The sequence below is a fragment of the Cohnella xylanilytica genome (assembly GCF_014212175.1).
Taxonomy (GTDB): Bacteria; Bacillota; Bacilli; order Paenibacillales; family Paenibacillaceae; genus Cohnella; species Cohnella xylanilytica.
Map to the genome: position 1 here is coordinate 1 of NZ_JACJVR010000079.1, position 114,041 is coordinate 114,041.

Sequence of the window (114,041 nt, forward strand, 5' to 3'; positions counted from 1 at the left end):
TGGGCACGCCGTAGAAAAAAAGCACCGGAAGCCTAAGCGGCTCTTCCGATGCTCCTTCCGATATCCATTATTGTCCGAACTGCGTCTCCAAGTCTTCGAGGATCCATTCCATGGCGGCCGTGCTGTAGTCGTTCCAACGGGCGCTGTCGACCAGCACGACGCGGTCGTTCTTGACGGCCTTCAGATTCTTCCACGCCGTCTTCTTGAGCTCCTCGTAACGGTCCTTATCCGGTTGGCCGTCGACGAGAATGAACAGATAGTCGGCGTCGCCCGCATAGTCGATGACGCCCTCTTCGCTGATCTCGGCGCTCTTCTCCACGGCCTCCTCCTTCTCGGTCGGCACGAAGCCGACTCCCTCGAACAGCGGCTGGAATACATTCGTCGCATGCTGATAAATCGCCTTGTTCCAGAACTGGAGGACGACCGCGGTGCTGCCTTCCGCCACCTTCGGCCGAATCTTCTCCTTCACCTCGGCCGCCTTCGCGTTGTACTTCTCGATCCACGCCTTCTCTTCGGTCTCCTTGCCGAGCAGGCCGGCTAGAACGTTCAGCTGCGTCAGAGGCGGCTGGCCCCACGGGGTGGCGACCGTCGGCGCGATCTTCTGCAGGCTCTCGATCAGCTCCGGCTTGAAGTAGCTGCTGACGATGATAAGGTCGGGATCCGCGGCCGTCACCTTCTCGACGTCCGCTTCCTGGTCGCCCACGCTCGCCACGCCCGACAGCGCGTCGCCGTTCTTGTACTTGTCCAGGTAGTAATTCAGCGTGCCCGCCGGCTTGACGCCGAGCGACAGCAGCTCGCCAACGTTGGATAGAGCGACGACGCGCTCCGGATGCGTCGGCACTTCGACTTCGCGATCCAGGCCGTCCTTGTAGGTCTTGGTGGCCGCCTCGGATGCCGAAGCGGAAGCGGACGGCGACGCGCCGGCGGACGAACTCGCGGACGGCGATGCCGATTCGCCGGCGGAAGCTCCGGAGTTATTGGTATCGGCTTTGCCCCCGCAAGCGGTAACGGCCAGGGCCAGCACGAGCATAAGCGTCAGGACGAGCGGCGACTTCTTGGTCTTCAAAGTATTCTCTCCCCTATAAGTCTTATTAATGAGAATGGTTATCAATATCAGTGATTATTGTATAAGATAATCGCGAAGATAGCAACCGACGGGGAAAATAAAATACAAGCGCAAAAAAGCCGCCCCCTCGGCCGCTTGCGGCGGCTTCCGGGACGGCTTCCAGAACGCGGGCCGGCTCGACGCTCCGACAGGCCCGCTCCATCAAGCTTAGAGATCGGCCCGCTCGACGTTGCGGATCGCCAGCAGGGCGACGAGCACGCCGACGACGCCGAACGCGATCGAGACGGAGACGTTCGAGCCGAGAGTCTCCCCGTTGTTCGAGGAATTGAGCAGGGCGACGATCAGGATGGAGGAGACGATCGTCGTCGGCACCGACTTCTTGATCATGCCGAAGAACAGCGGGATGAGCGACATGCCCGAGCACGCCGCCGCGTTGACGACGAGCAGGATCGCCTGCTTGCGCCAGACGTCGGCGGCCGGCAGCTCGGGGAAGTACTGAATTTTCTCGTTGAACAGATAGAACCCCGCGACCACGAGCAGATCGCACACGACGACCAGGCCGAAGGTCAGCGCCCCGACGAGCAGCAGCTTGGCGAGCAGCAGCTTCTTGCGGTTGATCGGATAGGTGAACAGGACCGTAATCGTCTTGTTCCGGTATTCGTCCACGATCAGCCGGCTGAGCAGGACGGACGCGTGGACGACGAACGTGACGCGCACGAGCATGCCCATGACGGTAATCGCTTCTTCGTAGCTGCCCAAGCCTTCCGGATCCGCGGCCAGCAGAAGGGTGAAGCCCAGTATCGCCAGCACCGCGATGCCGGCCGTCCAGAGAACGCCGCGGAAGCTGTTCTTCCGAAGCTCCAGCTTAACGAGATGCCGCATCGGATTCGCCCCCCTTGATCAGTCCCATGAAGTATTCCTCGAGCGAGTGGCTCTTCCGGCTGAACGAATCGACGGACACGCCGTTCAGGATCAGAGCCTGCGCGATGTCTCTCTGCGGGATGCGCAGGTCGTAAATGCGAACCAGGCCGCTCTCTTCCATCACCCGGAAGTTCGTCAGCTTCAGCTCGTTCGCCAGGACGAAGGCGGCCTTCGCCCCGTCGGAGGCGCGCAGCTCGATGTAATCCGTCTGCCGTCCCCGGATCGTCTCCATCGGCACCTCCTCGAGCAGCCGGCCGTCCCGGATGACGCCGACCGTGTCCGCGATCTGCTCCATCTCGCCCAGAATGTGGCTCGAGATGAGCAGCGCGATGCCGTACTGCCGGCTGAGCAGCAGGAACAAATCCCGCAGCTCCCGGATGCCGACCGGGTCCAGCCCGTTGATCGGCTCGTCGAGGATGAGCAGCTCCGGCTTCGTCGCGATGGCGCGGGCGATGCCCAGCCTCTGCTTCATGCCGAGCGAGAACTCCTTGACCGGCTTGCGGTCCGCGTTCTTCAGGTTCACCAGCCGAAGCGCTTCGTCGATCGCGTTCTTGTTGTAGAAGCCCATGTACTCGCAGTGCAGCTCCAGGTTCTCCCGGGCCGTCAGCTTCTCGTAGAAAATCGGATTCTCGATAATGCTCCCCATCCGCTTCAGCACTTCGTACGAAGACGGGGTCAGCTTCTCCCCGAGAACCTCGACCTCCCCGGCCGTCGGCTTCACCAGGTTCGTGATCATCTTCATCACGGTCGTCTTCCCCGCCCCGTTCGGGCCGAGGAAGCCGTAGATCTCGCCTTTCTTCAGGTTCATGCTGACGTCGTAGACGACTTCCTTGCCCTTATAGGTCTTCGTCAGCCGGTGCGTCCGCAGAGCGTACGTCATGTCAATGCCCCTCCTTCTTGCTACTGAATCCATCATACCGAGGGACTTGGTCGTTTTTCTTACCCGATTCTTACGAGATTCTTACTTCTTCTCCGCCGGCCGCGAGGTCGATCGGCGACTTCGCGAAGCGAACGGCGAACGCCGTCTTCTCGTAGGGCCGGCTGTCCACCTCGATGCCGCCGCCCATCCGCTCCGCCAGCCGCTTCGCGATCGTGAGGCCGAGGCCGCTCCCCTCGGCCGAGGAGCTGCGGGTATCGTCGAGCGTATACAGTCTCTCGAAGATCCGCTCCCGCTCCGTCTCGCGAATCCCCCGCCCGCGGTCCCACACTTCGGCGACGGCATGATCGCCCCCGTCCCGCACGGCGAGCCCGACGATGCCGCCTTCGTAGCCGTAGCGGACCGCGTTGGACAGCAGGTTGTCGAGAATGCGGCGGACGGCTTCTTCGTCGGCGAACGCATAGACCGGGGATTCGGGAATGTCGATCGCCACTTCGAATCCTTTGTCCGTCAGGATGTCGTAATAATTCAGCACGGTCGCGCGGCTGAGCTCGCACAGATCCAGGCGCCGGGGCTCCAGGAGCCAGTCGCCGGATTCCAGCTTGGCCAGATCGAAGAACCGGCCGATCAGAGCCAGCACCTCCGCGGCCTTCGCCTCGACCTTGGCCAGAAGCGCGTCCGTCTCCTCCGGGGACGCCTGCCGGCGGTGCCGGATCGTCTCCAGATAGCCGAGAACGACCGTCAGCGGCGTCTTCAGGTCGTGGGATACGTTCGAGAGCATCCGGCGGATCGACGTCCGCATCCGGTTGCCCTCGGACAGCGCCTCGTGGTTGCTGGCCAGCAGCCGGTTGACGCCGACGAGCAGCTCGCGGACCTCCTTCTCCGCGGTCACGTGCAGCAGCCGCTCGTGGGTCCGCTCGTCCAGAATCCCGTTCAGTTTGTCGCGGATATACTTCAGGCTGGCGTTCCGCCTGCGCTTCGCCCGGAATTGAGCGTAATTGACGACGGCCAGCAGTACGACGATACCGCTCAGAATCCCTATCGTCATCTCAGCGGTCCCCCAGCTTGTAGCCGATTCCCCACAACGTCTTGATATAGCGGGGATCGGAAGGATCGTCCTCGATTTTCTCCCTTAGCCGCCTCATATGCACGTTGATCACGTTCTCGTCGCCGTAATAAACCTCGTTCCAGACGCTCTCGTACAGCTGCGCCTTCGTGAACACCCGGTTCGGGTGGGTGGCGATCAGCGACAAAATCGCGAACTCCTTCGCCGTCAGCCGGATCTCCGTCCCTCCCTTAACGACCGAGAAGTTGTCGGGGTCGATGACGAGATCGAACACCCGAATCGTCCGGTCCGAGTCCGGAACGGCAGTCCGGGAATACTGCTTCGACCGCCGGATCGCCGCCTTGACGCGCGCCGTCAACTCGATGAGGGAGAACGGCTTGGCCAGATAATCGTCGGCGCCGAACCCGAGTCCCAGCGCCTTGTCCACGTCCCCGCCCTTCGCGGAGAGGATGAGCACGGGGACGAGGCTCTCCCTCCGGAACTCCTGCAGCAGGTCCATTCCGCCCACGACCGGCAGCATCAGGTCGAGCAGGAGCAGATCGTAGCGATTCCGCGAGAAGAGACGCCGCGCCTCCTCCCCGTCGAACGCCTTGTCGACCCGGAACCCCTCGGATTCCAGATGCCCCGAGACCATCTCGCTGATGTCCCGGTCGTCTTCCACGAGCAATATCGTCTCCGCCATTTTTTCGAACACCGCCGTATAATCAATTCATGAATTATCATTATATTACCATATCGTTCCTGACGAGAGTCGCGCCGGGAATGGCGAGGCCGGGATGGACAAACCCCGTACGATTCGTTACCGTTCTAATTATAGGCAAGAAGGTTATGAAGGAGGTCTTGACGATGGAATGGGCGACGTTCGCCGGAGGCTGCTTCTGGTGCATGGTGACTCCCTTCGAGGAGCTCCCCGGCATACTCGGCATCGAGTCCGGCTATATGGGCGGACATACGGAGAACCCGGTCTACGAAGAGGTGAAAAAGGGGACGACAGGGCATCTCGAGATTGTCCGAATCGCGTTCGACCCCGCCGTCTTCCCCTACGAGAGACTGCTCGAGCTGTATTGGGCGCAGATCGACCCGACCGACGACGGCGGGCAGTTCCACGACCGCGGGTCCCAATACCGGACGGCGATCTTCTATCATAACGAGCGCCAGCGGGAGCTGGCCGAGCGGTCCCGGAGCGACCTGGCCGCCAGCGGCCGATTCGATCGGCCGATCGTCACCGCGATCCGTCCGGCGGAGCGATTCTATCCGGCCGAGGAGTACCATCAGAACTATCATCGGAAGAACCCGAGGCACTACAAAGAGGACCGCGAGAAGTCCGGACGGGACGCGTTCATCCGCCGGCATTGGGGCTACGAACCTTACAAGGATTGAAGTCGTTTTCCCTATATTTAGAAGTATTAAGATAGACTCAGTTTCGGAGTTTCCTAGTTTTCCGTATGCTATACTGGCCCCTGTAATCGCATCCAGACATTACAGGAGGTCACTATGACGACTAAACAAGGCTTGAAAAAAACGATCATCGCGTTCGCCTGTCTCACCGTGTTCGCCGGAGCCGATCTCGCGGTCTTCCCTTCCGCCGGACATGCCTCCGCGGCCGCCGCTATCGTGCAAGCCGAATCGACGGCCAGCCAGAAAGCCGACAAAATCATCGCGCTCGCTCAATCCCTGAAGGGCAAGGTTAAATATAAATTCGGCGTGAACAATCCGAGCAAGCTGATCTTCGACTGCTCCTCGTTCACCAAGTACGTGTTCGGCAAATACGGCGTCAGCCTGAAGTGGGGCACGAGGTACCAGAGCAAGCAAGGCACCTACGTCTCCAAGAGCAACCTGAAGAAGGGCGACCTGATCTTCCTCAGCTCCCCGAGCGGAAAGTCCAAGAAGATCACCCACGTGGGCATCTACATGGGCAACGGCAAGTTCATTCACGACACGATCGGCAAAAACATTAACGGCATCATGATCGGCGACTTGAACTCCAGCAACTACAAGAAGCGCTACGTGACGGCCCGCCGCGTTCTGTAGAACGAAGCGTACCGGCCATAATGAAAAATAACGAAGACAGGCCGGCATCCGATGCCGGCCTTCTTCGTTATTTCTTGACGATGGGCACCCACACTTCGCAGCGATAGTCCTCCGCGTTCGTGTCGCCTTCCGGGTAGACTTCGATCTCCACTCCTCCCGCGTGCTCGTAGCCCGTGGAGGGGAACCATTCCTGGAAGATTCGCTGCCACGTCTTCTGGATCGCTCCGGGCATCGGCCCGACTGTGGGGAAGACGGCCCAGGTCGCCGCCGGAATCTCCAGCGCAGCCCAGCCTTCCGCTTCCGCTTCGCTCTCGGCCGCGATCCAATAATCGAGCGTCTCGCTGCCGTCATCCATATTCGTGCAGATCCCGAGCAGATCCTTGCCGGGAGCGGCCTCCGCCAACCGCCGGGCCGTTCCGTCCGCATTGGCGCGTCGCCAGAAAGCGGAAATATCCGTTAAGTTCTGTCCCTCGCAAGTCGTTGTCTGGATGAACGTGCCGATCGCCCGATAGGCGCCTTTCTCCACGATTCTGTACTCCATCTCCGCGTCTCCCTTCAAGGATAACTGGAAGGAGATCCGAGGGAACGCTTTGAGCGCCGCGCCTGGACTCCGAGCTTCGGACGGAGAGATCCCGTGCGCTCTGCGGAACGCCTTCGAGAACGCCTCCGGGGACTCGTACCCGTACTTCAAGGCGACGTCCAGCACTCGGGCTTGCGAGCTCGCCAGCTCTTGGGCGGCCAAGGTCAGCTTGCGCCTCCGAACGTACTCGGCCACCGTGATCCCCGTCAACATGTAGAACATGCGTTGAAAATGAAACGGAGACGAATACGCCGCCCGCGCGATCTCCTCGATATCCGTCTTCTCCGCGATCCGCCTCTCAATGAGGTCGATCGCGTCCATCATCCGGTTCAGCCACTCCATGTCTCGCTCTCCTTCCGAAGTCAATCGTATCATCGGAAGCCTCCCCGATCCTGCTCTTCCGTGCGCTTCGCAGACAGCCCGGACGGTCCGCAGCCCCGGAGCTTCGGTCCGGCGCGTCGCTCACAGCTTCGCCTTGCGGATCGCGTGGTTGATGACCTCCGAGAAGACGAGACCGAACGCGATCGCCCCCGACAGCATGAACGCTTCGAACGCCCGCTGCACCGCCATGTCGTAATGGTTCTGCACGACGTTGAGCATGGCGTCGTACGCGGTGCCGCCGGGCACGAGAGGCACGATTCCCGATACGCTGAACACGATGATCGGAGCCCTGCACGCCTTGGCCAGCAGTTGGCTGACGACCGTCACGGCGAACGAAGCGGTGAGCGTCGCCAGGATCGGCTCGACCGGGACGCCCCGCAGCGTCTCGTAGATCATCCAGCCGACCATGCCGACGAGGCCGCAGAAGCCGACGTTGCGCCAAGGAACGTTGAACAGCACCGCGAACCCGGCGGAAGCGACGAAGCTCGCGACGAACGGCTCGATCGTCATGCGATCCCCTCCCCGCCGAAGAAGGAGAGCACGATCGCGATGCCCGAGCCGATCGCGAACGCGGTCAGGAACGCTTCCGCCCCCTTGGAGAGTCCGGACACGAAGTGGCCCGCCATCAGATCCCGGACGGCGTTGGTGATGAGAAGTCCGGGAACGAGGGGCATGATGGAACCGATCACGATCTTGTCCAGGCTATGCCCGAGGCCGCTTCTTACGAGCAAGCACGCGAGGACGCCCACCGCGAGAGCCGCCGAGAACTCGGAGAACAGCTTGATGGGAATGTACCGGGGAATCCGGTTCAGCGCCGCATACCCCGCTCCGCCGCAGACCATCGCGGGAACGAAGTCCGGCCGGCTCCCCTCGAACATGAGAAGGAAGCACCCGCTCGCTACCGCGGCGACGAGCAGCCGTATCCAGAACGGATAGCCCGCGGACGAGCCGTCCACTTCGCTTAGCCGTTCGTAGGCCTCCCCGGCCGACATCTCGCCTCTGCCGATGCGGCGGGAGATGTCGTTGGCGAGAACGACCTTGCGCAGATCGGTGGAGCGCTCGGAGATCCGCATCAGGCTCGCCTGCGTATCCATCCCCCCGAGCGAGAAAATGATTCCCGTCGGAGTCACGAAGCTATGGGCGTTCGGCATCCCGTACGAAGCCGCGATCCGAATCATCGTATCCTCCACCCGATACGTCTCCGCGCCGTTCTCCAGCATGATTTTCCCGGCGAGCATGCAGACCTTGGAGATCTGTCCGGCCGTAGGCGTTGCCTGCTCCACGTTCCAAGTCTCCTCCGATAATGGACAATCGTTATTTCCTCGATTGTAGCACGGAACGGACGCGGACTAAATGGCAGGGCGCTTCGACTGCGGGAGTTAGCACGGGCATCGGAGCCGGCGCCGCATACGATGGAAGGAACGCATTCGGACAAGAAGGAGGGAGAAGCCGGAACCGTGACCGCCTCCAAAGTCGTCTACACGGCTATCTTCGGGGACCGCGACCTGCTGCGCGACCCCGATCCCCCGAACGATGGGGTCGACTACGTCTGCTTCACCGACAACCCGGGCCGGCTCCAAGTTCGCGCCTGGAAGCTCGTTCCCGTTATTCGCCGCCGCGCGGACCCCGTCCGCGAAGCCCGGTGGTTCAAGACGCAGCCCCACGTCCTGTTCCCCGGGCACGAGATCAGCTTGTGGGTGGACGCCAACTTCGCCATCTCCGGGGACGTTGCTTCTCTAATGGAGAGGGAGCTGGCCGGCCATGCCCTCGCCGCGTTCCGCCATCCCGACCGGATCTGCCTCTACCGGGAGGCCGAGCTGTGCGCCCTGTTCCGGCTCGACGACCCGGAGCTCATCCGGAGACAGACGGAGCGCTACCGTCTTCTCGGCTACCCGGAGAACAACGGGCTGATCATGGCGTCCATCCTGCTGCGCCGGCACAACGATCCGTTCGTCGCGTCCTGCATGAACCAGTGGTGGGCCGAGATCGACCGGTTCAGCCGAAGGGACCAGCTCAGCTTCAACTATGTCGCCTGGAGGAACGGTCTCTCCTACAGGCTGTTCGACGAACCGATCCTCGCGCACCCGAACTTCCAATTCCGGGGACACGGGGAGCCTTAGCCGCGGCGGGCGCGGCAAAGCCGGGGTCTCCCCCGGCTTTTTTTCTCCCGGCTATGTTCAGAACGTCTCCGGATCGGCGAACAGGCGCGTGCACCGGTTGCACATCATCAGATTGTCGTTCAGCAGGTAGTCGCGGAACCGGACCGCCCTCTCCCCCTGCCAGATCTCCGCGAGCGAATTCTCGTAGATGTTGCCGAGCTTGTAATCGGGAAGATCGACGCACGGATAGACGTCCCCCGTCCGGCGGATAATGAGTTCGTGCCAGGGAGCGACGCATTTGGAGCGCCCGAAGACGTTGTCGATGTCCGTGTAGTAATCGTGAATGTCGACGTACTCCGAATAATCGACGCCTTCCTCTGCCCAGATCGCCTGAAGGTCGCGCTTCAGCGCCTCGGTGTCGATCGGGATGGACTCCTCCACGAAGCCTTGCCATGCCGGGGACACGTGACAGTCCAGATGCTCCTTCATCTGGTCCGCGTAAGCCTGCCCTCTCTCCGGAGTCGTGTACAGAAGCGGCGAGAAGTTGACCGACAGGTCCCTCCGCCTCTGCCAGGGATTCTTCGTGTCGTGAAGGACGACCGTATAGTCCTTGAACCGCTCGCGCAGCGCCGGAATGAAGCTTCGGGCGCTATGATAATTCGACGTGGACAGCACCATGTTGACGCTCACGAACGGGAACATTTTTTTGCGGCGCTTCTTCTCGGCCATGAGCGCTTCGATGTTGTCGCAGATCGTCCGGAAGCTGCCCTTGCCCCGGATCGCGTCGTGGTACTCCTCCGGGCCGTCGATGGAGACGTTGACGACGACCGTGTTCTCGATGAGGAAGGGGAGCCGATTCTTCATCAAGGAGCCGTTCGTGTTGACGTAGACGTTCATCTTGCGGCTTCGCAGGTGGGAGACCAGCTCCTCGAAGTGCCGGTACAGCATGATCTCCCCGCCGGTCAGAATCGCCCCGACCTTGTTGCCCGTCTGCGCCACCTGGTCGATGAACCGCTTCAGCACTTCGATGTCGAGCTGCTCCCGGATGACCCGCTGCGGCTCCTTCAGCGCCCACCCGGTGTCTCCCCAGATATGGCAGAACGAACAGCGGTAATTGCAGATCTCGGATGGGAAAATCGTCAGTTGCCTCAGCTGCGGATTCAGATTCCGCACGTAATCGACCAGCTTGTCGTCCTTCAGCGCGCCCGCGTTCGTCCACATCGTCTTCCCCTCGCTTCCCTTGGTATTGGCGAGAACGGAAGGAGAGTCAGGCCGAGTCGGCCATCGACTCCTCCACGTACCGGATGATGCTGTTCACCGTCAGGAAATTCTGGTATTGCAGGTCGTCGTCGTCCCAGGACACGCCGAATTCCATCTCGAGCGCGAGCACGAGGCGGATGAACGTCATCGAGTTGACGCCGAACCCGGACAAGTCGTCGTCCGGACCGAGGGCGTCAAGCCGGTCCCTCTCCTCCGCGAGCACGTCCCTGAGCATCTCCATCACTTTGTCCCGAACCGTTGCCGACATGGCTACTCCTCCTTGGATGCGTCATGCGATTTTTTATAATGGCCTTATTGGCATACCGCCTTTGCTTCCCCGTTCGCTTCCCTATCCCGCCCCTCGCAGGGGTTCGGAGTCGAACGCCCGGGTTCGCGGAAAAGGCGCCCTGCCCGGCAATGCTAGTCGGCTGACAAAAACACAACCAGGTGAATGTGTGCCTTCTTGCGGGGCCGATGATTTTTCATACAAATCCCGGATTGGCGCCTTCTTGCGGCCGTGTTTATATGATTTTTCATACACATCCCGGCTGGTGCCTTCTTGCAGGCCGAGTTTGTATGTTTTTTCATACAAATCCCGGCTTGGCGCCTTCTTGCGGGCCGAGATTGTATGATTTTTCATACACATCCCGGCTTGGTGCCTTCTTGCAGGCCGAGTTTGTATGTTTTTTCATACACATCCCAGCTTGGCGCCTTCTTGCGGGGCCGAGTTGTATGTTTTTTCATACAAATCCCGGCTTGGCGCCTTCTTGCGGCCGGAGGTTGTATGTTTTTTCATACACATCCCAGCTTGGCGCCTTCTTGCGGGGCCGAGTTGTATGTTTTTTCATACAAATCCCGGCTTGGCGCCTTCTTGCGGGCCGAGTTTGTATGTTTTTTCATACACATTGGTTCAAATTCAAATGCTTTGCGACAGGTTTCGTTAGCGGAATGGTCACTCGCCGTTTTTTGGGGGCGATCAGGTGGCGCGTTCCGCGTATGCCTCCAGCCGCGCCATAAGCAACTGTTGCAGTTGCATCTCGGCCTCGGCGAGACGGCTTAATCTCTCGCGCCCCTCCGCGATCGTCTCCGGACGGAGCTCGGCTCCGTACAGCAAGCGGGCCGTCCCCTTGCGGACGAACTCCCACAGGCGAATCGCCTCTTCGAGCAGCGCGTCCTCTTCCGCGGCTTCCGGCAGCAGCAGGTTCAGCCGGTAGCGCTCCACCTGTTTGGCGGCGATCGCCTCGTTCATCGTCGCGACGAGCTCGGCCGAGCGCTCCCTGAGGCGCCCGTCCGGCGACGCGAGCAGGGCGTATTCGCCGATGAACGCCTCGAGCTCCCGGATGCCGGCCGCCCATCGCCCGTCCCCGTCCTCCAGATGGCGGGCCAGCAGGCGGACCGGATCGGGAGGCCCGTCGTCCGGATAAGGCGCCGGCGAGAAATAATAATGGGTCGCCCCGTGCGCTCCCTCGTCCGCGAAATTTTCGAGGAAGCCCGCGAAGGAGAGGGCCATCTCCTCGAACGGAAGCGTGCGCCTCTTGTAGGACAAGTTCTCCCTGCGGTCGTGCTCGACGATATGGAACAGCCGCTCCCTCCGGTCGTAGCCGAACACGAGCAGAGTATGGTCGATGTGCTGCTTCCGGTAAGCGTCGGTCCGAATCGATTCGTAGTAGCTGTCCACCCAGACGATGGCGGGGCGGCCTTCGGACAGGCCTTCGACCAGTTCGCCGACGATGTCGTCGCTGCCGAATCGGGCTTCGGCCCGGATGCCGGAGGCGGCGAACAGCTCCGCGAGCGGACGGACGGCTTCGTAGCCGGCGAAGAACCGGCCTTCGGGCGAGCGGCCGTAGACGATCCGGTCGTTGGCCAGGTACGGCGCGAGGCTTCGGCCGAAGGCGCGCACGACCGGGAACAGCGAGTTGAAGAAGCAGTTGCGGTAGAAAATGTCGTTAAAAGGCTCGATGCCCGGCAGCACGAGCGCCTCGGGTCCGCCGGCAACGGGGGCGGCCATTGCCGGAATGGCGGGCGCCGCCGGCGCGGCGAAGGCCGGAACGGGCGTGCCGGTCGCATCGGATTCTTCGGATGCGTCGATTGGGCAGGAGGAGTCCGTCAGGGCGGCTGCGGCTGGCGCGGCGACATCTAACGGAGCGGCGGCAGGCGCAACGACAGCAGGCGCAGCGGCGGGCGGCCGGATCGCGTCCTCCCCGGCGAGCGGCGAGGAGTCGCCGGGGCCGGTTGAGAAGAACGGCCGCTGCGCGGCGGCATCCGGCTCCGCCTCCCCGATCCGCGCGGCCGCTCCGGATTCCTCGAGGTGCCGCGCCAGCCGGACGATCGTCCGGTGCCGGTACAGGTCGTCGGCGTCGATCGCGATCCCGATCCGGGCCAGCTCCGTCTCCATCTCGATCGCCAATAGCGAATGGCCGCCGATGTCGAAGAAGTCGTCGTAGACGTCGATCTCGCCCAGCCCGAGCAATCGGCCCCACAGCCGGCCGAGCCGGAGCTCGAGCGGCCCGTAGACGCCGCTCTCCCGTCCCTTGAGCGCGACCTCCGGGAACGGCTCGGTTTCGCTCGGGCCGGGGAGCGCCGCTTCCGCCGGAGCCGGGGCATAGGCCGTCGCCGGGGCCTGAGCTCGGGCCGGGGTCGCCTCGGTCCGGATCGCGGCGGTCTCCGCCGGCCCGGGCTCGACCCAGCAGCGGCTGCGCTGGAACGGATAGGTCGGCACCCGGACCTGGCGGAGCTTCTTCCCTTCGTACAGGCGCTCCCAATCGATCTCGGCGCCCGCGGCGTAGAGCCTCGCCAGCTCGCGCCAGCCTTCATCCGCTCCCGCCGCCTCTCCCGCTTCCGCCTCGCGAAGAGCCTCCGTCAGCCGAGCGGCCTCCTCGCTCAGCCTTCGCCGGCCGGCGGCCGTCAGCTGGCCCGGCCCCAGGCTCTCCCGCTCGCCGGCGACAACGCGGTGCTCCCCGGCGTAGACTCCGTCCGGAAGCGCCTCTCCGCGGGAAGCCCCGACGGCTGCCTCCAGTTGGCCGCGCAGCTGAGCCCGGCTTCGGAAGACGTAAGCCTGCCGGTGCGCGTAGTGCCCTCTTCCCGCGTTGGCGGTGCCGCAGACGTCGTCCAGCGAATCCCCGGATTCGTCCAGGAAGCGGAGGAACCTGCGCGCCGATTCCCGGAGAGCCTCCGCGCTTCTCCCCGACAGCGCCAGCAGCCGGGGGCGGTCCGGCTCGTCTTCCGCGCCGCGGGCCGGCGCCGCCGGGGGCGCCTCCTCCAGCACGACGTGGGCGTTCGTGCCGCTGAAGCCGAACGAGCTGACCCCGCACCGCCGGGGAGTCGCCCCGTCCGTCTCCCAGTCGGAGAGCCGGTCGTTCACGTAGACGGGCGAGCTCTCGAAGGCGATGTTGCGGTTGGGCCGCTCGAAGTGCAGGGCGGGCGGAAGCCGCTTATGGACGAGAGCGGCGATCGCCTTGGCGAGGCCGGCCGCGCCGGCGGCGCTGTCCAGGTGGCCGATGTTGGCCTTGACCGAGCCGACCGCGCAGAACTGCTTGCGATCCGTATACCGCCCGAACGCCCTCTGGATGCCGTCGATCTCGATCGGATCGCCGAGCTTCGTTCCGGTTCCATGCGTCTCGATGTACGTAATCGTCGCCGGGTCGATCCCCGCGTCCTCCCAGGCTCTGGCGAGCACGTCCTCCTGGGCCGTCGCGTTGGGGGCGGTGATGCCGACGGAAGCCCCGTCCTGGTTGATCGCGCTCCCCTTGATGACCGCATAGATCCGGTCCCGGTCCGCGAGCGCCTTCGAGAGCGGCTTCAGGAGGAAGGCGACCGTGCCTTCGCCCCATACCGTCCCGTCCGAATCGTCGTCGAAGGCCCGGGTCTGGCGGCGGGATGATTCGATGCCCATCTCGAACACGCCCTCCACCGGCATGAGGCATACCTTCACCCCGCCCGCGATCGCCGCGTCGCACTCGCCGCCGAGGATCGCCCGGCAGGCGAGATGGATCGCGACGAGCGAAGAGGAGCACGCCGTGTCCACCAGGAAGGCGGGGCCGTGCAGGTCGAGCAAGTACGCGATCCGGCTCGCGATCAGCGACGGGGTGTTGCCGGCGCCCGCGGCCTGCACGAGCGATGGATGCTTCTTCGTGATGTATTGGCCGTAGACGGGCCAGTCGGCGTATCCGAGGTAGACGCCCGTGCGGGTCCCCTTGAGCCGGCCGCCGCCGTAGCCGGCGTCCTCGATCGCCTCCCAGCAAGCCTCAAGGAACAGCCGCTGGTTCGGATCCATCAGCGACGCTTCCCGCGGCGACAGCTGGAAGAAGCCGTAGTCGAAGCCGTCGACGGCTTCGAGATAGCCGCCGGGGCTGAAGCGGATTTTATCGTCCGGGACGTCGGTGAACGTCGCGACGAACCGGCGGCTGTCGGCGCGGCGGGCTTCCGGGTAAGCGCCGATCGATTCGCGTCCGGCGGCGAGGTTCGCCCAGAAGCCGTCCAGATCGGCGGCGTCCGGCAGACGCAGCGTCATGCCGACGATCGCGATGCCTTCGGCTTCGCCGGGGGCCGCGGCGGCGGCGGAGCTCGCTTGCGAAGCGGAGAGCTTCGAAGGCTCCGCCGTTGCTCGCTCCGCCGCCTCGAGATAAGCCGACAGCTTCGCGATAGTCGGATGCGAGAACAGGTCGGCGATCCGCGTCCGGCCCGGGAACAGCTCCTGGATATGCTTGTGCAGCCGGGTGATCAGAATCGAATCGCCGCCCAGCTCGAAGAAGTTGTCTCCGACGTCCAGCTCTTCGTAGCCGAGCACCTTGACCCAAGCTCCCGCTACCTTCGCTTCGATCTCCGTGTAGGCTTCGCCCGCCCCCTTGCCCTTCAGCTTCACGGACGGCAAGGGGGATGGCGCCGCGCTTGGCTCGGGCCGAGGCGGCCGGGACCGCTCTTGCCCGGCGTTCGCCCCGGCCGGCGGCTCCAGCCGGAAGGGAAGCCGGTCCGCCAGCTCGAAGAGCCGGCCGTCCCGGTTCGGTTCGCCGACCCAGACGTGGCCGAACGGCAGGGTCAGCAGCTCTTCGAACGCGGCCGCCCCCGCAGCCGCGGACAGGACGCGGAACAGCTCTTTGCTCTCGTCCGGCGGAGAGCCCGCGGACAGGCCGATCCCGTCCCAGGCGGGCCAACCGACGGACGTCGCCGGAAGGCCTGCGGCCCGGCGGTTCGCGGCGAAGGCGTCGAGCCAGGCGTTGGCCGCCGCGTACGGGCCGGAGCCGACTCCTCCGACGAGCGTGATCGCCGAGGAACAGAGGACGAAGAAGTCCGGCCGGTCCTCGCGGGTCAGCCGGTCGAGCAGGAGGGCGCCCTTCGTTTTCGCTTCGGCGATCGCCTCGAAGCGCTCCTCCGTCAGCCGGACGAGATAGTCGCCGTCCCCGCTCCCCGCCGCGTGGACGATCCCGTTGATGCGCCCGTGCCGCCTCCGCAGCTCCTCCAGCGCGTCGCGCAGAGAGCTCTCGTCCGCGACGTCGGCGCGGATCGTCTCCACGGAAGCGCCGGCCCGCTCCATGGCGCGAATCGAGGCGATCCGCCCCGCGTCGCGGGAATCCGGCGCTTCGGCTTGGACCGCGTCCCAAGCCTCCCGCGGCGGGAAGGCCGACCGGCCCAGCAGGGCGATGCGCGCCCGCCCCTTGGCGGCGATGCGCTCGGCCAGAACCAGGCCGACGCCGCCGAGCCCGCCCGTGACGACGTAGACGCCGTCCGTCCGCCAAGCGATCGGAGCCGGGGCATCGCCCCCGCGCTCCGCCGGGAGGATCCGCTCGACATAACGGGCGCCGCCGCGGAAGGCGATCTTGTACTCCGCGCCGTCGCGGAGAGGGGCGGCCAGCTCCGCCGTCAAGCCGTCGAGATCGCGGACGGCGTCGCCGTAGTCGAGCACGCGGACGGAGACGCGCGGCAGCTCCCATTGGACCGCCTTGCCAAGGGCGGCGATCGCGGCCAGGTTCGGGTCGGCGAAGGAATCCTCGCCGAGCGCCCGATGCGCCTTCGGGACGATCAGGCAGAGCTCGGTCTCCCGCTCCTCCTCCGCCTTCAACGCCCGCAGCAGGCCGAGTACGCGGGCGGGGACCCTCAGCCACACGGCCTCTTCCTCCGACCGGCCGGCTTCCCGCTCGAATAGCGCGATCCGTCTCGCCCCCGCCTTGGAGGCGGAATCCCGGAGCAGCCGGGCGAACGCAGTCTCGTACCGTTCGATAGCCGATAGCTCCGGCAGAGACGAAGCGGACGCGCCCGCCCCTACCAAGCCGGCGGTTCGGACGTTCGCCGCTCCCCAGGCCCGAAGCTTCGCGGCCGCCCGTTCGCCCAACTCCTCGCCGCCGACCAGGAGAAGGTCTCCTTGGAAGCGAGATTCGGAGCCGGAGAGCGGCTGCGGCCGCCACTCGGCCCGCCAGTAGAACGACGGCTTCTCTTCCGCGACGGGAATTCGCGCCGCGGAAGGCGAGCCCGCTTCGGCTTCCTCTCCGGGCAAGCGAAGCCAGCATCTCTTCCGTTCGAACGGGTAGGTCGGCAAGGGAACGCGGCCCAGCTCCCGGCCTCGATAGAGCAGCTCCCAAGCCGGATCCGCCCCCTCCTCGTAGAGCCGGCCGAGCTCCCGCAGCCGGTCCGCGCCGCGGAAGCCTTCCGCGGCGAAGCGCCGGATGGCCTCGTTCGCGGCCCGGCTCGCGGCCTCGTCCGCCTCTTCCGCCGGACGGAGCTGCGCCGGGTCGGACGCGGCGGCCCGGCGCAAGGCGCGGATCAGCTCGCCGCAGTCTCCCGCCGGGAAGGCCAGCCGATACGGATAATGCCCGCGCCCGACGGCGGCCGTATAGCATACCTCGGCGAGCCGCAGCCCGGGCCGGTTCTCCAGCTCGTCCGCGTAACGCCGGACGAGCTCGAGCAGCGCCCCCGCGGAGCGGGCCGAGAGCGGCAGCAGCTCGGGGCGCCCCGAAGCCTCGCCGGACGCGGGGCTCGCGCCAAGCTCCGACAAGGCGCCCGAGCCCGTCTGCGGCGCCGGAATCGCCGTCGAAGCCGCGGGAGCCGGCGCCTCCTCCAGCACCGCGTGGCAGTTCGTGCCGCTGATGCCGAAGGAGCTGACGCCGCACCGGCGCGGCCCCTCCCCCGCCTCCCAATCGCGCAGGGACGTATTCACGTAGACCGGCGAATCGACGAACGGAATCCGCCGGTTCGGACGGTCGACGTGCAGCGTGGGAAAAATCTGCTTATGCTTCAGCGACAATATCGCCTTCAGCAGCCCGGCGATGCCCGCCGCGTTGTCGAGATGGCCGAGGTTGCTCTTCACGGAGCCGACGGCGCAGAACTGCTTGCGGTCCGTGAACCGGCCGAACGCGCGGCGGATGCCTTCCAGCTCGATCGGATCGCCGAGCTTGGTGCCCGTACCGTGCGCTTCGATATAGCCGATCGTCTCCGGCCGGATGCCGGCCAGCCGCCATGCTTCCGCCAGAACGTCCGCCTGGGCGTCCGCGTTCGGGGCCGTGATGCCGACCGAGCCGCCGCCGTCCTGATTGAGCGCGCTCGCCTTGACGACCGCGTAGATCGGGTCGCGGTCCGCGAGCGCCCGCCGCAGCGGCTTCAGCACGACGGCGGCGGCCCCTTCCCCGGTGCCGGTTCCGTCGGCGGCGTCGTCGAACGTCCGGGTCCGGGCCGTGGACGACTCGATCCCGACCTCGAACTCGCGCACCGGCAGCAGGTGCAGCTGCACGCCGCCCGCGATGGCGACGTCGCATTCTCCGTTGCGCAGCGCCTGGCAAGCCATATGGACGGCGACGAGCGAAGAGGAGCAGGTCGTGTCGACGAGCAGGCTCGGCCCGCGGAGGTCCAGCAGGTAGGACAGGCGGCTGGCGATGATCGGGCGGACGTTGCCCGGCATCGCCATCGACGCCGAGTCCGGCTCGACGCGGTCGATCATCCGCTTGTAGTCCGAATCCGACCCGTAGCCGACGTAGACGCCGGTCCGGCTGCCCGCCAGCCTCCGCCCGCCCAGCCCGGCGTCCTCGACGGCGGACCAGGCCGTCTCGAGGAACAGCCGCTGGTTCGGGTCGAGCAGGCCGGCTTCCTTCGGAGACAGCCTGAAGAAGGCGTAATCGAAGCGGTCGATCTCTTCGAGATAAGCGGCCTCGCCGTAGCGGACGCCGGCCGGGTCGACGCCCGTCGCCCGGAAGTAGCGGTCGGCGTCGGCCTTGCGGTTCGCCGGCAGCGGCCGCACGGCGTCCAGGCCGGACCGAAGGGCTTCGAGCAGCTCCGCTTCCGTCTGCGCGAAGGGCAGCCTCAGGCCGATTCCGATGACGGCGATATCCGAAGCGGAAGCCGGCTCCCGGCGGGACGGCTCCCGCTCCTCGCCGTCGAGAGCCCCGAGCTTAACCGATTCGAAGCGCATGCCCTTCACCTCCCGCCTCCGCGCCGTCCCCGGTCCATTCGGGGAACAGCGCGGCCGTTCCCGTCCTCTCCACGATCTCGCGAAGCCTCTGGGACCGTTCGCCCTCGGGAACCCCCTTCGTCTCCAGAATCCGGATCAACAGGCCGAACGCCTCCTTCATCTCTCCCGGATCCGGCCCGCGTTCCTCCGCGTCCAGCTTCTCCTGGATCGCCTCGATGCCCCGGTACGGCTCGATCGCGCCGCTCCGGTACGCGGCTTCGTCCCAGTTGCGGTTGCGGGTGGCGACGGCGGCGGTCAGGCATCGGACGACGAAGCCGCGGGCATTATCGCCATAAGCGGTCTCTCCATAAGCGCTGCCGCCGTCGGCGCTGCGGCCGGACGGGCGTCTCTCCAGCAGCGGAGCGAGCCCCTCCCGTATCGCGGAAAATTGCTCCGGCCGCTCGAACGAATAGGCCGCCAGCTCCTTCGCGTTCGCCTTCGCCAGCCGGGTCAGCACCGTCTGCGGGCCGAGCTCGACGACGGCCGACACGCCCGCCCGGACGAGATGCCGCATCGCCTCGTCCCACCGGACGGGCGAGGCGATCTGCTCGACCAGCCGGCGCGCGATCGTCTCCGGGCCGCCGGAATGAGGCTCCCCCGTCGCGTTGGACAGCACCGGCCAACTCGGCTCCTGGAATTCGAAGCCGCGCAGCGCCTCCGCCAGCTTGGCCGCCGCCGGCTTCATGAGCGGGCTGTGGAACGGCGCCCCCACGTTCAAGTAAGCCGTCCGCGCGCCGAGCCGCTCCAACTCCTCGGCCGCCCGCCGCACCGCCTCGGCGCGGCCGGAGACGACCGTCTGCTCGGGAGAATTCCGATTCGACACGACGACCTCCGCCCCCGGCGCGGAGAGCCGGCGGCAGATATGCTCGACTTCCTCCCGGCCGATGCCGAGCACGGCGCACATCGCCCCGGCGCCTTCGTCGGCGGCCTCCTGCATGAACTTCCCGCGCAGCGACACCAGCCTCAAGGCGTCGGCGAACCCGATCGCTCCGGCGCAGGCGAGCGCCGTCCATTCGCCGAGGCTGTGCCCCGCCGCGCAATCCGGCTCGGCCCCGAGCCGCTCGGCGAACGCGCGGTGGGCCGCCACGCCGACCGTCAGCAGCGCGGGCTGCGTGAATTCGGTCCGCGTCAGCGTCCGCGCGTCGCCCTCGAGGAAGATCTCGCTCAGCTTGTAGCCCAGCGCGTCGTCCGCCTCTTCGAACGTCCGCCGCGCCGCGGCCGACCCGTCCCGCAGCTCCTTGCCCATTCCGACGTATTGGGAGCCTTGGCCGGGATATAACGCCGCCCATTTAGCCATGCTCATCGCTCCTCTCCTTCGCGGCCGAAGCCGCTAGCTTCCGTCTCAAACGGTCGATTCGCTCCAGGCTGGCCTCCGTCTCCTTGTCCGGAACCCCGAAGTCGATCAGGCAGGCGATCTCGTCGACCCCGGCGGCGAACAGCCGCTCCGCCTTGGCCGAGCACGTCTCCACCGTCCCGAACAGCGCGCTGTCGTTCCAATACCGCTCGAACGCGATCTGCGCGAGCGCGCGGCGGTGCCGTTCGCCCACCTGGGCCGGATCGATGCGGAGCTCCCTCGCGATCATGGCCGGGTCGTACAGCTCCGTATGATGAATCAGGTAGCGGATCATCGGCTCCCGCACCGTCGCGCGGACCTCCGCGGGATCGTCCCCGAGGAAGGTATGAAGCATAAGCGTCACTTGGCCCCCCGAATGCCCGCCTTCCCGAAGCGCCGAGCGATAGACCGCCATGTTCTCCTCCAGCTCGGCCGGGGTAATCGCGTAGAGCGCGGTCAGCACGTTCGCCCCGATCTCGCCGGCTCTGCGCCACGTGTCGCGCGTGCGGGCCGTCGTGATCCAGACGGGCAGCTCCCGCTGCACCGGAGGCGGATAAATCCGCGCGATCTCGTGCTCGGAGCCGCCTGCCGGGAACGTGACGGGCTCCCCCCGCCACAGCTTCCGAAGAACGCCGAGCCGCTCGAACATCGCTTCCCGGCGAATCTCGTACAGCTCCGGGGCCAGCACGTATTCCTTCGGATGCCAGCCGTAGGTGACCGACAGTCCCGCCCGGCCGCCCGACAGGTTGTCGACGACCGACCAATCCTCCGCCACGCGGATCGGATGATGGAACGGCAGCGAGAGGCTCCCCGCCCGGATGCCGATCCGGTTCGTCCGGGCCGCGACGGCCGCGCCGAGCACGGACGGGTTGGGGAACAGCCCGCCGAACCGGTGGAAGTGCCGCTCGGGCGTCCACACCGCTTCGAATCCGCGCTCGTCGGCGAAGGCCGCGATCTCCAGAAGCGATTCGTACTTGCCCCTCTCCTTCTCCTCGCCGTCCGACGAGAAGAAGAACAGGCTGAACGCCGGTCCCGCGCGTTCCGAATTCCCCGGGGCGCCGCTTCGGGCGCCTCCGAACGCCGGCCGGTCCGGGCCGAGCTCGACGGACATGAACGACCCCTCCTTTTTCTCCCGATGACGACGACTTAAGACGATGCGACCCCGGTGCCGGACAGCTGCCGAAGCAGGTGCGCGTACGAGCGGACGAGCCGCTCCATCTTCTCCCGAAGCAGCCGGCTCCCGTCGAACCATAGCGACAGCCCGACGTCCCGAGGCCCGGCCTCCTCGATTCCGAGCAGAAGCCCGTGCCGGCGGACCAGACCCTCGTCGGGGACCGCCTCGCCCTCCCGGAACGCCAGCGGCAGCGTCTCGCGCTCCCCTCTCTCCGGCACGAACCGTCCCGTCGTCCCGAGCGGATAGCCGCCTTCGGCGTCCTCGGCCGATCTCCGGTCGCGCACGGCGGCGAACAGGTCGGGGAAGCCGCCCAGCCGGTCGAGCTCGATGCGGAGCGGAAGCGCCGTCCTTCCTCCCCGCCCCGCGACGTGAAGAACCGCCGTCCGAAGGCCCGTCACTTCCGTGAACAGGTACCCCCACATGGCCAGCAGAACGTCGAACCGCTCGACCCCGTGCTCGGACGCGACGGACGCGAGCCCCGCGGCCAGCTGCGGATCGAGCCGCGAACGAAGCAGACTCTCTCCCTCCGGCCCCCAGCCGAAATAATCGGCGGGAAGCGGCTGGTAAGCCGCCGCCGCGACGTCTCCGCCTTCTCTGTTCGCGTCGAGGCCGGCCCCGTCCGCCCCCCCTTCCGACGGCCGCCGCCGGTCGATCCATTCGGCCTGCTTGCGGACGGTCGGCAGCGAGAACAGCTCCGTGACGGAGAGCCCGGCCGCGAACTCTCTCTCAAGCCGCGCCTGCAGCTGCATCAGAAGAAGGGAGTTGCCCCCGACGTCGAAAAAGGAATCGTGCGCCCCGACCCGCTCCAGCCGGAGCACCTCCCGCCAGACGGCGGCGACGGCCCGTTCCGTCCCGCTTCTCTCCCCGCTCTCCTCCGCTCCCGAGGGCAGCCGGTCCGGAGAGCGCAGCAGGGCCTTTTTGTCCGCCTTGTCGTTGCCCGTCCTGGGAATGGCCCCGATCCGGTAATAAGAGGTCGGAATCATGTAATAGGGAACCTTCCCGGCCAGATGCTCCCTCAGCTCGCGGGCCGTCGTCCCTTCCCCGGTCACCAGGTAGGCGGAGAGCGCCTTCGCTCCCCCGGCGTCGTCGGCCGCGAGCACGACGGCCTCGGCGACGGCCGGATGCTCGAGCAGCGCCAGCTCCACCTCCCGCGGGTCGACCCGGTAGCCCCGGATCTTCACCTGCTCGTCGACCCGCCCCGCGAACCGGACGCTGCCGTCCGCCCGCCAGACGCCGAGGTCTCCGGTCCGGTACATCCGCTCCCCCGGCCGGAACGGGTCCGGCACGAACCTGTCGCGGGTCAGCTCCTCCCGGTTCAGATAGCCTCTCGCCACGCCGCGGCCGGAGATGCAGATCTCCCCGGGCACGCCTACGGGCATCAGGCGGCCGGCGGCGTCGAGAATGTAGACGTTGTAGCCGGCGATCGGCGTCCCGATCGGAACGTTCTTGAGGGGCTCCTCGCCGCACCGCCAGTACGTGGCGCAGACGGTCGCTTCCGTCGGCCCGTACGAGTTGTACACGCTAGCCCTGCGAACGAGGCGGGAGTAATGCTCGTATTTGAAAACGTCGCCCCCGCTAATATAAGCGCGAACCCCCGGCACCCCGCCCCGCTTGTTCAGCTCGCTGAGCAGCAGGGGCTGGACGGTGACGATCGTCACCCCGTTCGCTTCGATCAGCCGGACGAGCCGGTCCGGGTCGAGAACGTCCTCCCGGTCCGCGACGACGACCGTTCCCCCGCTTAACAGCGCGGGGTACGCCTCCTCGACGAAGTGGTCGAACGAGCAGGACGCCTGCTGGAGGACGACGTCGTCGGGACCGAGCCGGAACTCCGCCCGGAACGCCGAGACGTAGGCCATCAGGTGGCGGTGCTCGGTCAGAACCCCCTTAGGCCGTCCCGTCGACCCCGACGTGTAGATCACGTAGGCGAGCCGGCTCGCGCCGTCCTCGTCTTCCTCCTCGTCGTCATAATCTTCTTCCTCCGGCCAGGCCTCCCGGTCCGGCTCCGAATTCGGCCCTCCGAACGGAACGACGGTTCCGCCGAACGGCAGCCCGTTCTCCTCGCCTTCGGGAACGATCAGGACGTCCGCGCCGCTGTCTTCCAAAATGTAAGAGATTCTCGCCGCCGCGAACAAGCGGTCGATCGGAATGTAGCCGCCCCCCGCCTTCAGGACGGCCAGCATGGCGGCGAACAGATCCGCGTCCCGGTCAAGCAGCAGCGCGACGAGCCGGTCGCGGGCGACTCCCGCCCGGCGAAGCCGGCGAGCGAGCCGGTCGGCGCGGGCGTTCAGCTCGCCGTACGTGCAGACGGCTCCGGCGCGGACGACGGCGGGACGGTCCGGCCCCCGCCGGACCTGCTCCTCGAACGCGCGGTGGACGAGCAGCGCGCTCCGCTCCCCGAGCGGGCGGTTGAAGACGTTCAGGATGCGCTCCTTCTCGGCGTCGGTCGCCAGCTCGAGCGAGCCGACGGTTCTCCCGGGATCGCCGAGCACCTGCCTAAGAAGATGCCGGTAATACTCCGCCATCCGCGCGACGTCCTCCTCCGCGAACCGGTCGCGCGCGTATTCGAAGTCGAGCCCCCACTCCCCGAACGTCCGGATGCCGAGGGTGAGCCGATAATGGGTCGCTTCCTTCATCCGGTACCCGGCCACGGCCAGGCTCTCGCTCCGCAGCGAAGCTTCGTCCAGCGGGTAATTGTCCAGCACGACGAGAGTCTCGAACAGGTCGTCGGCGCTCTCCGCCCCGCTCCAGCGGGCGATGTCCGTCAGCGGCGCGCTCTCGTACGGCTCCCGCTTCCGCAGCGCCTCGGCCGTCCGGCGGACGAGGCTCTCCGCGCTGTCGCCGTCCTCGATGGAGAGCCGCAGCGGAACCGTGTTGATGAACAAGCCGATCATCTCTTCCACGCCTTCCAGCTCGGGCGTCCGTCCGGAGACGGTCGTGCCGAAGACGACGTCGCGGGAGCCGGGGGAGCAGCCCCGAAGCAGGAGCGCCCAGACGGCGTACAGAACGGCGGCGGCGGTCGCGCCCCGGCTCCTGGCGAACGCGGTCAACGCCGCGACTTCGCCGGGAGCGAGCGAGACCGAGTAATACCCCGGTTCCCCGTCCCCCGCGCCGGAAGCGGCGGCGTCCGTCTCCGCCTCGAACGGCAGCAGCGCCCGGTCGCCGGGATCGGCCATATAGTCCGTCCAGTAAGCGCGCCGTTCTTCCTTGTCCGCCCTCTGATGCCAGGCGACGAATTCCTTGAATCTCGGCTTCGGCTTGGCCGGCGGCTCCCGGTCCCGTTCTCCCCGGACGCAAGCGTCGTAGGCCGCCAGCCATTCCCGGAGCAGAATGCCGTTGCTCCAGCCGTCGAACAGAATATGGTGCCACGTCACGATCATCTCGAGGCTCCTCTCGTCCAGCCGGCAGGCCAGCACGCGGAGCGGCTCGGCGGCGATATCCGGCGCGGCGCGCCTCTCCTCCTCCCTGGCTTCCCCGAGAAGCCGCTCCCGCTCCGCGGGCGGATAAGCCGAATAGTCCCGCTCCGCGATCGGAATCTCGTGCTCGCGCAGCGTGATCTGCACGGGGTGCTCCAGCTTCTCCCAGCGGAACACCGTCCGCAGCATCTCGTTGGCGCGGGCGACCCGCCGCCACGCGAAGCGCAGCGCGTCCATGCTCGGCTCTCCGGCCAGGCGAAGGCTGAGCTGCTGGCAATAGCGCCCCGCGTCCTTGCCGCTGCGGTAATGATAGAGGAGTCCCTCCTGCGCGGGCGTCAATGCCGCGATGTCCTCGATGTTCGCCCGATCCAGCTTGATGGCGCCGTTCATCGGCCTTGACCTCCCTTGTCGGCGGTTAACCCGCTTCGTCCATTCCATGCCTCGGAAGACCTCCCGCGTCTCCCGCGAAGGCGACCCGGCCCGTCTCCAGCTTGACGATCCGGTCGGCCAGGCCGAAGTAGCGGTCGTCGTGCGTGATGGCGATGACGCACTTGCCCCGCTCCTTCAGCTCCGGGAGCAGCGAATCGTAGAAGAAGCGCCGGAATTCGGGGTCCTGGTCCGCGGCCCATTCGTCGAACAGATAGACGGGCCGGTCCTCCAGGTAGCTGATCAGGAGCGCCAGCCGCTTGCGCTGGCCGGTGGACAGCGCGAGCGTGCTCAGGGAGCCGTCCCGGATGCGCACCTTGTCGGCCAGATGCAGGAGGAACATGTACTTGTCGATCTCCTCGTCCCGGCCGTCCGTCTCGATGCCGTACAGCTTCTCGAACAGATGGTAATCGCTGAACACGGCGGAGAAGTGCCGCCCCAGCCGCTCCGGCGTCTGCGGGACGCCGTTCACCCGCACCTCGCCCTCCTCCGGAGCGTACAGCCCCGTCGCCAGGCGGGCGAGCGTCGACTTGCCGCTGCCGTTGCCGCCGGTGATGAAGGTGATCTCCCCCGCCCGGAACGAGAGGTCGATCGGGCCGACCGCGAACGATTCGCCGGCCTCGACGGCCTCGCCGGTCCGGTGCCGGTAGACGACGCCGCGCAGCTCGAGGGTCCGGAAGGGCTCCCCGGGGCCGGCCTCCTCCCCGCCGTCGCCCTCTCCCCGCACGGAGTCCAGCTCCTCGGCCAGCGCGTCGATCCGCTTCCAGCTGATCCGCACGCGGATCAGGTTCGGAATCGTGCCGAGAATGCCGTGGATCGGCCCCGTCATGTAGAGCAGGACGAAGACGTACGTGCGGATCGAAGCTTCCTTCATCGCCGGGAACAGCACCGGGAACAGGAACGCGATGACGCCGACGACGAGCGAGAACATCAGCTCGCCGATGACGTTGACGTTGGCGAACTTCATGTCTCCCTTGATCCGCTTGTCGCGGTACGCGAGCGAGCTTAAGAACATATCCTCGCGGAACGCCTCGCGCTTGCGGCCGCTCAGGCTCAGCTCCTTGAAGCCGGACGTCATGTGGTGGATGAAGGCGAAGAAGACGTTCTGGATGTCGCGCGTCTGCTCCCACAGCCGGTTCGCCTGCCGGCCGAACAGGAAGTGAAGCCCGGCCGCCGCGACGATGACGAACATCGAGACGAGCAACCCGTAGACGCTGATCGTGCCCATGTAGACGAAGCAGCAGACGAGCGTGACGAGGCTGGTCGCGCCGGTGATGACGATGTTCGAGAAGTCGCTGATCGTCTCCGTGTCGTTGTTGAGGGCCGTCTGGATTTTCCCTTGCTCGATCTGCTCCACCCGGCGGTAGGAAGCGTTCAGGATGCGCCTCGTCAGCTCGGTCCGCTTCTGGTACACCATGTCGTTGGCCATCCGGATGAGCCGGGTCCGCACGAGCTTCTGGCCGACGACGTAGACGGCGATGCCCGCGAGCAGGTAGAGCAGCAGGCCGCTCGGGAAGTCGGCGTCGTCGCCGCGGTTCAGCGCTTCGTTGACGACGAAGATGATGAGCGCGTTGCCGAAGCCGCTGGCGAGGCTGAGAACGATCAGGGAGAAGAGCGATCTCTCCGCCGGCTTGGGCGCAAGCTGCGTCAGGGCGAAGTAGAGGCCGAACAGAAGCGCGGCCGCGAAGACGGCCAGCGCGGCGGCGGGCAGCGTCGCCGGCGTCCAGACGAGCAGGAAGCGCCAGTTCAGCCCGTAATACAGCACGTCGGGAATCCGGTACAGGCAGTAGCCGAAGCCGCCCAGCACCGCGGCGAGCGCGGCGAAGGCGGCCGCCGCCCGTCCGGGTCTTCCCGCGAACCTCCGCTCGCCCCGCGCGAGTTGGACGACGGCCGTCCCGAGGAGCCACAAGGTCAGAAGCAGGACGGGAGCCGCCACGATCAGGACGGCCGAAGCGGCGCTGTCCATGCTCTTGTACATATCCTTGGCCGGGTCCGGCAGCTCCTTGCCCAGAATCAGGTTCAGGACGCCTTGTCCGATCGCCTGGACGTAGGCGCTGTTCAGGTTCGCCAGCACCGCGACCCCGATCCCTTCGCTCGGCCGGAACACGAAGTAGGAGGAGAAGTTCGGGTTGTTGCCCCCGTGGGACCATTCGCCCTCGCCGCTCTGGTAGACCGACCATCCGGCGGCGTAGGAGGAGCCGTCCGGGCTCGGCTTCACGGTCCGGTCCGGCTCGTGGGACTTCCCGATCAGCGCCGGATCGAGCCCGGCCCCAGACACTGTCTCGGACCCTGACCCTGACCCCGACACTGCCTCGGAGCCTGACCCGGCACCTTCCCCATCCCCTGCTTCAGCCCCGGACCCTGACCCTGCCCCGTCCCCTTCTCCGGCCCCCGGCGAGACGCCGAGCTGGAGCTTCAGCCACCTGGCCATGTCCGCGGCGTTCGAGATCACGTAGCCGGCCGGCACGTTGCCCCGGTAGGCGGGAGCGTCGTAAGCCCGGGCCCCCAGCAGGCCGAGCTTGTAGCCTTGCGCCTTATCCGCTCCGGCGGGAGCCTCGTACAGGTACGTGTCCGCCAGTCCGAGAGGGGCCAGAACCCGCTCGCGGACGTAGCTCTCGTACGATTGTCCCGAGACCGTCTGAACGACGAGCCCGAGCACGTCGTAGTTGATCGTCGCGTACAGATACTTCTCGCCCGGAGCGAAGTCCAGCTCCGTGCCGGACAGCCCGCGGACGGTCCGCTCCAGCGCGCCCTCGTCCCGCGCGGCCGGAATGTCGCCGATCGTCCGGAACGGAATGCCGCTCGTATGATGCAGAAGCTGGCTCAGCGTCACGTCCGCCTCTTCGCCTTTGTAGCGGAAGCTCAGCCAGGGCAAATACCGGCTCGCGGGAACGTTCAGGTCGAGCCGCCCTTCCGCTTCGAGCCGCAGGACGGCCAGCGCCGTGAACGCCTTGCTGGTCGAGCCCAGCTCGAACAGCGTCCGGTCGGTGACGCGGCGCTTCTCCGCCCGGTCGGCCCACCCGTAGCCCCGGCTGACGACGGTGTCCCCGCCTTCCACGACCGCGATCGCGAGGCCGGGGATGTTCCCTTTGTCCATCTGATCGCGGACGTAGGAATCGATCTCCTCCAGCCGGTCCGCGACCGGCGCGCGGGAAGCCCCGGCGGCGGAGAGCGCGGACGCCGGCAGCAGCAGGGCGACGGCGGCCGCCATAGCGAGCAGCAGCGGACGCCTCCATCTCGCCGCCCGCCTCATCGGGCCAGCGCCTCGCCGCGCTCGGACGCGGCGTAGGCGATGATCGCTTCCGCCGCCCGCTCGTGCCCGCCCGCCGCCTCCAGCGTCCGCCGGATCCGCCCGCACGCCTCTCGGTAGGACGGGTCCGTCCGGACGGCCCGGACGGCGGCCGCCAGCTCTTCCGCGGTCGGCTCCGGCTCGCGCAGGTAGATGCCGGCGCCGGCCCGCTCGACCGCGATCGCGCCCATGAACTGGTCGAAGCTGCGCGGCACGACGACCGTCGGCACCTCCAGGCAGAGGCTCTCGTGGATGCTGTTCGCCCCGCCATGGGTGACGAACGCGGACGCCCGCTTCAGCACTTCCGCCTGCGGCACGTACGGCAGCACGATCGCGCCGTCCGGGAGCGGCCCCAGCCGTTCGGGTCCGACGCTGCCGCCGACGGACAGGACGAGCTGCGCGTCGCCTTCCGCGAACGCCCGCAGGCAGGCGGCGTAAAACTCCGGCGCGTCGTTGAAAATCGTGCCGAGCGCGATATACACGAGCGGCCTCCCGTCGAGGCGCTCGAAGGGAAATTCGCTTTTCTCCGTCCTCGGTCCGATCTCGTATCCCGCGAACAGGTAGCTGTCGTCGAACGCCTCCGCGTAGAGCTGGAACTCCCTGGACGTCGGCACGACGTTCAGCTTCTCCTTCCCACAGAAGATGTCGTTGATGACGCTGTCCGTCCGCACTCCGTACTTCAGGTACAGAATTTTGGACAGCTTCGCCGTCAGCTTGCGGAACACGTCGGTCTGCCCCTTGTTCTTGACGTAGAGCGGATCGTCGCCGGCGCGCAGCACGTTCTCCATGAAGAAGGCCGGATCGAGGTCCGCCATCTCGTCGATGAAGGCGAAGTTCGCGAACAAGGAGACGGCCGGCACGCCGAGACGCCGCGCGGCTTCCTTGCCCCAGTGGCAGAACGCGTCGTGCACGATATAGTCGGTTCCCCAGGCCCGCAGATCATCCAGGACGGCTTCCGTGACGGTCAGGCTTCGCCCCAGGATGAAGTCGGCGGTGACGAGGAACGTCTCGATCCCTCCCCCGTCGTGCGTGCCGAAGCCGAGCGGCTCCTTGTAAGCGGCGAACGAGGCTCCCGCGGCTTCGATCCGTTCCCGGAACGCCTCTCCCGAATAGTAGAGAACCTCTTCGCCCTTCTCGGCCAGCTTGCGCACCAACCCGAGCGTCGGGTTGACGTGCCCGTGCATATCGACGCTGAAAAACGCGACCCTCGACATAATCGCCCTCCTACCGTTCCGGCTTATTCTGAATGTAGCGGTCGTTCTTGCGGACGTTCGCCGAGTTCGGCGCGTCTCGCCCCCACGAGCCCGCGCAGACGATCTGATGCGAAGGCTCCAGGCGCAGCAGGTCGCGAACCTCCTGGTCGTAATAGCCGCCGATGATCGAGAAGCCGAGTCCCATCTCTTGCGACTTCAGATAGATGAGCTGGCCCATGATGCCTCCGTCGATGGAGCTCTGCTGGTAGAGCGAGAACTGCTCCTCCGGAATGCGCGAAGCGTCGATGGTGAAAACGAACAGGACCGAGCAGTCGCGAATGAACGCCTGCCCCAGGCAGAGCCCCGCCGACGTCTCGCGGTAGTCGCCTTCCGCCAGGCAGCCGAGCTCTCCGTCGGCGAAGCGGTACAGGCCCGGGCGCAGTCCTTCCACCCCGTGGACGATCAGGTGGAACGAGGAATGCAGCCCGAGGCGCGAGATGAAGTCGATCATCGCGAGCAGCTCTTCGGTTCTCAGCTCGCAGCGGGAATAGGCCGAGCTCGACCGGCGGCCGATGATGAGCTCCAGCAGGCGGCCGTAATCCGTCCATTCGGCGGGAAGGGTCAGCCGGGTCAGCCATGCCTCCGAGGGCTCCCGGATCGAGCGGTTCACCTTCCTCTGGAACTCCACGATCGGCTCCCAGTCGAACAGATGGATGTCCGGGTCGCCCGAAGGCTCGCAATGCCCGGACGGCGGCGGCGCCCCGCTCGGCTCCTCGGCGGGGAAGCCGGCCGCGCCTTGCGGCGGAGGGACGCGGACCGCGATCATCGCGACCGGCACCTCGTATTCCTCCGGCCTCAGCAGGCTTCCGAGCTCCTCCGGGCGAAGGCAGGTGTAGGCGGAGAACGGGAAGCCCATCGCCCGCAGCACGAGCTGGAAGTTCGCCGCCACGTGGCCGGCGTCCATCAGGCTGAAGCGGTATCCCTTGTGCGAATATTTCCAGCACGTCCGCCAGGGGACGACGGACAGGACGAAGACGAGGTCCGCGTCCTTGTCGGCCTCCCGAAGCGTCGGGCCGAGCCGCTCCGCGGCTTGCCGGTCCCCGAGGCGGTAGAGCGTGGTCTGCAGCGCGCTGTAGGAGTAGATTCCCGGCTCCACGCCGCCGAGCCGCCGGACGACGACGTACACCTCGACCGGGTAGCAGCCTCCCGCCGAAGGGAACGACCAGAGCAGCTCCGACTGGTGGCCGTGGAATTTGACGGAGGTGACGCCGAACGACGGGAGAAGGATTCGCTCCAGCAGCTCCGTCCCCGGCAGCGAGGCGAAGGAGCCGCCGGCCCCCTCCTTGTAGATCGAAGTCTTGAGCCTGACGTGGGGGCCGTGGTATCTCTTGAACCGCTCGGGCCGCGGGCTGAGCTCGAACCGGTTGCCCGCGTATTCCCGGCCTCTGTAATACTGGAAAATGGACAGATGATCCGCCACGGTCGTCATTGGATTCGTCATTCTCTCTCCCCGCGATCTCGTTATAGTGGCCTTGCGACCTTCCGGCCTGCTAGGAATACAAGCTGTCCAGCGCTTCCTGGGACAACGCGATCGTCGGGAAGTCGGACGGGGCGAGAGCGGAGCCCCGCACGGAGTCGGCCTGGCGGAGCAGCTCCGTCAGCCGGGCCGCGAAGCTGCGGGCCAGAGCCGCCGCCGCTTCGGCCCCGTGCGACCGGCCGTCGGCGGCGACCGTCAGCCGAAGCCGCCCCCGGGCGACCATCGCGACGACGTCGAGCGGGGCGGTCGGCGGGTTGCCGGCGCCGCTGTCCGGGCCCGAGGGCTCCTCCGCGAGGGAGAACAGCTCTCCCGCCCCGAGGGCGGAATCGAGCTCGCCGACGTAGTTGAAGCGGAGGCGCCGGCCCTCTCCGGGATCGTCCAGCGCGCGGACGAGGCGCGTCAGGAGGCCGAAGCCGAGCCCGCCCGAAGGAACGGCGCGAAGCGTCTCCTTGACGGCCCGGACGCGGGCCGGCCACGGCTCTTCGGCCGCCCGGGCCGGCAGCGGCAGGCGCACCGGGTACAGGCAGGTGAACCAGCCGACCGTCCTCGACACGTCCGCGGACGGATCGGACGGCTCCCGGCCGTGCCCCTCGAGCTCGATGGCGAGACTTCCCGCCGCTCCGAGCGAGTCTTGGGCGGCGGCCGCGAGCGCCGCGACGAGCAGCTCCTCGACGTCGGTCCCGTAGGCGGCGGGGGCCTTCCGGAGCAGCCGCTCCGTCAACTCCGCGGACAAGGATTCCGTCGCCGGCGGCGCGATCCCGTCCCCGCCGGCCGGCTCGGCGGCGCCTCCGTCTCCGACGGCCTCGCGCCAGTAATCGAGCTCCCGTCCGGCGTCCTCCGCCCGGCTCCTCAAATGCTCCGCCCAGCGCTTGTACGACGCCGTCTTCGGCGGCAGCGGGAGCGGCTCCGGGCGCGAGAGGTTCCGCCACAGCCGCGCGAAGTCCTCCAGCAGAATCGACCAGGACACCGCGTCCACCGCCAGATGGTGGGCGGTCAGCAGCAGGCGCCGTCCGTTCCGGCCGAGGTCGAACAGGCGCGCCTTGAGCAGGGCGTCCCGGCCCGGCCGGAAGCTCGCCTTCAAGCGGGCTCCGAGCTCGCTCATCCGCAGTTGCTGCTCCTCCCCGTCCAGACCGGACAGGTCGAACGATTCGGCGTCCTCGATCTCGGGCTCGGCGTTATAGACCAATCGGCCGCCGGTCTCGGGATCGAAGCTCAGCCTCAGGGAATCGTGGTGCGCGACGAGGCCGCGGACGATCTTCGTCAGCTCCTCCGCCGCCAGCGGCTTGTGCAGCCGGAGCAGCACCGATTGGTTGTAGTGGTGCCGGTCCGCGAAGGGCCTCGTCGCGAACCAGTCGACGATCGGGGTGAGCCCCGCTTCTCCCTCGCACCGGTCGTCTTCGCCGTCCGGGACGAAGCCGCCGAGCCTCTCCATCCGGGCCGCCATGTCGGCGAACTTCGGATACGCCAGCACGTCGGCGACCCGGATCGCGTAGCCGCGGCTCCGCAGGCGCGAAGAGAGCTGGATCGCCTTGATCGAATCGCCGCCGAGCTCGTGGAACCGGTCCGCCGGGGAGATCGCCTCCTCCTGCAGCACGCCGGACGCGACTTCGAGCAGCGCGGAGATCTCCCTCGCGGCCGCGCCGCCCCAATTGTCCCGGGAATCCGCGGCAGCTTCGTCGCCGAAGGCTTCCCCGGCTCCGCGCGCGCTTCGGTCCGGAGGCTCCGGAAGCTTCGCCCGGTCGACCTTGCCGTTCGCATTCAACGGAATGGCGTCCAGCTCCAGCACGCAGGCCGGAACCATGTAGGAAGGCAGCCGTTCCGCCAAGTAATCGAGCAGTTCCTTGTCCCCTTCGGCAGCCTTCGAATCGCGAACCGCGTAAGCGCACAGAATCTTGCTTCCGTCCGGCGTCTCGCGGTCGACGACGACCGCCTCCCGGACCGAAGGGTGGCCGGACAGCGCCCGCTCGATCTCGCCCGGCTCGATCCGGTGCCCGCGAATCTTCACCTGGCGGTCCGCCCGCCCGGCATACTCGAGCGCGCCCGACGCCAGCCGCCTCGCCAAGTCCCCCGTCCGGTACATCCGCTCGCCCGGCAGGAAGGGACAGGGCAGGAACCTCTCCGCCGTCAGCTCCGGCCGATTCCGGTACCCGCGAGCCACGCCGTCCCCCGTAATATACAGCTCCCCGAGAACTCCCTCGGGCACCGGGTTCCCGTCCGCGTCGAGCAGATAAATGCCGACGTTGTCCGCCGGCGCGCCGATCGGAACCGACGCCCGGACGTCCCGCTCCGGATCGTACCGGTGAATCATGCAGCCGACGACCGTCTCGGTCGGCCCGTATTCGTTGTAAATCTCGATTCGTCCGCCGAAGCTCTCGTGGATGCGCTTCGCCAGATCCGTTCGTAAATCTTCCCCCCCGACGATAAATCGTTTGACCGCGCTGCCGCGGTGGTCGTAGTCCTTCAACAAGCTCAGATGCGCCGGCGTCAGCTTGACGACGGTCGCCTTCTTCTCCCTCATGATCCGGTAGAGCACGTATTCCTCTTCGTCGTCCCGGTAGACGGCGACGCTGCCGCCCATGACGAGCGGCGTGAACACGGAGGTGACCGTCAGGTCGAAGGCGAGCGAAGAATAGAGCGGGAATACCTCGTCTTCGTCCTTCGCGTACATGCGCCGGGCCCACCAGACGTAATTGACGAGGCCCCGGTGCTCGATCATCGCTCCCTTGGGCAGGCCCGTCGAGCCCGAGGTGTAGATGACGTACGCGAGATCGTCCGGACCCGCTCCCTCGTCCGGCAGCCGCACCCTCTCCGCCGCCTTCGCGTACAAGTGCGGATCGCCCAGGTCGAGGACCGGTCCCGCGAACCCGGTTCCCTCCGGCAGTGGGACGTTGGCGAGCAGCAGCCGGCAGCCCGCGTCCTCCAACATGTAGCCGATCCGCTCGGCCGGATACGCGGGGTCGATCGGCACGTAAGCCGCTCCGGCCTTGAGGACGGCCAGAATGGCGACGACCGTCTCCGGCGAATGCCGGGTCAGCAGGCCGACCGTGCTCCCCCTGCCGCCCCCCCTGGAGCCGATCCGGGCCGCCAGCCGGGCCGCCCGATCCGTCAGCTCGCGGTACGTCAGCCGAAGCGGTCCGTCCGTCACCGCGGTCCGTTCGGGCGTTCTCTCCGCCTGCTCCTCGATGAGCCTCACGACCGTCCTGTCCCGGGGATAGTCGGCCCTCGTATCGTTGAACGCCGCGAGGCTCGCCCTCTCCTCCGCGGTCAGGAGCGACAGGCGGGCGACCGGCTGCTCCGGCTCGGCCAGCGCCGCGTCGATGAGCCCGACGAGCCGCGCGTACAGGCGCTCGATCCGCTCTTCGTCGTACTCCGCCGTCTTGTAGTCGATCTCGACGGTGAGCTCGCCCGTCTCCGACCAGTCCTTGACGACGAGCTGAAGGGAATGCAGCTGGCAGCCGCCGTAATGCTCCAGCACCTCCGCCGGCGAGCCGGCCCATTCGGTCTCCACCTTCGTGTTGTAGGTGTTGACGCTGACGTCGAACAGCCGGTCGAGGCCGCGTCTCTTCAGCCCCAGGTCTTGTACGAGCAGGTCGTACGGATACTTCTGGTGGTGATAGCACTCGGCGAGCTCGCGGTTGACCCGGGCCAGCGTCTCGCGGGAGGAAGCCGAAGCGTCCAGCGCGAAGCGGAACGGCATCGTGCTCGTGAACATGCCGACGGTCGCTTTGTCCTTCGGCCCCGAGCGGTTGAACACCGGCGTTCCGACGACCGTCTCGGACCGGCCTTCGGACTTGTAGGCGTACAGCAGATACAGGAAAATAAAAAATCCGGTCAGCGAGCCTCCCGCTTCCGAGGCGAACGCCTTGACGGCGGCGGATCTCTCCGCGTCCAGCGCGAAGGTCCTTCGCCGGCCCTCGGTCCGCGGCGACGGCTCGGGCGGAGGCTCGGCGGGCCAGCCGGAGAATTTGCGGCGCCAGAACTCCCCGTTTTTGCGGAAGCGGCCGCTTCGGACGTACTCGGCTTCCCGCCCGATGTAATCCAGGTAGGACGGAGACGCCGGCTCCTCGTCCGGCTCGCCTCGCAGCAGCCTCTCGTACGATCGGCGGACGAGGGAGATGAACAGGCTGCTCGACCAGCCGTCCGACACGAGGTGGTGGAACTTCACGAGGAAGCCTCCGTCGCGGTCCCCGATGCGATACATCGGGAAGGCGCACAGCGGCCCGTTCTCGAGGTCGAACGGCTCGGAGGCGACCCGCGCGACCCAGCTCGCGAATTCGGCTTCCGGATTCTCGCTCCCGGAGAAGTCCCGGAACTCGCCGTCGTCCGGCGGAAGGCCGGAGACGGACTGGACGGGAATGCCGTCCGCCTCCTGGACCGAGAGCCGGAGCGCGTCGTGGCGGTTCCGCCGCTCCCGGATGGCCGAGGCCAGCAGCCGGTAATCGAGCGGCCCGCGGACGCGGACCGAGCCGACGATATTGTGGAGCGCGGTGCCCGGATGGATGCGTTCGGTGTACCAGATTCTCTTCTGCGGATGCGTCAGAGGATAGGACCTTTCGTTCATCGACAACCCTCCCGTAGGTGGAATGACCGTTTTCCATCTGGATGTAAAACGTTTTCCGGCGAGAGAATACACGGTGTTATCGCTTGCAAGAAGGCGAAAGCTTCGGGCATGGCACCAAACCAAGATATGCGGTCGAACGAGATCCATGCTTCGCATTGCGCAGGGGTGCGGATGCTTGATGTGGGGAAGCCGTTGCGGACGGCAAGAGGAATAGGCGACGATGAAGAGCGCGATTAATCGACATGAATTACCATTTTTTAGATATCTGCCTATTATGATAAGGGGCTGTCCGCGGGGTCGTCAAGCCGCTCCCGCCGAAATGAGGCGAAACTCCCATTCGTTTACAATCCTATCAAACTGAGATAAGATGAGCTTGGAATTTCCTTGCCTTGCCATCTCGAATCGAATCGATCGAAAGGTGGAGATGCAATGATGAGAACGCTTGACCTCGAACCGGTAAAGAGCGCCGGCGGAGACTGCTTCGACGACGTGATCGTCACGCTCGACGGCTGGTTCCGGCGAGGCTACAAGCTGATGTACGCGGAAGCCCTGAAGTTCGAGTTCGCCCCTCCGGATTCCGCGCCGACTCTCGGCGCCCGAATGCGGACCGGGCTCGACGGCTCGCTTCGGCTCCTCGAACGCTTCCACGGCTATTCCATCCGCGTCATCCGCAATCCGGATCCCGAGGAAGGCCTCTCCCTCATCCGGGAGCAGCTCTCCCGCGGCCATCCCGTCGGCCTGAATCTCGATACCTACTACAGCCCCTGGGACCCCAACTATCAGTTCGCCCACTACTTCACCCACGTCATGCTCGTTACCGGCCTCGATCCCGTCACGGAAGACCTCACCGTCGTCGATCCGTTCTTCGTGAAGAAGAACATGACCATCTTAAGAGAACACTACGCGGCCGGCCTGCTCGGCTTCATGACGGTCGAGCCGGCGGACGGGGACATGCCCGAACCCGGCGAAGTGATCCCCCGTCTCGCGCATTATCTGCGGGAGCATCTGGCGTCTTCCCTGGACGGCTTCCGCGAGTTCGCCGAAGCGATCCGGAGCGTCCGGTTCGCGGACGAAGCGGAAGGGCACCCGAACTTCATGAGCAGCCCGATGTACATGAGGCTGAATTCGCTGGTGACGGCGAGGTTCAATTACGCCGGCATGCTGGAATACGCGGCGGAGCGATTCTCTCTGCCGGGGCTCGCGGCGTGCGCCGACGATCTTCGGCAGCTGGGCAACCGGTGGAGCACCGTGCGCGCCGTGACCGCCAAGCTGAGCTTCATGCCCCCGGAGCGTCTCGACGAGACGATGAGAAGGAGCCTGAGCGACAAGATCGCCGGCGCCGGCGAGGCCGAGGAGCGGGCGGTTCTTCGCATTCTGGGCGTTCTGGAGGGCGTTCTGGAGGGCGTTCTGGAGGGCGTTCTGGAGCACGAGCCGGATAGGGAGCGCGTATGGGGATTCGATTCTCCCGGCTCCGGACGGGTGCCGGTCGACCCGGCTGCGGGGGCGGGGGAGGAGAAGCGGAGGATCGTCCACGTCGACATCCGGGACTTCTGCGACGTCCGGGGCATCGACAACGGCCTGGGCACGGCCGACGCGGACAGCGACGGGCACTGTTACTGCGCCGAGGATCTCCCGCCGGACGGGGTGCTGCGGGTCGGGGACGTGTCGTTCGCCTTCCCCGCGGCGGACGGCGGCGCCTGCGACAATATCTCCTGCTATCGCCAGGAGATTCCGCTCCCGCCGGACCGTTACCGCGGGCTGGCCGTGCTCGCCTGCAGCCAATTCGGCAGCTCGGCCGATTCGTTCGTCGTCGAATACGAGGACGGCGGGAGGGAAGAGGTGCGGCTCGCCTTCGCCGACTGGTGGAGCCGCACGCCCTGCGAGCGGGAGAAGATCGCCTGGACGGCGAACCTGATCCGCAACAAGAAGGGGAAGCTGGAGAACCTCGTCCATCTGTTCGCCGACGAAGCTCCCCTCGTCCGGAACGGGTCGAAGGCGACCCGCCTTATTCTGCCCGGGATGCCGAACCTGCACGTCTACGGGGTGTCTCTGTGGACGTAGGATCTCCGGCGACGGATCGGCGATAGGAGCGGAGCGGGGCCCGGCGGGCGGCTCGCCGGACGCCGGGATGCCGCTTCCATGCGGCTTCCCATCTCGGCGGGCTCCGGGGGCCGCGCTCCATGACGCCTCACGGGAGAAGCCGAGTCACGGTTGCCAGCTCCCGGCGGACGATGTCCGCGGGGAAGCGGTCTCGGCGAGGAGAGCAGACGGACAGGCGGTAGGACGGGGAGATCTCGTAGCTCTTGCAGTACCATTCCCCGTCCTCGCCCCCTCCTCCTCCGCCCCCTCCTCCTCCGGCTCCGCCTCTGCTTCCGGCTCCGTCTCCGGCCGGCCGAACGACGTAGTCCGCGCCGCGACCGGACGGCAGCACCGCGAACGACCGCAGCGGCTCGCTGAGTCCTCTGCCGATCGCCTTGACGTAGCTCTCCTTCAACGTCCAGATGCGGCACAGCCTCTCCTGCCGCTCTTCTTCGGGCGCCCGCTCCCACTCTTCCGCCTCCTCGGGAGAGAGAATCCGGCCCGCGATATCCGGCGGCACGGCCTCCACCCTCTCCACGTCGATCCCGACGGGGCCGTCGTCGAACGCCGCCGCGACCCATTCTCCGGAGTGGGTCAAGTTGAAGTGCGCTCCCGCGAGCGGCCGCCCTTCTTCGTCCGCCCAAGCCGGCTTGCCGTACTCGTTGAACGCGTACCGCAGCTTGCCGCTGCCTAGGCCGAGCCTCTCGGCCGCCCACGTCCGGACGAGCAATTCGCCGGCCAGCGAGCGAACGGCGTCGTCCCGCTTGCGGAACCGGGCGATCCGGCTTCGCTTCGGTTCGGGCACCGTTCCCAGCAAGCGCTCGAATAAAGACTCTTCGATTCCGTCTCCGACATGAACCGCCACGATCTCCATCGTCATCCGCCTTTTTTTTTGCGCGCTATCGATTGGTTGCGTATTCTTCTTCCAGCTCGCGCGCCCGATTCCTGCCTGCCGGGGCGAAGTTCCGCTCGGGTCGGTTCCGGCAGTCACGCAAAAAAAGACGGAACCCTGCAAGGTTCCGTCCCAAAATTCCCGAACCGAGCGCTTATTCCGCCAATCGGTTCGACTTCCCGTCGTCGCCTCCCGGCCGCGCTCCATCCGGTTCCCGCCGGGATTCGCCGGCCGGCCGGGCCGGGCCGTCACTCGCCGGGAGGCTCCTTCCGGACGAGCTCCAGCGGAGCCGGGGGCGCGCTTCCGTCTTCGTCCGACTCGACGAACCGCTTGAGCGCGGCCATCTTGTTCTCCCAGTACCGCTCGTAATAGGAGAGCCACCGCTTCAGCTCCAGCAGCGGCTCCGGGTCCAGGCGGTAGCGCGTCTCGCGGCCGACCTTCCGCTCCCGGACGAGTCCGGCGTCCGCGAGAATGCGCAGATGCTTGGAGACGGCCGTGCGGGACATCGGGTAGTGGCCGCTGATGGCGGTCACCGGCAGCTCGCCGTCGCCGAGCAGCTTCAGCAGGCTGCGCCGCGTCGGGTCGGCGATCGCCTGGAAGACGTCGTGCTTCGCCGATGCGGACGCCATCCGTCAGCCCTCGAGAATCGAGGCCAGCCTCTGGCCGATTCCGCTCCAGCCCTTGGCCATGTTCTCGCGCACCGACGCGTGAGGCTGCCCGAATTCGGTAACCTTCTCCGGATCCCAGCCGTCGTGGATCAGGGTGAATTCGGTGCCGCCCTCGACCTCCTTCAGCTCGAACGTCAGAGTCCAATCCTTCCCCCAACGGAAGGAGACGCGATGCGGGGGATCGATCTCCGTCACCTTGCACGGGGAGTGGCCATAAGGGCCGGCATCCAGATGGAACTCGTGGCCGACGACCGGCTGGAAGTCGTTCGGCATGAACCAGGCGGCGATCCCTTCGGCGGTGGACACGGCGTCCCACACTTTGGAGATCGGCGCCTTCAGCACTTGCGTCTGCCGGATGGCCGGCAGCGCGTTGTTCTCGCTCATTTTCTCGAAATGCCTCCTCTAGCGCGCATGAAGCCCTCTCTCGGGACTCGATGCGCAACCTTTTCGTTTCGCTTTTGATTATAGGAAACCAATTGGTTTCACGTCAACCCCCGCCCCGATAGAAAATATCCCCATAAGCTGTTGAGGGAGGGGCAAAAGCCGACGGGCGAACGCCGGGAAGCCGAACGCAGCAGCACCCGGACGGATGCCGGCCGTACCCGGACGAACGCCGCTGGCACCGGGCGAACGCCGCCGAGCGGTCGGCCGGCGACAGCCTCGCGAACCGCCGGGCCGCTCCCGCCGTCACACCCGGTCGGGCATCTTCTGCAGACGTCTTCGGCTGCGGGCGTAAGCCTTCTTGGCGGGGACCCGGAGAATCCGCTTCATGAGCATCCAGCTGAACAGAGGAGCGCTGCCGGTGACGAGCATCAGAACGTTCAGCACGAGCGGCGCCTTGCTCCAGCGCACGGTCCCTATAAACACCGCCATCCCGAGCATCCGCCCGGCGTTCAGCGCAAGCTCGCGCACGACGACGTACTCGACCCGCTTCCGCGCGCTGTCTTCGTTGCGGCCGATCAAGTCGAACACCGTCGACGTCATCGGGATCGCGTACAGCGGGAAGGTCAGCGAGGTGCCGATCCCGAAGACGAGCATCGTCGCGTAGCTGACGCCGAAGAAAAAAGGCAAGATGACCGCCGTCATGACGATCGCCCCGGCGAGCATGCCGCCGACGCGCCGCGCCGGCTTCAGCCAGCGCCCGACCGCGTAGAAGCCGAGGAACGACACGGCCGACGTAATCAGCGTGTAGTTGCCGAGCCGAAGCTCGCTTCCGGTCTGAATGTAGACGAGCAAGCCGATCATGAGGCCGAAGACGCTCTCGCGGACTCCCTGAACGGTCAGCGCCCCGAGCACCGAGCGCCAGGGCGTCTCCGGAACGCGCCAGATCCGGGCGGGGAAGCTCCAGTCGTACTCGCCCAGCGTCCGGCGGTTGCGAAGCAGGAACGTCATGAGCACCCCGGCGACGAAGATGCCGAGCGACGCCATGAAGATGATCCGGTAGCCCTTCTCCGCCGCCATACGGGAGATGAGGAAGCCGGAGAACCACGGCGCGGCCATGCCGGCCAAGGCCCCGATGACGCCGGCCAGGCCGTTGTACCGGTCGCGGTTGTCGGCGTCGGTCACTTCGAAGTAGATCACGTTGAACGCCAGCCAGAACATGCCGCTCGCGACGCCTTGCACGATGCCGAGAATCCATATGTACGGGATGGATTGCGTGCCGAGCGCGAGCACGAGGGCATAGAACAGCGCGGAGATGCCGATTCCGAGGCGCAGCACGAGACTTTTCCGCCCCCGCTTGACGGCGTAGCCCGCGATCCAGAACGTGAGCGCCATGCTGAGGTGATGGAGCAGGGTGAACCAGCCGAGCAGCTCGAAGTTCTTGCTGGCCTTCCAGATGTAGACGCCCAGGAAAGTGCCGGACAGCGCTCCCGCCGTGACGAACAACCCGTTGACCGCGAGCAGCAGCCGGGTCTGTCCGTCGAGCCGGCCGTGGGATCGGGCATGCGGTTTATACGTTGGCATAGTCGGAACCTCTCGGGGATGGAATAAATACACCGTCATAACGTCCCCCCGTTCCTCCCTCGGCATTCCAATCTTCACAATCGCTAAACGTAGGTTAATTAGGTTTAAATTTTTTTAACCTTCAGGCAGGCGTATAATCGGGGATGCAAGAGCTCTTCCGCCGCCCTGCGGCGGGAGATGAAGGCTCCATTCGACACGGGAGGGATTCGAGATGAGCGAGCAACGCGTTGCGGTAATAACGGGGGGAGCGAGCGGCATCGGCCGCGAGACTTGCCTGCACTTCGCCCGCAAGGGCGACCGGGTCGTCGTGGCGGACTTCAACGAGGCCGGCGGCCGGGAGACGGTTCGGTTGATCGAGGACAACGGAGGGGAAGCCTGCTTCGCGCGGGTCGACGTGTCGAGCCAAGACAGCGTCGAGGCGCTGGTCGAGGAGGCCGTCGCCCGCTTCGGACGCATCGACGTCATGTTCAACAACGCCGGGATCGGCGGCGCGGGCCCCGTCCTGGAGCAAAACATGGAGCTGTACCACCGCACGATCGGCGTCAACCAGCACGGGGTCGCCTACGGCATCATGGCCGCCGGCCGGAAGATGAAGGAGCTCGGCATCAAGGGAGTCATTATCAACACCGCCTCCGTGTTCGGCTTCCTCGCCTCGCCCGGCACGTTCGCCTACCACGCGACCAAGGGCGCGGTCGTCATGATGTCCAAGTCCGCGGCGCTGGAGCTCGCTCCTTACGGCATTCGCGTCGTGGCGATCGCCCCCGGCGCGGTGGACACGCCGATCCTTCAAGGGTACAAAAATGCCGGCCTCATCGACAGCATGCGCGCCAAGGTGATGGGCGGAGAGCTGACGAAGCCGGAAGCGATCGCGAAGTCGGTGTACCTAATCTCTCTCGAGGACGCCGAAGCGATCAACGGCAGCGTCGTCATGGTCGACCAAGGCTACGCTTCGTTCAAATAACGGGACGCCTGCGAAGGACAAGCCGCCGCGCCTTATGGCCGGCCGCTTGTCCTTTTTTTGGTTCTCCCGCTTTTCCGCCGGAATGGCCCGTCCCCTCGCCGACTTGCCCCGCTTCGACCCGCGAGCTATAGTGGACCTAGTACGAATCGGACCGCGGGGAGGAGACCAAGGAGACCATGAACCTGGAGCAGCTGGAATGCGTCGTCGAGGTAGCCAAGACCGGCACCCTGACCGGCGCCGCCCGCAACCTGCACATCACCCTGTCCGCCGTGAGCCAATCGATCTCCGCCCTCGAGACGGAGCTCGGCGTCGTTCTGTTCAAGCGGTCCCGCACCGGATCCGAGCCGACGCCCGAAGGCCAGCGGATCGTCCGGCTCGCCTTCGAGATCGCGGGCAAAGTCCAGGAGCTTCGGAACGAGGCGGCCGGCCTCTCCCGGGACCAGGCCGGGGAGCTGAAGCTCGCGACGATCCCCGGTCCCCTCTCCCTCGCGGTCGACGCCGTCATCGGCTTCAAGAAGGAGTACCCGCGCATCTCCGTCGAGATCGTCGAGACGGGAACGGCCGAGATCGAAGACGACATTCGCCATAACCGGGCCGACATCGGCCTGACCGTCCTGCACGAAGAGAAGAGCCCGAGCCGGGGACTGGTCTTCGGCAAGCTGATGGATGCGAAGATGGTCGTCGCCGTCAGCCGCCAATCGCCCCTCGCTCACGGGAAGACGGTGAAGCCGCAGGAGCTGGCCGGACTGCCGCTCGTGCTGTACAAGGACGAGACGGTCAAGGCCTACATGGAGCGGATCTGCGCGGCCTACGGCCCGATCGCCGTCCTGTTCTCGACGAACAATACCGAAGCGATCCGCAAGTCGGTCAAGGAGGGCATCGCCGGCACGGTCGGCCTCGACTTCTCCTTCGCCGGCCTGCAGGCTTACATGCGGGAAGAGATCGTCACGCTGCCCCTCGAGCTGCCCGATCCGGAGCCGATCTACCTCGGCTGGCTGCGCTCGGAGGAGAAGGCCTTCTCGAACGCCGCCCGGCTGTTCATCGGCAAGCTGAAGGACGCCCTCGAAGCGCTTCGCCCGCCGATCTAGCGCGACGCCCCGTCGATCGATGCCAGCTCCCGCTCGACTTCGTCCAGCTGATCCTCCCCGAACACCTTGAATCCGTTGTCCCGCAGCAGCGCCGTCGTTCGCCCCTGCCCTTCCGCGAGCGTATCGGTGAACGTCCCGTCGTAGATGCGCAGCGTGCCGCAAGAAGGGCTGTCCTGCTTGAGAATGGCGAGCGCGATTTCGTGTTCCTTCGCCAGCTTCAGCGCGGCTTGCGCTCCCTTCTCGAATTCGGCGGTGACGTCCGCGCCGGCCCCCGTCAGCACGCGGTCTCCCACGATCTGGGCGTCCGGCCGCGGGGTCGGAAGGCCTCCGGTCACCTCCGGGCAGATGTGCACCATTCGCCCTTCTTCGTACCAGCGAATGAACCGCGGGTCGAGGCAAGGCACGTCCCCGTTGTCGTACCGCACTTTATGCCCGAGCAAACAGGCGCTTACGAGAATTTTACGGGCCATCGCCGCTCTCCTTCCAGCCATTCGGCATTTCCTTTTTTTATCAATGTAAGGGATAATTCCTTATAATTCAATCGGATTTTGCGTTTTTACCGCTTCCGTTCGTTATAAGTTACTATACATTAGTTAGCCAAGTGGTTATACTAAGGGTTAGATTGGCACAGTTATTCGACCTATCTCGGCATCGAACCGAACTTGAACAGGAGGATTCATCATGAGCACTCTGAAGACCGAAGTCGCGCAAGCGCGGCAAGCCGCTTACCCGATCGACGAGGTGAACCTGAACCGCTGGTCCCCCCGCTCCTTCCTCGAGAAGGAAGTGCCGGAGACGACTCTCAAAAGCGTGCTGGAAGCGGCCCGTTGGGCTCCGTCCGCCTTTAACTTCCAGCCTTGGCGATTCATCGTCGCCCGCACCCGCGAGGAACGCGAGACGTTCTTCCCGTTCATCAACGAATTCAACCGTTCCTGGTGCGAGAAGGCTCCCGTTCTCGTCCTGATCGTCTCCAAGAAGGTATCGGACAAAGGAGACTTCGTCTCGCACGCGTTCGACACCGGTTCCGCCTGGGGCCTCTTCGCCCTGGAAGCGACGAGGCAAGGGCTGGCTACCCACGCGATGCTCGGCTTCGACCAAGCCAAGGCGCGCGAGATCCTCGGAGTTCCGGAGGAGTACGCCATCCAGGCGCTCGTGGCCCTCGGCTACCAAGGTCCGAAGGAGAACCTGCCGGACGGCATGCGCGAGCGCGAAGTCCCTTCCCCGCGCCTGCCGATCGAAGAGATCGCCTTCCAGGGATCGTTCGGCCGTCCGCTGAAGTAATCGTCGGCATGGAGAAAAAGCGCCTTTCGCGGGCGCTTTTTTTTTTTATTTATCCAATTGTCGCCGGAACCGGAGTCAGGTACGCGCAAACTCTCGGCGCGGCTCAAGCCCCGCAAAGCTCAGTCCGAATAATAGCCAGCATGCGAGCGGGTCCTCCTCCGATTTGTTATAACCTCTAAAATAACTATTTACAGGTTATGAAAAATCGGTTACGATGCATGTGTAACCCCTAAAATGAATTTTATAGGTTATAAACGAGAGGACGGGAAAACAAATGAATCTTCAGAAGCTGCCCTGGGCGGGCATCCGCGTTCAAGCCGGCGCGACGAGCGTTGCGATCGATCCTTTGTATCATTTTCCGGCCAAGTACGGCGAGTCTCGCGAACCCTTGTACCCGCTGGGCGAATTCGGGGCGGTCGATGCCGTGCTGATCACCCATCACCATGCCGACCACTTCGACCCGGAGGCGATCAAGACGTTCTATGGAGCGGACACTCCCGTGTTCCTTCCGGCGGAGACGGCTCATCTGGCACGGGAGGCGGGGCTTGCGAACGTGCGCGGCGCGGGTGCCGGAGAGACGTTCGAGATCGGCTCGCTTCGGGCGACCGCGGCACCTGCGGTAGACGGAATGGGAGACCCTCAGGTGTCGTGGGTCGTGGAAGGCGACGGCAAGCGGATCTTCCATGGCGGGGATACGCTCTGGCACGGATACTGGTGGGCGGTCGCCGCCGAGCACGGCCCCTTCGACGCCGCGTGCCTTCCGGTGAACGGCGCCGTTCTGGAGCTGCCCGGCCGGACGCCGAGCGGCCAGCCGATCTGCCTGACGCCCGAGCAGGCCGTCGCGGCGGCGGTCGTCCTCGGCGCGAAGAGACTCGTCCCGATCCACTACGTCGCCATCCACCATCCGCCGCTCTACCGGGAGACTTCGGACATTCCGGATCGCCTGGCCGCCGCCGCGCGTGATAGAATACAACTGAACGTCCTGCAAGCCAAAGAGACGCTGCGGCTGTAATCCGGCCGCGGTATACGCCTCTCGATCGGAGATGAACGAACGTGGAACGAACCGTCAACACGCTGGGCGGAGCCTTATGGATCAACCTGGCCAATACGATCCGCATGCAGGATAAGAAGCGAACCGACCGGCTGCTCGATCCGGCCGCGGAGCGGCAATGGCTGGAGGACAACGGCCTGTCGGCCTTCGCGGAGACGGTCTCCGGCGAATCCGCCCACGCCTTGCTCGTCGAGCTGCGGGAGCTGGTCTTCCGCGTTCTCGCCGACCTGGAGCGGAACGGGGAGCTCTCGGAGGAGTCTCTCCGTCTTCTGCAAGAGAGAGCCGCTTCCCTGACTCTGGAGATGGCCATTCACCAAGAAGAGGGCTCTCTCCAGCTCTCCTATATGGGAAAAGCGGGGCCGGACGCCATCGCCTATCCGATCGTCCGCTCCCTCGCGGACACGCTGGCGGCGGTGCCGGCGGACCGGATCCGCAAGTGCGAGCACGACGATTGCCTCTTGCGCTTCGTCGATACGTCCAAGAGCGGCAAGAGGCGCTGGTGCAGCATGGAGACGTGCGGCAACCGGCACAAGGCCGCCGAGTTCTACGCGAAGAGAAGACGCCGGGCGGAGGGGTAGCCGCCCGGCGTCCGTCGTTATCCCGCCGCTTCGCCTTTATAAAACTGCAGCACCGCGCCCCAATTCCATTGCTCGTAGAAGTTCGGGCCGAGATCGAGGGAGCGGATCCACTCCTTCGCCCCGCGGCCTTCCGGATCGGCCACGAAGACGCTCGCCGTCTTCCGGTCGGACCGCACCCAGGCGAGCGTACGCTGCGCCGGCAGGTAGACCGGGCCGTAGTCGCCCGCCGTCCGCGGCTTCGGGGTCAGCCGCTTCTGGCGCCGGTCGTCCAAGCCGATTCCGACGAGGAAGGGGAACGGGCGCGCGCCCGGATCCGCGTTCCACCGGGCCTGCTCCTTCGCCCGGGACGCGACGATGCGCGCCGGCCCTTCCCACGCGAACCCCTGGTCGACGTAGCCCGCCGGCGTATACGAGGCCGGCTTGCCCAGCGGAATCTTCGCGACCCGCAGCGTCTTGTTCGCCGTCGCTTCCCGGCCGATCCCGGCGATATAAGCCAGCTCGTCTCCCCTATCCGCCCATTCGAACCACGATTCGTTGTTCGCCATCCGGTCGACCCGCTGGAAGGTCGAGCCGTCCGCGGAGAGGACGCACAGCGTATTGTCGTCCGCCGACAGGGAAGCGGTCGGCGTCGCCAGGAACGCCATCCATCGCCCGTCCGCCGACCACTTGAAGAGACTCGTGCCGACGGCGAAGAAGTCGTCCGACCGCGCCGGCAGCGTGTAGATCGTATGCGCCGGAGCCGGACCGCCGTCCGGTCCCGCGAGCGGAAGGCTCAAGATCCGCACCGGCGTCCAGCTTCCGTCCGGCAGGAGGCTCGCCTGGGACGACGCGACGAAGCCGCGCCCGTCCGGCCGCCAGGAGAACCGGCCGATTCCCGAGGCGGCCGCGGTCGGCTTGTCCGGGCGGCCCGCGTCGATCCAGTAGAGCCGGTCCTCCGATTGGAAGGCGAGCCGATCGCCCGTCGGCGCCCATTCGAACCGGTTGCCGGCGTCGGCGGAGATTCGCCGGCCTTGCGGCTCTCCGATTTTCCGAAGCCACAGCTCCCGTTCCTGCTCGCCCCGCGTATAAGCGATCCACCTTCCGTCTTCCGACCACCTCGGATTCCGCGCGAACTCGCCCGTCGTGAGCCGCGTCTCCCGATTCCCTTCTCTCGTCCACAGATCGCCCTGGCGGACGAAGGCCGCCTTCAAGGCGGGGGACGGCGGCTCGGCCCCGGCGGCGGGAGCCCCTGCCAGCCATCCCAGAATCGCCGCCAGCCAGACGAGAACAAACCCTCTATTCGGCCCCATATCGCCGCAACTCCTTCGCTTCCGGATTCGCTTACCGGTATACGGTAACCATTTCCGGAAGGGGACATTCCGGCTGGCGGGTTGACAGGGCGGCCCTTTTCGGAATATCTTTATTTTAAGATATGCAATTGGGGTTATCTGCCCCGGAAAGGCGGTCGATCCGCTCCATGCGTCCGGACGATCAAGAACAATCCTTGCAGCTCTATATCGCGCTCTCCCGGGCAAGCCAGTGGGTGAACGCCCACGCCGATCGGGACATCAAGCGCCACGGCATGAACCGGACCGAGTTCGGGGTGCTCGAGCTCCTCTACCACAAGGGAGCCCAGCCGATCCAGCAGATCGGCAGCAAGGTGCTGATGAGCAGCGGCAACATCACGTACGTCGTCGACAAGCTGGAGCAGAAGGGGTTCGCCCTGCGCAAGGCTTCGACCGAGGACCGGCGGCTGATCTACGCGGAGATTACGGACCAAGGGAGGGCGTTCATCGAGGACGTGTTCCCGAATCACGCGGAAGCGATCGGAAGAGCCGTCGGCGGTCTGTCGGAGGAAGAGAAGGCTCTCGCGGCCCGGCTCCTGAAGAAGCTCGGCAAGTACGCGCAGGAGACCTACTAAAGGCGAGCGCCGCGGCGGCTCTCGTCCTCCCGGCATTCCCCGGGCTTCCGGCTCCCCTCGGCCTCCCCGGTTCTCCCGGCTCTACCAGCTCTCCCGGCTCTCCCAGCTCTCCCAGCTCTCCAGCCTCTTCCAGCTCTCCCGGCTCTCTCGGCGCTTCCATCTCTCCGCTCCTCCCCGCGCGTGGGGCCGTCTTCGAAGAGCCGACGGAAGGAGCGCTATTCCTTCGAAGCCGCCAAGCCTCCCCCTTCCCCCCGTACCTGCCCGCCGCGTTTCTCGCCGGCTCCCGCACCTCCTCCTGGGCATTCGCATAGGATGCAGCAGTTCCATTCGCGCGCCATAAGGAGGATACCGCCATGAGCTTGCCTTACCGGGCCGAACCGCAGGTCGTGTACCAGGCATCGGACGACATCAAGAACTGGGTGAAGGCCCACACGGCCCATATGCACGGCATCTGCGGCCACTGCCTGCATCGCACGGTCCGCGCCGAGACGCTGGACGGGGAAGTGTTCGAAGGCACCCTCGTCCACTACGACCGGGGAGTCGTCTATCTGATGCAGCCGCACTCTCCCCAAGAACGCTTCTTCCCCGGACCGGGGTTCGGCCCCGGCTTCGGGCCGGGATTCGGACCTGGATTCGGAGGACCCGGATTCGTTCTTCCCCTCGTCCTGTTCAACCTTCTGACCCTGTCGCTGCTGTAGTCGCCGGTCAACCCTATTCTCGTCAAAAGGAGCTTGATCGCCATGTCGTTCATGCCGCCCATGGGACCGCAAGGGCCTCAGCAGCCGCCGGGGTCGCCGCCTCCCCAGACCGTCCCGCCGCGGCCTCAGACGGCCACGCTCGCCGTCGATCCCGGCGCGATCCGCCGCTGCCTGTTCCGCAACACCTACGTGTGGATGCGGTCCGGCAACAACTTCTGGTTCTACCCGACCTTCGTCGGCAGGACGTCCGTCGCCGGCTTCCGTTGGACCGGCTTCTCCTGGGTATACACCGGATTGGATCTGCGCACCATCGAGTCGTTCACCTGCTTCTGAGGCGTTCGATTGTCCCCAGGGCCGTCTCCGGTTCGCTCGGAACCGCGAGGCGGCTCTTCTCGCTTCGTCGCGGCGCTTCGGCGTCCTTACGCGGCCCGGGCTAAGCCGGGCCTCACGTCCCTTCTGCGCATTCCGGGCACACCCCGAACAGCTCGAGGCGGTAGTCCTCGATGCGGTACGAGCCGTGCAGCTTCGGCAGATCCTTGGCGATCGGCGGCTCATCCGTCTCCACGTCCCGTATCTGCCCGCAGCTCCGGCACGTGAAGTGGCAGCGTTCCCCGCTCGCCATCTCGTAATGGAGCACCCGCTGGCCGCCGCCCGCGAGCTCGGCGACGACCCCGATCTCCTTCAGCGCCCTCAGCGTATTGTAGATCGTCGCCTGGCTGACGAAGGGGAACCGCGCGTGAACCTTCTCGAACAGCTGCTCGGCCGTCGGATGGGACATCTCCGTCAGAAGCCTCAGCACTTCCATCCTCTGCGGCGTCATCCGCATCCCCCGGTCCTTGAACCGGCCGACGATCTCTTCGACGCTCCAATTCTCGCGCATAAAGCTCCCCCCCGCTCGAATAGTCCTAGATTAGACATAAAGGAACAAATAATGTAACCGTTTTACATTATAATTATTATTATAAAATATTGACTATCATATGACTAGCGTTTAAAGTGGGATTGAAGCCATCCATCGAATCCGTCATCTCGTTGAAGGAACGTGAACGAATCTCTATCGAGCGGGAAGGGAGAATGAGTCATGGACAGATTGACCACCAACCAGGGGGTCCCCATCGGGGACAATCAGAACTCGAGAACGGCCGGACAACGAGGACCGACTTTATTGGAGGATTACCAGCTGCTGGAGAAGCTCGCCCACTTCGACCGCGAGCGGGTGCCGGAGCGCGTCGTGCACGCGCGGGGCGCCGGAGCGCACGGCGTGTTCAAGCTGACCCACAGCATGAAGCGCTACACGAAGGCCGCCTTCCTGCAGGACGAAGGCACGGAGACGCCGGTGTTCGTCCGCTTCTCCACCGTCATCCACGGCCAGCATTCGCCGGAGACGCTGCGCGATCCCCGCGGCTTCGCCGTCAAGTTCTACACGACGGAAGGCAATTACGACTTCGTCGGCAACAACCTCCCGGTCTTCTTCATCCGGGACGCCATGAAGTTCCCGGACATGGTCCACGCTCTGAAGCCGGATCCCCGCACCAATATCCAGCATGAAGACCGCTATTGGGACTTCATGTCCCTGACGCCGGAATCGACGAACATGCTGCTGCACCTGTTCTCCGACGAAGGCATTCCCGCCGACTACCGCCACCTGAGGGGCTCCAGCGTTCACGCCTTCAAGTGGATCAACGCCTACGGCAACACCGTCTACGTGAAGCTGCGCTGGGTGCCGAAGCAAGGAATCAAGAACCTGACCCGGCAGGAGGCGTCCGCCATCCAGGCGGTCGACTTCAACCACGCCAGCCGCGACCTGTACGAGGCGATCGAACGCGGGGACTACCCCGAATGGGACCTGTTCGTCCAAATTCTCGATCCCGCCGATATCGACAGCTTCGACTTCGATCCGCTCGACGCGACGAAGGATTGGTTCGAGGACGTCATCCCGTACCAGCCGGTCGGCACGATGACGCTGAACCGGAACCCGGCCAACGTCTTCTCCGAGACCGAATCCGTCGGCTTCAATCCCGGCGTCGTCGTTCCCGGCATCGAGCCGTCCGAAGACAAGCTGCTTCAAGGCCGCCTGTTCTCCTACTCGGATACCCAGCGGTACCGGATCGGGACGAACTACCTGCAGCTGCCGATCAACTGCCCGTTCGCCCAGGTGAACAACAACCAGCGCGACGGGGCGATGCCCTTCAAGCAGCAGAACTCCCATATCAATTACGAGCCGAACCGCTACCAGGATACGCCGAAGGAGGACCCGGCCTTCAAGGACGCGGCCGCTCCGCTGAACGGCACGGCGGGAAGGCAGAAGATCGACAAGACGAACGACTTCGGCCAGGCGGGCCAAGTGTGGAACCGCTACTCCGACGAGCAGAAGGAAGCCGTCCTGAGCAATCTGGCGGCCGACCTCGCGCCCGTGGCGGAGCCGACCAAGCTGCGCGCTGTGTGCAACTTCTATCGCGCGGACGCCGAGCTCGGCCAGCAGCTGGCGGACCGGCTGCAAGTCGATATTACGCCGTACATCAGCCACGCGGCCGTGCCGCATAATTGACGCGCTCTTCCGGCTTGGGCCGCACGCCCAAGCCGGTTCCGCTTATGACGAAGCCCCGGGCCTATCCGCTAGGTTCCGGGGCTTCTTGCGGGTCTTCCGTCCGGATCCGGACCTTCATACCGGCACGCCGTAGTCGATCTCGAACGTCGCTCCGAGCGGGATGAGTTCGTACAGGTACCGGTCGATCAGCTCCTTCTCGACGTCCGTCAGCGCGGCGGGGGTGCGGACGCTCAGGTAGATCGTTCCGGTCCACGGGTTGTATTCGTTGAAGGAGATGCGCCCGCTGGAGAACAGCCCGTTCATCACGTTCACGATTCCTTGCAGGTCGAGGCTGCGGTTCATGGCGGCCCGCTGGATGCACTCGGGCACTTCGTCCACCGGCGGGACCTTCTCGTCCTGGATCTTGGAGTATTCCTTGATGCGGAAGCAGACGTAGGGAATGAGATCCGTCGCGGCGAACCGCTTGAGCGCGGTGCGGTCCGCGTCCTCGAGCCGAAGCTGGTCGTTCCAGGCGTAGATCGTCGCCATATGTTTGCCGCCCGTATGAATTCGAACGTATCGAAGATGCGGAAAGCGCTTCCTGATTAGACTCTCAGATAATAACCGGGTACCCATCGAGCTCACCCCATATCTTAAAGTTTAAGGACCGGAATGATTGCGCTTACAGGATGACCGTCTTCAATTCGATTCGCTTCTCTGCATTACTATATGCCGCCGGAATGCCGCCGGATTCCTTCGCAACCCGGCCGGCCGCAAATTTCCTCGTTCCCTATCCCCTCCTTGCCCTCCTCATTCCGTGAACGACGGCTGCATTTGTAACCGCCTTCATTATATCACTTTTATTTCCATCCCGAACACCGAATCTCGCCCGCGGCGCCTTCTTCAGCAGATGCATGTTTTCTTCTTCGCCCCGAGCTTGCCGGCGGCCTTGATCTTGGCGATGTAGTCTTCCGCCAGCGGCACCTTGCAAGCCGTCCCGCCCATGTCGACGTCGACCTTCCCGATGGCCCGGGCCGCCTCGAGCGCTTCTTCGTGGAGAGCTTCGACGCTGCTTCCGACGGCGATGACGAACCCGTTCATCGTATAGCGGACGCGGTTCGCCGCTTCCCGGATGCCGGTCTCTGCCCGCCGCAGCAGGCTTCGGATCTCGTTCAAGTCGAGCCGGTCGTCCGGCGTGATCAGGATATAGTTCGCGTACGCGCTCCAGCCGCAAGAAGCGACCGTCTCCTCCCCGGAAGCGATCCATTCGCGGGCCAGCTCCAGCGCGTGCGGACTCTCGGCGGCAACGCCGGCCACCGCGTATTCGGCCAGCATGTACCAGTTGGCGGCGCGCGCCCAATCCCGCAGCATGTCCTTGGTTGCCGTCTTCGGATCGACGGTCAGGCCGGCCAAGTACATGGCGTCGCTGTTGCCGGTATCGTACAACGCCCGGGCGAGGCTCTGATCCTTCTTCACGTCCTTGACCAGCTTCTTCAAATCTCCGACCTTCACGCCGAACAGAGGCTCCTTGGCCCCGTGGCGGACGAACGTCCGCTTGGTCTGTTCCGTCCCCAACTGCTCGAGCTTGTCCATGATCTCTTCCAACGTGACCGGCATGCGGCACTCTCCTTCGCCGTTCTTCGCTTCTCCCTTATTCTATCGAAAAAAAAGAACGAGAGCATCCCGCCCGCTCGGCCGGGATGCCCTTCCCTTCGCTTCGAAGCCTTATTCTCCTCTTCCGCCGACAGACCGAAGCCCCGGACCTTCGTCCGAGGCTTCTCTTCTCTCGTTGCGCCGATTTACTTCTTCGGGGCGACGGGGATTAGAATCTCGAACTCCGGGTCCCGGTCGTACGGATCCTGCTCCATCGGATAGACCTCGAAGTGGGTGAGCTCTCCCGGATGAACGGCGCAGCCCTGCTCTTCGATCCATTGGTACAGGTTCCGATAGGAGCGATCGATGCTCTGGCCCTTGCGATGGCGGCAGGACGCGTAGGCGAGAGCCGGGACGGACACGGCCGTCATCCCTTCCGGAACGGCGGCTTCCCCGCCCTCGCTCCCGACTTCGACGGCCGCGACGTGCACGAACCCTTCGCCGCCCGGATACGCATGGTAGGACAGCCCGAGCAAGCTTCCCGGGTCCTTCGCCCCCTCGATCTCTCCCAAGCGCTCCTTGAACCGCTTCTGCATGGCCCGGATGCCTCCCGCTCCCGCCTCCGCGAACGTGCCTTCCCACCGCAGGCCCACCGCGCGGAACGCGGGCTTGTTCACGATCGCCGCCTCGGTCTTCTGCTCCTCTGCCAACGGAATTCCTCCTTCTTCGATTGCTTGTCTCGAACCCATCATACTATAATATACTGACAAATCCTGTCACAATTTAACTCGAACAAAAAAGGAGACCGCGGCGCCGATGACCAAAACAAGGCGGCTGATGGAATTGACGGCGGTCGTCTACGAGCGGGGGCGCTTCACCGCGGACGAGCTGGCCGCCGAGTTCGGCGTCTCGTACCGGACGATGCTGCGCTACTTGCAGGAGCTGAGCGGGCTGGGCGTCCCGCTGTACTCCGAGGTCGGCCGCTCGGGCGGCTACGGGGTGCTCGGGCGCAGAAGCCCGGGCGCGGCGGGGACGGCCGGCGAACCGCTGCTGAAGAAGCTGTTCCGTCCCGCTTCGTTCGTCGTCGGGCTCGAGATGACCGCTCCTTTTACGGCCGTGTCCCTGTCCAACGCCATCGTTCCGGAGCTGTGGGCGCAATGGGAGATGAGGTCGGCGGAGATCGCCCGGCCCGTCGATCCCCGAACGCGGGTCGGCGCCGTGCGCAGCCGCGGCCCCGAATACCGGTATATCGCGGGAGCCGAAGTCGCCTCCCTTCGCGTCGTGCCGGACGGGATGGCCGGAATCGAGCTCCCCGCGAAGGCGTACGCCGTCTACCGGCACGACGGGGCGTACCGGCGGGAAGACCGCGACGGGACGTACTTCCGGGCGCTGGAGAAGCTGCGCTCGAACGGCATGGAGCACGATCCGGACGCCTGGGGACTCGAGATCTTCCGTTCGTCCGGGGACGGACCGCCGGACGGGACGGAATGCGAGATTTACATCCCGCTGAAGTGATCGGACCCGCCGCATGAGGACAAGGACCGGCGCATACACTGAATCGTTCATTGACGCCGGGAGAGTGAGAGCATGGCCCGCAAGCATCGGTCCGAGATCGTGATCTGCGTCGTGACGAGAGGCGACCTGATCAAGTTCTTCGCCTACGATATCGTTCTGAGCTCGGTTCTGTACGTCGGGCTCAAAAAAATCCATCTGCACGAATGGGTCGCCATGGCCGGAAGCTCCCTCTTTCCGGTCGTCATGCGCGAGACGTTCCACCGCCGCCCTCGCCACGGGCGGAAGGCCGAACGCCGCAGGCTGCCCGCCGGGCAGCCTCTGGTTCTCGCGAGGCAGGATTCGGCGCCGGGACCGGCCTGACGGCAGGCTCCCGCCTAGCCTCTGCGCTCCCTTGTCGTCCCCTCATCCCAGCCTTCCCTTCCGGCCCCTTCCCGTCCCTTCCCTGTCAAGACAAGCCCGTCCACTCCAAGCTTCTCTCGTACAGCCGCCGCTGAAGCTCCTCGTCGTAGGAGACCGGAACGGACCGCTTCGGCTTGCCGTCCTTGAAGTATCGGCCGGTCAGCGACTCGGCTTCCGGCGAGGAGGCCAGGTACAGCGACGTTCTCGCCCCCTTCTCGGGAGAGGCCATGAACAGCTTCATAAGCGGACGCGCGAACGCGGGAGCCACTCGCGAAGCTTGCGGCGTATAGACGACCCCTGGATGCAGCGCATTCACTGTAATTCCCCGACCCCGGACGCGCCCGGCCAAATAGTAGGTCATCAGGACGACCGCCAGCTTCGCCTGCCCGTACGCTTGGAAGCTGCCGTAGGCCGCCGGGTTCGGCAGGTCCTCCGGGTCGAGCCGCTTCGCCTGCACCTCCGAAGCCACGTTCACGACGCGGGCGCGTCCGCCCTTCTCGAGCTCCTCCAGCAGCAGATGGGTCAGCAGGAACGGCGACAAATAATTGACGGCGAGCGTCATCTCGAACCCGTCGGGGCTCGTCTGTCGCTTCGGGAACAGTCCCCCGGCGTTGTTGACGAGAACGTGCAGCCGGCCGTACCGTTCCCGGACTTGCTCCGCCAGCCGGCGAACGTCCCGCTGGGAGCTCAGTTCGGCGATCAGCAGATCGACGTTCCGGTTCCCGGTCGTCTCCGCGATCTCCCGGCGGGCCGCCTCCCCGCGTTCGGGATTGCGGCACGCCAGGACGACCCTCGCTCCTTGCCTCGCCAAGCCGGCCGCCGTGGCCAGGCCGATTCCGGAATTCGCGCCCGTCACCAGGCAGATCCGATCCTTCATTTCCGTTGCCCCTCCCGCGCGATTATCGTTATTTCCCACTATAAGGTTATTGTAGAGGCCGAGCGGCGGCTTGTCGATCCGGATGCCGCGCTCCCGGCGCTCCGCATTGCATTCGGCGGCGAATGCCGATAAGGTGGTGGAAGAAGACAGAACGCGCTCGTTCAGACTCAAGCGAAGGCGGGAAGGGCCATGACCGACTATCTCTATACATATGCATGCCACGAAGACGAGGCGGACCTGTGCGCCATGGAGCTGCGCGCCCTGTTCGGGACGGAGGCCGGCCCCGGCATCCTGAAGAGCCCGATCGGAATCGATCCGGGACGGAGCCCTTTTATCAAGGAGAGAATCGAAGTCCTCTACGAGGGGACAAGCGTGGAAGAACTCGCCGGGTTCGCCGAAGGGCTGGAGCTGGGGGATGCAACGTTCAAGGTCCGCGCGTTGAAAAGAAGCGATCTCCCTCCGCCGGACAAGCCGTCGTTCGAGCGGCTTCACGACATCGAGAGGGAGATCGGCTCCCGAATCCGGGGAAGGGCCGACGTCCGGCATCCGGACCGGGCGTTCGGAGTCGCGGCCTTCGGGGGACGCTGGCACTTCGGCCCGTACGCGAAGAGCTCCGCCCTCTGGCATCGCCACCTGCGCAAGCCCCGCGCGTACTCCATCGCGCTGCCCACGAGGCTCGCCCGGGCGGTCGCGAACATCGCCGTCCCCGACCCGGCCGGCGTCAAGGCGATCGATCCGTGCTGCGGCATCGGCACGGTGCTGGTCGAGGCCCTCTCGATGGGAATCTCCATCGCGGGGCGCGACATCAACCCGCTCGCCGTCCAAGGCGCGCGGGAGAATCTCGCCCACTTCGGCCTCGCGGGCGAAGTCGCCCTCGGCTCCATCGCGGAGATCGAGGAGCGCTACGACGCGGCCGTCGTCGATCTTCCGTACAATCACGTCTCCCGGATCTCGCCGGAGGAGCGGCGCGCGATCGCGGAGCACGCCCGCCGGATCGCGGATCGGGCCGTCTTCCTGTCGATCGAGCCGATCGACGATCTGCTGGCCGGCGCCGGCTTCGAGATCGTCGACCGCTGCCTCGCGCGGAAGGGCGCCTCCTTCGCGCGCCACGTGCTGCTCTGCCGCTGAGACTCCCTTCCCCTCGGCCGGACCTCCGGCGACGCCAGCAGACCCGCGGCGCGGATCGCCCTCGCTTGGCCCCCGTTCCGGCTGCCGGCTCAAGCCCTGCGCATATTCGGCCGCCGCAGGGCCACCCTACTTGGCAGATAGGAGGAATTCCGCATGGAACGAGTACTGCCGGACGACGTCGACTACCTGAGAACGCTGATCGCGAACGTCGTTCTGATCGGCGAGCCAAGCTCCCGGGAATGGGTGCTGGTCGACGCCGGGGTCGCCACGTTCGCCGACACTATCATGGACTTCGCCAAGGAACGGCATGGCTCGGCCCCGCCGCGGGCGATCGTGCTGACCCACGGCCACTTCGACCACGTCGGCTCGCTTCGGGAGCTGCTGGAGGCGTGGCCGAACGTCCCGGTCTACGCGCACGAAGCGGAGCTGCCTTATTTGACCGGCCGGGCCGACTATCCGGAAGCCGATCCGGAAGTGGGCGGCGGTCTGATGGCCCGCCTGTCCCTGCTCTATCCGCACAAGGGAATCGATCTGGGCGACCGGGTGCGGGCGCTGCCGGAGGACGGGACGGTCCCCGGGCTTCCCGGGTGGAGATGGATTCACGCGCCCGGCCATACGAAGGGGCAAGTCGCGTTGTTCCGGGAGGCCGACCGGACGCTCGTCGCGGGAGACGCCTTCATCACGGTCAAGCAGGAGTCCGCCTTCGCCGTCCTGACGCAGGAGAAGGAGATTCACGGACCGCCCGCCTACTTCACGTTCGATTGGGACGGAGCCCGGGAATCCGTGCGGCGGCTGGCGGCGCTGGAGCCGCAAGCGGCGGCGACCGGCCACGGCGTCCCGATGGGAGGAGACGAGCTGAGGCGCGGCCTCGGGCGGCTGGCAGAACAGTTCGACCGGCTGGCCATTCCGGACAACGTATTGGCGAAGGCGAAGACGAGGCCCTGACGGATTCCGCCCCCTGATTGACCCTCCCCCGCTTCGGGTAAACAATCGATGACACCGATTCGCCCAAATTTTTGAGCAGAGGATGGTGGCTGACATGTCGACCCAGCAGCGCAATATCGAAGTGGAGGAGCGCCACGTCGAGCGCAAGTCGGATTCCAGCAAGGTCGCCGCTACGTTTATCAAATACGCGGCTTACCTGATCATTTTCTTCGGAATCCTCATCTTCCTGATCCGGTACGTGTTCCCCATGCTGTGACGGGAACGGACGAAGAGAGAAGAAGAGCCTCGGGCGCAATGCCCGGGCTCTTCGTTGTCGTTACGCCTCCGGAAGATGCTCCCGGCAGAAGGCGGCCAGCTCCGCTTCCTCTTCCTCCTCCAGGTCGACGTCCAGAAGCCGGTTCGTCGTCCTCTCGAGCAGGTCGTACTTCACGATGGCCGACTGCTCCCCTTCGACCCGGAAGATAACCCTCGCGTAGACCCCGTGCTCCGAATGAAGCTCGTCGTCCTCCGGGACGTCCAGGTCGATCAAGAACTCGTAACGCTTGCCCGCCAGAATCCCGAACGGATCCTTCACGAACTCCGCGCTGTATTCCGTTACCTTCAGCATGCCCTCATCCTTTCCAAGCCGCATTCTCCTATTATACACCGATCCTTGCATACGCGATCAGCGCCCGGGCGGCCTCACGTAATGACGTGCCCGGTGCCGCTTCTCGCTTCGTAGAACAGCCTTCTCTTCCGGTTGAAAACGCAGCGCACGAGATGGACGGCGAACGTCGCGTCCATCGCGAACAGCCCGACGGCGTACGGGATGAGCAGCACGGGCGGGAACTGGCGCACGGCGACCGCCGGGTAGGCCAGGTTCAGCCCCGCGACGATCAGGTACAGCAGGCCGTACCGGACGAAGAGCTCGCCCGCCCGGATGCGTTCGTCCCGCCCGCGCAGCCGGATCCGGACGACCCACTTGCCTGGGGTGAGGCCGTTCGTGGAATAGGGGATCGCCATGAAGTAGACGGCGATGAGCAGCGTATACGCGTAAGGGAACGGGATCCGAAGGATCGCCAGGATGGCGCCGGCCGGAAGCAGGATCAGCCAATCGATGGCCGCGGCCAACGCCCGGCGGGTATACGTCACCCTCTTCGCAGACAGATCCACGCTCTCGTCCAGCTTGTCGATCCGGGGCAGATGGGACGCGAGCCATTCGGCCGCAAGATACCCGATCAACCCGCCGAGCGTGTTCGTGATCAGGTCGTCGACGTCGAACAGCCGGTACGGATAGTCGTAGATGCCGTAGATCCCCGTCACCTGCGTTACCTCGAAGAAGAGCGACAGCGCGAAGGAGAACGCCAGGCAGCGGACCCAATTCGCCCGGAAGTAATACCGGAGGAACAGGCCGAACGGCACCGTCAGGGCGACGTTGAACGCCACCTGGAGGAAGGCCCTCTCCTTCAGCAGATGCCAGTAGGTCGAAGGTTCGTTCGCCCGAACCGCCGTCTCCCGGGCGATGTCGGAGAGGAAGTTGAACGGGATCCATTGGAAGTACGAGTTCGCCTTCGGGGGACTGTTATGGAACGAAGAAGGCAGCGGCAGAAGGATCAGATAGACGGCGTTCATGAGATACAGCAGCAGCAAATACAAGATGAGAGCCCGGTATTTGTGAATATACCCGTGACGCCGGTATTGGACGATCAGGAACGGGACCGTGAAGAACGCCGCCGCGATCGGGAACGTGAAGAAGGCGTAAGAGATCGGGAACAAATAAGAGTGAAGCATGCGCGCACCTGCCCATTAAGGAAATCGAGACTTCTACTATACAGGATTTTCCCCTTGGGCGCTAAATGAATCAGGGCTGGCCGTCCAACGGCTCCGTCCACCCGAACGGATCCGGCGCTCTCCCGTACTGGATGGCGGTAAGCGATCCGTAGATCCGCCGGCACAGCTCCCCGGTCTCTCCGCCGCCGACGACGCGCCGCTCGCCCCGCCAGTGCAGCTCTCCGATCGGGGAGACGACGGCGGCCGTGCCCGTCCCGAACGCTTCCTTCAGGCCGCCCGACTCATGGGCTTCCACAATCTCGTCGATGGAGATCGCCCGTTCCTCCACGGGGACGTCCCAGCTTCGCAGCAGCCGGATCGCCGAATCCCGCGTCACTCCGGCCAGGATGCTTCCGCCGAGCGCGGGCGTCACCGCCGCGTCGCCGATCCGGAAGAAGACGTTCATGCTGCCGACCTCTTCGATATACCGCCGGTGGACGCCATCCAGCCACAGCACCTGAGCGTGCCCGGCTTCCGCCGCCCCCTCCTGCGCCCTCAGCCCGGAGGCGTAGTTGCCCCCGGTCTTCGCCGCTCCCAAGCCGCCGCGAACGGCCCGGACGTAATCCGGCTCCACGTGGATGCTCACCGGCCGGATCCCTTGCGCGTAATAAGCGCCGACCGGCGACAGGATGACGACGAACCGGTATTGCCGGGAGGGGGACACGCCCAGCGCCGGCTCGGTCGCGATAATGAACGGCCGGATGTAAAGCGACGTCCCCGGCTCGGACGGAACCCAGTCCCGGTCGAGCCGGACGAGCTCCTTCAGCGCGCGAAGCGCGAGCTCTTCGTCGATGGGCGGAATGCTGAGCCTCTCGTTCGACCGGTTCAGCCGGGCCAGATTGCTGCGCGGCCGGAACAGCAGAATGCGCCCTTCGTCCGTGCGGTAAGCCTTCAACCCTTCGAACGCGGTCTGTGCGTAATGGAACGCCTTGGCGGCGGGGTCCAGCGCGATTGGCCCGTAAGGCACGATCCGGGGATGATGCCAGCCCTCCCCTGCGTCGTAATCCATCAGGAACATATGGTCGGTGAAAAAACGTCCGAAGCCTAGCGCCTCCCCCTGCGGCTTCTCCTTCGGACTCGACGTCCTCTCAATCTCGATCTCGTAAGCGCCCATCGTACCCATCTCCTCTTGGCAATTCGCCATTCATTCGTACTCGTAATTGTAGGATAGCCGTCCGCGTCGTATATTTGAAATATCGGTTTTGTACGAATATCATACCTATTCGGTATGGAAGGAAGAGGGGCGAAGACGAGATGGATTTCCGACAGCTGCGTTATTTCCTGGCGGTGGCGAACGAAGGGCAGGTAACGGGCGCCGCCCGGCTGCTCAACATGGAGCAGCCCCCGCTCAGCCGGCAGATGAAGCAGCTCGAGCGGGAGCTCGGCGTAACGCTGTTCGACCGGAGCGGCAAGCGCCTGCGGCTGACCGCCGCCGGGGAACTGCTGCGGGAGCGGGCCGAGGCTCTGCTCGCCAGGCTCGGCGAGACCGAGAAGGAAGTGCGGGAGCTGGACGAAGGCGTCCGGGGGGTGCTCTCCATCGGCGCGGTCGTCTCCTGCGTCTCCCTCCTTCCGGGCCCGATCCGCCGGTTCCGGGAGCAGCACCCCCAGGTGACGTTCAAGATTCGGGAGGGCGACCACTTCCTGCTCAGCGAGCAGCTCGACAAGCGGACGATCGAATTGGCCGTCACCCGGCTCCCCTTCGAAGCCCCCTTCGATCCGGCCCGTTACGAAGTCCGGCCTCTACCTTCGGACCCGTTCGCCGCCCTGCTCCCGGCCTCCTGGGTCCCCGCCTCCCGGGCGAGGGAGATGGAGATGCGGGAGCTGGCCCGTTATCCGCTGCTGACGCTGAAGACGGAGCATACCCGGGCCATGCACGAGAGAGTATGGGAGGAGTTCCGCCTGCACGGTCTGAACCCCGAGCCGCTGTGCGAATGCTCCAGCGTGGCGATCATCGTCGCCCTGGTCGCGGCCGGCATCGGCGCCACCGTGCTGCCGAAGTCGGTCGTGGCTTCGTTCCCGTCGGCGAATATCGCGGTGTTCGATCTGCCGAAGACCGGGTTCCGGTCCGACGTCGGCCTCGTCTGGCTCAAGGACCGCTATTTGTCCCGGAGCGCCCGACGTTTTATCGAGATTTTCGCCGACCCTCGAGAACACTGACAGAGAGTTGTCAGCATTCCCTCCGTATACTTGGGTCATAACCAAGGCAATGGAGGATGAATATGCGTACGCAAAAGAATCGCAATACCGGCATCGTGGTCGGCGGGCTTCTGCTCGCCATTCTGATGGCTTCGATGGACAACACGATCATGGCGACCGCGATGGGATCGATCATCGGGGAATTGGGAGGACTCGACAAGTTCGTGTGGGTGACCTCGGCCTATATGGTGGCCGAGATGGCGGGAATGCCGATCTTCGGCAAGCTGTCGGACATGTACGGGCGCAAGCGCTTCTTCGTCTTCGGCATCGTCGTCTTCATGCTCGGCTCCGCCCTGTGCGGGATGGCGTCTTCGATCGTGGAGCTGAGCGTCTACCGCGCGATTCAAGGCATCGGCGCCGGGGCGCTGATGCCGATCACCTTCGCCATCATGTTCGACGCGGTCGAGCCGGAGAAGCGGGGCAAGCTGAGCGGCTTGTTCGGGGCCGTGTTCGGAATGTCCAGCATCTTCGGGCCGCTCGTCGGCGCTTATCTCACCGACCACGTCAGCTGGCAGTGGAACTTCTACATCAATCTGCCCATCGGCCTGATCGCGCTCGCGATGATCGCGTTCTTCTACCGGGAATCGATGGAACGCTCCAGGCAGCGAATCGACTGGCTGGGAGCGGCGACGCTCGTCGGGGCGATCGTCGCCCTGATGTTCGCCCTCGAGCTGGGCGGCAAGCAGTTCGCCTGGGATTCGGCGCCGATCGCCGGCCTGTTCGCGGCCTTCGCGGTTCTCGCCGTCGCCTTCGTCTTCGCCGAGCGCCGCGCGAAGGAGCCGATCGTCTCTTTTCTCATGTTCAAGAACCGCCTCTTCGCCACGAGCAACGCGCTCGCCATGCTGAGCAGCGCGGCCTATATGGTCGCTTCCATGTACATTCCGATCTACATCCAGGGGGTGCTGGGCGGCTCCGCGACGAACTCGGGCCTCGTGCTGCTGCCGATGATGCTGGCTTCGGTCGTAACCGCGACGATCGGCGGCGCGCTGATCACGAAGCTGTCCTACCGCTCGCTGCTGGTCCTGCCCTTGATCGTCTTCGTGGCGGGCATCGCGCTGCTGACGACGCTGACGGAGGAGACCCCGCGGCTGACCGTCACCTTCTACATGATCCTGGTCGGCCTCGGCATCGGCGTCTCGTTCTCCGTGCTGAGCAGCGCGGCGGTTCATTCCTTCCCGATGCGGCAGCGGGGAGCGGCCAACTCCACGCTCACGTTCCTGCGCTCCCTCGGCATGTCGCTCGGCATCACCGTCTTCGGGATCGTCCAGAACCATTCCTTGTCGCGCCGGATGAGCGAAGCCTTCTCGGGCGACGCCTCCGCCGTCCAAGGTCTCGACTTCGGCGATCCGCACGCCCTGATGGACCCCGCCGCCCGCTCGCACATCCCCGGACCGGCGCTCGACCGCATCGCGGAAGGCCTCTCGTCGTCCATCGCCGTCACGTTCGCGTGGGGACTCATTCCGGCCGCTCTCGCGCTGGCCGCCGCTCTCCTCATGAGCCGCGAGAAGCTCGACCCCCGCGCCGAAGCGGAAGCTTACGCCGCCTCGCATTGAGAAGAATCCAAGGACGCCCGGCTCCGGGCGTCCTTGTGCGCGTTGCGGCCGCGCCTACGTCCAGGCGTCGGCCGGGACGATGCCCTCGTTCACGAGCTGCTTCCACTCGGCGTAGGCCCGGATCTCCTCTTCCAGTTCGTCCCGGTGCGTCTCCTCGAGCTGGATGCCGTACGCGAAGGCCGGCGTCCGCTCCTCCTGCCAGATCATCGTGCCCCGCAGCTCCAGCTCCCGCGTCAGCCGAACCGAGAGAATCACCTTGCATTCGTTGTCCGGCAGGCGGAAGTTCAGAGCCGACTCCAGCTTGCAGCCCTGCGGGCTCATATCGATCAGAAGAGCCTGCCCTGGCTTGCTGCGGACGGCGAAGCCGTTCGCCTCGCGCAGCCGGATCAGGCAGGGCAATTCCGGCACGAACGAATAGCGGTAAGGCTCGCCGCGCCTCGTTAATTCCGAAGCATCTTCCATAGACTCCGATTCTCCTTATACGATAATTTCTTGAATCTGAAGGTGGCGTTCCACGCTGAGATCGATATACTCCCGGTTCACCCTCACGAGAGGCCGGGTATCGTCGTGAGGGTTGATCCGAACGACCACGCCCCATCGGCCGTCCGTCAGCTTCACGCTCCGGCCGATCAGGTGGCGGATCAGATTGTTCAGGAATACGGTGACGACGTTAGGGTCCAATTCGCCGAAGGCCCCGTGTCTCATGCGGGCTACCACCTCGTGGAACGGAAGCGGCTCGTGGTACGGCCGCCTGGACGACATCGCGTGGAACACGTCTGCAACCGCGACGATCCGGCTCATCGGGTCCGTCTCGGAGCTCCGCAGCCGCTGCGGGTACCCGCTTCCGTCCGTTCGCTCGTGGTGCTGAAGCGCGACGAGCGCGACCCGGGGCGACAATCCGCTCGTCCCCGCCAGCAGCTCGTACCCGTAGGCGGCATGCCGCTTCATCTCGGCGAATTCCTCCTCGGTCAATTTGCCGGGCTTGAGCAGGATCTCTTCCGGGATTCGGACCTTCCCCACGTCGTGCAAGGTGGCCGCGAGCGCCAGCAGGGCGAGCTCCTCTTCGTCCAAGCCCATCCAGCGGCCGATCATCGCGGACAGAACGCCGACGCCGATATTGTGCCGGTGCGTGTATTCGTCCTTCGCCTTCACCGATTCGAACAGCCGGAACAGATCGGGGTGCCGGGACGCCTCCCGGACGATCGGGATGAGCTCCCTCTCGATCTCCCGCGCCGGAATCTCCCCGCTCGCGCGGATGCGGTCGAACAGGTCCTTCGAATACTCCGACGCCTCCCGGATGGACTCGGCGGGGGACTCCGCTTCCGGCTCCTCGCCTGCGATCGTATACACGTCGGAGTGATGAACCCGGTGCTGCCTCAGCAGCCTTATCGATTCCGGGTCGAGCATGGCGCGCGCCGGGACGAGCAGCAGCCCGGAATCGCTGACGATATCGTATTTGGTCCTCTTGCCTAGCAGCGCTTCCAATGTCATTCTTTATCAGCTCCGTTAATATCTAGTTAATACCCCTCTTATTCCCTTATCGGCGCTGAACCCGGCATAGTGAACCCATCGCTCCAGTATAACAACCGGCTCTGAAAGAATAATGAACAAATTCCGGGAGAAATCGACATGAATAGCTAAAGCGGCCTGCCAGGGCCTAATTTGCGTTAAGATTCGCATTTGAACCATATATTTGCGCCGGATGAAGGGGATCGAGACGGGAGGGATAGGAGTCGGGCGGGATAGGAGTCGGACGAACGAGCGGGGGAGCGGTCCGGGCGCGGTTCGATAGGCCGGAGAGCGGATCGGGAGGCCGGCGCGACAAGGGGCGAACCCCCGCGAAGCCGGCGCCGGCGCCGAACCGGGGCCGGGACGGGTAACGGATTCAAGCGACGCTATTTCGCCGATAGCGGGAGATATTTGTTTCTAACGAATCGCAGCGACGCTAATTCGTTCCGAGAGCCCCTTTGTCCCCTTCGGTTGCCCCCATAACGACGCTTGGAACGCGAACGGCCCGGAAACGCCAAATAACCCATTCGCCCTCGGCTCATGGGTTGTCCAGCGTCGCGCTATATCCGATCAATCGCCGTCGCCGGCCGCCTCTCCGCCACCTTCCCGAGGGGGCATCGCCGGGACGGAGAACGACAGCGTGCTCCCTTGCCCCGGAACGCTGTCGGCCCGGAGGACGCCCCCGTTCAGGCGGACGAATTCCTTGGCGATGGCGAGCCCCAGTCCCAGCCCCCTCTCTCCTTCCGTGCCAATCCCGGAGACCGGGTCGGCGTCCCGGAGCAGGCATTGTTCCGCTTCCGGCGCCAGTCCCCGGCCCGTATCGCGGACGTGGAAGGCGACCCGGTCCTCCTCCTTCCGCGCGCCGACTTGGACGAATCCGCCGGCGTCGGTGAACTTGATCGCGTTGGAGAGCAGGTTCCTCAGAATCGAAGCGAGCATCCCTTTATCCCCGTAGACCGTCAAGTCCTCCCGGATGTCGGCCTCGATCCGGATCCGCTTCATCTCCGCGCGGATTCGCGCGGAATCGACGGCTTGCCGGACGAGCGAGGCCGCGTCCCCGAGCGTCGGTCGGAAGGCTCCGCTCTCCCTCTGGCTCCGGAACCAGTCCAGCAGCGTCTCCACCAGTTGGAACGTGTCGACGACCTGCCCCCTCAGCTCCTGGAACGCCTCTAGATTGTCGCCGGCCAGCTCCTCGAGCTCCCTCTCCAGCAGCTCGGTCAGGCTGATCAGCACCGCCAGCGGATCCCGGATGTCGTGGGCGACCACGGTGAACAGGCGATCCTTGAACGCGTTCAGCCGCTCCAACTGGCGGGCGCCCTCCAGAAGCTTCTCCTGCTGGTCCAACCATTCGGTAATCTCGTGGAACATCAGCATCTTGCCGATCGGCCGGCGTCCCTTGTCGTACACGATCGACAGCTTGTAATCGTAATGCCGGGCTCCGTCCGGCCCTTCGATCGGGAGCCGGCTCTCGGCGGCTTGCTCCCGGCGGATCGATTCGAGGAGCTCCGGGTGCTTGTCCAGCAAGGGAACGATCGAGCCGGAATGGCGCTTGACGTTCCGCAGCTCCTCGAACACGCGCAGCGCCGCCCGGTTGAAGTTCACGACGTTGTTGTCGAAGTCGAGAATGACGACGCCGTCCAGCATCGTCTCGAACGCTTGCTCGAGGGCGATCGGGGCGAGACGGAGCAGGTTGAACCGGTAGATTCCCCAAATATAGAACAGGCCCGACAAGACGAAGGAGAACGGAATGAGGTCCAGGTTGCTTCCGAACGGCTTCAGCACGTAGATGACGTTCAGCGCCCAAGGCGCGGCCGCCCCGAGCGCCATGACGGCGATCTGCTTCCGGACGACGGGCACGGCCTTCGCGTACGCGAACGCGAACAGCGCCATTCCGGCAGCGGCCTCCAGGTAGTTGTAGGTAATGTGCACCCAATACCAGGGCCCTTTGACCAGCACGGTCGAGATTATCGCATCCGCGTCGTAACGGACTTCCCTGTAGAAGAGGTGATGGTAATCGTTCGTATAGTGCAGAAGCAAAGTCAGGACCGGGATTGCGAACAGAAGAGCGTAGACCCCTCTCTTCAAGACGGCTTCCCTCCCGGTATATTGCAGGACGAAGACGAGCCACAGCGTGGAGATGAACGGGATTCCGAGGTATTCGACCTTCAGCCAGAATTTGACGCTCTCCAGGTCGCGGCCGACGATCTCGAACGCATAGCCGAACGAATAGACGGCCGCGGCCAGCATGGCGAGCGCGGTGCTTCGCGCGACGGGCAGCCGGCGCTTCCGGAACGCCAGGAAGGAGATGTACAGCATGAGCAAGGCGGCGATCAGCAGCACAATGGACATGATATTGGGGATTTCCATCCGTTTAGCTCCTGTTGCGGCCGTCTCGAGCAGCGTGCCGATACGGAGGAGATCGCTCCCGGTACGCCGACCCTCGTCGGCCGCGAGGGGATCCGGGTCGGCCCGGCGCGGCGAGCCGCGGCATTCCGGGCTTGCGGTCGGTCGTTATTTTATTACGGGGAGAAGAGGAATGCAAGCGTAGGGGAAAAGAGGAAGCGTCCCGAGCGCGATTCAAGCGGCCCCGCGCTTCAATGCGGGAAGATCGGGTCCCCGACGGGCAGCCGGACCCGGAACCGGTAGCCTCCCTCGGGCGAGGCGACCACGTCCATCGTCCCTCCGAGAGCGCCGACCCGGCTTCGCATCGCGCATAAGCCGATGCCGGGATCGGAGCAGCCTGCGGCGGGGGAGCCGTCGTTAGCCATGAGCAGCTCCAGCAGATCGTCCCGGATCGCGATGGACACGGAGAACCGGGTGCAGCGGCCATGGCGGATTCCGTTCGTAAGGCCTTCCCGCACCGCATGATAAAGAACCTTCTGCTGGGCGGGGGCAAGCCGGTTCAGGGGAACCGATACTTCGGACTCGACGGTCGCTCCCGTCATGTCCCGGGTCGTCTCCAGCAGCTGGCCGAGCGCTTCTTCCAGATCGATGCCGGCTTCCTGTCCCGGCGGCCCCTTCAGCGTCCGAACGGACCGGCGAATATCGTCCAGTCCGAGCCGCATGAACTCCTGCAGCCGCTCCATCCTCCGCATGCTCTCTTGGGGATTCTCCCGGAGCAGCCGGCGAATGGCTTCCAACTGAACGATGGCTGTCGTGAACGTAAAGCCGGCGATGTCGTGCAGATCGTCGGCGAGGCGTCTGCGCTCCGCCTGGATCTGCTGCTCGGCGGAATCCGCCGCCGTCTCGTCCGAAGCCATATAGGGCTGCCGGTCCAACTCGTCGTCTAACGGGTGCCTCATCGGTCGCTAACCTCCGATCATCTGCAATACGTATGAAGCAGCCGCTCTTCCACGCCGCGCCGCTTGGCGATCCGGTACAGCAAGCCGAAGATTCCCCTCTGCAGCCGGACGGGAATTCCCTTCAAGTACGTCTCGCCGAGCTCGAAGATGACGGCCAACTCGAGAACGCTGCGGGGAATTCCGGACTTCGGGCGCACCTTGCCGTCCCGGGCCAGCCCGTACGAGATCCGGAGCACCTGCTCGAAGCGTCTGGCCGGGTCGATCTTGACGCGGAAGACGATCGTCTCCCCGCCCGGGTTGAAGAAGCGGTGCAGCGTTCCCGGAGGAGCCGACGCGGTCTGCCCCGGCCGGAGCTCGAGATGCTCCCCGTCCAGCTCCAGATGCGCCGTTCCGATCACCGCCTCGAAGCGTTCGGTGAAGGCGAGGTGATAATGAAGGCCTACCCCTCCCCCGGGAGCCAGCTCGACTTCCACGTATTCATAGGCGCCGCCGGTCTCGTCCGCGGTCTCGAGGAAGGTGACCCGGTCTTGGACGAGCGGGTTCTCGATCGTTCTTGCCAATGTCGACTGTGGCATCTTGCTCAAGCCGCCTTTCGTTCACCCCGAGGGGGATGCTATACCCCCACCATAGCATCCGGATTCCAGGTCCGTGAACTATACCCCGGTATAATTCGATAGTATAATCGGGTTGTATTCGGGCTCGGGCTTGATATTCGAAAACAAAGCAAACGCCGAAAGCCCGCCGAAGCGGGCTCTCGAAGACAGCCAATCGAGGGATGAAGCATGATCATTCATAAAGGCGAAGTGCTGTTCCGGCAGGGGGACTCGGGCTCGCTGTTCCATCTGAAGAGCGGCCTGCTCAAGATCGTCCGCACCCAGGAGGACGGAACGGTCCACCTGATGAACCTGATCGTCCCGGACGAGATCATTCCCCATCATTCGCTCATCTCGCCGGGACCGTGCCACGGCACGGCCGTGGCGCTCATGACGAGCGAAGTCGAACGGATTCCCGCGGCGGAATGGTACCGCTCCCTGGAGCAGGACGCCGACAAATGCCGCATGATCGCCGGCAAGCTTCAGGACAAGCTGAGAATGATGCAGCAGCGGATCGACCAGCTGACCGCCGCGACGCCAGCGGACAAGCTGAGGAAGTTCGAGGCCTGGTTCCATTCCTACATCGCTCCCTCGGCTCTGACCGACGTGCTGACCCAAGACGAGATCGGCCAATTCATCGGATTGCGCCGCGAGACGGTCAACCGGCTGCTGCGGGCTCAGTCGTCGGCGTCCAAGGAGCCGGCCGGGCCGAAGAATTCGTAATGGATGTCCTCCGCGGGAACGCCCCGCTCGCTCAGCGCCTTGCGGATCGCCTTCATGAACGCGACCGGTCCGCAGAAGTAATAAGCGGCCGATTCGGACGGAATCACCTTCTTCAGCCATTCCGCATCGATATAGCCTTGATGGTCGAAGGCTTTGTCTTGGACGTCCTGCTCCGTCGGACGAGTGTAGCTCCAATGGACGGATACGCGGGGGTTCGACCGGGCGATCTCCTCGACATGCCGCTTCATCGCGTGCACCCGCCCGTTGCGGGCCGAGTGGATGAAGACGACCGGCCGGGACGAGCCTTCGGCCAGCGCGTTCAGCATGCTGAGCGTCGGCGTGAGGCCGACGCCGCCGCTGATGAGAACGACGGGACGCGCGTCGCCGCGGTCCAGCACGAAGTCTCCCGCCGGAGCCGACAGCCGGAGCGTATCCCCTTCTTTTACCTGCTCGTGCAGATAGTTGCTGACCTTCCCGTCCGGGTCGTCCCCGCAGCCTTCCTCCCGCTTGACGGATATCCGGTAATAAGGCTTGCCGGGAGCGTCGGACAGGCTGTATTGGCGAATGTGCTCGTACTTCTCGCCCGGAATGCTCATCGTGATGCTGATATATTGGCCCGCCTCGAAGCTGGCGAGCGCGCCGCCGTCCGACGGGACGAGGTAGAAGGACGTGATGACGTCGCTCTCCCGCTCCTTCCGGTCCACGCGGAACTCGCGCAAGCCGGCCCAGCCGCCTTCCTGCCGTTCGGACCGGTCGTACATCTCGGCTTCGACGCCGATGAACGCGTCCGCGATGACGCCGTACGCCTCGGCCCAGGCGCCGATAATCTCGTCCGTGGCCGCGTCGCCGAGCACGTCCTTGATCGCGGCCAGCAGGTTCTCCCCGACGATCGGATAGTGCTCCGGCTTGACCCCGAGGCTGCGATGCTTGTGCGCGATCTGCTTCACGACCGGGAGAATGTCCCCCAAGCGGTCGATATGCTGGGCGGCGGCGTAGACGGCGTTGGCCAGCGCGGTCTGCTGCCGGCCCTTCTGCTGATTGGCATGGTTGAAAATATTCAAAAGCTCCGGATGGCTCGAGAACAGCCGCTGGTAGAACCGCGTCGTGATCGCGACTCCGTGCACCTCCAGAACCGGAACGGTGGATTTGATGATCTCGATCGTTTTCGGGTCTAGCATGGGAATCTCCTCGCTTTCGATGGGGGGTTACGCCCAAGTATAAGCATTCGCGATGAGAGGCCTTGTGATTCCAATCACTTCAAAACGCAAGGATTTGTGACGAACGTTATGATGCGGTTTCAACCTTAAACATTATAACGTTATATTGTATTTTTCGAAAATCGTGTTATTCTAACGATAGATCCTTATCGACGAAGGAAGTGAGGAAGTGAACGAACGGCACGTGCTCGGCAACTTGAAGCGGTTAGACGGAAGAGCCGTCGATATCGTCCTGGAGAACGGCCGGATCGCCGACGTCGCCGAAGCGGGAACCGCCCGCGGGGAGCGGATTCTCGACTTCTCCGGCGCCTACGTGTCGAGCGGCTGGATCGACTTGCACGTCCACGCCTTCCCGGAATTCGATCCCTACGGCGACGACGTCGACGAGATCGGGGTTCGGCGGGGCGTGACGACGGTGGCGGACGCGGGCAGCTGCGGCGCCGACCGGATCGCGGACCTGGCCGCCATCGGCGCCCGGGCCCGGACGAGGCTGCTCGCGTTCCTGAACGTCTCGCGGATCGGGCTCAGCCGGATCGACGAGCTGTCGAATCCGGAGTGGATCGACCCGGACGCCGCGGCCCGCGCGGCCGCCGAGCATAAGGACATCGTCGTCGGGCTGAAGGCCCGCATCAGCCGCAGCGTCGTCGGCGCGAGCGGCATCGAGCCCTTGCGGCGGGCGCGTTCCTTGGCGGAGAAGACGTCCCTCCCGCTCATGGTCCATATCGGCTCGGGACCGCCCGACATCCGGGACGTTCTCGCGCTGCTAAGGCGAGGGGACATCGTGACGCATTATTTGAACGGCAAGGCGAACAATCTGTTCGATCGCGTCGACGGGGAGCCGCTTCCGGAGTTCCGGGAAGCGATCCGGCGCGGCGTCCATCTGGACGTCGGGCACGGGACGGCCAGCTTCTCCTTCCGCGCGGCGGAGGCGGCGAAGCGGCACGGCATCGCGCCGGACACGATCAGCACCGACATCTACCGCGGCAACCGGCTCAACGGGCCGGTGTACGGCATGCCGGAGGTGCTGACGAAGTTCCTCTATCTCGGCTACCCGCTTCGCGAGGTGATCGGGATGGTGACCTCGAACGCGGCCCGCTGGCTCGGCCGGCCGGAGCTCGGGCGCATCCGGGTCGGGGATGCGGGGAACTTGACGATTTTCACGGTGAAGAACGATCCGGTCGAGCTCGTCGATTCCGAAGGGGAACGGCGGACGTCGGGCGTACGAATACAAGCGATAGGAGCGGTGGCAGGTGGCGAGTACGTTGCATGCGAAGTACGGCCTTAAGCGCGTCATCAACGCGAGCGGAAGAATGAGCATTCTCGGGGTGTCGGCCCCGACCGACACGGTGATGGAAGCGATGAGAATCGGCGGGCAAAATTACGTGGAGATCGCGGACCTGGTCGACAAGTCCGGGGATTATATCGCCAAGGCGATCGGCTCGGAGGCGGCCGTCGTCGTCAATTCGGCGTCGAGCGGCATCGCGCTGTCCGTCGCCGCGCTCGTCACGAAGGGCGACCGCCGCGCGAGCGAGCGGCTGCACCAGGATCCGATCGAGCGGAACGAGATCGTCATGCTCAAGGGCCACAACGTGCAGTACGGGGCTCCCGTGGAGACGATGATCTACCTGGGCGGCGGGAAGCTGGTCGAAGCCGGCTACGCCAACGAAGGCAAGGCCGAGCAGCTCGAAGCCGCGGTCTCGCCGCGCACGGCGGCCATTCTGTACGTGAAGTCCCACCATGCCGTGCAGAAGAACATGATCTCCGTCGAAGAGGCGTGGGAAGTCGCGCAGCGCAAGGGCGTTCCGCTGATCGTGGACGCGGCTGCGGAGGAGGACGTCTGGAAGTACGCGAAGTGCTCGGATCTCGCCATCTTCAGCGGCTCCAAGGCGATCGAGGGGCCGACTTCGGGCATCGTCGCCGGCAAGCGCGTCTACGTCGAATGGCTGAAGGTGCAGCTTCACGGCATCGGCCGCGCCATGAAGGTCGGTAAGGAGTCGATCTTCGGGCTGCTGCAGGCGCTCGACGAATACCGCGGGAAGAAGGACAAGAGCGCGCTGGAGAGGGCGGCGCTGCAGGCGCTGCTCCCGCTGAACGATCTGCCGGGCGTCAAGGTGACGGTCGTGCAGGACGAAGCGGGGCGGGCGATCTTCCGCGGCCGCGTCCATATCGACGCGGCGACGGCGGGCACGAACGCCGCGAAGGTCGCGAAGGAGCTGCAAGACGGGGAGATCGCGATCTACACGCGGGATTACGGAGTGCGCCAAGGGTACTTCGACATCGATCCGCGTTCGCTTCAAGGCGACGACCTGCAAGTGATCGCCGACAGAATCCGGGAACTGGCGGGAGGCCGATAACCATGACCATGAATCGCATGGCTGAACGTTTTTATAAAGGACGCGTCTCTCTGAACGTGCTCGCCGGAAGCCTCGACAACGCCAAGGAAGCGTTCGAGGCGGCGCGCGGATACGCCCTTATCGGCGTATTGTCCAAGAATTATGCGACGGTCGAGGACGCCGTCGCCGGCATGAAGGCGTACGGGCAAGCGATCGACGAGGCGGTGTCCATCGGCCTCGGCGCCGGCGACAACCGGCAGGCCGCCATCGTGGCGGAGATCGCGAAGCATTATCCGGGGAGCCACATCAACCAGGTGTTCCCGGCCGTCGGCGCTACCCGCGCCAACTTGAACGGGCGGGACGGCTGGATCAACGCGCTCGTCTCTCCGACGGGCCGTCCCGGCTACGTGAACCTGTCCACCGGTCCGGCCAGCGCGGAGTGCTCCGAGCCGGCGATCGTCCCGGTGCGGGCGGCGATCGCGCTCGTGCGGGACATGGGGGGCAACGCCTTGAAGTACTTCCCGATGAACGGCCTGTCTCGCGAGGACGAGCTGCGCGCGGTGGCCAAGGCTTGTGGCGAGGAAGGCTTCGCGCTTGAGCCGACCGGCGGCATCGACCTGGGCAATTTCGAGCCGATTCTGCGGATCGCCCTGGAGGCGGGCGTGCCTCAAGTCATTCCGCACGTCTACTCCTCGATCATCGACAAGGAGACGGGCCGCACGAGACCCGAGGACGTCCGCGTCCTGATCGAGACCGTCCGCAGGCTGGTCGATGCCCATGCGTAAGAACGTAGCCGCGTTCGGGGAAGTCATGATGCGCCTGCAGGTGCCGGGACACGAGCTGCTGGCCCAGGCCGGCTCGCTTCGCTACACGTTCTCCGGGACGGGAGTGAACGTCGTCTCCGCCTTGTCGCGCTTCGGGCATCGCGCCTACCTCGTCACGACGCTGCCCGACAATCCGCTCGGAGACGCGGCCGAAGCCTATCTCCGCAAGCTGGGCATCCAGGATGCCTACATTCGCCGCGACGGCAAGTACATCGGCATGTACTTCCTCGAGAACGGCTTCGGCGCGCGCCCGAGCCGCGTCACGTACACGAACCGGCTGGAGAGCAGCTTCAACACGGCCCCGACGGACGCGTACGACTTCGAGGCCATCGCCGCCCAGGTGGACGTCGCGCACTTCTGCGGCATTACGCTCGCCATGAACGACGCGGTCCGGGAGCAGATGGCCGCCTTCGCGGCAGCCGTCCGCCGTCGCGGCGGGCTCGTCGTCTTCGACTGCAATTATCGCCCCTCCCTCTGGGGAGAAGGCGGCTACGCGAAGGCGAAGCCGCTGTACGAGCGGATGCTGGGTCTCGCGGACATCGTCCTGATGAACGAGACGGACGCGATCCGGACGCTCGGCATGCCGACCGGGAAGACGGACCGCCGCGAGCAGCTCGAAGAGCTCGTTCCGGAAGTCGCGCGGACGTACGGCATCTCCGCGATCGCCGGCACGCATCGCTGGGTGCTGGGGAACAATACGAACGGCCTGCAGGGCTATCTGTTCCGAAGCGGCGGGAGTAGCGAGAACGGCGGGAGCGGCGGCTTCGCCTACTCCAGGAGACTCGAGTTCCCCGTCTATGATAGAATCGGAGCGGGGGACGCGTTCGCGAGCGGGATCGTTCACGGGGAGCTGTCCGGGTGGACGCCGGAGCGGACGGTCGAGTTCGCGGCGAATGCCGGCATGCTGGCCCACGCGATCTCGGGCGACACGCCGATGTCCTCCGAGCGGGACGTTCTCCGCGCCATGGAGGCGACCGCAAGCGACGTAGAAAGGTAGGGAACGCAACCTTGACGGCCTTATCCCGCAAGCAGAAACCGTTGTACCTGCAGATACGCAACATCCTCCGGGACCGGATCCTTCACGGGGTCTACCCGCTGGGGACGAACATTCCGTCGGAGCCGCAGCTGGAACAGGAGTTCCAGGTCAGCAAGATCACCGTGCGCAACGCCATCCAGGAGCTCGTTCTGGAAGGGTATCTGGAGAAAGGCAGCGGCAAGGGGACGAAGGTCGTCCGCAACACGTCCTCCTCCAAGCTGTCCAAGAGCCAGAGCTTCACGGAGATTCTCGTCGAGGAAGGCCACCGGATCGTGAAGCGGCTGCTTGGCGCGGAGAAGGTGGCGAACGAGGAAGGCGGCGAGAGAAGGCTTCTCTTCGGCAAGACCTGCCTGCGCGTCGAGCGGCTGTACGTGCTGGACGACGTTCCCTATATCCATTACACCCACTATCTCTCGGACCGGCGCGGCGCTCTGGATCTGTCCGATCTGGAAGGCCAGTCGCTGTACGGCTTGCTCGAGGAGCAGGATATCGAGCTTCGCCGGTTCCGCGACCGGTTCGCCGTCGAGACCGCGCCGGTTCATGTCGCCGAGATCTTGCAAGTGCCGCCGGACCAGCCCCTGCTCAAGCGGGTTCGCCGCGCGTACGACGAAGCCGGCGAGTTGATCGAGCTGAGCGAAGGCTACTATAACACCGCGATTCAGGGGTATCTCGTGAATTACGACGTCTGATGCCCGGCGGCTGCAAGGCCCCGTATTCGTTCCGCGGCGGACGGCGTTGCCGAATAGACCGTCCGCTTCCAGCCCGGCCTGGCGGAAGGCTGGAGCACGATAGGCTCGAATTCCAGCTCTCCCGCCGCGGGGTGGTTCCAACGCTTGCGGCAGGCGGCAGTCGCTTGGACGTCGTGCGGCGGCCAGTGGAGCCGGAAGGCTTCATTCGTCTCGTTCGGTTCCGCGATCAAGGACTTGAACCCTTCGTCCGGAGGGAGGTCGGGGATCCTGCGCGAATCCGCCGCCCGCCATCGGCTAGTCCGCCGCTCCTTCCCCCTGGTATAATGGGATTCAAAAAGCGAGAGGCAGGGACGACGCGAGATGAACCATCGTCGATTGATCGAGCTCGGGCTGAAGTACCCCGGAACCCGTCTTCGCTATCCGTTCGACCCGAACATGCCCGTTCTGTTCGTCGGGAGCAAGATGTTCGCCCTCTTCAGCGACTGGTACGGCGGGGAGAGCGTCAACTTGAAGACGTCGCCCGACGAAGCTTGGCTGCAGCGCGAGACTTATCCCGGGGCCGTACTGCCCGGCTATCACATGAACAAGCGGCATTGGAACACCGTCGTGCTGGACGGGAGAGTCCCGGACGACGTCGTCGTTCAGATGCTCGACGATTCGTATCGGCTCGTCGCGGCCAAGCTGACCCGGGCGGAGAGAGAGGCGCTGGCCTAAGGCCGGCGCCTTCGTTTGCTCGCGGCCCGGCTCCGTCGCTTGACAGGCGCTGACGTTCCCCCGCTAAGCAAGACGGTTTTTTCCGCTTGTTCCGCTCATCCGCGCCGCTCCCCCGCCCAACAAGACGGTTTTTTCCGCTTGTTCCGCTCATCCGTGCCATGCCGTACCTCCGCTTGTTCCGCCCATCCGTCCGTGCCGGGGAGCTGATCTGCCCTGGCTGCCGGGACAGTCGCCTTCCTCTCTCCCGCCCTCTTCCGACCGTTCGAAGCGAGGAGCGGTTCCTCGGCCTGTTCCATCCCCTTCTCGCCCCATAGCGCCGCCGCTCTCTGCCGGGCGACAGCTGGCTCCTTCCGATTTTCCGACGACTCGCGCTTGACAAATAATCCCCGCCCTCTTATATTTGTTGTACATACAAAATTGATCCAACGGAGGTGCCCGACATGGACGACGGCTTCCTGCACACTTGCTTGTTCTTCACCGCCAACCGGCTGGGCCGCGCCATCACCAAGATGGCGGAGGAGGAATTCGCCCCCACCGGCCTAACTCCCATGTACGGGTACCTCATTCGCCTCGTCATCGGAGCGCCCGGCATCTCCCAGAAGGAGCTGGCCGAGAAGCTCTCCGTCACGCCGTCCACGCTGACCCGCTTCGTCGACAAGCTGGAAGCCAAGCGGCTGGTGGAGCGTAAGGTGCAGGGCAAGACCGTTCTCGTATACCCGACGGACAAGGCGAAGGAGATGGAGGAGACGATCCGCCAAGCCTCGCGCAGCCTGAAGGCCCGGTACGAAGCGGTTCTCGGCGTCGAAGCCGCGCAGCATCTGACGAAGGAGTTGGAGGATTCGAGCATTTCGCTCGAGAAGCATTGATGTTTTTTCGGAAGTTATATTGTATGTACAAACAAAATTAATGAAAATGGAGTGGAATCGACGATGGCGTCCACGAATTCGAAGCCCCGCGTGCATTACGGCTGGGTCGTCCTGATCGTTACCTTCGTTACCCTGCTCGTCTCCGCCGGCATCCGCTCGATGCCAAGCATCTTCATGCTGCCGTTCGAGGAAGAATTCGGCTGGAGCCGCGGAGGAATCTCCGGCGTCGTCTCGATCGGGATCTTCCTGTACGGGCTGGTCGGCCCCTTCTCCGCCTCGGTGCTCCTCAAGTACGGAATCCGCCGGGTCATGGTGTTCTCGCTGGCGCTGCTGGCGGCGGGCCTGGTCGTCACTCCCTGGATGCAGGCTCTCTGGCAGTTCGAGATTCTGTGGGGAGTCGTCGCCGGCCTGGGCACGGGAATGATGGCGAACGTGCTCGGGGTGACGGTGGCGAACCAATGGTTCGTCAAGCGCAAAGGGCTCGCGGTCGGCATCCTGACCGCCAGCGCCGCGACGGGCCAGCTTCTGTTCCTCCCTCTGCTGGCCCGGATCACGGTGCAGACCGGATGGAGAACTTCCGTCTACACCGCCGTGGGCGTTCTCGTCGTCCTGATGATTCTCGTAGCCGTCCTGATGAGGAATCACCCTTACGACGTCGGGGCCGCTCCATACGGCTCGGAGGAGAAGAGCAAGCCGGCACCGTTCCGGGGGAACATCTTCTCCGCCCCTCTGCTCGCCCTAGGGGAGGGCTTGAAGAACAAGACGTTCTGGCTGCTCGCGGGCACGTTCTTCTTCTGCGGCTTCTCTACCAACGGCCTTATCGGCACCCATCTCATTCCCGCCTGCGGCGACTACGGCATCGCCGAAGTGACCGCCGCCGGCCTGCTCGCCTTCATGGGCGTCTTCGATCTCTTCGGGACGACGTTCTCGGGCTGGCTGTCCGACCGGTTCGACAGCCGGTGGCTGCTGTTCTGGTATTACGGCCTCCGCGGCCTCTCCCTGCTCTACCTGCCGTACGCCCTCGGCTCCGGGCCGCTTAACCTGATGATCTTCAGCGTCTTCTACGGGCTCGATTGGATCGCTACTGTCCCGCCGACCGTGAAGCTGGCCGCCCGGGAATTCGGCAAGGAGAAGTCCGGCATGATCTTCGGCTGGGTCGTCGTCGCCCATCAGATCGGGGCGTCCGCGGCCGCTTACGGGGCCGGCACCGTAAGGGAATGGCTCGGCTCCTACACGGTTCCGTTCGTCGCCGCCGGCGCCGTCTGCCTGTTCGCCGCGCTGATGGCGATCCGCATCTCCAAGCGGGAGCCGCAGCTAGCCTAATTTGCCGATCCGCCCGGCCGAGAACTTCTTCAGAATTCCGATGACCCTCTTCGCCTCGCTCTCGTCGCACCGGACGATGAGCACGACCTCCGAGACCGGACGGGAGCCGCCCCCCGGTCTCGAGCTCTTCCCTCCGGCCAGCCGCCACAGAACGAACGCGGCGGCGACCCCGGCCGCCACTCCGATAATCCCCCAGATGATCGGCCCCCACCGGAGCCGGAAGCCGATCGATGCGCCCAATACCGAGAAGACGGTGCTCAACAAGGCCCCGATATCGAAAAACTTGGAACCGTCCATCCGATGAATCGCCTCCGGGATGGGCGGTCTCTCCGTTACCGGCTCCATCGGCACGGCCGCGATGCTCCCGCGCTCGATTCCGTCCTGCTCCAGCGACAAGATAGCCAGCTCCAATTGCGACGAATGCTCAAAGGTGGAGATGACGTGCAATCAGACTCCCCCGCTTCCTTCGGGATCCAGCAGCTTGAAGCCTCTGGGCTGATACGATTCGCGAAGATGACGGGCCTGTTCCTTCCCGTACTGAATGTTGTTCGCGATCGCCTTCCGGTAGGCGTCGTAAGCCGCGAAGCAGAACATGGAAGGATAGAAGCAGTACCACTCCGGATCGAGAAGCGCCAGCCCTTGCCCCGGAATGCCGGCGAGCAGATAGTAGCAAACCTCTACCATACGGGAGTAATAAGAGACGACGATGCACCAGACGATCATGAAGAAGCCGATCGGGATTTTGTGCAGATACAAGTGGCCCAGCCCGGGGAACAGCAAGGACCAAGCGACCGCATTCTGCGGCGACCGCTTGTCCATCAGGTTCACGCCGAAGCCGTTCATTCGGAACAGCCGGATCGGGGCCTGCTCGTTCTCGGCCAGCAAGTAGTGCTTGTTCAGCGCGATCGTCTTGCGGTAGCTGTCCCAGATCGCGTACAGATAGACGGGAATATAGAGCAGCAGCCACCTCGGGTTCAGACAGGCCTTGGCCTCCGCGAAGCGTCCGGTGAAGGAGTACGCCATCGCCCGGTTGATCTCGGCGTTCGTATTGATCACGATCTCCCAGACGAAGAGAAGAGACCCCTTGAAAAATTGGCCCAGACTCAGATGCCCGAAGCCGGGGAACGCCGCCGACCACCACGCCACGACCCAGGGGCTCCGCAGATAGATGCAGTTGATGTTGTAGAGGTCCGTGTAGACGTTAAATCTCCGGGCCTCGTTAGGGTTGGAAGCGCTTTTGACCAAGAGTTCCCACCTCGCTTTGGCGGAATTAGGGGCTGCCCTTCGACCCGGCCCTTCGCAGCAGGCCGATCCCGAGCAGCAGGAGCGGAATGAAGAAGCCGATCGTGAGAATGTAAGGAAGAAACACGGTGGAATCCCAATTCTGCATATAGGCGACGTCGGGATAGACGATTACGGAGAAGACGACCAGAAGGAGGCCGAACGGCAGCGTAACGGCTTGGTAACGGCGCAGCCGCAAAATCTCGGAGAAGCCGGCGACCCAACCGTAGAAGTAAAACGTGGTTTTGATATACGTCGTCACGAACCATAATCCGGCCATAAACGCCTCGATGCGCTGGAGGAAGTTGCCGATGTTGATTTTCTTGACCAGAGAGTAACTGGGGAACATGCTCCGGGACGTAATGTCGGGGCCGAGGATCAGAATGCACAGCAGCGTAACCAGGAAGACGCACACCCCTCCGATGATCGCTCCGGAGACGAACCATTTCCGGGCCTTCTTGGGATTGCGGACGCGGGGCAGAACCGAGAACAGGAAGACGACGGGCAGGTAGGCCGTTCCCGCGAACGAGAAGCCCGCCCACAGCACGGGCCCGATTCCCGACTCCAGAACGGGCTGCAGGTTATGGGGCTTGACCTCGGGGGTCAAGGTGGCCAGAAGCACGACGAACAGAATGAGGAACCAGGGGAGCATCAGCTCCGCCGTCCGGGAGATGGACTCGAGCCCCATCCGGACGCCCATGACCACGACGACGGCGAACAGGGCGTTGATGAACGAGATCGGGGTATGAGGGATAAAATGGATGTTGAAAAAGTTGCCGACGTAATATAGAACGGTCGCCGCCCCGACGAACGAGCCGAAGACGAACAGCAGCGCCACGCCTCCTCCCAGCCACCTTCCGAGCGCCGCTTCGCAGATGCCGACCAGCGTAAGTCCCGGGAACACCCGCCACAGGGCCACGTACAGCCCGAGTATCGCCCCGCCGAAGAAGATGCCGGCCAGCGCCCCGAGCCAGGCGTCCTGGCGGGCCGTCGCCGCCAAACCCGACGGGACGATCAGAACGGTCGTGCCGATCGTGTAGAGGAACGTAAGAACCATCAATTGGCGTTCGGATATATGCCCATTCGTCTGCATCGTTCTCGCCTCCTTCGGTCCTCCCGGTGAGTATCCCGCTCCGGGGGTTCATCGCCCCGCTCCCCGGGCGAACGGCCGGAAGACGGCCGCGATCCAATCCAACGGATTCGGGAGGGGAACATGCAGGGCCGAGGCGATGCCCGAGGCGACCCCGAACGCCAAGAGGAGCGAGAATACCCAGAGCTCCTTCTTCCGGCCGCGGAGAGCGGGGATCTCGATGAAGGCGCAGGCGGCGCCGACCAGCAAGATTCCGATGATCCTGATCACCCGCCGTCATTCCCCCTTCTTCTTGCGCATGGAGTCCACGATCGTTCCGCTGCGGCGAATCTTCACGGTCGCCTTCACGTCGACGCGGGCGCTCTTGAACGCTTCCTCCCAATCCTTCTTGAGCGATCTCCAGGCGCGGGGATCGCTACGGTGGATCGCTTCGCCGAAGCCGAAGACGTCCGAGCCGTACGTCTTCTGCATCGCCTCGACCGCTTGCCGCGCGAGCTCCTCCACCCTCTGCTCCGCCCTCCGCTCCAGCTCCCGGATGTCGGACGATCGGTTCAGGTCCAGCGCGCATTGAACCTCGCCGATATTCTCCTCGACCCGCACGTCGACCTTCAGACGCGGAGCCCCGTTCCGGACGGAGCCGCGAAGCTTCGACGTCGAGTCCACCCATTCCAGCGCTACGTTGCCGCCTTGGGGACAAGCGACATGGTCGACCGCCTTCTTCACGTTCCCGACGACGATGTTATAGCCCCTGCTCTCGGCCTCGTTCAACCAACCGACCAGCTTATCCTCCCGGAACACCGCCAGCCCGGCGTTCAGGATCCTCGCCGCCGGACGGATCGTCTTCACGTTCTCCCGGAATCGGCCGGCTTCGTCGCTGCCGGCCACCTCGACGCCGCCGACCGTCGGTTCCTTGCCGTCGCTCACGTACACCGAGATGAATTCGTCAAGCGACACGGCGGCCGTGAAGCCCCCGTTCCGCTCCGACATATCGATCGAACGGTACACCTTGTTGGCCGGAATCTTCTCCATAGGCGTCAAGATGTCGAGCACGTTCTCCGCGGTCGTCCCTTTGGCGACCAGAAGATAGAAGTCCGTCCGAAGCTCATTGTCCCGGGACAGGAGGTCCAGGGCGTCCCCGATTCCTTGACGGGCCGCCTCTTCCCCGAAGATGGCGAACCGGAGATGGGAGGAATAGATCTTCCGCGGGCTGTCGTTCGTCATTCGGCGAAGGGCTTCGAAGAGCGTCGCCCCCGAAGCCTTGTAGACCGTGACGGGAGCGCGGCCGCTCTGCCCGTCCTTCTGCGTCACTTCACCCGGCTGGACCACCTGGACCGTCACCTCGTATTGATCTCCGGCCCTGTCGATCCCCATCGCCATGGAGATGCCCAGCTCGTTGAGCTCCCGCCTGTCCCAGCAGCCCGCCAGAAGGAGCGCGAGGAGCGACGCGCAGGCCGCGGCGACCGCCCGCCTTCCGCGGCTCATGGCGCAGGTCCGCGTCCCCGGCGTCCGAGTCCCCGGCGAATCCGGTTCCGGTTGGCGAAGACGCCGGGCCGCTTCTTCATGCCGGGGTGGGGGACGCGGAGAATGACGTCCTTCTGGTCGCTGACAAGGAAGGGACCTACCGGCGCCATGTACGGCACCCCGAAGGACCGGAGGCTGGTCAGATGCAGCAGCAGCGCGTTCATGCCGACGAAGATGCCGAACAGGCCGAACGCGGCGGCGAGCCCCATGAAGAGGAAGCGGGTAATCCGCACGGCGATCGACATGTCGAACTCGGGAATGACGTAGCTGGAGATGGCCGTTATCGAGACGACGATGATCATGCTCGCGGAGATGATGCCCGCTTCCACGGCCGCCTGCCCGATCACGAGCGTGCCCACGATGGAGACGGCCTGCCCGACCGCCCTCGGCATGCGGATGCCCGCCTCCCGAAGAATCTCGTAGGTGGCCTCCATGATCAAGGCTTCGATGAAGGCGGGGAACGGCACGCCTTCCCGCTGCGCGGCGAGGCTGATCAGCAGCTGGGTCGGCAGCATCTCCTGGTGGAACGTCGTAATCGCGATATACAACGCCGGAGCCAGCGCCGCGACGAACAGCCCGAAGTAGCGGAGCCCCCGAAGCAGCGTGCTGATATCCGCTCGCTGGTAGTAGTCCTCGGCCGCCTGGAAAAATTGGACGAACAAGGCGGGCACGATCAGCACGTGCGGAGTCCCGTCGATCAGGATGGCTACCCGCCCTTCCAGCAGCGCCCCGGGCGACGACGTCGGGCCTCTCCGTGTTCTGGATCGTCGGGAAGATCGTGTACGCCTCGTCCTGGATGAACTCCTCGATATATCCGCTCTCGAGAATGGCGTCCGTATCGATCGTATTCAGGCGCCGGTGGACTTCTTCCACCGCCCGCTCGTCGGCGATTCCCCGGATGTACATCACGGAGACGTTCGTCTTGGTCTCCTGTCCGATCTTCCTGCTCTTTAGCACCAGGTCGGGATTCTTGACGATGCGCCGAATCAAGGAGGAGTTGACTCGGATCTCCTCCGTGAACGCCTCCTTGGGCCCCCGAATGACGGTCTGGTTCGTCGGCTCCGTCACGCCGCGGTGCTCCCAGCCCGGCACGGAGATTCCCAGCGCCTGTCCGAAGCCCTCCGCCAGAACGATAACGCTTCCTTCCATCAGGGAATTCGCGGCTTCGCCCGCATCGAATACTTCGCGAATCTGCCCCACCGCCAGTACGGAATCCTTCAGCCGTCCGAGCAGCCCGGGTTCCCCGGACCGGGCGATGGCGGACGCGGCCCCGAACGCCATTAGGGGCTCCATCACGAAGCGGTGAAGGGACTTCTCGTCCGCGAGACCGTCCATGTAAACGAGCGCGAACTCTTGAACGGAGTCTTCTCCCGTCCGGAACCGGCGGACGATCAGATCGTCGCTGCCGCCCGTGCGCTCTTTAATGGCTTCTATGTTGGATAGCAACCCGGGCTGAAAGCGAAGGTTCTCGTTCATGCCGCGCCCCATCTCCCGTCGGATTCCGTAATGGGAACCATTATTGCCTTGGCGTCCCTTCAGGATACCTCGTTCACCGGTGTTGGGATCGTCTCCGGCCCGGCGGCGCCGCGAATCGCGGGCGGCAAAGACGCGAGACCGCCCAAGCCGGTCGCTCGGGCGGTCTCGCGTCAATATCGCGCAGTTGTCGGGTGTCAGGTATCGCGTCAGCTCAGCATCAGATTCAACTGGCGGACGTAGGGACGCAGCTCCGGAACGGATTCGAGGTACGAGGAGAGAACGCGAATCAGAGTGGGATTCGGGGCGTCCGCCCCGGCCTCCTTCCGAAGCAGGCCGACGACCTCCCGAAGCTCGCCGCGCGCCTCTTCGTCCTTCGGCAGCTCCCCAATCTTCTCGTCGAGCGATTGGAGGAACTGCATCGCCGTCCCCTGGCGGACAAGCGGATCGCTCGGATTCAGATGATGATAGTAGGCGCTGGCCTCGTTCAGAATCGGCTTCGCGTTCGAGCGCGCGAGATCCTCCGTCACGGCGTCCATCCGGTCGACGATGTAAGCGGCCAACTCAGGGATCGGCACGGCGATCACCTTCTGGATGACATAGCCCAAGTATTCGAACAGAATCCCCCGGAAGATCGCCACCGCGTCCCAGACGAAGGGCTCGATCCGCTCCCCGTACGCCTCCAGAAGCAGCTCCTTGCGCCAGGCGAGGAGCGCGGCTTTTTTTCTTTTCCATGCGGCTGCGAAGTTCTCGTTGGACGTGATCGGAAGCTCCCGGAAGTCGATCATGAACAAGTGGTTCTCCACCGTGTAGAACAGCTGGAATTCGATCTTCCGTCTCAGCCTCTCTCTCGGAGGCAGACGCAGCTCGGAGCCGGAACGGTCCAGCTCGTTCGCCCGCTCCAGAAGGGTTCGATGGCAGTCGACGAACGCCGCCGTGAACAGATCTTCCTTGGAGGGGAAAAATTTATAAATGCTGGCCTTGGCCATGCCGCACGCCTCGGCGATCTCCTGCATGGAAGCGGCGCTGTAGCCCTTCTTGCGGAACAGGTCCATGGCTTCGTCCAATATCTTTCTTCTTCTCGCTTCGTCCATCGCCGTTCACCCCTCCCTTATCTTGACATGGGACGAAGGCACGGTCAACGGGTGCGGGTTGACAACGAAACTCATAAGTTCTATATTGAACTCGTGAGTTCTAGAATCGGATACGAAGGAGGTGCCGATGCCCGGTCGGCAGCGCATGCGGCGGGGCATCGCGAAGGATGAGAATCGCGGAAGGAATCGAGATGCTGGAGATAACCGTCGGAGCCGGGGAGCGGACGATGAAGCTTCACCCGACGGTCGTTTACGATTCGGACTCCTGGGTCCTGATCGACACGGGAATGCCGGGCTGTTCGGCCGCCATTCGGGAGCAGGCGAAGCAGGCGGGCGTCCCGGAGGGCGATCCGAGCGCCGTCGTTCTGACCCATCAGGATATCGACCATGTCGGCGGCCTGCCGGAGTGGCTTGGCGCGGCCGGGGAAGGATTGCCGGTCTACGCGCATGAAGGGGACCGGGACGCCATCGACGGCCAAGCGCCGTTCCTCAAGTTCACGCCGCAGAGACGGGAGCAGCTTCTCCCTTCCCTGCCCGAACCTCTGCGCGCCGCGTTCGAGAAGACGTTCGCGCACCCTTCCGGCCCTAACGTGACCCGGCTGCTGGTCGACGGGGAGACGCTGCCGTTCGGCGGCGGGCTGACCGTCATCCACACGCCGGGCCATACGCCCGGGCATGTCGCTTTGTACCACCGCGCCAGCAAGACGCTGATCGCCGCGGACTCCTTGGTCGTCGCGGAGGGACGGCTGGCCGGACCGAATCCCGCCAATACGCCCGATATGGAGCAGGCGCTGAAGTCGCTGCGGAGATACGCGGCCTTCGATATCGAGAACGTCATCTGCTATCACGGAGGCCTCTGGCGGGAAGAGGCGAACGAGCGAATCGCCGAGCTGGCCGGCCAGGCATGATGCGGTTCGGCCTTACGCTCGCCCTCGCCCTGGCGGGGGGAGCGCTGTTCTCGGCGATCGGCTCCCCTCTTCCGTGGCTGCTCGGGCCGATGGCGCTCGCCTTCGCCGGGTCCAGGCTGCCTAAGGGGCGGGGCTTCAAGCCGCGATGGCCTTCCGCCTTGCGGGACGCGGCGATGATCGCCATCGGGTACTCGATCGGGCTGACGTTCACGATGGATACTCTCGTCGAGATGGGACGCCAGCTGCCGACCATGATTCTGATGACGGCGCTGCTGCTTCTGTTCAGCGCGCTGATCGCCTGGACGGTGGCGAAGCTGGCCGGCCTGCCGCTGCCGACCGTGCTGATGGGCAGCATTCCCGGCGGCCTGTCGCAGATGATCCTTCTGGCGGAGGACACGAAGGGAGTCGACTTGACGGTCGTCACGTTCCTGCAGGTGACCCGGCTCATGATGATTATTTTCTTCGTCCCGCTGCTGGTGTTCAGCCCGCTGTTCGTCTCCTCCTTCGGAGCGGAGTCCGCAGCGGCGGGTACCGCGAATGCGGTGAACGCCGCGGATACGGCGATCGCCGCGGGCGGCGATTCGGCCGCGATGGCAGCGGGTACCGCGGGCGCATCCGGCTGGGCCGGCTGGGCCGGCTGGGCCGGCTGGGCCAACTGGGGCGACTGGGGCGACTGGGGCGGACTGTTCCCCGCTATCCTCCTGTTCGCCGTCGTCTGCACGGGGGTCGCCGTGCTGCTGAAGAGAATCAAGTTCCCATCCGCTTATCTGCTGGGACCGATGATCGTCACGGCCGCCCTTCATCTCTCGGGCGTGCACGGCCCCTCGCTGCCGGCCGGCGTACTGGACGCCTCCCAGCTCTCGATCGGCACGTACGTCGGACTGCTGCTCAGGCCGGAGGGGCTGAAGAACAAAGTCCGGATCGCGACGCTCGCCGTATTGAGCGGAGCCGTGCTGCTGGCCGGCTCGTTCGGCCTCTGTCTGCTGCTGACGCGGCTCCACCCGATATCGCCGTCGACTGCCTTCCTCAGCTTGGCTCCCGGCGGCATGGACCAGATGGGGATCATCGCGAAGGAGATTCATGCCGACGTCGCGATCGTCAGTTGCTACCAGCTGTTCCGCACCTGGTTCATCTTCTTCGCCGTTCCGCCTCTTCTGAGGCTTCTCTTCCGCCGCCTGCTTCCTAAGGGGAGCGTGCGGCGGGAAGCGACGGAATGACGGCGCGTCGATCGGATAGACGGAAGGGGCGTCCCTCAAGGCTCGATACGGCCTTGGGAGACGCCCCTTCTATGCTTTTCCGCAATATTCCGCCGCGATCTTATACCGATGCCGCCTTCGCTTCGTCCCTAGAAGCCCGGATCTGCTTGCTGCGGAGCTGTCCGCAGGCGGCGTCGATGTCCGTCCCGTGCTCCAGGCGGACGCTGCAGCTGACGCCTTGCTTCTTGAGCGCGTCGTAGAACGCCCGGATGGACTCCTGCTCGCTTCTCTGGTACTGACTGTGCTCGTCAACGGGATTGTACGGAATCAAGTTCACGTTCACGAGCGGACGCCGCTTCTCGCCGATCAGCTCGGCCAGCTCCAGCGCATGCTCCCTGCGGTCGTTCACGTCCTTGAGCAGGATGTACTCGATCGTCAGCCTCCGGTTCGTGCGCTCCAGGTAGTAATCGATCGACTCCATGAGCTTCTCGATCGGAATGGCGCGGTTGATCTTCATGATCCGCGTGCGCAGCTCGTTGTTGGGCGCGTGCAAGGAGACCGCCAGGTTCACCTGCAGGTCGCTGTCCGCGAACTCCCGGATTTTCCCCGCCAACCCGCTCGTCGATACGGTAATATGCCTCGGTCCGATGGCCAGACCCTTGGGATCCTTCACGATCCGGATGAAATCCGCCATGTTGTCGTAGTTGTCGAACGGCTCGCCGATGCCCATCACGACGATGTGGGTCACCCTCTCGCCCTGCCCCGCCCGGTCCAGATCATGCTGGACGTTCATAATCTGCTCGACGATCTCGCCGGCGGACAGATCCCGGCTCTTGGCCAGCAGGCCGCTCGCGCAGAAGCTGCACCCGATGTTGCACCCGACCTGCGTCGTGACGCACACGGAGAGGCCGAACTTGTGGCGCATCAGCACCGTCTCGATCAGGTTGCCGTCCCGAAGCTTGAACAGGTACTTCACGGTCCCGTCCGCCGACTCCTGCCTCGTATGTTCGGTCATCGTATGGATGACATACTGGTCTTCGAGCAACGCGACGCATTCGGGCCGCGCTTCGGTCATCTGCTCGTAGCTCGTCACCCGCCGGCGGTACAGGGCCTCCCAGACCGCCGAGGCGCGGGACTTCTTCTGGCCGCGCTCTTCAAGCCACGCGGCGAGCCGATCCAGCGTTAATCCGTATAGGGAATCCTTCATCGTTAATCCTCTTCTCGTTCTCCGTGCTCTTCCGGTGTTATTATGCCGCTAGTGTAACACGTTTTGCCCCGGAATGAAATGAAGGCCGGTCATCGTCCTAACGCTTGCGTCTTCTTAGCGTCCCCTTTTCCTCTTGGTCTCACCCCTATCCTAGCATCCATTTTTCGGCGCGATTTTTGATCCTCGTGAACCTTCTATTTTTCTATTTTGCGCCGCCGTAAACGGACAAGCCCGGCTCCTCGGAAGGGGCCGGGCTTGTCTCGTCAGCTGCTGTAACTCTAATACAGGTTAATGAACATTATCTTCCCGCTGCTTGACGAACTTCTCGCTTCCGTCTTCATTCCGGGTCGCATCGTGGGATACCGTCGCTTCTTCCACGTCTCCGAAGCCCCACTTGGCGGCCGGGAAGTCGGGGAACGATTGCGGCGCATCCGCCAGAGGACCGCGGAACAACATGCGGTTGATCAGCACGACGGCTTCCAGACGCGTGATCTCGTTGTCCGGATGGAACGTGCCGTCTACGTAACCTTGAATCATTCCGTTGCGATAGAGAGCTTCGATCGCGGCGGAGGACCAGCGTCCGGCCGTATCGGAGAAGTGATTCGAGATCGAAGCCGGCGCTTCGAGCTTCAAGTACCGTACCATAACCGCGGCCAGCTCTTCGCGGGTCACGGCTTGGTCCGGACGGAACCGTCCGTCTTCATATCCCGTGAAAATGCCGTTCTCCGTCGCGATGCTGATGTATCCGCTAGCCCAGTGTTGATTCGATACGTCCGAATACGATGCCTTCTTGTCCGTGTTCCCTCCGTTGATCAGACGCGCCACGATGGCGGCCAACTCGGACCGCGTCAAGGAGCGCTGCGCCTTGAAGGTGCCGTCCGGATAGCCGAGAATGTAGCGCTCGTGGCTGATCTCTCCGAACCGGTTCGAGAACAGAAGAACCTTGACGGATGCCGCCGCGTTCTCCGGATGAACCGCCTTGCCTTCGGAAGCGAACTGCCCCTTCAGCTCTACGGTCTTCCCGCTAACATCGATCGACGGGAATTGAATCTTCACGTTTTTGTTGATCGTCTGGCCGGCTGCAAGTTCCTCGACCGTCCAAACGATGGCGTTGCCTTCGACGGTTCCGCCTGCGGCATCCAGTACCACGGCGCCTTCCGGCAGCGTCAGCGTTACCTTGCCTTGGTGCAGGATCGCGTTCGCTCCATTGGTGTACGAGACGACGACCGTCGCTTGGCTATTCTCTTGATAGGTGCTGCGATCCACCGACACGTTCAACGTGACGTTCGAATCGACGTCCTTCGGCTCTTCCGGCTTCTCCGTCGTCGGGGTGCCCGGATCGGTTCCTCCGGACGATCCGCCGCCGGATCCGCCGCCCGATCCGATCGGCTGCATGGAGAAATCCCAATGCACGATCGCGTCGTTAACCTCGATATTGGTGCTCTTATAAGTCTTGTACCCTGCGCGCGTCGCCGTGATCGTATAGTCCGTATCCCCGTATACCATGAAGGCATAATTGCCGAGGGCATCGCTATACTGCGGGTTGGCATTGTCGCTAGGCGCGAAGCCCGGGAGCTTCGGCAGCACGACCTGCGTGCCCGGTACGATCTTCTTATCCTTGTTGCGCTTCGTATTGGAGTACGTCAGGACGACCTTCGCATCCTTGATCGGAAGGCCCGTCTTCGCATCCGTTATGATGCCGAACGGGTCGATCAACTCTTCGTTGATGTTCATCTCGCCTTGCCGTCCGACCGTCAGTTCCGGGAACGATCCGTTTTTCTTTTTATTAAGGACAACCGAATCCCTGACGACTTTCCCGTCCGGCAGCTTCACATCGTATTCGTAACGAATCTCCAGACCGTAGACGATGCTCGGATCGACAGGCAATCCGTCCGCCACGAAGACTCCGTCCGCGCTTAGCGCGTATCCCGCGGCATCGACGTACGTTCCGTCCGGCTTAACCAAATAAGCCTTGAATGCCGGAGCGGCGCCTTGATTGCCTTCAGGGGTACCGACGCTTCCGAATTGGATCGGCAGGAGTTTGCCGCCAGCCCCCTCGGCTCCGACAATACCCGTAATCGTCTGGCTGGACGGGAAGACTTGACCTTCGCCGGTAATCTCCTCGTTCACGCTGACTTTCTGTTTGTAAACGATCGTACGGGTTTGATCCCCGGTCCCGACGGTTCTGGTGATCTCGGCCCAGTAGTTCCGGTTCCCGTCCGTAATCGGAACGGAGTAACTTCCGTCACCGGCCGTTGTCACGGTAGCGACGATATTCCCTTCATCGTCTCGGATCGTTACCGTAGCTCCCGCTACCGGTTCAGCGTCCCTGGTCGACGGGTTCGTATTCGTGATGACCCCTGCGATGACCGCCGGCTCCAGATACAGTTCGATGCCCGCGCGTCCTTGCAGCCCGTGTACCGGATCGTTGACGCTCGCCTGCAATTGAATCGTAACCGGTTCTTTGCTGTTCGTTTTCTCGGATTGATAACGGATCGTAGCGACTCCGTTCACTGTCGTGACTACCGGAGCCTCAAGCGCGACGCCCTTCTCGTCCACGAAGTGCCCGTACGGCGCCGTCGTAAAGTCCACCGGCACTCCCGAGACCGGGTTGCCGTCCTTATCCTTCACGATAGCGGTCAGGATCGATTGGGACTTGCCATTCGCCACGATGCGATCCGGAGTCGCCTTCAAATCGATCGTGTATTGAACAGGTGCCTCCTGCACGTCGATCGAGACGGTGCCCGGAGCCGACGTCGCTTGTCCGTCGTTCACCGTGAACGTGAAGCTGTCCGGTCCCGTGTAGCCTTCATTAGGCGTATACGTGAACTTTCCGGTGTCCGGATCAATGACAACCTTACCGTGTTCCGGTTGCTTATCTACTGCGTACGTCAGCTGATCTTCATCGGCATCCGTACCCGTCAATTGGCCTTGCAGCGGCTGATCCTTCGTCGCGGTTACGTTCTTGCCGTTCGCGATCGGTTCGCGGTTTGGCACTTCCGCTTCCGTTACCGTGATCGAGATGGTACCCGGAGCCGAGGTCGCTTGCCCGTCGTTCACCGTGAACGTGAAGCTGTCCGGTCCCGTATAGCCTTCATTAGGCGTATACGTGAACTTTCCGGTGTCCGGATCGATCACGACCTTACCGTGCTCCGGCTCCTTGGCCACCGCGTACGTCAACGGATCTTCATCGGCATCCGTACCCGTCAGTTGACCTTGCAGCGGCTGATCCTTCGTCGCGGTTACGTTTTTGCCGTTCGCGATCGGTTCGCGGTTTGGCACTTCCGCTTCCGTTACCGTGATCGAGATGGTACCCGGAGCCGAGGTCGCTTGCCCGTCGTTCACCGTGAACGTGAAGCTGTCCGGTCCCGTATAGCCTTCATTAGGCGTATACGTGAACTTTCCGGTGTCCGGATCGATCACGACCTTACCGTGCTCCGGCTCCTTGGCCACCGCGTACGTCAACGGATCTTCATCCGCATCCGTACCCGTCAGTTGGCCTTGCAGCGGCTGATGCTTCGTCGCGGTTACTTCCGCGTCTTTCGCTGCCGGTTCGTTGTTCGCAGGTGCTGCTTGAACCGCGAACGTGCCTTCAGCTTCAGCCGTCGCGCCCAACGGACCTGTCGCGGTCGCACGGACGTTGTAATTCCCCTCGCTATCGATGGTCGATACCGGAGTCCAGATCCAGCTTCCGTCCTCTTCGACCTTTAAGGTCCCTTGAATCTCATTGGAGCTATCGGTTACTTGAACCTCTACATTCGAACCCGGTTCGCTTGCTCCCTTAATGCTACGTACCTCGGCTACGGTCGAGCCGTTAGCCGGGCTGTCGATCGTCACGAAGACGTTGCTAACCGGGAAGCCGGTCAGCGGGCGCTGAACAAGCTGCGGGTCCTCGGAGCTGACAATGCTTCCGATCGAATCGATCGCGTAGTTCAGGCTTACCTTTGCTCCCGGCGGCACTTGAACATTGTCCGCCAACTGAAGCTTCAACGTGTTCGTGGCGCTACCGTCTTTAACCGTCGCTGCCACCGTCTTCGGATCCCCGTCTCCCGTATCGATAACGATCTCGAGCTTCGGAGAACCGGTGATCGTCACGGCCTCAGGGAACTTCACGATAACCTCGTTGCGATCGCTCGCGACCGCGGCTGCCGTCGGATGCAACCCCTTCTGGTTTTCCACTTCGAAGGCGTCCAGCCAGCCCAGGCTTCGGGCGTCCGCCCCCGTCTCCCGAACGTCGATCATCGCGTCGGAAGAATCCTTCTTGTTCGTCTCGTAATTCAACGTAATGTTCGTCTTGGCGGCATTGCTAGGAAGGACGGGAACTCCTCCTGCCGGCAGTCCGTTGCCAAGAGTCAGGATGACCGTCTTGTTGGTCGGATCGGTACCATCCAAAGACGCTCCGATTGCCGGAATCGGCTGGTCAATGCCGTCGATGTTGAACGAGAACGCATTGGCGCTTTTGCTTACGGCGTCTGCGTCCAGCGGGTTTTCGAAGACGACCTTCACCTTGTTGCGCTCGGAATCGTCTACCACTGCAGCACTTACCGGCTTCATCTGATTTCTCACCGGATCGTTCACGAACGCATCGAGCTTGGAACCGTCCTCGATCTTGACGATTCGGTCCGTATCATTCAGAAGCTCCGGCGCGTAAGTGAGCGAGACCTTCGCATTCAGCGGAATCTTCTCGCCGTTCGTGAGCCGGATCGTCAGCTTGTCGGGATGTTCGGGATCGAATTCGACCGCCGCGTTCTGGTCATTCAAATTCACTGTCTCTGGAGTTCCGTCGTCGATCGTTACCGCGAAGGCGGACAGGACCGCGCTTGTCGGCGCCTTAATGGCGGCCGGGAATTCGATCTCGATCTTGTTCCGATCTTGATCGTTCACGACTTCAAGATCCTGTGGAGCGAATCGGTTCTGGACCGGTACGCCCGAATCCGGATCCCCGGCAACCGGGAAGCTCTCAAGCGGCAGGCCGCCCAAACCCGCTCCTTTTACTGAACCTTTATCTTGATCATAAATCAAAGGAGGATTCGTATTCGGCGGAATGACGTAATCTCTTGGAAGATTCTTAGGATAGTCCTGTGCATCGGGATCGATCTCCAATTTCAACCGGAAAGGATCGTCCTCCCCGGAAGCATCCTTGGCATGATCCGCGACTTTGAGCGGAACCAGCACCGGATCCCCGTTGCCGCCGCTAATATCCAGATAGAACCCGCCCGCGTTGGTCGGATCGTAGTCGACAGGCATGTCCAGAGTCACATCAACCGTATGGCGATCCGGACCGACCTCTGCTTTCACGACCTTCGGAGCGACCGGGTCGGCGAACAGGATAGGCGCGGTATCGAAATTACCTCCACCGTAGGTCTTGCCGTCCAGCACCCCGCCGATTCTCGCTTTGACGTTCGTCAAGTGCGGATAGTCGCCTAAGTTCCACACATCAACCGTGGCGACACCCTTCGCGTCCGTCGGTACCGTGATCTCGCGAACGACGACTGTTTTGCCGTTGCGCTCATATCTACTGGTTTTGACCGAGTAGTCTTTAGCCGTCAGATAGAGGTCTTCGTCGTCTACCTGAGTCGCCGCGGATACAGTTCTTCCGCTGCCGATCTGGACCGTAGTGTAGTCTTCAATGTAGTACAGAGAGAATGTAACCGGATAACCAGCGATCAAATTGCCGTCAATCGTTTTCACTTCCGCGCTTACGGGCGCGCTAGCTCCTGTGGCAATGATTCCTTGTAATTGCGTTGACCCGCCGTATTGCGGCGTTGTGCCGTTTGGCATCAATGGATCGTTGTTTTTTAATGTAAAATTGACGTTCTGACCGTTACGTACCAACGGCTCTTTCGTAATCGAGATCTGGGTTGGAGCCAGTTCTACCTTCTGATCCGGCGAAGCCGGAGCGCCCGGCACGATAAGGCCGCTGTAGTTATTGAAGTGCCACGAGTAGATATCGTGATACTGGTTCGCTCCTCCAGTAGCTGCAGTAAACCCGATGAACACGTCGTCTTGAAGAAGACGGCCGGACAAGTCATTGTTGTCGGTAATGATCGGCTTGATCGTGAAGTTGCCTGTGCCTTCATTAAGCGGTGCCACAAGTTCATCTCCGCTCAAAGACGGGAATTCCTTGAGCAGTACTGTCTTAACCCTTTTCCCTGTGCCAGTTCCTTCGGTCACCAATTGTCCTTTATCGACCACGGGAGCCAGATAGGTGCCGTCTGTGTTCTTGCGGATCAAGTATACCCGCAGTTGCTTCTTAATCCCGTCATAGTCGATCCAGGAGTGGAAGGACGTAGCTGGATCGTTCTGCGCGAGCGACATCTCGCCGATGTCAAGATTAGCGATATTCCGGCCTTCTTGGATTCCCCCATTATTGGAGGAATTGTGAGTCACGTCTCCATCAAGGTCGACGGCGACATGGGAACCCTTCGTAGACCCGTCCCCATTAGTAGTTCCAAATGGTTTTGGATCGCTCCGGTCGCTATTATAGTAAGTGTCATATTCGACCCCGATGCTCTTCTGAACGCCGGAATATCCGAGCCCGCCGCCGCTGGCGCCCGCCTCGTTGGAAGCTGTCTGTACGACGAAGACGATTCCATCCGCTTGGGAGCCCTGTTCCATCTTGAAGCTGAAGTAGGTGCTGAACGAACGATTGTCGGACAGCGTAACGCGATTTTTATTGAACAAGCTCCCGAAGGAGTTCCCCTTGGTCGTCGCCAGGCGAACAAGATCGCGACCAAAGTTCTGGAATCCGATGCTTGTAGCTCCCCCAGGTGTCTTTAAATCGTTCGCCGAGTAATTCGGCTGGCTTGAGGTACCGCTTGTCGTACCGTAATTATATACCAGACTGCCAGCCTCGGCGGTTCCGTACTGCTTCAGCGTTCCGCTGAAGTTCGTTTTATTGTTCCACACAATACTCGCCTTATCGCCAACAAGAGGGTTGCCGCTCCCGAAGTCGGCATTCTTAAGCGAGATGTAGGTCTTGCTCGGATCGACGGTCACCGTGTCGTCCGCTGCGCTTGCTCGGCCCGGCGGCGTCGCCGCGAAGCCGGAGCCCGCGATCAACAACGCCATCGCGGCGTTGAACCAACGCTTGCCGCTTCGTCCTCCCTTCAAGTAGGACTTTAATCTTGCTGTATTCATTCTTGTGTCGCTCCCTTCTCCTGCCTTTTCTCTAGTCAAAACGTACTAATGAATCACCAAAAAAGAATTATAGGGGGAGCAACTGTACCAAAACTGAACAAAATTAAGACCATATCCTCTTTCCCATGACAAATAGGCCGAAGCCCTCCGCCGGTCGGAGAGTTCCAGTCCGATGCAAAAAAGCCATCCCCCAAGAGGATGGCTTAAATCAACTTGCATCTTCGCTAAATCGAAATCAATCCCGGCTGAAAATCTTGGCGAGCAGCCGAAGCATCTCGACGTACAGCCACACTAGCGTCACCATCAGGCCGAAGGCGCCGTACCATTCCATGTACTTCGGAGCGCCTTCGCGGGCGCCGTTCTCGATGAAGTCGAAGTCGAGAACGAGGTTGAGCGCCGCCACGGCGACGATGACGAGGGAGATGCCGATGCCGATCCAGCTGTTGTCGTGCAGATACGGGACCGTAACGCCGAACAGTCCCAGGATGAAGCTGAGCAGGTAGACGATGGCGATGCCCGCCGTCGCCGCGAACACGCCGAGCTTGAAGTTCTCCGTCGCCTTGATAAGCCGCGTCCTGTAGGCCAGCAGAAGGGCGACGAACACGCCCATCGTCAGCAGAGCCGCCTGCAGCGTGATGCCTTGGTAAAGAGACTCGTAATTCGCCGAGAGAGCCCCCAGGAACACCCCTTCCAGGATAGCGTAGACGGGGACCAGGTAAGGCGAAGTCGTCGGCTTGAAGCTGACGATCAGCGCGAGGACGAACCCGGCGATGGCGGAGCCGATCGCGTAAGGCATGACGTTCGTTCCGTCGAAGTAGCTCGACCAGCTGACGAACGCGCCGCCCAGCAGCAGGGCGAGCATGATGAAGGCTTTGTTCACCGTTCCGTCGATCGTCATCGAGTCTCTTCCCGAGTAATGCCCCGTGCGTTCGAAAGTCTTGTCGTTCAACGTGGGATTGCCGCTGCGGCCTATCAAGATGGAATCACCTCATCGGATATTTGGGTCCATTGTACCACAGCTCGGCTCAACTTCCCAGATAATTCCTACAACCACCTAACTACCCCCCCGGCGAATAACGGCTGGAATTCCCCACCATACTACAAGGGACTGTCCTTACGAAATGGAGGAACCGCCATGCTCGACAACCTGGAGAGCAACTACGACTGCTCCCGTGCCGGCGACGACTTGCACCGCCTCAAGCAGGAGCTGGCCTCGCTGCGCGGCCGAGGCGACGAGAGCCCGGAATCGCAGGAAGCGATCAACCGGCTCGAGAACCAGATCTCGTTCATTCAGAACAAGTGCGACATCCGCCCTTGATTCGTCCGGAGACGGCGACAGGGGAAGCCTCCGCGGCCGGCGACGGTCGGGAGGCTTTTTTATTGCGCACGGCGACAATCTGGAACTTTTCGGAATTCCGCGCGTCTAACTGTCAGTTTGGGATAACCTTAGGCGAAGGCAGGCGTGTGGAAAATGAAAAGATGGATCGCGCTCATGGTCGTGCTCGGAATCGTTGCCGCAGGCTCGAACGCTTATGCGAAGGCAGGGCCTATTAAGCTGAAGGTCGAGGGCGTTCCCGTGAACGGCGACGCGGAGCCGATCGTCTCGAAGGGCCGGGTGCTCATCCCCCTGCGGGCGGCGTCGGAAGCGCTCGGAGCGAACGTGGCATGGGACCCGAAGGCGAACAAGGTCACGGTGACCAAGTGGGCGGAGAGCGTCGAGCTCACGGTAGGCAAGAAGACGGCGCTCGTGAAGGGGACATCGGAGCCCTCGTACGAGACGGCGCTCGACGTGCCCGTGAGCCGGGTAGGCAGCCGGGTTTACGTCCCGCTGCGGTTCCTGAGCCAGACCTTCGGCTATCGGGCGGAGTGGAGCGGCGATACGGTGAACATCCGCTCTCCTCTTAGCGAATCGACGCAGAAGATCCTCTATCACGGAGCGCTTGGGGAGGCTCGCAAGCTGGCCATGAAGATGGGCGTTCATTACGAGCATCCCGCTCTGAAGATGACCCGCTTCAGCGAATGGTGGTCGGAGACGTACCTGTTCCCGGAAGGAGAAGCCCTCCGCTATCTGAAGATCGAAGGGGATACCGTCTCCTGGGTGGAATTCAAGGACGGCTTCGCGGTCGTCACCTGGCAAGCTCACGTTAACGAGGACGACGCGCTGCAGCAATTCCTTCAAAGCAAGTGGAAGGACGAAGTCGGAACGAAGCCGAAGCTGGGTAAGGGCTACTACTCTTATTCCTACGGCTTCGCTGGGGTTCAGAGGGAACAGACGGAGCAGAAGATCGATCCCCAGGGCCAGATCGCTCCGATCAATTCGTATATAAACACGGACGGGAAAATCTCGGGACAACCGCCCATCTACCAGCTCCCCGGCGAGGTCCGGAAGGAAGCCGTCGCGCTCCCGAAGCCGTCTCCCTCCGGCGCCCCCTCCTTCAAGCCGGGCGTCTCGATCGTGTTCCCGAAGGGCAAGGACGCCGACGAAGAGACGGTCCTCCAGCTGGTGAAGAAGAACATCGAGGCCCTCGCCGCGAAGGACAAGGAGGCCTTCCGGGCAACGATCCTTAACGGCGGCGATTACTTCGACTTCTTGCTGGAAGAGAGCGTCTCCTTCCGGTTCACGGACCTGGAGGCCATCGAGCCCTACGACCCGGAGACCAAGCGCCTCAACGTGCGGATCGGGTTCGACGAGCGGAAGGACGGAACCGTCCGGCACAGCTCCTATATCTTCACGGCTATCAAGGATAAAGCGGGCGAGTGGAAAATCGCCAGCATCGATTAAGCGCCCCGACCCGGCGCCTGCGCAAAGAGCACCCCGCCGGCGGCGGGGTGCTTTTCTCGATCGAATCCGTTATAGCTTCACGTCGTACCAGACCTTGCCGTCCGGGCAGCGGCCGCCGCTCATCTCTTCAAGGACCGCTTCCGGGAACCGCGCTCTCACGTAATCGGCTTCCGCCGAGGACAACCGAAGCTCCCGGGCGGCCGTTCCGTCCGGGAACGATTCCGCGACGAACAGCTCGATGCGCTCCTTCTCCGCCGCCGTCATCCCGATTCCTCCTCGCAGCTGGATTCGATGTTCTCTCTCAATCCGCGGTCTGCTAGCGTCGCCCTTACCCGTAATGCTTGCCCGACAATTCGATAGACTTCCGCACGAGCACGTCCATCGCGTCGACGGAGAACTCGGCGGCCTGCTCGCCAAGCCGGATGCAAGACAATTCGGTGCACGCGATGATGACGCAGTCGCATCCGTCTTGCTCTACCAAGTCCAGGATGATTCTCTCGAGCCCCTCGGAGCTGATCATCCGGCCTCTCTTGATATCGTTATAGATAATGTTCATGATCTCGCGCTGAACGGACTCCTCCGGCTCCTGCAGCTCCAAGCCGTACTTGTCGCACACCTTCCGGTAGACGCCGCTTCTGAGCGTGCCGTTCGTCGCCAGCACCCCGACCTTGCGGACGGAGCCGAATCTTCTCCCGATCTCCTTGATCGTCTCCTCTACCATATGAATGATAGGAATGGAGGTCATCGCCTGCATCTCGTCGTAGAAGTAGTGCGACGTATTGCACGGAATGGCGATGTGGTCCGCGCCCGCCTGCTCCAGCAGCCTCAGGTCGCGCTCCACCGCCTTCAGGAACCGTTCGCCCGCATTCTCCAGAATGACCGTGGTCCGATCGGGCAACGTCGCGTGATTCAGAACGACCATGTCGATATGGTCCTGGTCCCGGTCCGCCACCGTATGCTCGATCACCTGGTCCATGAAGACGGACGTCGCCTTCGGTCCCATTCCGCCAATGACGCCTAATCGTTTATTGTCCACTGCCATTACCCGCTTCGTTTAGATTTGGTGAATCGTCAGACGACGCGCTCCCGAACCATGCCCAGCGCGATCTCCGCCGCCGGGTCCATCCCCTGGCAGCCTCCGAGCAGGATCAAGTCCCCTTGTCCGACGCGGGAGAGCGCTTCGGCGATCGCGTCCGGCAGCTCGTCGAACAGACGGACCCGGATGTTCGCCTTCTCCATCGTCTCGAGGAACACCCGGGCTTCCTCGTCGGTGACCCGGTCCTTGGACGTCACGTGGGAGACGCTCTTCGTCGCGATGATCTCGTCCAGCTCCAGGCGGGCCATCCAGTCCGCGATCGCCTCGGCGTTCTCGCGGTTGACGGTCGGGCCGCGTTCTCCCCGGATCGCGTAGACGAGGTGCAGCTTCTCGTAATCCATGAACTTGAGCGTCTCTAGCGTGACGTTAATGTTCCCCGGATTGGCGAAGTGATCGTCGATGATCGAGAAGTCTTCGCCTTCGTAGATGAACTGGAATCGGCGCTCGACTCCCGGGAACGTCCTCAGCGTCCGCTGGATCGTCGCCGGCGACACGCCGCAGAGCAGCGCGTTGATGATGGCGACCATGGAGTTGTACACCGAATGCAGGCCCGGTACGGACAGTTCGACCTCGAACTCGCCCGGCTCGAATTCGACGCCCCGCGCTTCGAACGCCTTGCGGATCTCAAACTTGTACTTGCCCCGTCCGGTGGACAGGTCCAGATCCTTGCAATAGAAGTGGCCTTCCCGGCTCCGGACGCCGAAGGTGAGCACCTGCGCCTTCGTCTCGCCCGCGAGGGAAGCCGAATATTCGTCGTCCAGGTTCAGCACGGCGACGCTCTTCTCGGACGCATTGCGAATGAGGCTGGACTTCGCCTCGAAGTACCGCTCGAACGAGCCGTGCGAATCGATATGCTCGCGGCTCAAGTTGTTGAACGTCACGATATCGTAATCGACCGTCTCGACGCGGTGCGTCTCCAGCGCGGCGGAGGACACCTCCATCGTGACGTGGGACACGCCGCGGTTCTCCATCTGCCACAGATAATGCTGCAGATCGAGCGATTCGGGCGTCGTCAACTGGGCCGGAATGGACGTGTCGTCGATCTTGATGACGACCGTTCCGATCAGGCCGGTCTTGTAGCCGTGATTTTCCAGCATCGCGTTCGTCATGTACGAGGTCGTCGTCTTGCCGTTGGTCGCGGTGATGCCGATCATCGTCATGTTCTCGGACGGGTGGCCGTAGAAGGCCGCCCCGAGGCGGGCCAGCGCGATCCGGCTGTTCGGAACGCGGATCTGGGGAATATCGAAGCCGTCCTGGAACGTCTCGACGATGGCCGCCGAGGCTCCGTTCTGAACGGCTTGAGCTAAGTACTTATGTCCGTCTGTCTTGTACCCGGTCACGCAGACGAAGAGATGGCCTTCGGCCGCCCGGCCGGAATGGAAGGAGATCCCGGTTATCGTCGTCTCCTTCTCCCCTCGCGTCTCCAGAACGTCAATGGCTTGCATCAGCTTAGTCAGCTTCATCATTCCAATCGCCTCCTTATCGGCGCGCGAATCGGCGCGTGAACTTGCCTGAGATCATCGACAGGAACGAAAAGAAGGGCTTGGGGTCCTCCCAGCTCCAGATGGCGTGTGCCTTCGGCTTGAAGAAGGAGGCCGCCACTTGCCCGAACGTCAACTGCTTGGTCTTCAGGTAGCCGCGAATGGCCAGCATGTCTTCGTAAGCGTACCAGAACACGAGATTGGTGTCCTTCGTGACGGCGCTCGGCGGAAGGGGAGACCCTGTCAGCTCCCGGTACGTGATGTACGGAACGTTCACGCCCGCCTTGGCCAGCAGGACGTTCAGGTTCGTGATCCGCACGTTGACTTCGATCAGGTAGAACTTCCCGGTCTCGGCGTCCTTCTTGAACTCGATCTCCGCGAAGCCCTTGTATCCCATCGACTCGAGGAACTTGGCGCCGATGTCGTACAGCTCCGGCACGTACTTCTGGCCGGTGTAGACGGACGCCCCGAAGTTGATCGGGTACTGGCGGTACTTCTGGCACGTCACCCAATGGGCGACCTTCGCATCCTGGTTCAAGTAAGCGTCGAACGTATACATGTGATCGTCGAAGCCCGGAATGATCCGCTGCACGATCACTTCGAGTCCCGCCTGATGGGCCTTGTCGATCGCCGCGAGCAGCTCTTCCCGGTTCGCCACCTTGAACAGCTTCTTCCGGAATTTGGCGACGAAGGCCGGCGAGTCCGACGGCTTCACCAAGCACGGATACTTGATGACGGTCTCGACCTTGTCCAGGAAGCCTTCCTCGTCCACCCGCGCGGTCTCCGGAACGGCGACGCCCTTCTCCATGGCGGCCCGCTCCAGCGATTCCTTGTTCATCAGCGTCGTGTAGATGCCCTTCTCCGTCTGGGGAATGAGGTAATATTCCCGGAGCTCGTCCAAATATTCGTCGATAATCTCCACGTAATTGTCGTGGCAGGGAATCAGAACGGGAGGGGCGCTTTGCCTGCTGGCGTAATCGGTCAGGAATCGGATAAATCCGGCGGGGTCTTCTTTATAATGAGGAGATAAGAGTCTCTCGGAACAGTACTTCGAATCGGCCGCGTACGTATTCTTGTCCGAGTAATCGACGGCGACCGTATGAATGCCGTGCTTCCCCAGGCAGCGAATCGTGCTGAGCCCGATGTAATAGTTACTTCCCAGAATAACCGCTTTATTATTCAACGTATGCACATCCCAATTGGAAGAAATTCTTGGTCTGCCGAACGGGACCGGACGCCCGGTCCGGACTCTATTTACCGACGGTTTTATCGATGAATTTCTCGACTCATTTTACTTCATAATCTACTAGAATACAAGAAGAGAGGCCGGCCGCCGGACGGCGGACAAGCCTTGCGCGGACGCGGTTCGCGCCGGTTCGGAGGGGTCTCGTCCGGACGGTTTTTTGCGATTTTCCGCTCGATCGCTCTAATGCTTCGGCGGCCTTCTGACGATAAACCTTCTATAAGTGCCGATAGAGAAGAGGCTCGGTCGCGAACGGACGATCGCCGCCCCGGAGAAGGTTGGACGCGGGCGGCCGGCGCCGAGCGAGGAGGATACGAATCGTGAAGAGAAAACATGGGCATAACGATCATGAGGAACACGCGGACGAGTCTTGGCTGCTCCCCTATTCCGACTTGATGACGCTGCTGCTCGCCCTGTTCATCGTGCTGTACGCGGCCAGCGCCGTCAATACCTCGAAGCTGGAGCAGCTGAGCAAGGCGTTCAACAGCGTGTTCAACAACGGGTTCGGCCTTCTGGACCATTCGTCCATCACGGAAGACCAGCAGGTGAACAAGCGGACGGACGACACGCAGAACCGCAGGGACGACGGAACGAAGCGGCTCGAGCTGATGAAGCAGGAAGAACAGAATCTGGAGAAGGTCAAGAAGCAGCTCGACGAATATATTAAGAAGAACGGGCTGTCCTCCTCGCTGGAGACGCAGCTGAACCAATCCCAGCTGATGATCACGATCCGGGACAACGCGCTGTTCCTGCCGGCGTCGGCTTCGATCAAGCCGGAGGCGCGGAAGCTCGCGGTGGCGATCGGCCAGATGCTGCAGCAGTACCCCGATTACGAAGTGCTCGTCACCGGGCATACGGACAACGTGCCGATCAACACGGAGGAGTTCCCGTCCAACTGGGAGCTCAGCTCCAAGCGGGCGATCAACTTCATGCGCATTCTGCTGGAGAACAAGGCGTTCGATCCGAAGCGCTTCAGCGCCACCGGCTACGGGGAATACCATCCGGTGGACACGAACGACACCGCCGAAGGCCGGGCGCGCAATCGCCGGGTGGAAGTGTCCATTCTCCGCAAGTATACGGACAAGTCGGTCGAAGGCAGCTCGATCGCGGTCGTCGACGACGCCGTCGCCGCTGCGAACAAGGCCGCGACGGACAAGGCCTCCAATTGATGGAGGCCCGAGCCCAAGCCTGGACAGCAGGACCGCAGCAACTTATGCAATAGTGAGCAATGGACCCGCGAACAGTAGAAAAGCGAACATAGAACGACGAGAGAGCAGAGCGCATCTGCTCTCTTTTTTATGGACCAAAACCCCGTCCAGCATGCCTTCTCAAGCTCCCATTTTGGCATTTCAGTAAATTAGAGGAAAATAATTAGACAGATCAAACAGGAGATTGTAAAATCTTGTAGAATTCCATCTTTTATTGTGTACATTGATTAATTCCAGCCGAGACGTGCAGGGATACTATGAGGTGGATGATGAGGTTCGCGTATGGCCCGTTGACGGCGAAGGTTCTGGCCGTTCTTCTTCTGTTAGTTGCGCTGCTCCCGCCGCTCGCGGGCGCCGAGAGCGGCCCGAGCGTCATTCGGGAATGGGAAGCGCAGTGGATATCCGAGGATTCGCCTGCCGACGGCTCCTCGCCGGCTTCCGGGAATTGGATCGCCGGCGGCGTCGACCATCCCGTCACGGCGAAGCCGAAGGGCGCGCGGGGCATCCGGATCCGCTTCGCCGCTCCGCCGACCTCCGGCTGGCAGCGGCCGGGCCTGCTCGTGGACCGGTTGTACGGGCTGGATCTGGCCGTCTACCAGAACGGCCGGCTCCTCTACGAAGCCGACCGCGAATTCGCGTTCGATCTGAACAAGCTGCTCGTGCCGATCGAGCCGACGTCCGAACCGTCGAGCTTCGAGATCCGCATCCTGACGTCCGGCGACCGCGCCGGGCTGCTCGGCGCCGTCCGGGTCGGCGACATCGACGAGCTGTCCGGCCGGTTCGTCTCCAAGGATATGCCCGACCTGCTGCTCGGGACCGCCATCGTCTTCCTGGCGTTGATCATGCTGCTGTGCTCCCGCTACCTGCACCGGAAGCAGCGGAGCTCGTGGGTGTCCCTCTGCCTGATCGCCTTGACGATGGGGATGCTGATTCTTACCTATTCCCCGCTGCCCTATATCTACTTCAAGGAATTCGGGGAGCTGCTGCTCGTCCTGTTCGACCTGTCCCTGTTCGTGCTGATCCCGGCCTTCAGCTATTACATCGACCAGATCTTCGAGCGCCAATTCCCCGTCTTCACGAAGTTCCGCCGATGGCAGACGGGCTATTCCGCTCTGTGCATCGCCGCGTTGTTCGTCTACAAGGCGTCGGGCGAACAGTATTATGAATTCTACTACATCCTGCTCAATGTCATCATGAGCGCCCTGATCGTGCTGCAGCTGCTTCTGGTCGTCGTCCTGTCCACCCTTCACGCCCTCAAGGGCAATCGCAACGCCGTGTTCCTGTCCGCCGGCATTCTCTCGTTCGCGGTGCTCGGAATCACGGACCTGGCCCTGTATTACTTCAGCCGGAAGACGTATGTACTGTTCCTGTGGAAGATCGGGTTCGTCGTCCTCGTCGCCTTCCTCGTCGTCATTCTGGCGAGACGCGTGTCGGCCGACTACGCCAAGCTCGTCAATTATTCCAGGGAGCTCGAGCTCTACAACCACAACCTTCAGCGGACGGAGAAAATGCAGATCATCAGCGACCTGGCGGCCTCCGTCGCTCATGAGGTGCGCAATCCCCTGCAGGTGACGCGGGGATTCCTGCAATTGCTCGCCGGCCGCTCCGACGAGGCGAGCAAGCCGTATTTCGATCTGGCGGCCAAGGAGCTGGACCGGGCCGCCGATATCATCACCGATTTTCTCACGTTCGCCAAGCCCGAGATCGACGGCCTTCACCTGCTCGACATGTCGAAGGAACTGCGGAACATCGAGGCGATGATCACCCCCTTGGCGTCCATGCACGGCGGGGTGCTCCACGTCGACGTCCAGGAGGGACTCTACTTCCTCGGCAACTCTTCCAAGCTGAAGCAAGCGCTCATCAACATCGTGAAGAACAGCATCGAGGCGATCGGAGCGGACGGCCGAATCGCGATTCTGGGCACGGCCGAACAAGGGGATGTCGTCGTCCGGATCGCCGACAACGGCGTCGGCATGGACGAAGAGCAGATGGCCAAGCTGGGGATCCCGTTCTTCTCGACCAAGTCCAAGGGGACCGGACTCGGCCTGATGGTCACGTTCCGGATTATCGAGGTGATGAAGGGAACGATTCACTTCGTCAGCGCCAAAGGAAAAGGAACCGAAGTGACGATTCGGTTCCCCTTAGCGAATAACAATGAAACTCTACCAGACGAAGTTCCGGTTTGACCGATCGTCGGCGACGTCTTCCGGTTTGGGAGGCAGCGTCAGGTAGAAGACGTATTTGCTCTCTTCAACCACTCTGAGCTCGACATCCTCGGGAATCTCGTCGCCGAACGCTTCCTTGATCGCCTTCTTCGGCTCCGCCAGGAGTTGGCTCTTGAATGCGGGTTCCGCCCAAGCCTTCTTCATCACCTGTACCTTCAAAGAATCCAAAGCTGTCATGAGTCTCATCCCTTCTATTAGGTGGTTGAATTACAATTAGATCATACCATACCATTTCCTAAAAATCTCTCACTATTTTTCTTTTTTAGACAAAATATAGGATAAGCCGCCTCCAAGCGCCAGCCGGACGACCGTCTCCTCCGCCTCTTCGGCGTCCCGGCGCAATCCTTCGTAGATTTTGTCGCAGAAAATCAGAAGAACGCCGGGCACGCCTTCAAGCTCCCGCAGCCGTTCCCCGTACGTCCGGACGATGCCGGCCAGCTCTCCGACCGCGTCCGCCTGATAGACGGCCCGCTTCACGGCGCGCTCGTCCAGGGGCTGCCCCTCCGGCCAGGCCAGCTTCTCGCGGGCGAGCGTCAGGAACGCGTTGCGGTTCTCGTCCGCCAGATCCTCGCGCCAATCGGCCCAGTCGTCCGACAGCTGAAGCGTCGCCAGCACGAGGTCGAGAGCCTCCTCCAGGACGGGCAGGCGATCCTCCCGGCCGGCCATCGACAACATTCCCGCGGCGCACAGCTTCACCAAGGCGGACTTGCCGGCCAGTCCCGACGGATCGCGGGGATCGGCCGGGCTCGCCCCTTCCCGGGAGACCGCCGTGGCCCACGCCGCCAGATATTCGCGGTAATAAGGCCAGAGAGGCGCTTCGGTACCGAACCGGCGGCCGTAATACCGCTGGAACGAATCCTGAAGCCATTGGCCGAGAACGAGCGCCTCCGTCACCTTCGCCCGGCCCAAGCGATCCCCTTCGTCCATGACGTCGTCCAGGAGGAAGAACTGCAGCATCGCGAACACGTTCCCGACGGCGAGGTCCTTGCACAAGCCTTCGTCCGCCGAAGCGGACTCCTTCAGCCAGAACGGCAGAAGGAACGTGATCAGATTCGTGCCCGCGTTCGCCCGCAGAGGGTTCGCGGCCTCGAGCAGCGCCTGCCCCTTCTCGTCGAACGGAGCCGGGAATCGGCCGATCTCCTCCGCCGCCTCGGCGAAGACGGCCTCGATCTCCTTCGCGTAAGCTTCCGTCAAGTTCATGGGCGAATCCTCCCGCATCTTGTCTTATTAGCTCTATTATAACGGGAAATGCTAGAGTTGGAAGGATCATCCTAACCATGAATGCAGGGGGGCCGTCTCCGTCTCCAAATAATAAAAGGCCGAGCGGATTCGCATCCGTTCAGCCTTAGCCGGTTCCATGTCATCCTATAATCGATAGCCCGATAGCCGTCCTTCAGCTCAGCCTTCCGAGCCAGGCGCGGCCCGTCCCTTCCCCGACTGGAGCAGGTTCAGCAGAATCGCGGTCAGCGACCCGGTGACGATGCCGTTCTGGAGCAGCATCTTGGCGAAGTCGGGCAGCCGGTCGAACATGCCGGGCAGCACGGCCGAACCGAGACCGACGGCGATGGACGACGCGACGATCAGCATATTGCCGTCCTTGCGCAGGTCGACTTCGGACAGGATCGAGATGCCCGAAGAAGCGACGGAGCCGAACATGACGATCATCGCCCCGCCCAGCACGGCGTTCGGAATGACCGTCGTGACCGCCGCGAGCTTCGGCAGCAGGCCCAGGATGACCATGATGCCGCCCGCGGCGAAGATGACGTCCCTGGACTTCACCCGGGTCAGCGAGATCAAGCCGACGTTCTGCGAGAAGGCCGTGTACGGGAACGCGTTGAAAATCCCGCCCAGCATAATCGCGAGTCCTTCCGAGCGCAAGCCGTTCACGATCTGCCTGGACTCGACTTGCTGGTCCGTCGCCTTGCCGACCGCGAGGTACACGCCGGTCGATTCGACCATGCTGACGATGTTGACGATGATCATCGTGACGACCGCCGTCACGGCGAACTGGGGCGCCCCGAAGTAGAACGGCTGCGCGACGCTCACCCACTTCGCCTCGCCGACCGACGAGAAGTCCACGATTCCCATCGCGTAGCCGGCGACCGTGCCGGCCGCGAGGCCGATCAATACGGAGATGGAGCGCAGGAACCCCTTGCCCAGCCGGTTCACGATCAGAATGACGACGAACGTGCCGAACGCGAGCAGCAGGTTGCGGGGCTCGCCGAAGTCGGCGCTGCCCTGGCCGCCCGCCGCGTTGTTCATCGCGACCGGAATGAGCGACAGCCCGATGACCGTCACGACCGAGCCGGTCACGATCTTCGGGAAGAACCGCAGCAGCCTGCCGTACAGCGGAGCCGCCAGAACGACGAACAGCCCGGACAGAATAATCGCCCCGTACGCGGTCGCCAGATTCGAGCTGGACGCGATCGCGATAATCGAGCCGACCGCCGTGAACGTGCAGCCGAGCACGACGGGCAGCCGGCTGCCCAGATACTTCGTGCCCAGCACCTGCAGCAGGGTGGCCAGACCGCAAGTGAACAGATCGGCCGCGATCAGATACGCCATCTGCGCGGCGTTCAGCTTCAGCGCCCCGCCGACGATAAGCGGCACGACGACGGCCCCCGCGTACATCGCCAGCACGTGCTGCAATCCTAACGCTGCGACTCTTGGTTTGCTCAGCATCTTTTTACACCGGCTCCTTGATTCGTGGATTGGAACTCCCGTTGTCCGCGAAGCGGACGTCGCCGGGCGACATCGAGACGATCCGGGCCAGGGAATGAACCCGTACGCCCTTCTCCTCCAGCAGCCCGCGTCCTTCCTGGAAGCTCTTCTCGATGACGCATCCGACGCCCGCGAGCTCCGCTCCGGCTTCCCGCACGATGTCGACCAGCCCGACCAGCGCCGCGCCCGTGGCGAGGAAGTCGTCCACGATCAACACTTTATCGCTTGGTCCTAAGTATTGCTGCGCGACGCACACTTGATACTCCTCGCCTCTGGTGAACGAACGGACGGGGGCGGAATATACCTTGTCCGCAAGCGTGACCGCCTTCTTCTTCTTCGCGTAGACGAACGGCACGCCCAGGGCGATGCCCGTCGCCATCGCGAATTGGATGCCGCTGGCCTCGATCGTCAGCACCTTCGTCACGGGCTTGTCCGCGAAGATCCGCGCGAACTCCCGTCCGATCTCCAGCGCGAGAGCCGTATCCACCTGATGGTTGAGGAAGGAGTCGACCTTCAGCACCGTATCCGACAGAATGCGGCCCTCCCGGCGTATGCGTTCTTGCAGAATTTCCATTTTCACTACCGCTCCCTATCTCATCATGGATCGAAAATAAAAAAACGAACCTCCCTTGAGCCGCGTTCCTCAAGTGAAGCTCGTCCCTTCCGCCGCGCATTCTTGGCGAATGCGCATGGGGAACCGCATCGAATCGGCTATCGCGAATCGCGGGCGCGGATTCTCGGCTGCGGATTCTCGGATGCGTTCGCTCTCACTCATAGTCGGATAATTGCGTTGGTTATCCGGTAGAAACTTCTTGGGCCATATCCCCAAAATTATATGAGTCGTCCTGAATGATTCCTAGTAATCGTACACAGCCTGTCCCGGCGTTTCAAGAGGAAAATTCTATGGCCGGAATTCCTCGCCGTCCGGCGATCCTAGATCCGGACGACTAGATGGACGTAGAAATTTACAACATTTACAGGAGATTGGCGAACGTTGTCGAATGTATAAGGTTGACCCTTTTTGACCTGAGGTGAACGATGAAGCCGGTACGCTTGCTTCTGCTCATATCCCTGGCATGCGCCGGGTTGTGCTCGCTCCTGACCCTGTGGCCGGGCTTCCGCGTCTATGCCGACGCGGGCGATAAAACCTTGAAGAACTGGCAGGTGATGTGGATCGGCCCGAAGGAGGCCGCGCTCGCATCCCCTCCGGCGGAGGGTAGCTGGCTGACCAGTACCCCGGAGCGTCCACTGACGGCGATTCCGGAAGGATCCGCCGGCATGTGGGTCCATCTCGTCGTGCCTCCGACGTCCGGGTGGCAGATTCCGGGGTTGCTCGCGGACCGCCTGTACGGGCTCGACATCGCGGTCTACGAAGGGACCCGCCTTCTGTACGAGTCGAAGCGCGACTTCATGTTCGAGCGCAACAAGCTGCTCCTGCCCCTGGATTCGAGCGAGGAACCGGCCGATCTGTACATCCGCATTCTGTCGGTGAAGCAGGCCGGGCCGGCCGAGGCGATCCGGATCGGGGAATACGAGCCGTTGTCCCAGCGCTTCGTACGCGAGGGCTTGCCGGACTTCCTGTTCGGGACGGCCATCGCGTTCCTCGGCCTGATCATGTCGGTATGCTCCGGCTATCTGAACCGGCGCCAGCGCGGCTCGTGGGTATCGCTCTGCCTGATCGCCCTCTCGACGGGCATTCTGATCGCCGCCTATTCGCAGCCGCCTTATCTGTATTTCGAGGAGTACGGGAATCTGTTCCTGTTCCTCTTCGACCTGTCTCTCGTCGTTCTGTTCCCGGCGCTGAACGCTTACGTGGGCCGGGTGTTCGACGGGAGATTCCCGCTGTACGTCAAGTTCTCGAAGCTGCAGGCCGGTTATTCGGCGTTCTGCCTGCCGGTCATCGCCTGGCATTATACGACCGGGGAACGGAACTTCGCGCTCTACGACTTCTTCACCAATACGGTGCTGGGCCCGCTGGTTCTGCTCCAGATGCTTCTGATCGTCGTGCTCGCGGTCGTCTATGCCGTCAGGGGCAGCAAGGATTCGCTTATTCTGACGGCCGGCATCTTCTCGCTGGCGCTGTCGGGGGCGCTCGACCTGACCTTCTTCTACCTCAGCGAGGAACGGTACGTGCTGATCCTGTGGAAGATCGGCGTCGCCCTGATGATTTTCTCTCTCGTGATCATCCTGGCGAGACGAATCTCCGCCGACTATTCGAAGCTGGTGAGCCACTCGAGGGAGCTGGAGATGTACAACCATCGGCTGCAGCGAACGGAGAAAATGAAGATTATAAGCGACCTGGCCGCGTCCGTCGCCCATGAAGTCCGCAACCCGCTCCAGGTGACCCGCGGCTTCCTGCAGCTGCTCGCCCAGAAGTCGGACAGCGCCAACGAGCGCTATTACCATATGGCGATCAACGAGCTGGACCGGGCGTCGACGATCATTACCGACTTCCTGACCTTCGCCAAGCCGGAGCTGGACACGGTCGAACGGATCAACCTGTCCGAAGAGATGAACCAGGTCGTGACGATCATCCATCCGCTCGCGGCCATGCACGGCGGAGACCTCCATATCGAGATCGAAGAGAACCTCTATATCGAGGGCAACGCCTCCAAGTTCAAGCAGGCGGTCATTAATATTCTGAAAAACAGCATCGAAGCCTTGCCTCCGGACGGAAGAATCGAGATCGAAGCTTATGCCGGGGAACGGGAAGTCACGATCCGAATCGCGGATAACGGGGAGGGGATGGAGGAGGAGCAGCTCGCCAGGCTCGGGGAGCCCTTCTTCTCGACGAAGACGAAGGGAACCGGGCTCGGCTTGATGGTTACGTTCCGGATCATCGAGGCGATGAAGGGAACCTTGGAGTTCCGGAGCGAGGTGGGCAAGGGAACCGAAGCGATCGTTCGGTTCCCTCTCGCGGAAGAGAACTTAGTTCCAGACCGAATTCGTGCTTGACTTGGCGTTGGCCGCGTCTTCCGGGTTCGGCGGCACGACGAGGTACAGATTGTCGGGCGTCTCCTCGACCGCCGTAACGGCGATGCCGGAGGGGACGTCGATGCCGAGCTCCGACTTGATGGCGCTCTTCGGATCCGCCAAGAGCGCTTCCTTGAACGCCGGGTCGCTCCAGGCCTTCTTGATCAGTTGCAGCTTCAAGCTCTCCAAATCCAGCGACATGCTCACACAACCTTTCCAATGATTGACATTCTATCCTCCCTATCATAGCATGTACTAGTCCTTATAGACTACCTTTTTTTCTGCATGGTTCGACGCCATATTCGGACTTCCGGCATAGCAAACAGGCCGACGACGGATGTCGTTCGGCCTGTTCTCTCCCGTGCGCCTTCTCGAGTCAAGGAAGCCGGTGCAGCGCGTCCAATGCCGACTCCTCGTCCGGCAGGAAGAACGCGTTCTTGCCTTGATTGCTCTCGTATATGAAGTCCTTCAAGCTCTTGCTCCCATAGCCGCCGAAGTCGCCGACGATCGCGAGCTTCGTCTGGTAAGTGGCGAACTTCTGCAGAATCTCTCCGGCGAGCCGGGTACTCAGATCGAAGAAGGCTTCGGCGACGTTGCTCTTCGGGATCAAGATCTTCTCGCAGCCCTCGTTATACTGAACGGATGCCAATAAATCCAGGGCGTCTTGGACGTCGCCGATGACGATCGAGTCGCTCTCGACGATCGCGACTTTGGAGCTTCCCCTCTGATCTACCTTGATTCTCATGCTCATTCTCCTTCCGGGTCTTCAAGCCGACTCCGTCTGAAGGCGGACTTCTCCATATTCTAACAGAATCCCCTCGGACTTCCGAGCCCGGCCCGGAACGATCCCGGCGGAATCAGGCGCCGATTCCGAACGCCGTCTTCAAGCGGCCCAATTGCAGCTTGTGGTGACGATAATGCATCTCGACGAGCCGGAACCACTCCTGGGCATTCAGCGCCCCTAACCGGGGATGGGCGACCGCAAGGCTCAAGTCGGCTTCCCCCAAGCCCGGTTCGATCTCGTTCGCGAGCCGCAGAACCTCCAGCAAGCCTCGGGCCAGCTCCTCCTTCCCGGCCGGCTGCTCCGGCGTATATTGGGGCGACGGGGGAACCCGGACCCGTTCGGGAGGGAAGCTTCCCAACGCCATAATCGCCTTCCCCGCCTCGGTCTTCTCCCCGCCCCGGACGACGCCGTCCTCGCCATCCGGATGAAGGCAGCGTCGAACGTTGCCCAGATGCATTCTCATAGCCGATTGGATCAAGTGCGCGTACATCTGGCCGATCGACCAGTCCTCCTCGTTCGGCTTGCGCAGAAGCTGCTCCGTCGTGAGGCCGTCCAGTTCGTTCAGGTAGAAGCGAACCGTCTCTTCGAATCGCGCGGCGATCTCCTTCGTATCCATGCCGTATCGTCTCCTTTATGTTCGCGGATATGACTCCACTATACGGCATCGCTCCTGACAGCTGTCTGTCAGTAGCGTCGGCGCCACTTCTCGATTTCTTCACGAATTCGCTCCCGGAGGGATTCCGGCTCCAGCACGACGACGTCCGCTCCCCAGCCGAGAATCCACCCCAGCAGCTCCTCCGGCCGCCTGACGCGGCAGGTGACGAGCAGGCCATCCTCGCGCTCTTCGACCGACTCCATGTAGAAGGTGCCCTTCTCCTTCAACCGATCGGCGAGGCCGGGGTCGGCGAGAAGGCGAACGCGGACGTTCCGGTCGTCCGGGGCCGCGTAGCCTTGCATGTCGAAGCCGTCGGGCAGCCGGAACCTCTCCTCCAGCGTCGTCAGCTCGTCCATCCGGGATAAGCGGAAGTGCCGGATCTCCCGCCGCAGCTCGCAATAGCCGACCAGCATCCAGAAGCCCTGCGTCAGGACGAGTCCGTACGGAGAGACGACGCGGACGCTCTGCCGGCCGCCGCCGCCCGGACCGGCCATGCCTGCCGAATAGCGGAATCTCACCTTCCGCCCTTCCAGAATCGCGCCCCGCAGCGCTTCGAGCCGCCGCTTCTCCTCGGGGCCGGCCCCCGTCTCTTCGTCCGCGATGAGCCGGATCGCCGAACGCGCCCGCTCCGCGTCCTTGCGCACGCCGTCCGGCAGAATCGCCTCGATCTTCCCGCGCGCGCCGCGGGCCCGCTGCCCGTACGCGCTGTCGAACTTCTTCTCCACGAAGTCCGTGCCGACGAGAAGAGCGACCGCCTCCTCCGCCGTGAAGCTGACCGGGGGCAGGAAGTACCCTTCCATCAAGGAGTAGCCCCATCCGGGGGCTCCCAGAATCGGAACCCCCGATTCGCTGAGCGCCTGGATATCCCGGTAGATCGTCCGCGTGCTCGTCTCGAACGTCGCCGCCAGATCCTCCGCGCGCAGCGTTCCCTTGCGCTGCAGCTCCAGCACGATGGCCAGCATGCGGTCCGTCTTGTTCATGTTCGCCGACTCCTCTTCGCTTGCCTCTATTCCGTTACTCGCATTATAAGCCTAGAAGAGGTTCGGTCCAAGGGAGATGGCCGTCCGGTCCTCGCTCCGGATTCACTTCAACTGAAGCCAGGGTTCAGAACCTTTGATGCTCCCGCTGGAGAATTCCGGGTTACAATCGGAATAGCCTTCGACAAGGAGATGGGGAGAAAATGGATTGGACGAACCGTGTTGCCATCGTAACCGGAGGAGGAACGGGGATCGGCCGGGCGACGAGTCTCGCGCTGGCCGAGAGAGGAGCCGCCGTCGCCGTGAACTACTCGCGCTCCGCGCGGGAGGCGGAGGAGACGGCGAAGCTCATTCGGGACCGGGGAGGACGCGCCGTCGCGGTTCGCGCGGACGTCTCCCGGGACGAGGAGGTCCGGGCGATGGCGGATCGGGTCGCGGACGAGTTCGGGTCCATCGGCCTGCTCGTGAACAACGCCGGCATCACCCGGCACATCCCGATGAACGATCTGGAAGCGG

General features: G+C 63.7%; 98 protein-coding genes, 1 pseudogene and 1 riboswitch (1 of these 100 running past the window's edge). Of the genes and pseudogenes, 37 read left to right on the forward strand and 62 right to left on the reverse strand.

Annotated features, from left to right (window positions below):
• Positions 1-67 precede the first annotated feature (67 nt).
• The 5 genes from H7B90_RS20180 to H7B90_RS20200 form a co-directional block, all read right to left on the reverse strand.
• Entirely contained in the window at positions 68-1,066 is a 999-nt protein-coding gene (locus H7B90_RS20180; RefSeq protein WP_185137703.1) for an ABC transporter substrate-binding protein, read from the reverse strand.
• A gap of 207 nt (positions 1,067-1,273) precedes the next feature.
• Positions 1,274-1,948 carry an ABC transporter permease gene (locus tag H7B90_RS20185; protein WP_185137704.1) on the reverse strand — a complete coding sequence of 225 codons (675 nt, stop codon included), beginning with the start codon at positions 1,946-1,948 and terminating at the stop codon, positions 1,274-1,276.
• Positions 1,932-2,867 carry an ABC transporter ATP-binding protein gene (locus tag H7B90_RS20190; RefSeq protein WP_185137705.1) on the reverse strand — a complete coding sequence of 312 codons (936 nt, stop codon included), beginning with the start codon at positions 2,865-2,867 and terminating at the stop codon, positions 1,932-1,934. The genes H7B90_RS20185 and H7B90_RS20190 overlap by 17 nt, the downstream gene beginning before the upstream one ends.
• A 70-nt stretch (positions 2,868-2,937) precedes the next feature.
• Positions 2,938-3,912 carry a sensor histidine kinase gene (locus H7B90_RS20195; RefSeq protein ID WP_185137706.1) on the reverse strand — a complete coding sequence of 325 codons (975 nt, stop codon included), beginning with the start codon at positions 3,910-3,912 and terminating at the stop codon, positions 2,938-2,940.
• Between the two features lies 1 nt (position 3,913).
• On the reverse strand, positions 3,914-4,612 hold the full coding sequence (locus tag H7B90_RS20200) for a response regulator transcription factor (RefSeq protein WP_281421389.1): 699 nt from the start codon (positions 4,610-4,612) through the stop codon (positions 3,914-3,916).
• Positions 4,613-4,776: 164 nt separating this feature from the next.
• Here H7B90_RS20200 and msrA point away from each other — a divergent pair, with 164 nt between their 5' ends.
• Positions 4,777-5,310, forward strand: a complete 534-nt coding sequence (msrA, locus tag H7B90_RS20205; protein WP_185137707.1) for a peptide-methionine (S)-S-oxide reductase MsrA — start codon at positions 4,777-4,779, stop codon at positions 5,308-5,310.
• A 114-nt stretch (positions 5,311-5,424) separates the two neighbouring features.
• Positions 5,425-5,961, forward strand: coding sequence for a C40 family peptidase (locus tag H7B90_RS20210; protein ID WP_185137708.1), 537 nt, complete (start codon positions 5,425-5,427; stop codon positions 5,959-5,961).
• A gap of 67 nt (positions 5,962-6,028) precedes the next feature.
• Here H7B90_RS20210 and H7B90_RS20215 read toward each other — a convergent pair whose 3' ends face one another.
• From H7B90_RS20215 to H7B90_RS20225, 3 genes are all read right to left on the reverse strand, one after another.
• Positions 6,029-6,883, reverse strand: a complete 855-nt coding sequence (locus H7B90_RS20215) for an AraC family transcriptional regulator (RefSeq protein WP_185137850.1) — start codon at positions 6,881-6,883, stop codon at positions 6,029-6,031.
• Positions 6,884-7,003: 120 nt separating this feature from the next.
• Complete coding sequence (locus tag H7B90_RS20220; RefSeq protein ID WP_185137709.1) at positions 7,004-7,432, reverse strand: threonine/serine exporter family protein; 429 nt, start codon at positions 7,430-7,432, stop codon at positions 7,004-7,006.
• Positions 7,429-8,205, reverse strand: coding sequence for a threonine/serine exporter family protein (locus tag H7B90_RS20225; RefSeq protein ID WP_373316008.1), 777 nt, complete (start codon positions 8,203-8,205; stop codon positions 7,429-7,431). The genes H7B90_RS20220 and H7B90_RS20225 overlap by 4 nt, the downstream gene beginning before the upstream one ends.
• A gap of 129 nt (positions 8,206-8,334) precedes the next feature.
• Here H7B90_RS20225 and H7B90_RS20230 point away from each other — a divergent pair, with 129 nt between their 5' ends.
• Positions 8,335-9,042 carry a glycosyltransferase domain-containing protein gene (locus H7B90_RS20230; RefSeq protein WP_185137710.1) on the forward strand — a complete coding sequence of 236 codons (708 nt, stop codon included), beginning with the start codon at positions 8,335-8,337 and terminating at the stop codon, positions 9,040-9,042.
• Between the two features lie 57 nt (positions 9,043-9,099).
• On the opposite strand, the gene H7B90_RS20235 is transcribed toward H7B90_RS20230, so the two are convergent.
• The 10 genes from H7B90_RS20235 to H7B90_RS20280 form a co-directional block, all read right to left on the reverse strand.
• Positions 9,100-10,242 (reverse strand): radical SAM/SPASM domain-containing protein, encoded by a 1,143-nt coding sequence (locus H7B90_RS20235; RefSeq protein ID WP_185137711.1) that lies wholly within the window; start codon positions 10,240-10,242, stop codon positions 9,100-9,102.
• 46 nt (positions 10,243-10,288) lie between these two features.
• On the reverse strand, positions 10,289-10,549 hold the full coding sequence (locus tag H7B90_RS20240) for an acyl carrier protein (RefSeq protein WP_212963227.1): 261 nt from the start codon (positions 10,547-10,549) through the stop codon (positions 10,289-10,291).
• Positions 10,550-11,257: 708 nt separating this feature from the next.
• Entirely contained in the window at positions 11,258-18,673 is a 7,416-nt protein-coding gene (locus H7B90_RS20245) for an SDR family NAD(P)-dependent oxidoreductase (RefSeq protein ID WP_185137712.1), read from the reverse strand.
• Complete coding sequence (gene fabD / locus H7B90_RS20250; protein WP_185137713.1) at positions 18,654-20,009, reverse strand: ACP S-malonyltransferase; 1,356 nt, start codon at positions 20,007-20,009, stop codon at positions 18,654-18,656. Before fabD ends, H7B90_RS20245 begins: the two co-directional genes overlap by 20 nt.
• Positions 20,002-21,156, reverse strand: a complete 1,155-nt coding sequence (locus H7B90_RS20255) for a MupA/Atu3671 family FMN-dependent luciferase-like monooxygenase (protein WP_185137714.1) — start codon at positions 21,154-21,156, stop codon at positions 20,002-20,004. Before H7B90_RS20255 ends, fabD begins: the two co-directional genes overlap by 8 nt.
• 35 nt (positions 21,157-21,191) lie before the next feature.
• On the reverse strand, positions 21,192-25,022 hold the full coding sequence (locus H7B90_RS20260) for a non-ribosomal peptide synthetase (protein WP_185137715.1): 3,831 nt from the start codon (positions 25,020-25,022) through the stop codon (positions 21,192-21,194).
• Between the two features lie 25 nt (positions 25,023-25,047).
• A complete protein-coding gene (locus H7B90_RS20265) occupies positions 25,048-28,311 on the reverse strand; it encodes a cyclic peptide export ABC transporter (protein WP_185137716.1) in 3,264 nt (1,087 codons plus the stop codon).
• Positions 28,308-29,561: a macrolide family glycosyltransferase gene (locus H7B90_RS20270; protein WP_185137717.1), complete on the reverse strand. Its 1,254-nt coding sequence runs from the start codon at positions 29,559-29,561 to the stop codon at positions 28,308-28,310. The genes H7B90_RS20265 and H7B90_RS20270 overlap by 4 nt, the downstream gene beginning before the upstream one ends.
• 10 nt (positions 29,562-29,571) lie before the next feature.
• The gene (locus H7B90_RS20275; RefSeq protein WP_185137718.1) at positions 29,572-31,041 is read right to left on the reverse strand and encodes a SagB family peptide dehydrogenase; all 1,470 of its coding nucleotides are present in this window, start codon (positions 31,039-31,041) and stop codon (positions 29,572-29,574) included.
• A gap of 49 nt (positions 31,042-31,090) precedes the next feature.
• Complete coding sequence (locus H7B90_RS20280) at positions 31,091-35,638, reverse strand: non-ribosomal peptide synthetase (protein WP_185137719.1); 4,548 nt, start codon at positions 35,636-35,638, stop codon at positions 31,091-31,093.
• Positions 35,639-36,067: 429 nt separating this feature from the next.
• On the opposite strand from H7B90_RS20280, the gene H7B90_RS20285 reads away from it, so the two are divergent.
• Positions 36,068-37,699 carry a BtrH N-terminal domain-containing protein gene (locus H7B90_RS20285; RefSeq protein ID WP_185137720.1) on the forward strand — a complete coding sequence of 544 codons (1,632 nt, stop codon included), beginning with the start codon at positions 36,068-36,070 and terminating at the stop codon, positions 37,697-37,699.
• Between the two features lie 127 nt (positions 37,700-37,826).
• Here H7B90_RS20285 and H7B90_RS20290 read toward each other — a convergent pair whose 3' ends face one another.
• From H7B90_RS20290 to H7B90_RS20305, 4 genes are all read right to left on the reverse strand, one after another.
• Positions 37,827-38,591: a 4'-phosphopantetheinyl transferase family protein gene (locus tag H7B90_RS20290; protein WP_185137721.1), complete on the reverse strand. Its 765-nt coding sequence runs from the start codon at positions 38,589-38,591 to the stop codon at positions 37,827-37,829.
• Positions 38,592-38,857: 266 nt separating this feature from the next.
• Positions 38,858-39,238: an ArsR/SmtB family transcription factor gene (locus tag H7B90_RS20295; RefSeq protein WP_185137722.1), complete on the reverse strand. Its 381-nt coding sequence runs from the start codon at positions 39,236-39,238 to the stop codon at positions 38,858-38,860.
• Positions 39,239-39,241: 3 nt separating this feature from the next.
• On the reverse strand, positions 39,242-39,661 hold the full coding sequence (locus tag H7B90_RS20300) for an SRPBCC family protein (RefSeq protein WP_185137723.1): 420 nt from the start codon (positions 39,659-39,661) through the stop codon (positions 39,242-39,244).
• 303 nt (positions 39,662-39,964) lie between these two features.
• Entirely contained in the window at positions 39,965-41,242 is a 1,278-nt protein-coding gene (locus tag H7B90_RS20305; RefSeq protein WP_185137724.1) for an MFS transporter, read from the reverse strand.
• Between the two features lie 211 nt (positions 41,243-41,453).
• On the opposite strand from H7B90_RS20305, the gene H7B90_RS20310 reads away from it, so the two are divergent.
• Both H7B90_RS20310 and H7B90_RS20315 read left to right on the forward strand, forming a co-directional pair.
• Complete coding sequence (locus tag H7B90_RS20310; protein WP_185137725.1) at positions 41,454-42,203, forward strand: SDR family NAD(P)-dependent oxidoreductase; 750 nt, start codon at positions 41,454-41,456, stop codon at positions 42,201-42,203.
• Positions 42,204-42,379: 176 nt separating this feature from the next.
• Entirely contained in the window at positions 42,380-43,291 is a 912-nt protein-coding gene (locus H7B90_RS20315) for a LysR family transcriptional regulator (protein ID WP_185137726.1), read from the forward strand.
• On the opposite strand, the gene H7B90_RS20320 is transcribed toward H7B90_RS20315, so the two are convergent.
• Entirely contained in the window at positions 43,288-43,761 is a 474-nt protein-coding gene (locus H7B90_RS20320) for a 2-thiouracil desulfurase family protein (protein WP_185137727.1), read from the reverse strand. The genes H7B90_RS20315 and H7B90_RS20320 overlap by 4 nt on opposite strands.
• 211 nt (positions 43,762-43,972) lie before the next feature.
• On the opposite strand from H7B90_RS20320, the gene H7B90_RS20325 reads away from it, so the two are divergent.
• The 3 genes from H7B90_RS20325 to H7B90_RS32590 all read left to right on the forward strand — a co-directional run bounded on the left by H7B90_RS20325 (position 43,973) and on the right by H7B90_RS32590 (position 46,201).
• Positions 43,973-44,572 carry a nitroreductase family protein gene (locus tag H7B90_RS20325; protein WP_185137728.1) on the forward strand — a complete coding sequence of 200 codons (600 nt, stop codon included), beginning with the start codon at positions 43,973-43,975 and terminating at the stop codon, positions 44,570-44,572.
• 274 nt (positions 44,573-44,846) lie between these two features.
• Entirely contained in the window at positions 44,847-45,584 is a 738-nt protein-coding gene (locus tag H7B90_RS20330) for an MBL fold metallo-hydrolase (RefSeq protein WP_185137729.1), read from the forward strand.
• Between the two features lie 41 nt (positions 45,585-45,625).
• Positions 45,626-46,201: a CGNR zinc finger domain-containing protein gene (locus H7B90_RS32590; RefSeq protein WP_212961536.1), complete on the forward strand. Its 576-nt coding sequence runs from the start codon at positions 45,626-45,628 to the stop codon at positions 46,199-46,201.
• 17 nt (positions 46,202-46,218) lie between these two features.
• Here the strand turns inward: H7B90_RS32590 and H7B90_RS20340 are convergent, their stop codons facing one another.
• Entirely contained in the window at positions 46,219-47,490 is a 1,272-nt protein-coding gene (locus H7B90_RS20340) for a TolB-like translocation protein (RefSeq protein ID WP_185137730.1), read from the reverse strand.
• 167 nt (positions 47,491-47,657) lie between these two features.
• Between H7B90_RS20340 and H7B90_RS20345 the strand changes: the two genes are divergently transcribed.
• The 3 genes from H7B90_RS20345 (at position 47,658) to H7B90_RS20355 (ending at position 49,132) form a co-directional block, all read left to right on the forward strand.
• Complete coding sequence (locus H7B90_RS20345) at positions 47,658-48,101, forward strand: MarR family winged helix-turn-helix transcriptional regulator (protein WP_185137731.1); 444 nt, start codon at positions 47,658-47,660, stop codon at positions 48,099-48,101.
• A gap of 353 nt (positions 48,102-48,454) precedes the next feature.
• Complete coding sequence (locus H7B90_RS20350) at positions 48,455-48,799, forward strand: hypothetical protein (protein WP_185137732.1); 345 nt, start codon at positions 48,455-48,457, stop codon at positions 48,797-48,799.
• A 42-nt stretch (positions 48,800-48,841) separates the two neighbouring features.
• Entirely contained in the window at positions 48,842-49,132 is a 291-nt protein-coding gene (locus H7B90_RS20355; RefSeq protein WP_185137733.1) for a transporter, read from the forward strand.
• A 112-nt stretch (positions 49,133-49,244) separates the two neighbouring features.
• On the opposite strand, the gene H7B90_RS20360 is transcribed toward H7B90_RS20355, so the two are convergent.
• Positions 49,245-49,679 carry a Fur family transcriptional regulator gene (locus H7B90_RS20360; protein WP_185137734.1) on the reverse strand — a complete coding sequence of 145 codons (435 nt, stop codon included), beginning with the start codon at positions 49,677-49,679 and terminating at the stop codon, positions 49,245-49,247.
• A 201-nt stretch (positions 49,680-49,880) separates the two neighbouring features.
• Between H7B90_RS20360 and H7B90_RS20365 the strand changes: the two genes are divergently transcribed.
• On the forward strand, positions 49,881-51,347 hold the full coding sequence (locus H7B90_RS20365) for a catalase (RefSeq protein WP_185137735.1): 1,467 nt from the start codon (positions 49,881-49,883) through the stop codon (positions 51,345-51,347).
• Between the two features lie 114 nt (positions 51,348-51,461).
• Here H7B90_RS20365 and H7B90_RS20370 read toward each other — a convergent pair whose 3' ends face one another.
• The 3 genes from H7B90_RS20370 to H7B90_RS20380 all read right to left on the reverse strand — a co-directional run bounded on the left by H7B90_RS20370 (position 51,462) and on the right by H7B90_RS20380 (position 53,629).
• Positions 51,462-51,875, reverse strand: coding sequence for a hypothetical protein (locus tag H7B90_RS20370; RefSeq protein WP_246578767.1), 414 nt, complete (start codon positions 51,873-51,875; stop codon positions 51,462-51,464).
• A gap of 354 nt (positions 51,876-52,229) precedes the next feature.
• On the reverse strand, positions 52,230-52,943 hold the full coding sequence (locus H7B90_RS20375; protein ID WP_185137737.1) for a DNA alkylation repair protein: 714 nt from the start codon (positions 52,941-52,943) through the stop codon (positions 52,230-52,232).
• Between the two features lie 182 nt (positions 52,944-53,125).
• On the reverse strand, positions 53,126-53,629 hold the full coding sequence (locus H7B90_RS20380; protein WP_185137738.1) for a GyrI-like domain-containing protein: 504 nt from the start codon (positions 53,627-53,629) through the stop codon (positions 53,126-53,128).
• 106 nt (positions 53,630-53,735) lie between these two features.
• Here H7B90_RS20380 and H7B90_RS33730 point away from each other — a divergent pair, with 106 nt between their 5' ends.
• Both H7B90_RS33730 and H7B90_RS20390 read left to right on the forward strand, forming a co-directional pair.
• Positions 53,736-54,434, forward strand: coding sequence for an HTH domain-containing protein (locus H7B90_RS33730; RefSeq protein WP_185137739.1), 699 nt, complete (start codon positions 53,736-53,738; stop codon positions 54,432-54,434).
• Positions 54,435-54,506: 72 nt separating this feature from the next.
• The gene (locus H7B90_RS20390) at positions 54,507-54,794 is read left to right on the forward strand and encodes a hypothetical protein (protein WP_185137740.1); all 288 of its coding nucleotides are present in this window, start codon (positions 54,507-54,509) and stop codon (positions 54,792-54,794) included.
• An 85-nt stretch (positions 54,795-54,879) separates the two neighbouring features.
• Here the strand turns inward: H7B90_RS20390 and H7B90_RS20395 are convergent, their stop codons facing one another.
• Complete coding sequence (locus tag H7B90_RS20395; protein ID WP_185137741.1) at positions 54,880-55,710, reverse strand: SDR family oxidoreductase; 831 nt, start codon at positions 55,708-55,710, stop codon at positions 54,880-54,882.
• A 189-nt stretch (positions 55,711-55,899) separates the two neighbouring features.
• Between H7B90_RS20395 and H7B90_RS20400 the strand changes: the two genes are divergently transcribed.
• The 3 genes from H7B90_RS20400 (at position 55,900) to H7B90_RS20410 (ending at position 58,039) form a co-directional block, all read left to right on the forward strand.
• The gene (locus H7B90_RS20400; protein WP_260411133.1) at positions 55,900-56,838 is read left to right on the forward strand and encodes a TRM11 family SAM-dependent methyltransferase; all 939 of its coding nucleotides are present in this window, start codon (positions 55,900-55,902) and stop codon (positions 56,836-56,838) included.
• Between the two features lie 153 nt (positions 56,839-56,991).
• Positions 56,992-57,783 carry an MBL fold metallo-hydrolase gene (locus H7B90_RS20405; protein ID WP_185137742.1) on the forward strand — a complete coding sequence of 264 codons (792 nt, stop codon included), beginning with the start codon at positions 56,992-56,994 and terminating at the stop codon, positions 57,781-57,783.
• A 94-nt stretch (positions 57,784-57,877) separates the two neighbouring features.
• The gene (locus tag H7B90_RS20410; protein WP_185137743.1) at positions 57,878-58,039 is read left to right on the forward strand and encodes a hypothetical protein; all 162 of its coding nucleotides are present in this window, start codon (positions 57,878-57,880) and stop codon (positions 58,037-58,039) included.
• A 60-nt stretch (positions 58,040-58,099) separates the two neighbouring features.
• Here H7B90_RS20410 and H7B90_RS20415 read toward each other — a convergent pair whose 3' ends face one another.
• The 3 genes from H7B90_RS20415 to H7B90_RS20425 all read right to left on the reverse strand — a co-directional run bounded on the left by H7B90_RS20415 (position 58,100) and on the right by H7B90_RS20425 (position 60,736).
• Positions 58,100-58,390: a DUF6509 family protein gene (locus H7B90_RS20415; protein WP_185137744.1), complete on the reverse strand. Its 291-nt coding sequence runs from the start codon at positions 58,388-58,390 to the stop codon at positions 58,100-58,102.
• Positions 58,391-58,464: 74 nt separating this feature from the next.
• Positions 58,465-59,553: a VanZ family protein gene (locus H7B90_RS20420; protein WP_185137745.1), complete on the reverse strand. Its 1,089-nt coding sequence runs from the start codon at positions 59,551-59,553 to the stop codon at positions 58,465-58,467.
• 70 nt (positions 59,554-59,623) lie between these two features.
• Positions 59,624-60,736 carry a branched-chain amino acid aminotransferase gene (locus tag H7B90_RS20425; RefSeq protein ID WP_260411134.1) on the reverse strand — a complete coding sequence of 371 codons (1,113 nt, stop codon included), beginning with the start codon at positions 60,734-60,736 and terminating at the stop codon, positions 59,624-59,626.
• A gap of 110 nt (positions 60,737-60,846) precedes the next feature.
• Here H7B90_RS20425 and H7B90_RS20430 point away from each other — a divergent pair, with 110 nt between their 5' ends.
• Both H7B90_RS20430 and H7B90_RS20435 read left to right on the forward strand, forming a co-directional pair.
• Complete coding sequence (locus H7B90_RS20430; RefSeq protein ID WP_185137746.1) at positions 60,847-61,749, forward strand: LysR family transcriptional regulator; 903 nt, start codon at positions 60,847-60,849, stop codon at positions 61,747-61,749.
• A 62-nt stretch (positions 61,750-61,811) separates the two neighbouring features.
• Positions 61,812-63,341 carry an MDR family MFS transporter gene (locus tag H7B90_RS20435; RefSeq protein WP_185137747.1) on the forward strand — a complete coding sequence of 510 codons (1,530 nt, stop codon included), beginning with the start codon at positions 61,812-61,814 and terminating at the stop codon, positions 63,339-63,341.
• A 54-nt stretch (positions 63,342-63,395) separates the two neighbouring features.
• On the opposite strand, the gene H7B90_RS20440 is transcribed toward H7B90_RS20435, so the two are convergent.
• The 5 genes from H7B90_RS20440 to H7B90_RS20460 all read right to left on the reverse strand — a co-directional run bounded on the left by H7B90_RS20440 (position 63,396) and on the right by H7B90_RS20460 (position 68,727).
• Positions 63,396-63,803, reverse strand: coding sequence for a PilZ domain-containing protein (locus H7B90_RS20440; protein WP_185137748.1), 408 nt, complete (start codon positions 63,801-63,803; stop codon positions 63,396-63,398).
• Positions 63,804-63,818: 15 nt separating this feature from the next.
• On the reverse strand, positions 63,819-64,832 hold the full coding sequence (locus H7B90_RS20445; RefSeq protein ID WP_260411135.1) for an HD-GYP domain-containing protein: 1,014 nt from the start codon (positions 64,830-64,832) through the stop codon (positions 63,819-63,821).
• Between the two features lie 588 nt (positions 64,833-65,420).
• Complete coding sequence (locus H7B90_RS20450) at positions 65,421-67,217, reverse strand: sensor histidine kinase (RefSeq protein WP_185137749.1); 1,797 nt, start codon at positions 67,215-67,217, stop codon at positions 65,421-65,423.
• A gap of 227 nt (positions 67,218-67,444) precedes the next feature.
• A complete protein-coding gene (locus H7B90_RS20455) occupies positions 67,445-68,152 on the reverse strand; it encodes a sensor histidine kinase (protein ID WP_185137750.1) in 708 nt (235 codons plus the stop codon).
• Between the two features lie 17 nt (positions 68,153-68,169).
• On the reverse strand, positions 68,170-68,727 hold the full coding sequence (locus tag H7B90_RS20460; protein ID WP_185137751.1) for a cupin domain-containing protein: 558 nt from the start codon (positions 68,725-68,727) through the stop codon (positions 68,170-68,172).
• A 207-nt stretch (positions 68,728-68,934) separates the two neighbouring features.
• On the opposite strand from H7B90_RS20460, the gene H7B90_RS20465 reads away from it, so the two are divergent.
• On the forward strand, positions 68,935-69,468 hold the full coding sequence (locus H7B90_RS20465; protein ID WP_185137752.1) for a Crp/Fnr family transcriptional regulator: 534 nt from the start codon (positions 68,935-68,937) through the stop codon (positions 69,466-69,468).
• On the opposite strand, the gene hmpA is transcribed toward H7B90_RS20465, so the two are convergent.
• Positions 69,423-70,646, reverse strand: a complete 1,224-nt coding sequence (hmpA, locus tag H7B90_RS20470) for an NO-inducible flavohemoprotein (protein ID WP_185137753.1) — start codon at positions 70,644-70,646, stop codon at positions 69,423-69,425. The genes H7B90_RS20465 and hmpA overlap by 46 nt on opposite strands.
• A 208-nt stretch (positions 70,647-70,854) precedes the next feature.
• Between hmpA and H7B90_RS20475 the strand changes: the two genes are divergently transcribed.
• The 5 genes from H7B90_RS20475 to H7B90_RS20495 are packed head-to-tail and all read left to right on the forward strand — an operon-like array spanning position 70,855 to position 75,567.
• Complete coding sequence (locus tag H7B90_RS20475) at positions 70,855-71,970, forward strand: amidohydrolase/deacetylase family metallohydrolase (RefSeq protein ID WP_185137754.1); 1,116 nt, start codon at positions 70,855-70,857, stop codon at positions 71,968-71,970.
• Positions 71,936-73,039, forward strand: coding sequence for a DgaE family pyridoxal phosphate-dependent ammonia lyase (locus H7B90_RS20480; RefSeq protein ID WP_185137755.1), 1,104 nt, complete (start codon positions 71,936-71,938; stop codon positions 73,037-73,039). Before H7B90_RS20475 ends, H7B90_RS20480 begins: the two co-directional genes overlap by 35 nt.
• Before the next feature lie 8 nt (positions 73,040-73,047).
• Positions 73,048-73,803, forward strand: coding sequence for a 2-dehydro-3-deoxy-phosphogluconate aldolase (gene dagF, locus H7B90_RS20485; protein ID WP_185137857.1), 756 nt, complete (start codon positions 73,048-73,050; stop codon positions 73,801-73,803).
• Positions 73,796-74,839 carry a sugar kinase gene (locus H7B90_RS20490; protein WP_185137756.1) on the forward strand — a complete coding sequence of 348 codons (1,044 nt, stop codon included), beginning with the start codon at positions 73,796-73,798 and terminating at the stop codon, positions 74,837-74,839. The genes dagF and H7B90_RS20490 overlap by 8 nt, the downstream gene beginning before the upstream one ends.
• Positions 74,840-74,850: 11 nt before the next feature.
• Positions 74,851-75,567, forward strand: a complete 717-nt coding sequence (locus H7B90_RS20495) for a GntR family transcriptional regulator (RefSeq protein ID WP_185137757.1) — start codon at positions 74,851-74,853, stop codon at positions 75,565-75,567.
• Here the strand turns inward: H7B90_RS20495 and H7B90_RS33480 are convergent.
• Positions 75,555-75,947, reverse strand: coding sequence for an MmyB family transcriptional regulator (locus H7B90_RS33480; protein ID WP_311772781.1), 393 nt, complete (start codon positions 75,945-75,947; stop codon positions 75,555-75,557). The two genes, H7B90_RS20495 and H7B90_RS33480, sit on opposite strands and share 13 nt — an antisense overlap.
• Here H7B90_RS33480 and H7B90_RS20505 point away from each other — a divergent pair.
• The 3 genes from H7B90_RS20505 (at position 75,928) to H7B90_RS20515 (ending at position 78,470) form a co-directional block, all read left to right on the forward strand.
• Positions 75,928-76,281: an MmcQ/YjbR family DNA-binding protein gene (locus H7B90_RS20505; protein ID WP_185137759.1), complete on the forward strand. Its 354-nt coding sequence runs from the start codon at positions 75,928-75,930 to the stop codon at positions 76,279-76,281. The two genes, H7B90_RS33480 and H7B90_RS20505, sit on opposite strands and share 20 nt — an antisense overlap.
• Before the next feature lie 440 nt (positions 76,282-76,721).
• Complete coding sequence (locus H7B90_RS20510; RefSeq protein ID WP_185137760.1) at positions 76,722-77,147, forward strand: MarR family winged helix-turn-helix transcriptional regulator; 426 nt, start codon at positions 76,722-76,724, stop codon at positions 77,145-77,147.
• A gap of 63 nt (positions 77,148-77,210) precedes the next feature.
• Positions 77,211-78,470, forward strand: a complete 1,260-nt coding sequence (locus tag H7B90_RS20515) for an MFS transporter (protein ID WP_185137761.1) — start codon at positions 77,211-77,213, stop codon at positions 78,468-78,470.
• Here H7B90_RS20515 and H7B90_RS20520 read toward each other — a convergent pair.
• The 8 genes and pseudogenes from H7B90_RS20520 to H7B90_RS20550 all read right to left on the reverse strand — a co-directional run bounded on the left by H7B90_RS20520 (position 78,462) and on the right by H7B90_RS20550 (position 84,929).
• Positions 78,462-78,917, reverse strand: coding sequence for a hypothetical protein (locus H7B90_RS20520; protein ID WP_185137762.1), 456 nt, complete (start codon positions 78,915-78,917; stop codon positions 78,462-78,464). The two genes, H7B90_RS20515 and H7B90_RS20520, sit on opposite strands and share 9 nt — an antisense overlap.
• Positions 78,918-79,715: a hypothetical protein gene (locus H7B90_RS20525; RefSeq protein WP_185137763.1), complete on the reverse strand. Its 798-nt coding sequence runs from the start codon at positions 79,713-79,715 to the stop codon at positions 78,918-78,920. It lies immediately after the preceding gene.
• 25 nt (positions 79,716-79,740) lie between these two features.
• Entirely contained in the window at positions 79,741-80,844 is a 1,104-nt protein-coding gene (locus H7B90_RS20530; RefSeq protein ID WP_185137764.1) for a GerAB/ArcD/ProY family transporter, read from the reverse strand.
• A gap of 48 nt (positions 80,845-80,892) precedes the next feature.
• On the reverse strand, positions 80,893-81,111 hold the full coding sequence (locus H7B90_RS20535) for a hypothetical protein (RefSeq protein WP_185137765.1): 219 nt from the start codon (positions 81,109-81,111) through the stop codon (positions 80,893-80,895).
• A 6-nt stretch (positions 81,112-81,117) separates the two neighbouring features.
• Positions 81,118-82,323 (reverse strand): Ger(x)C family spore germination protein, encoded by a 1,206-nt coding sequence (locus H7B90_RS20540; RefSeq protein ID WP_185137766.1) that lies wholly within the window; start codon positions 82,321-82,323, stop codon positions 81,118-81,120.
• The gene (locus tag H7B90_RS33085) at positions 82,320-83,042 is read right to left on the reverse strand and encodes a spore germination protein (protein WP_311772782.1); all 723 of its coding nucleotides are present in this window, start codon (positions 83,040-83,042) and stop codon (positions 82,320-82,322) included. Before H7B90_RS33085 ends, H7B90_RS20540 begins: the two co-directional genes overlap by 4 nt.
• A 109-nt stretch (positions 83,043-83,151) precedes the next feature.
• A pseudogene (locus H7B90_RS33090) lies at positions 83,152-83,850 on the reverse strand (spore germination protein); the annotation flags it as partial.
• A gap of 194 nt (positions 83,851-84,044) precedes the next feature.
• A complete protein-coding gene (locus tag H7B90_RS20550; protein ID WP_185137767.1) occupies positions 84,045-84,929 on the reverse strand; it encodes a TetR/AcrR family transcriptional regulator in 885 nt (294 codons plus the stop codon).
• 167 nt (positions 84,930-85,096) lie between these two features.
• Here H7B90_RS20550 and H7B90_RS20555 point away from each other — a divergent pair, with 167 nt between their 5' ends.
• Together H7B90_RS20555 and H7B90_RS20560 are read left to right on the forward strand one after the other, a co-directional pair.
• On the forward strand, positions 85,097-85,837 hold the full coding sequence (locus tag H7B90_RS20555; protein ID WP_185137768.1) for an MBL fold metallo-hydrolase: 741 nt from the start codon (positions 85,097-85,099) through the stop codon (positions 85,835-85,837).
• Positions 85,834-87,054: an AbrB family protein gene (locus H7B90_RS20560; protein WP_260411136.1), complete on the forward strand. Its 1,221-nt coding sequence runs from the start codon at positions 85,834-85,836 to the stop codon at positions 87,052-87,054. Before H7B90_RS20555 ends, H7B90_RS20560 begins: the two co-directional genes overlap by 4 nt.
• A gap of 100 nt (positions 87,055-87,154) precedes the next feature.
• Here H7B90_RS20560 and rlmN read toward each other — a convergent pair whose 3' ends face one another.
• The 3 genes from rlmN to H7B90_RS20575 form a co-directional block, all read right to left on the reverse strand.
• Positions 87,155-88,240, reverse strand: coding sequence for a dual-specificity RNA methyltransferase RlmN (rlmN, locus tag H7B90_RS20565; RefSeq protein ID WP_185137769.1), 1,086 nt, complete (start codon positions 88,238-88,240; stop codon positions 87,155-87,157).
• A 288-nt stretch (positions 88,241-88,528) separates the two neighbouring features.
• A complete protein-coding gene (locus H7B90_RS20570) occupies positions 88,529-95,380 on the reverse strand; it encodes an Ig-like domain-containing protein (protein WP_185137770.1) in 6,852 nt (2,283 codons plus the stop codon).
• Positions 95,381-95,615: 235 nt separating this feature from the next.
• On the reverse strand, positions 95,616-96,356 hold the full coding sequence (locus tag H7B90_RS20575; RefSeq protein WP_185137771.1) for a Bax inhibitor-1/YccA family protein: 741 nt from the start codon (positions 96,354-96,356) through the stop codon (positions 95,616-95,618).
• Positions 96,357-96,515: 159 nt separating this feature from the next.
• Here H7B90_RS20575 and H7B90_RS20580 point away from each other — a divergent pair, with 159 nt between their 5' ends.
• Together H7B90_RS20580 and H7B90_RS20585 are read left to right on the forward strand one after the other, a co-directional pair.
• Positions 96,516-96,698, forward strand: a complete 183-nt coding sequence (locus H7B90_RS20580) for a DUF2524 domain-containing protein (protein ID WP_185137772.1) — start codon at positions 96,516-96,518, stop codon at positions 96,696-96,698.
• A gap of 153 nt (positions 96,699-96,851) precedes the next feature.
• Positions 96,852-98,162, forward strand: a complete 1,311-nt coding sequence (locus H7B90_RS20585) for a copper amine oxidase N-terminal domain-containing protein (protein WP_185137773.1) — start codon at positions 96,852-96,854, stop codon at positions 98,160-98,162.
• Positions 98,163-98,231: 69 nt separating this feature from the next.
• Here the strand turns inward: H7B90_RS20585 and H7B90_RS20590 are convergent, their stop codons facing one another.
• From H7B90_RS20590 to H7B90_RS20605, 4 genes are all read right to left on the reverse strand, one after another.
• Entirely contained in the window at positions 98,232-98,426 is a 195-nt protein-coding gene (locus tag H7B90_RS20590) for a hypothetical protein (RefSeq protein WP_185137774.1), read from the reverse strand.
• Between the two features lie 64 nt (positions 98,427-98,490).
• Positions 98,491-99,204 (reverse strand): cysteate racemase, encoded by a 714-nt coding sequence (gene cuyB / locus H7B90_RS20595; protein WP_221482109.1) that lies wholly within the window; start codon positions 99,202-99,204, stop codon positions 98,491-98,493.
• A gap of 29 nt (positions 99,205-99,233) precedes the next feature.
• On the reverse strand, positions 99,234-100,724 hold the full coding sequence (locus H7B90_RS20600; RefSeq protein ID WP_185137776.1) for a Mur ligase family protein: 1,491 nt from the start codon (positions 100,722-100,724) through the stop codon (positions 99,234-99,236).
• Positions 100,725-100,737: 13 nt separating this feature from the next.
• Positions 100,738-101,922 carry a carboxylate--amine ligase gene (locus tag H7B90_RS20605; protein ID WP_185137777.1) on the reverse strand — a complete coding sequence of 395 codons (1,185 nt, stop codon included), beginning with the start codon at positions 101,920-101,922 and terminating at the stop codon, positions 100,738-100,740.
• Positions 101,923-102,302: 380 nt separating this feature from the next.
• Here H7B90_RS20605 and motB point away from each other — a divergent pair, with 380 nt between their 5' ends.
• Positions 102,303-103,151 carry a flagellar motor protein MotB gene (motB, locus tag H7B90_RS20610; protein ID WP_185137778.1) on the forward strand — a complete coding sequence of 283 codons (849 nt, stop codon included), beginning with the start codon at positions 102,303-102,305 and terminating at the stop codon, positions 103,149-103,151.
• Between the two features lie 308 nt (positions 103,152-103,459).
• Complete coding sequence (locus H7B90_RS20615; protein WP_185137779.1) at positions 103,460-105,376, forward strand: ATP-binding protein; 1,917 nt, start codon at positions 103,460-103,462, stop codon at positions 105,374-105,376.
• On the opposite strand, the gene H7B90_RS20620 is transcribed toward H7B90_RS20615, so the two are convergent.
• The 4 genes from H7B90_RS20620 to H7B90_RS20635 all read right to left on the reverse strand — a co-directional run bounded on the left by H7B90_RS20620 (position 105,353) and on the right by H7B90_RS20635 (position 108,710).
• Complete coding sequence (locus H7B90_RS20620) at positions 105,353-105,592, reverse strand: NHLP leader peptide family RiPP precursor (protein ID WP_185137780.1); 240 nt, start codon at positions 105,590-105,592, stop codon at positions 105,353-105,355. The genes H7B90_RS20615 and H7B90_RS20620 overlap by 24 nt on opposite strands.
• A gap of 72 nt (positions 105,593-105,664) precedes the next feature.
• Positions 105,665-106,615 (reverse strand): thymidylate synthase family protein, encoded by a 951-nt coding sequence (locus H7B90_RS20625; protein WP_185137781.1) that lies wholly within the window; start codon positions 106,613-106,615, stop codon positions 105,665-105,667.
• A gap of 198 nt (positions 106,616-106,813) precedes the next feature.
• Positions 106,814-108,097, reverse strand: coding sequence for a nucleobase:cation symporter-2 family protein (locus H7B90_RS20630; RefSeq protein WP_185137782.1), 1,284 nt, complete (start codon positions 108,095-108,097; stop codon positions 106,814-106,816).
• Positions 108,098-108,101: 4 nt separating this feature from the next.
• Positions 108,102-108,710 carry a xanthine phosphoribosyltransferase gene (locus H7B90_RS20635; RefSeq protein ID WP_185137783.1) on the reverse strand — a complete coding sequence of 203 codons (609 nt, stop codon included), beginning with the start codon at positions 108,708-108,710 and terminating at the stop codon, positions 108,102-108,104.
• Positions 108,711-108,890: 180 nt separating this feature from the next.
• Positions 108,891-108,995, reverse strand: a riboswitch (purine riboswitch).
• Between the two features lie 179 nt (positions 108,996-109,174).
• Here H7B90_RS20635 and H7B90_RS20640 point away from each other — a divergent pair.
• A complete protein-coding gene (locus H7B90_RS20640) occupies positions 109,175-111,091 on the forward strand; it encodes an ATP-binding protein (protein ID WP_185137784.1) in 1,917 nt (638 codons plus the stop codon).
• On the opposite strand, the gene H7B90_RS20645 is transcribed toward H7B90_RS20640, so the two are convergent.
• The 4 genes from H7B90_RS20645 to H7B90_RS20660 all read right to left on the reverse strand — a co-directional run bounded on the left by H7B90_RS20645 (position 111,065) and on the right by H7B90_RS20660 (position 113,528).
• Entirely contained in the window at positions 111,065-111,310 is a 246-nt protein-coding gene (locus H7B90_RS20645) for an NHLP leader peptide family RiPP precursor (protein WP_373315961.1), read from the reverse strand. The two genes, H7B90_RS20640 and H7B90_RS20645, sit on opposite strands and share 27 nt — an antisense overlap.
• 175 nt (positions 111,311-111,485) lie before the next feature.
• Positions 111,486-111,854, reverse strand: coding sequence for a DUF4180 domain-containing protein (locus tag H7B90_RS20650; protein WP_185137785.1), 369 nt, complete (start codon positions 111,852-111,854; stop codon positions 111,486-111,488).
• A 112-nt stretch (positions 111,855-111,966) separates the two neighbouring features.
• Positions 111,967-112,509, reverse strand: coding sequence for a DinB family protein (locus H7B90_RS20655; RefSeq protein ID WP_185137786.1), 543 nt, complete (start codon positions 112,507-112,509; stop codon positions 111,967-111,969).
• Positions 112,510-112,577: 68 nt separating this feature from the next.
• Positions 112,578-113,528: a helix-turn-helix transcriptional regulator gene (locus H7B90_RS20660; RefSeq protein ID WP_185137787.1), complete on the reverse strand. Its 951-nt coding sequence runs from the start codon at positions 113,526-113,528 to the stop codon at positions 112,578-112,580.
• A gap of 200 nt (positions 113,529-113,728) precedes the next feature.
• Here H7B90_RS20660 and H7B90_RS20665 point away from each other — a divergent pair, with 200 nt between their 5' ends.
• A protein-coding gene (locus H7B90_RS20665) for an SDR family NAD(P)-dependent oxidoreductase (protein ID WP_185137788.1) crosses the window boundary here: on the forward strand, positions 113,729-114,041 show its beginning. 428 nt of this gene lie beyond the right edge of the window; the window shows 313 of its 741 coding nt (coding positions 1-313); the start codon lies at positions 113,729-113,731; its stop codon lies off the right edge, out of view.

Excerpts from the sequence above, each read along its gene's own strand:
- H7B90_RS20185 (WP_185137704.1), bottom strand. The coding sequence starts at position 1,948 with ATGCGGCATCTCGTTAAGCTGGAGCTTCGGAAGAACAGCTTCCGCGGC.
- H7B90_RS20190 (WP_185137705.1), bottom strand. The coding sequence starts at position 2,867 with ATGACGTACGCTCTGCGGACGCACCGGCTGACGAAGACCTATAAGGGC.
- H7B90_RS20195 (WP_185137706.1), bottom strand. The coding sequence starts at position 3,912 with ATGACGATAGGGATTCTGAGCGGTATCGTCGTACTGCTGGCCGTCGTC.
- H7B90_RS20200 (WP_281421389.1), bottom strand. The coding sequence starts at position 4,612 with ATGGCGGAGACGATATTGCTCGTGGAAGACGACCGGGACATCAGCGAG.
- msrA (WP_185137707.1), top strand. The coding sequence starts at position 4,777 with ATGGAATGGGCGACGTTCGCCGGAGGCTGCTTCTGGTGCATGGTGACT.
- H7B90_RS20210 (WP_185137708.1), top strand. The coding sequence starts at position 5,425 with ATGACGACTAAACAAGGCTTGAAAAAAACGATCATCGCGTTCGCCTGT.
- H7B90_RS20215 (WP_185137850.1), bottom strand. The coding sequence starts at position 6,883 with ATGGAGTGGCTGAACCGGATGATGGACGCGATCGACCTCATTGAGAGG.
- H7B90_RS20220 (WP_185137709.1), bottom strand. The coding sequence starts at position 7,432 with ATGACGATCGAGCCGTTCGTCGCGAGCTTCGTCGCTTCCGCCGGGTTC.
- H7B90_RS20230 (WP_185137710.1), top strand. The coding sequence starts at position 8,335 with ATGGAAGGAACGCATTCGGACAAGAAGGAGGGAGAAGCCGGAACCGTG.
- H7B90_RS20235 (WP_185137711.1), bottom strand. The coding sequence starts at position 10,242 with ATGTGGACGAACGCGGGCGCGCTGAAGGACGACAAGCTGGTCGATTAC.
- H7B90_RS20240 (WP_212963227.1), bottom strand. The coding sequence starts at position 10,549 with ATGTCGGCAACGGTTCGGGACAAAGTGATGGAGATGCTCAGGGACGTG.
- H7B90_RS20245 (WP_185137712.1), bottom strand. The coding sequence starts at position 18,673 with ATGCGCTTCGAATCGGTTAAGCTCGGGGCTCTCGACGGCGAGGAGCGG.
- fabD (WP_185137713.1), bottom strand. The coding sequence starts at position 20,009 with ATGGCTAAATGGGCGGCGTTATATCCCGGCCAAGGCTCCCAATACGTC.
- H7B90_RS20255 (WP_185137714.1), bottom strand. The coding sequence starts at position 21,156 with ATGTCCGTCGAGCTCGGCCCGGACCGGCCGGCGTTCGGAGGCGCCCGA.
- H7B90_RS20260 (WP_185137715.1), bottom strand. The coding sequence starts at position 25,022 with ATGAACGGCGCCATCAAGCTGGATCGGGCGAACATCGAGGACATCGCG.
- H7B90_RS20265 (WP_185137716.1), bottom strand. The coding sequence starts at position 28,311 with ATGAGGCGGGCGGCGAGATGGAGGCGTCCGCTGCTGCTCGCTATGGCG.
- H7B90_RS20270 (WP_185137717.1), bottom strand. The coding sequence starts at position 29,561 with ATGTCGAGGGTCGCGTTTTTCAGCGTCGATATGCACGGGCACGTCAAC.
- H7B90_RS20275 (WP_185137718.1), bottom strand. The coding sequence starts at position 31,041 with ATGACGAATCCAATGACGACCGTGGCGGATCATCTGTCCATTTTCCAG.
- H7B90_RS20280 (WP_185137719.1), bottom strand. The coding sequence starts at position 35,638 with ATGAACGAAAGGTCCTATCCTCTGACGCATCCGCAGAAGAGAATCTGG.
- H7B90_RS20285 (WP_185137720.1), top strand. The coding sequence starts at position 36,068 with ATGATGAGAACGCTTGACCTCGAACCGGTAAAGAGCGCCGGCGGAGAC.
- H7B90_RS20290 (WP_185137721.1), bottom strand. The coding sequence starts at position 38,591 with ATGGAGATCGTGGCGGTTCATGTCGGAGACGGAATCGAAGAGTCTTTA.
- H7B90_RS20295 (WP_185137722.1), bottom strand. The coding sequence starts at position 39,238 with ATGGCGTCCGCATCGGCGAAGCACGACGTCTTCCAGGCGATCGCCGAC.
- H7B90_RS20300 (WP_185137723.1), bottom strand. The coding sequence starts at position 39,661 with ATGAGCGAGAACAACGCGCTGCCGGCCATCCGGCAGACGCAAGTGCTG.
- H7B90_RS20305 (WP_185137724.1), bottom strand. The coding sequence starts at position 41,242 with ATGCCAACGTATAAACCGCATGCCCGATCCCACGGCCGGCTCGACGGA.
- H7B90_RS20310 (WP_185137725.1), top strand. The coding sequence starts at position 41,454 with ATGAGCGAGCAACGCGTTGCGGTAATAACGGGGGGAGCGAGCGGCATC.
- H7B90_RS20315 (WP_185137726.1), top strand. The coding sequence starts at position 42,380 with ATGAACCTGGAGCAGCTGGAATGCGTCGTCGAGGTAGCCAAGACCGGC.
- H7B90_RS20320 (WP_185137727.1), bottom strand. The coding sequence starts at position 43,761 with ATGGCCCGTAAAATTCTCGTAAGCGCCTGTTTGCTCGGGCATAAAGTG.
- H7B90_RS20325 (WP_185137728.1), top strand. The coding sequence starts at position 43,973 with ATGAGCACTCTGAAGACCGAAGTCGCGCAAGCGCGGCAAGCCGCTTAC.
- H7B90_RS20330 (WP_185137729.1), top strand. The coding sequence starts at position 44,847 with ATGAATCTTCAGAAGCTGCCCTGGGCGGGCATCCGCGTTCAAGCCGGC.
- H7B90_RS20340 (WP_185137730.1), bottom strand. The coding sequence starts at position 47,490 with ATGGGGCCGAATAGAGGGTTTGTTCTCGTCTGGCTGGCGGCGATTCTG.
- H7B90_RS20345 (WP_185137731.1), top strand. The coding sequence starts at position 47,658 with ATGCGTCCGGACGATCAAGAACAATCCTTGCAGCTCTATATCGCGCTC.
- H7B90_RS20350 (WP_185137732.1), top strand. The coding sequence starts at position 48,455 with ATGAGCTTGCCTTACCGGGCCGAACCGCAGGTCGTGTACCAGGCATCG.
- H7B90_RS20355 (WP_185137733.1), top strand. The coding sequence starts at position 48,842 with ATGTCGTTCATGCCGCCCATGGGACCGCAAGGGCCTCAGCAGCCGCCG.
- H7B90_RS20360 (WP_185137734.1), bottom strand. The coding sequence starts at position 49,679 with ATGCGCGAGAATTGGAGCGTCGAAGAGATCGTCGGCCGGTTCAAGGAC.
- H7B90_RS20365 (WP_185137735.1), top strand. The coding sequence starts at position 49,881 with ATGGACAGATTGACCACCAACCAGGGGGTCCCCATCGGGGACAATCAG.
- H7B90_RS20370 (WP_246578767.1), bottom strand. The coding sequence starts at position 51,875 with ATGGCGACGATCTACGCCTGGAACGACCAGCTTCGGCTCGAGGACGCG.
- H7B90_RS20375 (WP_185137737.1), bottom strand. The coding sequence starts at position 52,943 with ATGCCGGTCACGTTGGAAGAGATCATGGACAAGCTCGAGCAGTTGGGG.
- H7B90_RS33730 (WP_185137739.1), top strand. The coding sequence starts at position 53,736 with ATGACCAAAACAAGGCGGCTGATGGAATTGACGGCGGTCGTCTACGAG.
- H7B90_RS20390 (WP_185137740.1), top strand. The coding sequence starts at position 54,507 with ATGGCCCGCAAGCATCGGTCCGAGATCGTGATCTGCGTCGTGACGAGA.
- H7B90_RS20395 (WP_185137741.1), bottom strand. The coding sequence starts at position 55,710 with ATGAAGGATCGGATCTGCCTGGTGACGGGCGCGAATTCCGGAATCGGC.
- H7B90_RS20400 (WP_260411133.1), top strand. The coding sequence starts at position 55,900 with ATGACCGACTATCTCTATACATATGCATGCCACGAAGACGAGGCGGAC.
- H7B90_RS20405 (WP_185137742.1), top strand. The coding sequence starts at position 56,992 with ATGGAACGAGTACTGCCGGACGACGTCGACTACCTGAGAACGCTGATC.
- H7B90_RS20410 (WP_185137743.1), top strand. The coding sequence starts at position 57,878 with ATGTCGACCCAGCAGCGCAATATCGAAGTGGAGGAGCGCCACGTCGAG.
- H7B90_RS20415 (WP_185137744.1), bottom strand. The coding sequence starts at position 58,390 with ATGCTGAAGGTAACGGAATACAGCGCGGAGTTCGTGAAGGATCCGTTC.
- H7B90_RS20420 (WP_185137745.1), bottom strand. The coding sequence starts at position 59,553 with ATGCTTCACTCTTATTTGTTCCCGATCTCTTACGCCTTCTTCACGTTC.
- H7B90_RS20425 (WP_260411134.1), bottom strand. The coding sequence starts at position 60,736 with ATGGCGAATTGCCAAGAGGAGATGGGTACGATGGGCGCTTACGAGATC.
- H7B90_RS20430 (WP_185137746.1), top strand. The coding sequence starts at position 60,847 with ATGGATTTCCGACAGCTGCGTTATTTCCTGGCGGTGGCGAACGAAGGG.
- H7B90_RS20435 (WP_185137747.1), top strand. The coding sequence starts at position 61,812 with ATGCGTACGCAAAAGAATCGCAATACCGGCATCGTGGTCGGCGGGCTT.
- H7B90_RS20440 (WP_185137748.1), bottom strand. The coding sequence starts at position 63,803 with ATGGAAGATGCTTCGGAATTAACGAGGCGCGGCGAGCCTTACCGCTAT.
- H7B90_RS20445 (WP_260411135.1), bottom strand. The coding sequence starts at position 64,832 with ATGACATTGGAAGCGCTGCTAGGCAAGAGGACCAAATACGATATCGTC.
- H7B90_RS20450 (WP_185137749.1), bottom strand. The coding sequence starts at position 67,217 with ATGGAAATCCCCAATATCATGTCCATTGTGCTGCTGATCGCCGCCTTG.
- H7B90_RS20455 (WP_185137750.1), bottom strand. The coding sequence starts at position 68,152 with ATGAGGCACCCGTTAGACGACGAGTTGGACCGGCAGCCCTATATGGCT.
- H7B90_RS20460 (WP_185137751.1), bottom strand. The coding sequence starts at position 68,727 with ATGCCACAGTCGACATTGGCAAGAACGATCGAGAACCCGCTCGTCCAA.
- H7B90_RS20465 (WP_185137752.1), top strand. The coding sequence starts at position 68,935 with ATGATCATTCATAAAGGCGAAGTGCTGTTCCGGCAGGGGGACTCGGGC.
- hmpA (WP_185137753.1), bottom strand. The coding sequence starts at position 70,646 with ATGCTAGACCCGAAAACGATCGAGATCATCAAATCCACCGTTCCGGTT.
- dagF (WP_185137857.1), top strand. The coding sequence starts at position 73,048 with ATGAATCGCATGGCTGAACGTTTTTATAAAGGACGCGTCTCTCTGAAC.
- H7B90_RS20490 (WP_185137756.1), top strand. The coding sequence starts at position 73,796 with ATGCGTAAGAACGTAGCCGCGTTCGGGGAAGTCATGATGCGCCTGCAG.
- H7B90_RS20505 (WP_185137759.1), top strand. The coding sequence starts at position 75,928 with ATGAACCATCGTCGATTGATCGAGCTCGGGCTGAAGTACCCCGGAACC.
- H7B90_RS20510 (WP_185137760.1), top strand. The coding sequence starts at position 76,722 with ATGGACGACGGCTTCCTGCACACTTGCTTGTTCTTCACCGCCAACCGG.
- H7B90_RS20515 (WP_185137761.1), top strand. The coding sequence starts at position 77,211 with ATGGCGTCCACGAATTCGAAGCCCCGCGTGCATTACGGCTGGGTCGTC.
- H7B90_RS20530 (WP_185137764.1), bottom strand. The coding sequence starts at position 80,844 with ATGCAGACGAATGGGCATATATCCGAACGCCAATTGATGGTTCTTACG.
- H7B90_RS20540 (WP_185137766.1), bottom strand. The coding sequence starts at position 82,323 with ATGAGCCGCGGAAGGCGGGCGGTCGCCGCGGCCTGCGCGTCGCTCCTC.
- H7B90_RS20550 (WP_185137767.1), bottom strand. The coding sequence starts at position 84,929 with ATGGACGAAGCGAGAAGAAGAAAGATATTGGACGAAGCCATGGACCTG.
- H7B90_RS20555 (WP_185137768.1), top strand. The coding sequence starts at position 85,097 with ATGAGAATCGCGGAAGGAATCGAGATGCTGGAGATAACCGTCGGAGCC.
- H7B90_RS20560 (WP_260411136.1), top strand. The coding sequence starts at position 85,834 with ATGATGCGGTTCGGCCTTACGCTCGCCCTCGCCCTGGCGGGGGGAGCG.
- rlmN (WP_185137769.1), bottom strand. The coding sequence starts at position 88,240 with ATGAAGGATTCCCTATACGGATTAACGCTGGATCGGCTCGCCGCGTGG.
- H7B90_RS20570 (WP_185137770.1), bottom strand. The coding sequence starts at position 95,380 with ATGAATACAGCAAGATTAAAGTCCTACTTGAAGGGAGGACGAAGCGGC.
- H7B90_RS20580 (WP_185137772.1), top strand. The coding sequence starts at position 96,516 with ATGCTCGACAACCTGGAGAGCAACTACGACTGCTCCCGTGCCGGCGAC.
- H7B90_RS20585 (WP_185137773.1), top strand. The coding sequence starts at position 96,852 with ATGAAAAGATGGATCGCGCTCATGGTCGTGCTCGGAATCGTTGCCGCA.
- H7B90_RS20590 (WP_185137774.1), bottom strand. The coding sequence starts at position 98,426 with ATGACGGCGGCGGAGAAGGAGCGCATCGAGCTGTTCGTCGCGGAATCG.
- cuyB (WP_221482109.1), bottom strand. The coding sequence starts at position 99,204 with ATGGCAGTGGACAATAAACGATTAGGCGTCATTGGCGGAATGGGACCG.
- H7B90_RS20600 (WP_185137776.1), bottom strand. The coding sequence starts at position 100,724 with ATGATGAAGCTGACTAAGCTGATGCAAGCCATTGACGTTCTGGAGACG.
- H7B90_RS20615 (WP_185137779.1), top strand. The coding sequence starts at position 103,460 with ATGAGGTTCGCGTATGGCCCGTTGACGGCGAAGGTTCTGGCCGTTCTT.
- H7B90_RS20620 (WP_185137780.1), bottom strand. The coding sequence starts at position 105,592 with ATGACAGCTTTGGATTCTTTGAAGGTACAGGTGATGAAGAAGGCTTGG.
- H7B90_RS20625 (WP_185137781.1), bottom strand. The coding sequence starts at position 106,615 with ATGAACTTGACGGAAGCTTACGCGAAGGAGATCGAGGCCGTCTTCGCC.
- H7B90_RS20630 (WP_185137782.1), bottom strand. The coding sequence starts at position 108,097 with ATGCTGAGCAAACCAAGAGTCGCAGCGTTAGGATTGCAGCACGTGCTG.
- H7B90_RS20635 (WP_185137783.1), bottom strand. The coding sequence starts at position 108,710 with ATGGAAATTCTGCAAGAACGCATACGCCGGGAGGGCCGCATTCTGTCG.
- H7B90_RS20640 (WP_185137784.1), top strand. The coding sequence starts at position 109,175 with ATGAAGCCGGTACGCTTGCTTCTGCTCATATCCCTGGCATGCGCCGGG.
- H7B90_RS20645 (WP_373315961.1), bottom strand. The coding sequence starts at position 111,310 with ATGTCGCTGGATTTGGAGAGCTTGAAGCTGCAACTGATCAAGAAGGCC.
- H7B90_RS20650 (WP_185137785.1), bottom strand. The coding sequence starts at position 111,854 with ATGAGAATCAAGGTAGATCAGAGGGGAAGCTCCAAAGTCGCGATCGTC.
- H7B90_RS20655 (WP_185137786.1), bottom strand. The coding sequence starts at position 112,509 with ATGGATACGAAGGAGATCGCCGCGCGATTCGAAGAGACGGTTCGCTTC.
- H7B90_RS20660 (WP_185137787.1), bottom strand. The coding sequence starts at position 113,528 with ATGAACAAGACGGACCGCATGCTGGCCATCGTGCTGGAGCTGCAGCGC.